The organism is Gulosibacter molinativorax, from assembly GCF_003010915.2.
Lineage (GTDB): Bacteria > Actinomycetota > Actinomycetes > Actinomycetales > Microbacteriaceae > Gulosibacter > Gulosibacter molinativorax.
In genome coordinates, this window is the sequence record NZ_CP028426.1 from 1,780,537 (window position 1) to 1,894,205 (window position 113,669).

Genomic DNA, 113,669 nt, shown 5'->3' on the forward strand with positions numbered 1-113,669 from the left:
CCCGCCACGCAATCGCCACGCCGCTCGCGAACCACCGCCTCGAGTACTCGTTGAACGCGTAATTCCAGAGCCACCGTGTCGGGTAGTTCAGGGGCATCATCGGCGGATCGGACCACCACGCGATCGCGGTCGTCGCGAAATAATTGCGCACGAATGGCCTCGACCGCTCGGCGACCGCGCGTTCGGCACCCATTGCGCATGCATCGAGGATGCTCACGCCATGCACCCGGGCGGCAAGTATCGCCCAGCCGATGGTGGCGAATGTCGACCCTTCCAGCAACGTTCGCCAGAGCGGTTCCAAGTCCTCTGGTGCCCCGAACCACCCCCGTGAGCACGAGTCGAAGGTCAACCTGCCACGACGCGTCGAGCTCGCGCAGTCGCTCCCACACCTCGCGGGCCCGAGGATGCTCGTCTCGCGCGAGTGCGATGCCAAACGTGATCAGCGCGGGACGATAGCGCTGATACGTGTCGGGCTTGCGGAGCATCCGGTCTTCCCACCCGTCCAGCAGCAGGTCGAGGTCAGCCCGGGTGAGTGCTCCCGCATCCGCGACCCGCTCGAGGCAGAACCCGAGCCCGGGCTCGCCGACGGCTGGGTCGCGCATCCGCGCCCGATACCAGTCGATCTCGAGCGGCGGCGGGAGCGCGAGCGCGTCCGCTTGCTCGCGGAGCTGCCGCTTATTGGTCAGATCGACCCCTGGCCAAGGCACATCGCCCGCTGTTTGCCCACCCGAATCGGTCGCGGCAGGCGATTCTGCCGGGAGAACCGGTGCCGGCTGCGAGTTGCTGGGCCCGCGCGAGGATGCCTCACGGGGCTGCGAGCGTTCCTCGCGTGAGGCAGTCGGACCGCTCGGTGGCGCAATGGGCTCATCGCGATCGCGCACCAGCAGATAGTCCCCGGCCCGGTATCCCGCCTCGATGCGGTAGCCATCCGGCACCGAGGCCAGCGCCCGCGCGATGACCTCGGGATCACCATCCGACATCACCCGGTGCGGCGCGGCGAGCGCCCCCGTGGCGTCGAAGCCGCCGTCTACCGACCAGATCGCGTAGGCGATGTCGGGATGCAAGCCTCGCTCACGAATCTCGGCGAGTGCCACATCGTGCTCGTCGTCTTCCGTGAACGTCGGCCCGCTCGGCGGCGTTGCGGCAAGAAACTCCGCACTGCTCAGTGTCGACCACCACCCGGCGATCCGGTCGAAGTCGGTCGGGTTCGCCTGATTTGTCATGTCCTCCCCCATTTCAGGTCGGGATGCTCGTGCCTAGTCTCGTGCCGCAACCGATTCGTCGACGGCGCCGTCTCGCCAGCGGTTCAGCACGCCGCGAGGTACTTCCTCGCGCACGAGCGCGAAGCAGTAGTGGTCGCGCCAGTCGCCGTCGATGTGGATGTAGCGATCGCGTTTGCCCTCGTAGCGGAACCCGAGCTTCTCGACGACCCGCAGCGACGGCTTGTTCTCGGGGCGGATGCAGATCTCCATCCGGTGCAACCCGATGGACTTGAAGCAGTAGTCCGTCACGGCGGCGACGGCGATCGGGGTATACCCGTGACCTGCCGCGGACTGCGCGACCCAGTAGCCGAGCGAGGCCGACGACACCGCGCCGTACTGGATATTTGACACCGTGAGCTGCCCGACGATTGCCCCATCGACCTCGAGGACGAACGGCATCGTCACCCGGCTGCTCGCCTGATCGAGCAACGAGCGGATCGAGCCGCGCACATTCCACCGCCCCGCCGCGCCGGGAAGGGTCGCTTCCCAGGGTTGCAGCCAGGGGCGGTTCTCGAGAAGCACGCGTTCAAGTTCGCGGGCATCCCTGGTGCGGATGCTCCGGATGCGCAGTTCGCCGTCGTCAATGGTGGGCACAAACGGTGCCCCACTCGCCAACATCAGTTCTATTACTGGTCCTTCGTGAGCGTCTTCGCGTACTCCAGAATCCATTCGCTCACCTGCTCACCGATCTCGGGGTGGGCAACCCCGAGCTCCACGTTCGCCTTAAGGTAATCGAGCTTATTTCCCGTGTCGTAACGACGACCGCGGAACACGACCGCGATCACCCCACCGAGCTCTTCCCGGCGCGCCGCAAGCTCCTGCAGCGCATCCGTGAGTTGGATCTCGCCGCCGCGACCCGGGGCGGTTCGCTCGAGCACCTCGAACACCTCGGGGCGCAGCACGTATCGACCAATGATCGCGAGATTCGAGGGCGCCTGCTCGAAGGCCGGCTTCTCGACGAGCGCATCCACCCACAGCGCCGGGCGCTCTTCGCTGTCGCCAAACTTCTCGAGCTCGCCATCGACCTTGCTCGGGTCGACGACACCGTACGAGGACACCTGTTCCTCCGGCACTTCCTGCACGGCGATCACACTCGCGCCCGTCTGGGCGTGGATCGCGAGCATCTCGCGCAGCAGCTCGCCCTCGTCATCGATGATGTCGTCACCGAGCAGTACGGCGAAAGAGTTGTCGCCCACGTGCTGCTTCGCGCGGAGGACGGCGTGCCCGAGGCCGAGCGGGTCGCCCTGGCGCAGGTAGTGGACGTCCGCGAGGTCGGAGGTGCGGCGGACCGCCTGCAGCCTGGCGTCGTCGCCGCGCTGCTTGAGTGCTGTCTCGAGCGAAGGCACGCGGTCGAAGTGGTTTTCCAGCGGCGTCTTGTTGCGGCCCGTGACCATGAGCACATCTCGAAGGTTGGCCTGCACGGCCTCTTCGACGACGTACTGGATCGCCGGGCGGTCCACAACCGGCAGCATCTCCTTCGGCATCGCCTTCGTGGCCGGGAGGAAGCGGGTACCGAGTCCTGCGGCCGGAATCACGGCCTTCGTCACCTGAGAAGTCATGTGGGGATCCTACCCGGCACCAGCGACGTACGCTGACCTCATGCTCGAATCGGTCATCGCAGACAAAAAGCGGCTACGCGCGCTCGTGCGGGAATCTCGCGCGGCCCGCACGCCGGAGGAAATTACCGCGCTCGCGGGCCCGATTGCGGATGCGCTGGAGCGGCTCGTCGAGCGGCTTTCGGCAAGGCGCGTCGCGTGTTTTCTCTCGTCACCGGTCGAGGTGCCTACGCGGGAGTTTCTTCGCCGTGCGCGCGAGTCCGGCCTTGAGGTATTGCTTCCACTCCCGAAGCCCGAGGGCAGGCTCGAATGGGTGCTGGACACGGGAGCCGAGCGCCAGCATCCGCTGCTGCGGGTACCTGAACCGGTCGGCGAACCCGAGCCCGGCGACGCCCTGGCCACCGCTGACCTCATCATCGTTCCGGCCGCGCTCGTCGATCGCGAGGGCTATCGACTCGGCTGGGGCGGCGGGTTCTACGATCGTGCGCTTGCCGACCGGGATGCGCCGGTCTATGCCCTCGTGCACGACGACGAGGTGGTGGATGCGGTGCCACGCGAGACGCATGACCGTCCCGTTGCAGGTGTACTCACGCCCAATAAAAATTTCACTGTCACAAGTTGACGAAATCTCGTCGTGGATTTGAAAGGAAGCCACAGTTCATGACTATGCTTTGCACTGCAAAATTCGGACCCCGATTAGTGAACTGAAGGAGGAGCCGTGAAAGGCTTCAAGGAATTTCTCGCCCGCGGTAACGTAATTGACCTCGCGGTAGCCGTTATCATCGGTGCCGCGTTTACCGCCATTGTCAACGCGCTTGTTGAAGGTATCTTCAACCCGCTCATCGCAGCGATCTTCAACGCCGACGACATTGCCACCGCAACGTGGCAGATCGGTTCGATCAGCTTCGGTATCGGTAGCGTCATCGCCGCCATCATCAACTTCCTACTGATCGCCGCCGTGGTGTACTTCGTCATCGTCCTGCCGATCAACAAGATGAACGAGGCCGCCTACGTGCGCAAGCACGGCCACAAGCCGGAAGACGAAGAGGTTCCGCCGAGCGACAACGAGCTGCTCGTCGAGATTCGCGACCTGCTTGCCGCTCAGAAGGGCGAAATCAAGTAATTCGCCCCCAGTGATTCCCCGTCGCGTTCTTAGGAATGCGGCGGGGAATTCTTCTTTCCGAGGGCAAGCGTGTCTTTCGCCGGAATCCAGAAGAACACCGGGATGAGCAGGATCACCGCGCCCAACACAAAGGTCCAGTTATATCCGACGAAGTCGATGATGACACCGGCGACGATCGGGCCAAAGATTTGGCCGACGTCCTGCGACATCTGGAAGGTGCTGAGCGCCCGACCACCCGAGCGTTCCCGCCCGATAATGTCGGCAATCGCGGCCTGCTGAGTCGGCGAGCACAGTCCCGAACCGACGCCTGCGATCACGCTGACGGCGAGCACGTACCAGAGGTTATCCGCAAAGGCGAGCGCGAGCATCCCCGCGCTCGCAACCGCGAGCCCCGCGATGATGAGCGGCTTGCGCCCGATCCTGTCACTCGCGCGGCCGGACCACTGCAGCGCGGCCACGTTCCCCACTGCGTTGGCTGCGACGACCGCGCCCGCCGCCCAGGGCTCGTTGTTGATCGCCTGGCTCACGAAGAGCGGCACGACCGCGGAACGCATCCCCAAGTTGGCCCAGCCGTTCGAAAAGCCGAAGGAGAGGGAGGCGCGGTACGCCGGCACAGCCAATGCATCCTTGAGCAGGAGCGGCGGGAGTCGCTTGCTGAGGTTGCCCGCGCCGCCATTCTTACGGCCAGCACGCCCGAGCATGATCCCGACGATCGCCGCGGCGACAAGCAGCGCTGAGCCGTAGACGAGGAACGGCACCTGGATGCCCGCCTGTCCGAGCAGGCCACCAAAGATCGGGCCCGAGATGCTGCCGATGAGGAACATCCCGCCCCATAGCGACGACACGCGGCCGCGGAGCGAGGGCGGCGCGAACCGGACCACCATCGAGGAGGATGCGATCGAAAACATCGCCGAGCCGATGCCGCCGAGTCCGCGGAACACGAGCAGCTGCAGGTAGTCGCTTGCGAAGGCCGTCGCGAAGCTCGACGCCGCGACGATGAGCAAGCCGAGCACGTATACCGTTCGCTCGCCGATTTTCTCGACGAGCGGGCCGGCGATCGGTGCGGTGACGAGCCGCATGAACGCGAACGCGCTCACCACAACCGACACGAGCGTCGCGCCTACACCGAACGATTCCGCGTACTGCGGAAGCACCGGAACGACGAGGCCGAAGCCGACCGCGATGAAGAACGTGGCGCTCAGCAGCATCCAGATTTCAGCGGGGATGCGCTCCTCGACCTGGTCTTTCGGCTTCACGATTGGAATCTGGCCGGTTTCGAGCGCTTCGAAGTTGTGGCGGGCGTCTTCGCGCGCGGCCTTGCCGGGCTCATCGCGCGGGTCAGACATTGTGCGGCGGGATGTTGTCGCGCAGTCGCTCGTCGTTCGAGTCTGCCTCGCCACTCGTCCCCCACGAGTCGTCGCGGTCTTCCTCGGCTAGCGTGACCTCGACCCGCTCGGGGACGTCGGCGGATGCGGGAAATTTTTGCGGGGTGGGGTCGACACCGGGCTGTGGTTCTGTCCGAACACGACGTTGCTGACGTGCCATCTCTCCCTTTACTCCTGTGCGGTTTTCGACTCCTGCGCGGTGCGATCCGCTTCGGTCCGCACTGATTCTCCACTACCATCGGCGTCGTCGTGTTCCGTCACGACGGCTCTAGCTTCGCCTTCGGTCGTCGCGTCCTGCGGGCCATCACCCGACACCGTGCTTTCAATCGACACCGTGCCTTCGGTCGACACCGTGCCTTCGGTCGAGTCATCAAACTCTTCCGGGCGCCGCGGCACCGAACTCGTTGCCGCGGTAATTTCGCCTCGTGTCTGAACGCTACCAGGCTCTGAACCATCCGTGATTTCGCCTGCCACCGCAGTGCGCTCCTCGGGCATCGGCACCTCGAGGGCCACCGCGATGCGTCGGGCCACCGATTCGGGGTTCGCGAACAGCTCGAACGCATGCACGCGCAGGTAATACCAGCCGAGCCGCTTGAGCAGTTCGGGGCGAAGTCGCAGCGACTCGCGGAGCGTGGTCACCGTGCCCGCGACCATCGCGCGGCCCTCGAGATCGATCGCGATCGCGCGGTTGCCGTACGAGGCGGCGAGCGGGATGCGGCCACGATAGTCGAGGGCGACGTTCATCCCGAGGCTGCCGAGACGGCGCGCGAGGTCGACGAGCATCGGGGCGCGTTCCTCGTCGAGTGGGGAGGCGGCTCCGGGGCGTTCGGTGCGGGCCGCGAGCTCCGAAAGGATCTGCGCGAGGCCGATCGCGCCGGCCGACATGCGCTGCACATCCATCTGATCGGCCCGCACACACGTCACGATCACGAGCGATCGGCGAGCGCGGGTCATCGCGATCGCGAGCGCCTTTTCGCCGAGGGGCGTTGCGAGGACACCGAACTCCGACAAGACGCGGCCGTGCGGTGTGACGCCGTAGCCGAGCGAGAACACGACGCGGTCGCGTGACTGCGCGGCTGCGCCCTCGATCGTGGTGACGACAAACGGCTCCCCGCGGGGCCGCGTGAAGAAGTCCGAGACGTCCGCCCGTTTGGAGACGGCCGACCACACGGCCTGTTCCACGCGCTGGACGTGCGCGACGGATGCGCTCACGACCATGAGCGACTCGCGCGGACGACGCAGGGCGTGATCGATCACGAGCTCGACGACTCGGGTGACTTCCGCATCCGTCGCCTCGACGGCGCCCGAGTCCTGGTCCGGTAGCCCGGTGCCGCCCTCGACATACGAATAGGTGAGGGACGAGTGCCCCAGGAATGCGCCCGCCCACGGCATCGACTGCATCCGACCACCGTAGAACCGTTCGTTGACAAGCTCGGCGAGGTCCTCGCCCTCGGCTCGATACGAGCGGGTGAGCGAGACGGTGTGCAAGAACTGCGCGAGCTGCGCGTATGCCGAATCCTGCTCGCGCCGCTGTAGCTCATCGGCGCTCGTGCCCTCGAGCTCGCGCTTTTGGTCGAGCATCGGCTTCGCGCCGACCGTGAACGGCGAGGGGAACTGCGTGACCGGATCGCCGAACGCGACCACCTGCTGCGCGCGTCGAATGGCGCCGATCGCCTCGGCGGTCGACATCGCGGCGGCATCAACGAGCAGCACGGTGTCGAAGCGGATGCGCGGGTCGATTCGCGGCACATCGTACGGCGTCGACACCCACACCTGGGCCAGCGTCGCGGCGATGTCACCCGCGCGACTCACGAGGCGCGACGATGACACCCCGCTGTTGCGCAGCAGTTCGCGAAGCGTGCCGGCCTGATCGGCCTCGTCGACGAGCGCGACCTTCCATGCCTGCGCGAGCTGCCACGCGAGCTGATTCGCGCTCGATGCCGTGTGCGCCTCGTCGACGACGCGGAAGTCGCCCTCGAGTCGAGTCAGGACGCGGGTATTGGCATTGAGGAGCGCTTTCTCTGAGCTGAGCTGTTCTTCGAGCACGGACTGCCACCAACAGAGCTCGAGCTCGTCGCCGACGACTTCCGACTCGAGGTGACGCTCGGCGAGGTCGTCGAGCAGCCCGCCGAGACCCTCCGAGTGGAGCTGCTCGCTGAGCTGCAGCCGCTCTACCGCGTTGTCGAGCACCTCCGACTCCGCGGCGAAGCCCTCGACGCGGTCCTCGAGCGCGTCGAGCGGGGTGTCCGCGAGCGCGACCTCGCCGACGTCGGTAAGCGCGTCATCCACCGTCCGCATGAGCGTCGACACTTCGCGCCACTGGGTGCGCGCCTGCTCGATGCCGATCGGCACGTTGGGTTGGGCCGCGTCCTGCACGTAACGGTGCCACAGGATGCGCTGGCGCTGGACGTACTTCAGGGACTCGTGGAGGTCGGCAACAGGCGTTCCCGGTCGCACGTACTCGCGCGCGAGATTGCGCAGCTCCCTGCGGCGGGAGTTCGGGATGTTGCTGCTCGGATCACGGCGCGGGCTCGTCGCCTCGATAAGGTCGGACAGCTCCGCGTCGAAGATTTCGGGGGTGAAGCGGTCGAGGGTCTCGCGGATGTCCGCGAGGAGCCGCAGGTAGACGCCGAGCTCCGCGAAGGTCTCGGGGCGGCGCAGGTTCGTCTGGTCGACGATCTTGAGTCCCTTTTCGACCGCCTCGCGCGTGCGGCCGTCCGCGAGGGCGACCGCGGCGCCGTGCACCTCCCCCACGTCCTCGGTGGACGAGAACTGCACGGCGTACCACGGCGAATCGTTCGGGCCGTAGCGGAACTGCCCGAGCTCGCCGAGTTCCCGCAGGCGCTCGGCCATCGCGTCCCGATCGGCCTGGTGCGCGAGTCGGACGAGCGTCTCGCGGTCGAGGCGCGCGGTCGTCGAGGGCGGCACGTCGAGCAGCTCGAGTCGGCTGAGTGCCTCGAGCACGTCGAGCGGCGAGACGCCGAAGTCGGGTGTGGGCCTGCTCAGTGCGCTGCGGTAGTCGGCGAGCACGTGGCGCAGCCGCACGAGTGCGTCATCGAGGTCTGCGGAATTCGGCCGCTCGGCCTTCTCGTTTCGCGTAATGCCCGAGATGAGGTCACGGCGAAGCGTGCGCGGCGATACGGCCAGCCCGTCGAGGCCGACCTGCTTGAGTCGCGCGCGGATCGCGCGGGTGGATGCGGAGCGCGGCGAGACGACGAGCACGCGCTTCCCGCGGTCGACCAGCTGCCCGATCGCGTTCACGACGGTCTGCGTGACGCCGGTGCCCGGCAGTGCTTCGACGACGATATTCGAGCCGCCGAGGATCGTGTCGACCACCCGCTCCTGCTCAGTGTCCGCATCCAGTAGCAGACGATCGCTCGACGGGTCGCGACGATCCGGGTTCACGCTCGACTCGACGTGCAGAGTCGCGCCGAGCTGATCGCGCGCGCCCGGGTTGCCGGCGAGCGCATCCAGCACCGTGTGATTCAGATTCTGCGCGTCCGCGAGCATCGCCTCGGCGACCTCGGCGAACGTCGAGACGACCGCGCGCGCACCGATTTCGAAGCCAGGCAGGATGCTACCGAGCTCGCGCAGGCGATCGAAGGCGTCCTCGGGAAACAGCGTCGCGTGCGGACCCGCGAGCGCCATCAGCTCGCTCGCGCGGAGCGTCACGCCGTCGGCGTAGAGGGCCTTGAGCAGCTCGGCGTTCGGCGAAAGCGCACCGGTGATGCGCAGCTCGTAGTCGCGGCCGACGCGTCGGAGGGTCGCCGAGCGCAAGAAAATGGGCGCGTTGATTTCGCCGCGCTTCGAAGTCCAGGATGCGAACCCGATCGCGAGCTTGACGGTGTTGAGTCCGCGGCTCGCCTCGAGTTCGATGCCCTTCTGGGTGACGAGCATCGCGGAGTCGAGCGCATTGCGGAAAGCGAGCGGCTCGCGCAGCAGGCTCGACAGCTTCACCGCTCGGCCCGACAGCAGCGGCGCAATGCCGGAAGGATGCGCGGTCGAGAGGTCGAGGTAGGTGCCGCGACGTCCGCGGAAGTTCCGCTGGGTCGAGTAACCGCCGATCTTCGCGAGCTCCTTGCGCCAGCGCTCCTGGGTCGCGGTGATCGATGCGCCGAGCGAGTTCGTAGCTGCGGGGCTATCGGATGCGCCGGGTTCCGTGGCGGCGCGCGGCTCGGAGTGCCTCGTGGCCGAGTTGGCAGAAGCGGAGTTTGTCGCGTTCGCGGGTCGCCCGGCGGCGGACTTGGGTGAAGCGGTGCTGGTTTTGGGTGATGCGGGTGCGGACTTGGCCGACGCGGTGTTGGTCTTGAGTGCGGTGTCGGCCTCACCCGATGATGCGTTGCCCGATGTCGCGTTACGAGATGTCGCGTTACGCGCTGCGGCACCCGCGGCCGTCCACTCGGCGTCAGGGTCCAGCGCATCCGCCGAGGGGCCGCGGCTGGCGGCCAACGTCGAGGCGCCCTGCCCCGCATCCAAAAACTCTGCTTTTAGGTCCCCTGCGGGACGCGCATCCATTCCCTCAGCCGCGGAAGCGTCGAGATCGATGGGCGCGAACGGCGACCCGCCGGGCTTGGCCGAGCGCGCCTCCTTTACCTGCTCGAGCCAGCGCGAAGGGTCTTCACCGACCCCGACACCCTCATCGAGCTCGAGGTTGACGTCGCGAGCGACTTCTTCCGTGTCCTGCGTGGACGCAGCGTTATCGACCTGGTCGCGATCATTGTCGGCCTGGTTATCGTTTCGCCTACGGAAAAAGCCCCACACGCTCTTCAAGATAGGGGAAGAGGCGGCCCGAACCTTGGAGCCTGTGGGAGTTTCACGCATCCGTGGGAAGAAATCGGTCCCGCGCGGACGGTACGATAGCGGTTGCGCTTTGCTCGGCCCGTTGCCGAGCGCGCGCGATGCCTCCGTAGCTCAGTGGATAGAGCATCCCTCTCCTAAAGGGTGCGCGCGAGTTCGATTCTCGCCGGGGGCACTACGCTTTTTCCGCCGACACGCTTGCCGCGAACCAGGGTCCCGACTCCGCGGACCAGGGTGAAGCGGATGAGCCTTTATGTTCTAGCACCCTGGTTCGGCGATCGATCCCCCTCAGTTTGCGGAGCACCATCCTGTGTCAGCGGGCGAACACCGTGTCCTTGCATGCGACTTCCCGGGGAAGACAACCTAAAGCCGCACGACCTCGGTCACCCGCAGCACCGCCTGGCCATCCTCCGCCGAGTCGTTGAGATCGACTTCGGCGTGGATGCGCCAGGCGTTGTCGCCTTCCGGGTCCAGGATGGTCTGCTCGGCATCCCAGAATCCCGACGCCTCACGAGCCTTGTCGATTCGGCAATACTGCGGCGAGCGCGCGGCGCCGTCGACCTGGATGTGGTCGTACTCCTCGTAGTACTCGTCGAGGATGCTCGGCCAGTCGATCCCGGGATCGATCTCGACAAGTTCCTCGTCGCGTTCGAGCGCGGCGAGGCTCACGCGTCGCCACAGGGCGTTCCGCACCAGGACGGTGAACGCCCGCGGGTTCTGCACCACGCTCTTGGGTGCGGGCGGGAGGACCGGCTGACCCTCCGCATCCACCGGGGCGACGAGGTCGGCCCACTCGTCGACGAGGCTCGAGTCGATCTGCCGGACCAGCTCGCCGAGCCATTCCAGCACATCCATGAACTCGTCGGTACGGGCATCGGACGGCACGGTCTGGCGCAGAGCCCGGTAGGCATCCGAGAGGTAGCGCAGCACGACGCCCTCGGAGCGCGCGAGGTCATAGAACGAGATGTATTCGGCGAAGCTGAGACCCCGCTCGAACATGTCGCGCACGACCTTCTTCGGCGAGAGCTCGAAGTCGCGCACCCAAGGCTGCGACTCGGCGAACATGTCGAAGCTCTGCTCGAGCAGCTCCTCGAGCGGCTTAGGCCAGGAGATTTCCTCGACCCGCGCCATCCGCTCCTCGTACTCGACGCCGTCGGCCTTCATCTCGGCGATCGCCTCGCCGCGTGCCTTGTGCTCCTGCGCGCGGAGCACCGGGCGCGGGTCCTCGAGCGTCGCTTCGACGACGCTCACGACGTCCATCGGGTAGAGGTCCGACTCGGGGTCGAGCACATCCATCATCGCGATCGCGAACGGCGACAGCGGTTGGTTGAGCGCGAAGTTCGCCTGCAGGTTGATCGTGAGCTGAATCTGGCCGTCGACGTCTTCGACGATGCCCGCATCCAGCAGCGTGCGACCGATCTCAAGGGCGCGCCGCGCGAGCGCGAACTTGCGCGGGCGCGGCTCGTGATTGTCGAAGCAGAGGTCGCGCACGTTCTGGATGACGTCGCCCCCGCGCGCGATGATGTTGATCAGCGTCGCGGAGGTCATTTCCATGTGGCTCGTAAGCGGCTCGGGCTCGGCGGCGACGATGCGATCGAACGTCGCCTCCGTCCAGTTGACGTAGCCCTTCGGCGGCTGCTTTTTCGTGATCTTGCGCTGCTTCTTCGGGTCGCCCGCAGCCTTGTTCATCGCGTGCTCGTACTCGACGATGTGCTCGGGCGCCTCGACGACGACCGTGCCGTGGTCGTCGTACCCGGCACGACCCGCGCGACCCGCGATCTGGTGGAATTCGCGCGCGGTGAGGTGGCGCATCCGCTGCCCGTCGTACTTGCTGAGCGCAGTGATGAGCACCGAGCGGATCGGCACGTTGATGCCGACACCGAGCGTGTCGGTGCCGCAGATCACCTTGAGGAGGCCGCGCTGCGCGAGCTGCTCGACGAGGCGTCGGTAGCGCGGCAGCATGCCCGCGTGGTGCACACCGATGCCCTGGCGCAAGTAGCGACCGAGCGTCTTGCCGAACGTGGTTGTGAAGCGGAAATCCCCGATCGCCTCTACAATCTTGTCGCGATGCTCGCGGCTCGCGACCTTGATGCTCGAGATCGCCTGCGCGCGCTCGACCGCGGCTGCCTGCGAGAAGTGCACGATGTAGATCGGCGCCTCGTCGTCCTCGAGCAGTTTCTCGACGGTGTCGTGCACGGGCGTGAGGACGTAGTAGAAGCTCAGCGGCACGGGCCTGGTCGCGCCCTCGACGAGCTCGGTCGGCCGGTTCGTGCGCCTGGTGAGATCATCCCGCAGCGCCTTCGTGTCGCCGAGCGTCGCCGACATCAGCAGGAACTGCGCCTTGTTGAGGAGCAACAGCGGAATCTGCCATGCCGAGCCGCGCTGCGGATCACCGTAGTAGTGGAACTCGTCCATGACCACCTGGTCGACATCCGCATCCACGCCCTCGCGAAGCGCCTTGTTCGCGAGAATCTCGGCGGTGCAACAGATGATCGGCGCATCCGGGTTGACCGAGCTGTCGCCCGTGACCATCCCGACCCGCTCCGCGCCGAAGATCTCGACGAGCGAGAAGAACTTTTCGCTGACCAGGGCCTTGATCGGCGCCGTGTAGTAGGTGCGGCCGCCACGCGCGAGCTCAACCGCATGCGCTGCGATCGCGACAAGCGACTTGCCGGTTCCCGTCGGCGTCGCGAGCACGACGTTCGCACCCGACACGAGGTGGATGATCGCCTCGTCCTGCGCGTCGTACAGCTCGATTCCGCGCGACCCGGTCCAGTCGAGGATCGCCTCGTAGACGTGATCGGGGTCGTAGGGCGCCGAAGGGTCGACGAGCGTTGGGATGAGGTCGGGAAGAAAGGCAGCCATGTCGCTTCGAGTCTCCCACACGGGCGTGCCCGCTACCCGACTCCGCCCACCAGGACAGCGTCACCGGACTCCACGAACGTCACGAGATGCACATCCACGGTCTCCCGATCGGTGTCCAGCGAAACCGCACATGCCTCGCCCTCCGGGCAAGTGAGCGGCTGCATCTCGAGCGAGGTCGATCGGAGCTGTGCCGTGGCACCATTTGGTCCGCCGTCACCCCAACTCGGCTGCGCATTCTGCCACTCCGGCGCGATACCAGTTGGACGCACGAGTAACGCGTCCTCCGAGTAAGTCACTTCAGCATCCATAACCGGCTCGATGGACAAGGGCAGCGCTGAATTCTCCGTCCCGCCTCTCACGAGGCACACGTCTCCGCAATCTGACACGAATGACTCGAATGCGGCGTCGAGCGACTCACGGCGCCACGACGGCAGGTAACCGTGGTCGACCACACTGAAAGCGTTTACCGTGACGGTCGTGCGCGTTGCAGGACCGGTGAGAAAGTGCGCGGGAAGTTCCACGCTGTGTTTGCCCGGCAACAGTAGCCAACGATCGATCGCTGCCGGGTCGGCAGGGTGGATGCGCTGCCCGCGCGAGAAGTCCAGCGGCATCGTCGCGTCATATCCCGGTCTGTTGAACAGTTCGTTCGTTTCCCACAAGGGAAGCGGTTCGCTGATCTGCCACTGATCGTTAGTGTGGATCACCTCAACAATGTGCGCGAACGGCTCGCCAAGACAGGTGCCAGCTAGCTCGACGTCGGCGGCGGAGGGGTCGGAGTCGCCGTACGGAGTGCGGACTTCGACGACCGCGATTTCTGCTGCGGCATCCGACGCACCAAGGTCACTGATGACCGTATCCGCCAAGGCCTCTGCCTGCTCGAGTTCTTCGATGAACTGTGGGTAGATCGCGGGATCTATGCGCATGAACTCAGCCGTCATGTCGTGCGCTTTCCCGTATTCGCCAGCGCAGATCGCCTCCACCCAGGTAACGGCCGCGGCGGCTGGCGCGTCGCGCTGGGTATTCGACTCGGAACAGCCAGCGGCGCCGATCGTGGCTGCCACAGCGGCGACTGCGCCAATCCACCGACCGAAGCGATACAGCGGTTCTCTGTGATGCATGCCACCGAGAGTACCGGCCCTGTTTCGGACAAATTCTGTGCAGGAGTCTCGGCCTTGCGCGTTCCCACCCCGACGATCCCAACACGCAATGCGCGCGAAGACGTCGCGAGCGCATCCAAGCGTAATGAAACGACATTCACTATTGCGCTTTCGAAAGTGACCCGGTTACAGTAACCGCAGCAACATGCTCCGGGGTCGGTGTAAATCCGAACCGGCGGTGATAGCCCGCGACCGCTACTCGCGATTGATGCTTCGGCATCGAGAACGAGCGGCGTTGATCTGGTGGAATTCCAGAGCCGACAGTCAAAGTCTGGATGGGAGGCGCATGGCGGCACAATTGGGTGCCGTGTCTGGCGAACGATCACCGTGATTTTGGCGATCGGGAGCTGGTGTTCTTTCTCCCCGGTGCATTTCCAGCACCGGAAGGACACCACATGATTTTCAACTCGGCCACGATCGAGCGCACCGACACCGTCACGGGCGTGGATGCCGCAATGCGTCGCGCGATCGACCTCGCCTATCGCGGACCGGAGGCCGGCCCAAACCCGCGCGTGGGATGCGTGATCCTCGCGCCCGCGGCTGGCTCGGCGGCGAGCGACTCGTTCGCGCGCGACTCGTTTGCGCGCGACTCGTTTGCGCGCGATACACCCGCGCACGCCACTGCGCCGAACGCCGAGCGACGTATCCTCGGCGAGGGCTACCACCGGGGCGCCGGCACGGCGCACGCCGAGGTGGATGCGCTCCGCGATGCCCGCGAGCGCGGCGCCGATCTCGCGGGAGCAACCGCGATCGTCACCCTCGAGCCGTGCTCCCACACCGGCCGCACGGGGCCCTGCACCGAGGCACTCGCCGCCGCGGGCATCCGCGAGGTCATCTACGCCGTCGACGACCCGAATCCCGAGGCGGCCGGCGGCGCGACCTACTTGAGCGAGCAGGGCATCCGGGTTCAAAGCGGCGTCGGCCGCGACGAGGCCTTCGAGCTCGTGCGAATCTGGGCAACCTCGGTGCAGCTCGGCCGGCCCTACGTCACGCTCAAGCTCGCGACCACGCTCGACGGCAAGATCGCTGCCGAGGATGGCACGAGCCAGTGGATCACCTCCGCGGCGTCACGGTCTCACGCCCACGAGACGCGCTCGCGAGTCGGCGCCATACTCGTCGGCACCGGCACGGTCCTCGCCGACGACCCGTCACTCACCGCACGCGACGCCCTCGGCGACTCGCGCCCCCAGCAGCCGCTGCGCGTCGCCCTCGGAGAGCGTCCGGTTCCTCCCGGGGCCAGGATGCGCGGCTCGGCAGCAGAGTTTCTTCACCTCCCGACGCGGGATCCTCGCGAGGCGCTGCGCGCACTCGGCGAGCGCGAGATTCGCCATGTGCTCGTCGAAGGCGGCGCGAGCGTCGCCGCGGCGTTCCTACAGGCCGGACTGGTCGACGAGCTCAACACCTACCTCGCCCCGGTCATCCTCGGATCGGGCAAGAGCGCGGTCGGTCCGCTCGGCATCGAGACTCTCGCCGACGCCAGCCGCTGGCACACCACCGAGGTGAGCCGTCTCGGGCAGGACACCTTCATCCGGGCGGTCAAACTGCCAGCGGTCTCCGATGACCGCGACCCCGGCATCCGCGCCGAGTGCCCCGAACCCGACCTACTTTCCCGCAGCGACGTCGCCACCGAACGCGACATCGCCCTCAGCAACCCAGGAGCCTAATCATGTTTACCGGACTCATCGAAGAGGTCGGCACCGTCGTCGGCCTCGAGCAATCACCGACCCGGCCCGACGCGGTCATCACCGTCCAGGCCGCGACCGTCACCGAGGATGCGCGCCCCGGCGACTCGATTGCCGTCTCGGGCGTGTGCCTCACCGTCGTCGAGCTGCTGCCCGACGGCGCGTTCACCGCGGATGTCATGCCCGAGACCATCGACCGCAGCACGCTGTCGGGATTCCAGCCCGGCACCCGCGTGAACCTCGAGCGGGCCATGCGAGCGGATGCGCGCCTCGGCGGCCACATCGTGCAGGGTCACGTGGATGCGGTCGCCACTCTCGAGCGCCGCACCCCAGGCGAGCGCTGGGATGACCTGCGCTTTCGTCTCGACGGCGGCCTCACGCGCTACATCGCCGAGAAGGGTTCGATCACGATCGACGGCACCTCGCTCACCGTCACGGAAGTCGACGATGCGGGCTTCGGCGTCTCGATCATCCCGACGACCTCCGCTGCAACCACGATCGGGGCACTCGCCGTCGGTGATCGCGTCAACATCGAGGTCGACGTGCTCGCGAAATACGTCGAGCGCGCGCTGACGGCGCGGTTCGGGCAGCCCGATGACTACCAGCCGGCCCACCTCAAGAGCGCCGATTCCACTGCATCCGACACGACTTCATCCCGCACCAACGAGGGAGCAATCCGATGACCACCAACGAACTTCTCACCCGCGCCTTCGCCGAGCTACGCGCCGGCCGGCCCGTGCTCGTCGCCGACAGCGCGAGCCGCGAAAACGAGGTGGATGCGATCCTCGCGGCCGACCGCGCCGAACCCCGCTGGATCGGCTGGGTCGTGCGTCACTCCTCCGGGTTCCTGTGTGCGCCGATGCCCGCCGATCGTGCCGACCGCCTCGAGCTGCCACTCATGGTGGAGCGCAACGAGGACAGTCTGCGCACCGCGTACACCGTTTCGGTGGATGCTGCGGCTGGCGTCACCACGGGAATCTCGGCCGCTGATCGCGCGCTGACCCTACGCACCCTCGGCGACGACTCCGCGGTTGCCGGCGACCTCATCCGCCCCGGACACGTGATCCCGCTTCGAGCCGTGGCTGGCGGCGTGCTCGTGCGCCCCGGCCACACCGAGGCTGCGACCGACCTCGTTCGGCTCGCCGGCGCGGGCGAGGTCGGCGCGATCGCCGAGCTCGTGCACGACGAAGGCGACGTGATGCGCCTGCCCGAGGCCGAGGTGCTTGCCGCCGAGACCGGACTCGTGCTGCTCCACATCAGCGACCTCATCGAGTGGCGACGCGAACACGACCCGCTTGCCGCGCATCCGACCGACCGGGCCGAGGCCGAGCGACTGCTCGCGCTCGCAGGCCGCTAATCGCATCCACCTATTCAGATCGTACTTCGACCGAAAGCAGATACATGAGTAAAGAAGGTTCCCCCACCATTGAGATCGACGGCGCGGGCCTGCGGGTCGTTATCGTCACCGCGTCGTGGCACGAGAAGATCACCACCGCGCTGCTCGAGGGCACGCAACGTGCGCTGGCCGAGGCGAATGTCACCGACGTCGAGGTCGTGCGAGTACCCGGCTCGTTCGAGCTGTCCGTTGCGGCGGCGCGGATCGCGCGCTCGGAGCACGCTCCGGATGCGATCGTCGCGCTCGGCGTCGTGATTCGCGGTGGCACACCGCACTTCGACTTCGTGTGCACCGCCGCGACCGACGGGCTGAACCGCGTCGCGCTCGAGACGGGCATCCCGGTCGGCTTCGGGCTACTCACTTGCGATGACGAGCAGCAGGCACTCGAACGCTCGGGGATGCCCGGTTCGAGCGAGGACAAAGGTGCCGAGGCCGCGCAGGCCGCGATCGCGACGGTGCGCGCCCTCGCCGATTGGTAGGTGAGGCTGGCTGGTGCCGCGTTGAGCGTTCGCGCTCGGTTGCGATTGCCGTTGGCGCGCAACCTGAGCCAGCCCACTCATTGCCGTTAGCGCTTGCCATTGCCCGTCGACAGGCAATGCTGAGCGCTGCCTGCAACACATGCAAACGCGCCCATTGCCGGTAACGCTCACCCTTGCTCAAGTGCGGGCAGGGGTGAGCGCTAGCGGCAATGGGGACGCGGCCGGGTGCGCGACTATGCCTTGCGGACGAGCACCGCGAGGCCCGTGATGAGATCCGCCGGGTCCATTTCGGGGGTCGGCTCGGTGTCGTAGGCCTCCCAGTACGGCATGAGCAGCTCGTAGCCCTCGGCCTTCACTGCCTCGAGGAATTCACCCCACGCATCCCCGAGTCCGTCGTAGCGGCCCTGGTACTTGGTGATCGCGAGTTTTCCTGCTGGGAGCTCTGACGGGATGATCGTCACGTCACCGACGACGTGCTCCGCTGCGAGCGACTCGGCGACCGCGAAGCCCACCTCGACGTCGACCGTCGCGCCGAACTCGGTGTCGTATCGCGAGAACGCGGGCCCGGTCGGCGTGAATACGCCGGACTGGATGGCGCTGCCCAGTGCCGTGAAGGACGAATCCATGAGTGGCGCCATGCTGTTCGTCGGCTGCGCTTCGCTGCGGACGACCGCGGTCGGGCTCCCCGGGAAGTCGATGAATTCAATCGCGGACAGTGACATGCGTGCTCCTTATATATTGCGTTTCGATACGACCTGCGGCCTACTCAACGATCGATACGACCTGCGGCCTACTCAACGAGGGCTACTTAAACGGGAGCTGACATCTCGGTGCGCAGGCGCTCGGGGTCGGTGCCGGGGCCCGGGGTGACGAGGTAGCTCTCCCAGTATGGCTTGCGTGGCGTCCGGCCGGATCGCTCGAGGTCGCCCAGGAACTCCTGCCACACATCCGCCAGCTCGGAGTACGGGCCGACGTGAATCGCACGCGCAACCTCGCCACCCGGCAGCTCGCCCGCCTCGATCGTGACGCCGTTGAACTCGAGGTTCTCTTCGAGCGCGGCCAGAAGCGGAATCCCCGCCTCGATCGTCACGTCGCCCTCGAGCTCGGTGTCGTAGCGGCTGTATGCCGGTCCGTCCGGGGCTATCGCCGCCGCATCCACCGCCGCGCGAAGCACCGTGAACGCCGAATCAAGGAACCGAATCATGTCTTCCACCGGAACGCCCTCACCGCGAACCACCGCGGTGTGCTGGGTCTTGAGCCGCACAAACTCAGGTGCGGTTGCCAATTGCTCTGCCATTGCGACTCCCTCGTCGAAAAGAACTAGTGCCAACCATGGTAGGCCTGACTACTCGCGAACACGCTGACCAACCACGGTCGAAACACCGTCGCGATGCATCGACACCCCGTACAGCGCATCCGCGATTTCCATCGTGCGCTTCTGGTGCGTGATCACGATCAGCTGGCTTGATTCGCGCAGGCTCTCGAACACCTCGAGAAGGCGCCCGAGGTTGGCATCGTCGAGCGCGGCCTCGACCTCATCCATGATGTAGAAGGGGCTTGGTCGCGCCTTGAAAATCGCGACGAGCAGGGCGACCGCCGCGAGCGACCGTTCTCCACCCGACAGCAGCGAAAGCTTGTCAATCTTCTTCCCCGCGGGCTTTACCGCCACTTCAATGCCCGTCGCGAGCATATTCATGGGGTCGGTGAGGGAAATATCCCCACTGCCGCCCGGGAACAGCACCGGAAACACCTCGTGGAAGGCCTCGCGGGTGTCCTCGAACGCCTCGGCGAAGACGGTGCGCATCCGCTCATCGATGTCCGACACGATCTTCATGAGGTCGGCGCGGGTGGTTTCGAGGTCGGAGAGCTGCTCGTTCAGGTACGCGTGGCGCTGCTCGAGCGCCGAGAACTCCTCGAGCGCGAGCGGGTTGATGCGCCCGAGCTGCGACATCTGCTTTTCCGCTTCTTTGAGCCGGCGCTGCTGCTCGGCACGATCAAAGTCTTCGTCGGGACCAAACTCGTCGAGCAGCACGGCCTCAACAAGCGACAACTCACTCGCCGCCCGCTCGAGCAGATTCGTGAGCTGCATCTTGCGCTCGTACATTTGCAGCTCGAGGGCATGGACGTCCTCGGTGATCACGTTCAACCGCTTCCGCAACTGCGCCTCTTGCTCGCGCAGGTCGAGCAGTTCCTTATCCTGGGCCGCGCGCTGCTGCTCGGCCTTCGCGAGCTCGGCGCGGGCCTCGGTCAGGCTGCGATCGATCGACTCGAGCAGCTGCGGGATGCGCGCAATCACGCCCAGCACCCGCTCGTGTTCCGCACGCCGCAGCACCGTCTCGCGGGCAGCCTTGTCGGCCGCCTCGCGCTCGGCCTCGCGCTTACGCTCGAGTTCACCGATGCGCAGCTGTTCGGACCGCAGCCGCTCGCGGAGGGTCTCGACCGCAAGCCGCGCCTCGACCTCGGCCTCCCGCCGCGATTCAACCGCGGCCGCGAAGTCGCCTCGCTTCGAGCCGTCGAAAAACGGCCGCGGCTGCGACTCGTGGATCTCGAGCTCGGACTTCGCCTTCGCCGCGCGTTCCTCGGTCTCGCCGATGGTTTGGGATGCGAGCTCCCGCGACTTCTCGGCGCGGCCCAGTTCCGCCTTGGCTGACTCGACCCGCGAGCGCGCGCGGTTGAGCGCCTCCCGCCTCGCGGCAAGCTCGGCGTCGAAGCCGCGCAGGTCCGCGAGCGCGGCCTCGGCCGCGGCCTTCGCCGCCTTTAAGGATGCGCGGCACTCGCCTCGTGCGATCGACCGCGCGTCGAGCTGCTCCGTGACTCGCGCGACCTCGCTCGCCGCGAGGTCACGCTCGGCGAGAAGCTCGATTCGGCTCGCACCGCCCGCGTCCCTGTCGGCACCGCTCGTCGCGGTCAGCGTGCTCGCCGTGAGGACCGCGCCGTCGCGACTCGCGACCACGGCGCCGTGCGGAAGTTCCCGGAGCAAGGTTCGCGCCGCATCGCGATCCGGCAGCTCGTCCACGATCGCCGTGCGCGAGAGCGCCGTTACGATCGCGGGCACGCCACGAACGAGATCCGCTGCGAGTTTCACCGAAATGCCAGCCGCCGCACCCGCGCGAGCCACCGCATCCGCAAACACCGAATCGGCCTCTGCGCCTGCGAACTCCGCGACGAGCTCGACCCGCCCATCCACCTTCGCGCTGGCCATGAGCCCAAACGCGACCTCGTCGGATGAGGTGAGCACCGCATCCGCCGTCGCGCCGAGAGCCGCTGAGATCGCCGTCTCGAAACCACGCTCCACTCGGAGCTTGTCGCTGACGCGGCCGATCACCCCGTCCGGCGCGCTCGCGAGCAGCGCCTGCGCGCCGTCGCGAACCTCCGAGGCGAGCGAGAGCGCCTTGCGCCGGGCGTCAAGCGAATCGCGCTCGCGCTCAAGGTCGTGAATCTCGTCGCGCAGCTCATCCATCGCGGCCTGCTCGCTCGTGACGAGATCCTGCGCCTGCGCGTACCGATCATCGAGCCCCGAGGAGTCGACCTCCCCGGCCTCGGCCTCGCTCTCGACCTCCACGAGCTCCTGCTCCGCGGTCTTGAGCCGATCGGCGGCCGAGCGCAGCGTGTTCTCGCTGCGAAGCACCTCGCCGCGCACCGCCGCGAGCCGCTGGGCCGCCGCATCCGCCTTGCCCTTGAGCTCGGTCGTGCGCAGGTCGTGCTGTGAGAGAAGCGCCGACTGGGCCGAGATCTCGCGATCGAGCGCATCCAGCTCCTGGCGGGCCGACGCGGTCGCCGCCTGCGCTGCCGTCCACGCCGACTCCGCGGTCGCGCCGCGCTGCTCGAGATCGCTGACCTCTTCGCGCACCGCGGCGATGTCCGCATCCGAGACCGTTACCGACAGCGCCGGTTCCTCGAGCCGCGCGCGGAGCATCGACTCGCGCTGCCCTGCGAGCATCTGGAAGTTCCGCAGGCGCTCACGCGCGCTCTCGAGATCGAACGCCACCCGCCGCGCCTGATCCACCGCATCCCCTCGCTGCGCCTGCTGCAGCTGCTCGATTCGCAGCAGCGACTGGTCGAGCTTCTCCTGCAGCACAAGTCGCTCGGTCGAGCGCTCCTGTTCGGTCGCGGATGCGCGGCGCAGGTGATCGCGCAGGCTCACGGCCTCGTCGGCATAGAGTCGCGCCTTCGCATCCCGCACGATCGCAGCGATGCCCTGTGCCTTGCGGGCGACCTCGGCCTGGCGTCCGAGCGGCTTCAGCTGTCGCCGCACCTCGGCGACGAGGTCGCGCAGGCGCTGGAGGTTCTGCTCCATGCCCTCGAGCTTGCGCACCGTCTTTTCCTTGCGGCGGCGGTGCTTCAGGATGCCCGCGGCCTCCTCGATAAACCCGCGGCGCTCCTCCGGCGTCGCGCGCAGCACGGTGTCGAGGCGCCCCTGGCCGACGATCACGTGCATCTCGCGGCCGAGGCCGGAGTCGCTCAGCAGCTCCTGCACATCCAGCAGCCGCACCTGCTCGCCGTTGATGGCGTACTCGCTGCCGCCCGCGCGGAACAGCGTGCGCTTGATCGTCACCTCGGTGTAGTCGATCGGCAGCGCGCCGTCGGCGTTGTCGATCGTGAGCGCGACCTCCGCGCGGCCCAGCGGCCCGCGCGTCGCGGTGCCAGCGAAGATGACGTCCTCCATCTTCCCGCCGCGCAGCGTCTTCGCGCCCTGCTCCCCCATGACCCAGGCCAGCGCATCCACGACATTCGATTTGCCGGAACCGTTCGGCCCGACCACGCACGTGACGCCCGGTTCAAACTCAAGCGTCGTCGGTTTCGCGAACGACTTAAACCCCTTGAGCGTCAGGCTCTTCAGGTGCATGTCGTCGGCTTTCGCTCAGGTGAACAGGATGCTCAGAGCCTACCGGCGCGTCGCCCCGCCACCGGCCATTTCACGCCGCATTGCCCAGACCGGACTCACCTATGACCGGTACGATCTGCCCCATGAGCACACCAACGACGACGCCACGCGAAGTGCTTCGCGCGCATCGGAACGAAATGATTGGTGTGCTCAAGGAATTCGGTGTCCGGAAGGCTGGACTGTTCGGTTCCACTGCTCGAGGTACTGACCGCCAAGGCTCTGATATTGACCTCATTGTTGAGTTTGCTGCGACATCGTCTCGAGACTTGGTCGGCCTTTCTTTGGCGCTTAGCGAATTAGCCGGAATTTCGGTCGATGTCGTAGACGCGGATCAGGTCATCGAACGATTCAAGAAGACCGGAATCGGCAGCTCCATACTCCAGGACACGGTACCGTTTTGACCACTACAACCCGTGAGGCAATTCTTGCGCTGGCTGAGGAACTACGCCGCAGAATCGCTTCCGAAAGAGGCTGCCGAATTCGATTCACGCAGCTGGTCACAAGAGCACCTTCGCGATCTCGAGTAATCCGACGACGTAACGACCCGACGCCGTTCGCGGGGCACGGCGCCGGGGGGAGAGATGGCCTTCCTACTACGCCTTCGTGACGGTCACCGAGACCGGGGTCGGGTTCGCGAACAGGTCAAATACGGGACAGCCCTCATCAACGGCCTTGCGGAGTTCCTCGTAGCGTTCCTGCGATTCTGGACCGGTCAGCTCGACGTTGAGCCGGATGTCACTGAAACCTGGGCGGACAGAAGCGTCCTTGCCGAGCAGTCGCGCCGCATCCAGATCGCCTTCCGCGGTGACCTTGATGTCGTCGACCTGAATGCCGAGGTTCTGGGCGTAGAGGCGGTACACGACGGTTTGGCAACCGATGAGCGCGCCGAGCGCATACTCGACGGGGCTTGCCGCGACGTCGTCGCCCGCGAGCGCCTCCGGCTCGTCGATCACGAACTCATGACGTCCCGACGTAACGCGGGTTGCGACCGATCCCTCACCCACGCCCGTGACTTTGTACGTGAGCTTCGAAGAGGATCGATTCATGTCGATGCGGTCGCTCCAGGCGGCCCCGGCCTCGGTCAGGCGAGCGGCGCGTTCTTCGGCGGTGATCTCGGGGATGTCGGTGGTTGCAGTCAATGTAGTCATGGCCGCAACGCTATTGGCGGGCAAAACCGATGTCACCACTTCGCGAAACGCGAGGTCACGTCGCGTCATCGCGCGTAACGTGTTCGCCAGGATGCATCGCTCGCGGGAACGAGGCGTCACGCTCCGCGCGCATGGACTCTGCGGCTGTTTCCCCGTTGTACTCACGCGGCTCGCGTGCCTCGAGACGTTTCTTGATTGCTTCAATAGTGGAATTCGAGGCCCGTCCGAGAAACTCATGTTGCGCACGGCCGCCCGCGTCGTTGCTCGGGAACGAAGACATGCGTCAACGATAGTTTCATCAGATTTGCATGCCCTGAGTCGTTCTTGTTGTCGGCCTATGCTCGGCACCGCGCATCCGCTCGGAAACAAGGAGTCCATTTCATTGCCCGCACGTACCAGCCGTTCGAGTGCTCATATCAAACTCAAGTGGGCGGCCTGGCTGCAGCTCGTGCAGGGTGTGCTGATGGAGGGCCTGCCGTTCCTCGGGCTCTTCGTGCTGCTCGCGCTCGACGTCGATGCGGGGATGCTCTCCCGCGGCTTCTCGTTCATCGTCCCGTTCTTCGACGATCACCTTTATCTCATGATGGCGATCAGCGGGGTCTTCGCGGCGCTGCGTGTAGTCGGCGCGGTCGGCGTGCTGCGAAATAGGATGTGGGGCTACTCGCTGTCGGTCATCAACTGTTCCGTGACCATCGCCCTGATGATCTTCATGCTCCCGGCGGGCATCCTGGACGGCCTGCTCTCGGGCACGGCCCTTGTGCTCCTCCTCATGGCTCGGCACGCCAGCGCGCCGATTCTCGAACAACGGTAAGCGGCCACTCCTACTCCGCTTCAATAACCCCGGCGAGCTGCAGAATCGGGAACACGATGCCCGGCGACGAGAGCATGAAATTGATGATCCAGTGCGCGACCACGACCGGGAACAGGCGCCCCTGCCAACGCACGATCAACGCCGCGGCGGCTCCCCAGAGCGTGAAGGCCACCAGAAATACGAGCATGCCCGGGACCGTTGCGGCGAACGCCATGTGCTGCACGCCAAATACGAGCGAGGTCGCAATCACCGCCACGGCTCCACCTCGCCGACGCGCGATTCCGCTCATTGCGTAGCCGCGGTAGACGAGTTCCTCGGTCGGCGCATTGATGAGCATGAACGGGATGACCGACACGATTGCGATCACCAACAGCCAGGCTAGGCTAATTGCCGACTCGGCCTCGGGGTTCACGAAGATCGTCTCGAACGCTGCGGGGGCATCCGCCCCGTACAACAGGAACACCGTGCCAGCGACCGCAACCGCGAACGGAACGTTCATCACGACGAGCCACAAAAGGCCCCAGAGAATGTCGCGACCGACCTTGCCGCGCCGGATGCCCAGCGCATCCCGCAGCGTCATCCCCTCGCGGCGATAGAGGCGACGCAGCAGCCACAGGCAGAGCAGGTTCACCGGCAGCAACCCGAGCGTCGCCCAGATCGTGCTCGGTGGGAAGCCCGTGGTGTCGAAGAGCCCCGCCAGCACGAGCCACGCCACGACCGTGACGACCGCGATCGAACCAATTCGAACCGCGAGAATCCCCCACGCGAGCCCCTCGGCACCTACACCTGCCTGGGCATCACGATTCAATGCGGCATCGTCGCCAGTCGCGCTCGACATGGCCCGACCCTATCGACCCTGCCTCCGAACCGCGGGAGAACTCGAGGTCCTAGCGCCACGCGAACCGCGCATCCCGGAATAGAGTCGCTCGAATGGATGCCGCACGCGCCGCGATCTCGTTGGCGCTTCGCGCCGACCGCACCCTGATTCCGGCTATGACCGCTGACGCGATCTACCTGCTGTTTTAGCCGCGGAGCGCGCACGGGAACGCGTAATTCACCACTACTAACGGATTGCGCGCGCTGTAAGGCAAATCTGCACAGGATCGCGGACTAATTGATGATGGATAATTGTTCTTGTGTCTACTTTGCTCGTAACCGGTGGTGCCGGTTTTATTGGCGCGAACTTCGTGCGCCAGACTGTCGCGCAGCATCCCGAGTATGACCGGGTCACGGTGCTCGACAAGCTGACCTATGCCGGGAACCGCGCGAATCTCGCGGGCCTCCCCGAGGACCGGGTGCGGCTGGTCGTGGGCGATATTTGCGACGCGGACCTGGTGGACGCGCTGGTCGCGGACCACGACGTCGTCGTGCACTTCGCCGCCGAGTCCCACAACGACAACTCGCTGAATGACCCGTCCCCGTTCGTCGAGACGAACATCCTCGGCACCTACCAGCTCTTGGAAGCCGTTCGCCGGCACGACAAGCGTCTGCACCACATCTCGACCGACGAGGTGTTCGGTGACCTCGAGCTCGACGACCCGAACCGGTTCACCGAAACCACCGCCTACGCGCCCTCCTCGCCATACTCCGCGACGAAGGCCGGGTCCGACCACCTCGTGCGCGCGTGGGTGCGGTCCTTCGGCATCCGGGCGACGATCTCGAACTGTTCGAATAACTACGGCCCGTACCAGCACATCGAGAAGTTCATCCCCCGGCAGATCACGAACATCCTCTCGGGCCTCGCCCCGAAGCTTTACGGCACAGGCGAACAGGTGCGCGACTGGATCCACGTTGACGACCACAACGCCGCGGTCCACCGCATCCTCGACGCGGGCTCACTCGGGGAGACCTACATCATCGGCGCGGATAACGACCACGTGAACAACAAGACCGTGATCTCGCTGATCTGCGAGCTGATGGGTCTCGGGGCGGATGCGTACGAGCACGTCGCCGACCGCCCGGGTCACGACCTGCGTTACGCGATGGACTCGACCAAGCTGCGTGACGAGCTCGGCTGGGCGCCGCAATACACCGACACCGAGACCGGGATGCGCGCCGGGCTCGAGCAGACCATCGCCTGGTACTCCGCGAACCGCGACTGGTGGCAGCCCGCGAAGGCCGACGTTGAGGCAACCTACGCGAAGTCGGGGCAGTAGCCGATGACTGAGTACCGTAAGCCGCTCGCGACCCGCGCCACCCCAATCGATGGGCTCGTGATCGTTGACCTGACCGTGCATCCGGACAACCGGGGCTGGTTCAAGGAGAACTGGCAGCGCGAGAAAATGGTCGCCGCCGGGATCCCCGATTTCGGGCCCGTGCAAAACAACATGAGCTTCAACGCGGAGGCCGGTATCACCCGCGGCCTGCACGCGGAGCCATGGGACAAGTTCGTGTCGGTCGCCACCGGCGCCGTGTTCGGCGCGTGGTGTGACCTGCGTGCCGGGTCGCCGACGTACGGGCAGGTCGCGACGACCACGATCACCCCGGATGTCGCGGTGTATGTGCCGCGCGGGGTCGCGAACGGATTCCAGGCGCTCGAGGACGGCACGGCGTATTCGTATCTCGTGAACGACCACTGGTCCCCGGATGCGGAATACGCGTTCGTGAACCTCGCCGATCCCGCGCTCGGCATCGACTGGCCGCTGCCACTGACCGACCTGTCGGACACACACCTGTCAGACAAGGATCGCGCCCACCCGCCGCTCGCGGAGGTCGTGCCCATCGCGCCCCGCCGCATCCTCGTTACCGGCGCGGCCGGCCAGCTCGGTACCGCGCTGCGGGATGCGTTCCCCGAGGCCGAGTTCCCGGGCGTCGAGTTCGTCACCCACGCCGAGCTGGACATCACCGACCCGCAGCTTGCGACCGCGCGCCCGTGGCGGCAGTACACCGCGATCGTCAACGCGGCCGCGTACACCGCGGTCGATGCCGCCGAAACCACGGGCCGGCAGGCCTCGTGGGCGGTAAACGCGGCCGGTGTCGCGAACCTCGCGCGCGTCGCGGCGGAGTTCGGCCTCACGCTCGTGCACGTCTCGTCCGACTACGTCTACGACGGCGCGTCCACGGATGCGTACCGCGAGGACGCACCGCTCGCACCGCTCGGGGTGTACGGGCAGACGAAGGCGGCCGGGGATCTTGCTGCCGCGACCGCGCCTCGGCATTACATCGTGCGCACCTCGTGGGTGATCGGCGACGGCGCAAACTTCGTGAATACGATGGCCTCACTCGCCGACCGTGGCATCGCCCCGCAGGTCGTGGACGACCAGATTGGCCGGCCGACCTTCACTCGCGATATTGCCGCGGGCATCCGGCACCTGCTCGAGACCCGCCCTGAGTACGGGGTCTACCACCTCACGAACACCGGCGAGCCCGCATCCTGGGCCGAGGTTGCCCGCGAGGTCTACACCGGGGTCGGCGCGAGCGCGGATGCGGTCACCGGGGTGTCGACCGCGGCCTATTTCGAGGACAAGCCCGGCACCTCTCCGCGCCCGCTGAACTCGGTGCTCGAGGTCGACAAGCTCACCCACACCGGGTTCACCGCGCCGTCGTGGCGCGACCGGTTGACCGAATACTTGAAGGGATTGTCGCGATGAAGGGCATCATCCTTGCCGGCGGCTCCGGCACGCGCCTGCACCCGATCACGCAGGGCATCTCCAAACAGCTGATGCCGATCTATGACAAGCCGATGGTGTACTACCCGCTGTCAACGCTCATCCAGGCCGGGATCCGCGAGATCCTGACCATCACGACCCCGGAAGACTCGGCCGCGTTCCACCGCCTCCTCGGCGACGGCTCCGCGTGGGGGATCGAGTTGAGTTACGCGGTGCAGCCCTCCCCCGACGGGCTCGCGCAGGCGTTCATCATCGGCGAGGACTTCATCGGCGACGACGATGTCGCGCTCGTGCTCGGGGACAACATCTTCGATGGCCCGCAGCTCGGGCAGGCGTTGAACGGCTGCGCGGAACCGCAGGGCGGGATCGTGTTCGCGTATCCGGTGTCGGACCCGCAGCGGTATGGCGTGGTCGAGTTCGATGGCGATAACCGGGCGATCTCGATCGAGGAGAAGCCCGCGCAGCCGAAGTCGAACTTCGCGGTCGTCGGGCTCTACTTCTACGACAATCGCGTGGTCGAGATCGCGAAGTCGGTGACGCCCTCCGCGCGCGGCGAGCTCGAGATCACGAGCGTGAACGAGGCGTATCTCGAGCAGGGTGACCTGACGGTGCAGCGCCTCGGCCGCGGCGATGTGTGGCTCGATACCGGGACGATCGACTCGATGAGTGAGGCGTCTTCGTATGTCGAGGTGCTGCAGAAACGTACCGGGCTCATCATCGGGTCGCCGGAAGTGGCGGCGTTCCGTGCGGGTTTCATTTCGGCGGATGTGCTGGAGTCGCTCGGGCAGCGACTCGCGAAGTCCGGCTACGGCCAGTACCTCATGAGCGTGTCGAGCTGGGAGCGATAGGCCGCGGCATTCGGCGAGGATGCGTGCTCGCGCATCCAGCGGTATCGCACCTCGGGACGCGATAGTGGCGGCATGTATTCGAGGAAACCTCTGGGTCTCGCTTATCCCTTTCGAGGCAAGTGGCTCGTGCAGAATAGCCCGGCCAACCGCATCCCGAGCCACGGCACGGAGGTGTTCGCGAGCTCGAATGCGATTGATTTTGTTCCAGTCGACGACCGAGGAGTATCGGCCCCGATCACTTTCCGTACGCTTTTTCGCCCCGAGCCGCCCGAACGATTCTCGGGGTTCGGGCGGCCGATCCTGAGCCCCGCTACCGGCCGGATCGTCGCAAGGCACGACGCGCTCCCCGACCATCCCGCCTATCGGGGCTTCCCTTCAGTCGGGTATGCCTTGACACAGCGACAACGCGCGGCCGAAGGCTGGCCCGCACTCGCGGGCAACTACGTCGGCATCGATACCGGACACGGCATCCTGTTTCTGTGCCACCTCCGGCGTGGCTCCGTCAAGGTCGAAGTCGGCGCACGTATCGGTGTCGGCGACGTGGTGGCGGCGTGCGGCAACTCTGGAAATAGCACCGAGCCGCACGTGCACGTCCAGGCGGTCGACAACCTCGATATCGATAGTGCCCGGCCAGTCGAGATCCGGTTCAACGGCTCGCTTCCGCGGAACGGCGAAGTCGTCGACGCGGGGTAGGAGCCGTGATTTCGCCATCGGCGCGTCGCTTCCCGCTCGCGGCATACTTTCCGCTCGCGACCTACTTCCCGCTCGATACGTCGGGCAGGCGCGCACCAGCAACAACGCCGACGAGGCCCATCGCCGCGAGGAACAACAGCGCCCAGATCACGTGGATGAGCGCGAGCAGCGAGCTGATGCCGCCCACGATCAGCAGGATGACGCCCATCGCCGAGTTCGAAACGGCTACGTACTTCGTGCGGAGGTCACCCTCCGCCATGTCTACGACGTAGGTCTTGCGGCCGACGCGAACACCCGTGTGCATCAAGGTGATCGCGAAGTAGGCAGCGATGAAGAAGAGTTCCCCGGCGGGCCCCGCCCCGCTGAACCCCGGAATGATTGTCGCGAGCACCACCGCGATAACCACCGCGGAGGCAACACCCGCGCCCACACTCATCAGCCGATTGCTCGACCGGTCGGCAAACCTGCCGAACATCCTGCCGCCGAGCAACGACGCCAGCCCCGACGCGATGATGTAACCGCCGAGCCCCGCGAGACTGCCAGCGCCATGCTGGATGGACAGGGTAACGATGAAGGGCGGGCTCAGTGACGAAACAAGTAGGAGGCTCCGGACCGAAACGAACTGTCGGAATCGCGCATCCTCACGCAGCAGCGCGACGGTATCGGTGAACCAATTGCCCTTGGGCTTGTCGGACTCGGGCTCCGCAGATTTGCTCTGTTCGGCTTCGCTCTCGCCCGCGGGCTCGCGGATGCCAGCGTAGATCCACGCCACGAAAACCCACAGGACGGCACCGAGTGCGAGCAGCCAGGCGATCTGCCCTGCCGTCAGGTTGTCGCCGCCGATCAGGCGAATCGCGACACCGATCGTGATCGCGACCAGGCCCGCCGCGGTGGTGGCGAGGCCATTGATCTGGCCGCGCTCACCCTTCGGAATTGTCCGCCCCTGGACATCCTTCGACGCGATCGAAGTAAGACAGCGCCCGTACGCAAACACCGCCATCGCGAGGACGATGATGATACCCGCGGTGAGGCCGGATGCGAGCGCGGCGGTACCCGCCATGATTGCGGCCGCGGCAGCTTGGATGAGCGACCCGACAACGAAAATCCACTTGCGATATCGCACCCGCACGACCCGCGGCGTGAGCGCGGCCTGCGGCAACATCGACCCAGATTCTCGGATTGGGACGAGGAGCCCGGTGAGCGCTGGCGGGACCCCAAGGACTGAGAACAGCCAAGGCAGCACCGTGGATGCATTGACCGTTTGATCGCCAGCCGATTGGAGCGCCGTGGCAAAGATCTGTTTTAAGCCATTGCTTGGCACATTTCGGCGAACTTCTTCGGGGAGCTTCTTCTCGGCCTCGGGATTGCGCTTCATGACTCGCGAATAAAGACGTTCCGCCTTTGTCGCAGTGAATTCATTTCCATTCTGCATGGCTGCGAGCTCCTCGATTAAAGAAATAGAAGAGGGCTTTCGGGCGCGAATAGTTCGCCCGAAAGCCCAACTGGTCTGCGGCGACTAGTGTTCGTCGTGACCCTGGTCAGCCTGCGTCTTGTGAACGGTGCCAGGAGCGTGGTGAGGGGGTGCGTAGATGCTGTACACCTTCATGGGTTCGTCACCGATGTTGGTCACGTTGTGCCAGACACCGCGCGGGACGAAAATTGCCCAGTCAGCGCCGACTTCCTCTTCGAAGGTGACCTCGTCTTCAGAGGGGCCCATCTGGACGCGACCGCGTCCCTGCTCGAGGCGAAGGAACTGGTCGGTGTCGGTGTGCAGTTCGAGACCGATATCACCACCAACCGGAATAGACATGAGAGTCATCTGAAGGAATTCTCCGGTCCACTGAGTGGTGCGGAAGTTTTCGTTCGCGACAGTCGCATCCTCGATGTTGAGAACGTATGGATTGGGGCCGTGGTCAGTCTGTTCGCTCATGTCTAAATTTTATCAACGCGTTATTCTGAATTCAAGCAAGGCCAGGCTCGCCTAAAGAGTTTAGTTGCCGTCTTCCCAACTGTCTTGGGACAATGGCAATATGAAGTTTTTCGCTGATCCTGCGCTCGAATCGATGGCGACCCGACGTTCGGTGTCGAAAGTCGGTCCCGAGACACCGAGCGACGCGGAGATCGCGGTTCTCCTCGATGCCGTCACCCCGGTCGCCGACCACAAGGCGCTCCGACCCTGGCGGCTCATCCTGCTTCGCGGCGACGACCGCATGAAACTCGCCAACGCGCTTGACGCCGCCGACGGCGTGACGCGCGAAGAGGGCGAATACAACACGAAGCCGTTTCGCGCCGAGCTGCTGATCGCAATCGTGTTCAGCCCCACCGAGCACCCCAAGGTTCCCGAATGGGAGCAGCGGGTTACCGCTGCCGGAGCCGGCCATCTTCTCGAGCTGGCGCTGTGGCAGAAGGGATGGGGCGTCATGTGGCGCACCGGCCTGCTAGCAAATGCGCCCGAAGTTCACGCAGCACACGGCCTGCAGGAGCGCGAGTCGCTCCTCGGCTGGCTCTACGTCGGCAGCATCGACGAGCATTTCCGCGAACGGCTCCTGAATTCGAACCGCCCCGCGCTGGATGCAGACCAGTTCCTCGGGCGAATGCCGCGGTAGTCGTGGCCAGCGGTCGACTCATCCCGTCCGTGGTAACCTGTGATCACTACATCCCCCACGCCTCTCCACGATGCGCACTTGGGGGATTTTCTCTGCCCCAGGCCAGGAGTGAGCAACGATGCTTCGACCCCGACCAATGCGTCCGCGTGGCTCGCACCACTTCGATAAGCCACCGCTGAGTCTCGACGACCTGGTGGACCGTCTCGTTGGCCGGGGCCTCACTGTCCCCGATCGCGACCGCGCCCGAAGGTACCTGCGGCACATCGGCTACTACCGGCTGTCCCCCTACTCAATTCCGTTCCAGCAGGGCGGGCCCGATCACCTGCTTTACGAAGGAACGTCATTCGATGACGTCCTGGATCTCTACGTCTTCGATCGTGCGCTGAGGCTCCTCGTAATGGACGCTCTCGAGCGGGTCGAGGTCGCCGTGCGCGCGGCCCTGACCGACCACATGGCGACCTCCTACGACGATCCCCACTGGTATGTGGACGCATCGCACTTCCAGCACGGCGGCAAGCACGCCGGTCTCATGAAGATCGTCAGGGACACCTGCGGCGCCGCGCTCACAGGACCGCCATCGCCAAGAGCATCGGCTTGACCGCTCCAGTGCTTGAGTCCTGGATGCCGACGTACGTCCGCGTGCGCAACATCTGTGCCCACCACGGACGGCTCTGGAACGTCGGCCTCGGCATCTACCCGGCGATCCCGAACTCGCCGACCATCTCGTGGCTCGAAGGTGCGGACGCGTTACCAGACCGTTCGAGGAAGCGACTCTACCCGGTGCTGGTTTCGCTGCAGTCAGTCCTCGATTCGGTGTCTCCGCGCAGCAGCTGGGCAAAGCGGCTCCACGCGCTGCTCAGCACTCGACCACCGATGAATTTGCGTGGCATGGGCATTCCCGAGGACTGGGCGAACGACGGATTCTGGAACCGGCGGATCTCCTGAGCGATCCGGCTCACGCAGCTCTCCGCGATGCCAGTGAAACCCTGTCCTCGCCGGCGGTTCTTGCAGGTCGAGCCGCTAGCGCATCCGCTGACACTTGGGGCAGCGGTAGGAGGAGCGATTGGCGAACGCCTCGCGCTTGATCGGGATACCGCAGCGATAGCACGGCTTGCCCTCACGCCCGTACGCCTTCAGGCTGCGCGAGAAGTAACCCGACTCGCCGTTCACGTTGACGTAGAGCGAATCGAACGACGTGCCGCCTTCCTCGAGCGACTGCGCAAACACATCCTGCACGTGCTCGAGGAGCTCGTTGACTTTGCGCGCGGAGACGGTGTTGGCGAGCTGCGCCCAGTGCAACCGCGCGCGCCACAGCGCCTCATCGGCGTAGATATTGCCCACGCCAGAGATGATCGCCTGGTCAAGGATGGCGGCCTTGATGCTCCGCTTGGTCGAGCGGATGCGCAAGGAGAATAACTTGCGATCGAAGCGAGGGTCGATCGGGTCGCGAGCGATGTGCGTGACCTGGCCCGGGATGCGCTCCTCGGCCGCATCGATCGGCGCCACGAGATCGTCGATCGCGAGCGAGCCAAAGAGTCGCTGATCGATGAATCGCAGTTCGAACTCACCCGCGGGACCGTCGACGCGCATCCGGATGCGCAGCTGCTTGTCTTCGGGTGCGCCCAGTGTGCGCACGAGCATCTGGCCGCTCATGCCGAGGTGGGTGAGGAGGGCGTCGTGCGGGCGGGTTTCGACGGATGGGGTTTCGACGGACGGGGTTTCGACAGGCTCAACCGACGGGAGTGGTTCAACCGCCGGAAGTGGTTCGAGCGGCACCCAAAGAAACTTGCCGCGGCGGCTCGCGGGGCGAAACGTCCGGCCCTCGAGCCGCGTCACGAAGTCGAGCGGCGTGCCGTCGTGACGCTTCAGCGCGCGCTCGTCGAGCACATCCACCGAGCGCACTGTTGCGCCAGCGACCGCCGCCGCGAGGCCCTGGCGAACGACCTCGACTTCGGGAAGTTCAGGCATCGAGTGGTCCCCGGCCTCTACTGCTTGGCCGTAGAGGCGGCCGCCGATTCCTCGCGCAGCTTCGTCCACGCGGCCAACGCGGCGGCGAGCTCTGCCTGCTTCTTACTGCGGCCCGTGCCCGTCGCCTCAACGAGCACGCCCTTCCCCTTCGGGACACGCACATTCGCCGTGAACACGCGATCGTGGTCGGGCCCGGTGCCAGTCACCGAGTACTCCGGCGCCTCGCACTGAAGGTCGGCAATGAACTCGAGCAGCGCCGTCTTCGGGTCCATTTCGGCGCTCAGCCGCTCGACGTCGCCGACGTAGGGCCGCACGAGGCCTAAAACGAGATTCGTCGCGGCCTCGAAGCCCGCGGAAAGGTGGGCTGCCCCGAATACCGCTTCAAGCGCATCCGCCAGAATCGAATCCTTGTCGATTCCCCCAGTAAGCTGCTCACTCTTGCCGAGCCGAAGGTACTGGCCGAGCCCGATCTTGCGGGCAATATCGGCGAGCGTGACCGTGGACACCAGCGCGTGGTGTCGAGGCGAGAGCTCCCCCTCATTGAGGTCGGGGAACTCCTCATACAGCATCTGCGCGACCGCGAGGCCGAGGACCGAGTCGCCAAGGAACTCCAGGCGCTCGTTGTCGGGCGCGCCATCGTGCTCGTAGGCCCACGACGAGTGTGTGAGCGCGAGATCAAGCAATTCCGGAACGAATTCGACCCCGAGTGCCTGAGCCAGCGGAGCTGGGTCGGCGACCTCGGGGTCGAACTTCTTAGAGCGTTTGGTCACTCGCGAAAAGCCAGTGACTAGGCGTCAGCGACTCGGCGGCCCTTGTACTCGTAGTAGAGCGGGGTGCCGTCAACGTCTTCAACGAGCTTCGCGCGGTGCGGGAGGCTGTAGGTGACCTTACCGTTTTCGACGGTCTTGACGAGTGCGGGGGCCTTGGCCTTCCACTGCGAACGACGCGAACGGGTGTTCGAGCGGCTCAGTTTGCGCTTGGGGACTGGCATGGTTGCCTTCCTTTTCTAAATAAACAATGTCTGCTTCCGCGAATTGGCTTCGCAATCGGTGCGTGCCACGCGGGCGATGGGGCTCCACCGCGCATCGGCCAAAAGACCGGAGCGGGCTGAGTCAAGAGTTCTCGAAGCAATGAGCCCTACACCAACCGCCAAGTCTACGCGAGAATCGGCGATGGCGCGACCCCGACTTTAGGCCCGATCCTCGCGCTGTTCCGAGGGTACCGAATCGCTCGACTCGAGCAAACCCTTGAGCTGCTCCCAGCGAGGGTCGATGATGTCCTCCGGCTCGGGCAGCGGCTCGGTGAGCTTCTCCCCCGTCTCGGGGTCGAGGCCGAGACAGCCGGGCTCGCACAAGGGCTGGAACGGGAGGTCGAGGACGACCGCGTCGCGGATCGGCCCTTCGAGGTCGAGCAGGTCCTGCTGAACGACGTACTCGGTGCCTTCCTCGTTCTCGAATGTGTAGAGCTCAGTGATGTTTCCCGACCACGGCTGCTCGATGTCCTGCAAGCAGCGGCTGCACTGACCGGTGAGGACGCCGGAGACGTCCGCGGTCGCGAGCACACCATCCACCAGCGACTCGAGTCGAAGTTCGACCTCAAGCTCAGCGCCAGTGTCGAAGTAGATCATGCCCTCGCCGATTCGCTCGGGAACCGTAATGCTGAGCTGCATTTCCTGCATCGTGCCGGGCCGGTTAATCAGGGTGGCCACGTTCACGGCATACGGTGAAGTTGTCATGTGCTGAGTGTACGCGTCTGCCCCACGCACGCGCCTGTTGCCGCGCACCTTTCGATGCGCGGCAACACATGCCTGAAGCGAACGCCGGGCGTGCGGCGGAAGCCTAGACCGTGATGTTCGGGTCGGTGTCGCCCTGCAGGAACTCGCGGACGACCTCGGGAACATAGGGCGACACATCCCCACCGAGCGCCGCGACCTGGCGCACGAGCGAGCTCGACACGTGAGCGTGCATCGGGTTCGGCATCATGAACATCGTCTCGATGCGGGCGAGATTGCGGTTCACGATCGCCATCGGCGTCTCGTAGTCCACGTCCTTCGAACCTCGAACGCCCTTGACGATGACGCTTGCCCCGACGTCGGTGCAGTAGTCGACCAAGAGGCCGACGCTCCACGAGCGCACGACGATATTCGAGGGTGAGCCGGTCTCGAGGAGCGCCTGCTCGATGAGCTCGAGGCGGCGCGCAATCGGAATCATTGCGTTCTTGTCGGGATTGTGCACGACAAGGACGTGAACCTCATCAAACACGTTCGCGGTTCGCTGGATCACGTCAAGGTGACCGAGCGTAACCGGATCGAAGGACCCCGGGACAACTGCAATGTTGGACATGATCTCCATCGTATGCGGTTTCCTGGCGTTGAATCTACGCCGCGTAGAGCGAATCGCCGATAAACCCGCCCCCGCTGGCCGCCGGAGGGATCGCGAATACCGCCGACCCGATCGGCACCGTCCACTCGTTCAGTAGATCCGCATCCGAAAGTCGCTGCTGGATCGGCACAAACTGCGTCAGCGGGTTCGCCTGCAGCGAGCCGAAAATCAGTCCGGAATCCGACACGCTGGCGCCCATCCCTCCGACGCCCGCGACCGGAAGATCGTAATTATAGGTGAGGCGGTGGATGCGTTCAGTCGGGTCCTCGGACCGCGCGCGCCGCATGTGACTCACGGGGTTGATGACGGTGAAGCCCTGCGGGGTCAGCGCCTCGAAGTCTGGCTCGTCATGCTCGTGGCTGCCGGTGAGCGGCGCCCCGGTATCGATCCTGCGGCCGATGGCGGCGTCACGACCGGGAGTGTCGACGAGGTCCCACGTCTCGAGATTCATCTGGATGCGCCGCAAGACGAAGCTGGTCCCGCCGGCGAGCCAGTCTGGTGACGCCCCGCCGACGCCGGTGGTGCCGTTCGCCCCGATCCACACGAGTTCGTCGAAGTCGGCGCTGCCCGGTGCGGGATTAACCGTGCCGTCCACCTGCCCGAACAGGTTTCGCTGTGTCGTCCCGGGCTTCAGCGTCCCGCGGGAATTTCGAAAGCCATCCTGCTGCCAGCGCACCGTGGTGTAGGCGCGCAGATCCTTCAACATCGTGCGTTGGGCGTGCGCGAGCGTGAGGCGGTCATCACTCGCGACGTGCACGAGCAGGTCACCGCCGGACCACGCATCCTGAAGCTGGTCGATCTTGAACGCGGGAAGGGGCGCGAGCCACTCGGGCTTCGCCCTGGGGTTCACGAGGTCGACGAGCCTTGGCCCAAACCCGAGGGTGATGGTCAGGCCCGCCGGGGTCTCGGCGAGCTGCGGCTCCTGGTCACCGACTGGCGCATAGCCGGCCATCAGCCGGTTGGCGTCGTCGGTCAGGATGCGCAACAGGCTCTCGAGCCTGGCACGGTCGACACTCTGGTCGAGGTCGACGGCAATGAAGACGGCGTGCGCGGGTGGCTCGGGGTGGATGCGCCACTGATGGTTCGCGGCGGACGTCGCGGTTTCGTTCCCGAAAGTCGCCGGTCCCGACACCGATTGCACTGCGGCACCGCCCGCGAACATCGCTGCCGCGCCGATGCCGATGCCGGCCGCGCCGACGAGAACATCTCGCCGGCGCGGCCCCCGCGTACTCTCGCCCGCAGCCGCCGATTCACTCGGTGGTACTTCGCTGGTACGTGAATTGCGCATCGTTTTACTCGTTGTCCTGGTGAACCATGTCCTGGTCCTGCGTCTGGTTCTGGTCCATGTCGTGGTCCATCTCGCCGCCCGAGCCGCCAGCGCCGCCGCCCTGCATGCTCCCGTCAGGCGCGTATGTTTCCTGCGCACCCGTGTATTCGCGAGCCGTCGCGACGTATTCGAACTCCTCGCCGTCGCCGGTTGCGAGCGTGATGGTCACCTCGTCCCCCGGAAGGATCTCGGTGTTCAGGCCCATGAGCATGACGTGGTTTCCGCCCGGTTCGAGGACGAGATCCTCACCAGCGGGCACGACGAAGCCGCCGTCGATTTCTTGCATGACGCTCGATCCATCCGACTGCACGATGGTCTCGTGCAGCTCGGTCATGCCCGCGACCTCGGTGGTCGCCGACACGATCGTGATGTCCGCGTCCGACTTGTTCGTGAGCGTGCCGAAGGAGCCGGTCATCTCGGTATCGGTCGCCTTCACCCACGCGTCCGAGATCGCGAGGAGATCGGACTCCTGCACAAAAGCGGCATCGGTCGCGGTGGACTCTGGCTGCGGGTTCGCGCATCCGGCGAGGCCGAAGGCTGCGAGGAGAATTGCGGGCGCGACGAGCACCCGTGTCATAACGGTGTTCATTGTGGTTTGGTTCCTCATCCGCGCGCCGGTCTCCGGCGCGCAAAACAGCGGAGAACCTATTCGCCTGGCTTGTTGCCTCGACGCATCCGCATCACAAACGTGACGATCGCACCCGCGGCGACGAGCACCGCCACGACGCTGAGCGTGACAACCATCCACGGCTCTGACAGCGCGCCGCCGGGATTCGCCGGGGTCGACTTCCCCGAAGGCTGCGGCGCTTCACTCTCAACTGGGACGTTGCCAAAGCCGCCGGTCGCCTCCGCAGCGTCCGCGGTCGCGCCGTCGGTCGCCTCGGCGGAGCCCGCGGCGGTACCGCCAGTCACCGTGAAGTGGATCGCCCCCGAGATGGGGTGACCGTCCTGCGACACCACACGCCAGTTGAGCGTGTAGGCGCCAGCTGGTAGCTCCGGCAGGGGCTGCGTCACGGTGTCGTAATCGACGACATACGCCCCGGGGAGCTCGACGAACTCCTCGGTATCCGCGTTCTGCAGCGCGAGTTCGGTACCGATCTCGAGCATCTCTGCCGAGAATCGCAGCGTCGCCTCGGTCGGTGCCGCGTCGAATTCCTGTCCCTCGACAGGATCCGACTCGACGAGTTGGTCGTGCGCCGAGGCGATCCCCGAGACGGGAATCGCGACGAGCAGCGCCACGCTCACGAGGAGTGCGAGCAGCGCGGAGCGGGTGGTTCGGATGCGTTGAAGCATGTTGGGCGTTCTCCGGTCCTAAAAAGTATTGGTGTGCGAGATCAGGCGCACACCGGCGGACCGCGCCGTTGCATGAGGTCGGCAACACGCGAGGCGATGAGCCTCGGCTCCGAGCCAAGAATGACCAATCGCCTCGGGCGAGGCGTCGCGAAGGTCGCCCGCGCAATACCGGCGAGTGACGTAATGCCCGCGAAGACGGTTTGCACCGCGCCGAGGATGCCGCGCAGCAGCGTTTCGCCGTACCAGACGAGGCCCACGGTGATGAATGCCGCGACCGCGTGCGCCGCGATCATCCACGCTGTTGTTTCGTGCCCGCTCCCAGTGACCGTAATGTCGATCGGGCCGTGCATCCCGTGGTGGCTCTGACCGGTCCCTTCGCCGGAGACCGTGACCTGGCCGGTGCCAGCGAACGAGAAGAACGTGTGGAAGAGCGCCTGGCTCGCAAGAATCGCAGCACCGGAGCGAAGTCGCGTGAACTTCTTGCCGACAAGCGGCACGCAGATTGCCGCGGCGATCGTCGTCGCCACGAGGAGCGAAACGGCCGACGGCGGATGCCCGTCGACTCCCCCGTGCAGCGCGGCGGCGGGGACGGTCGCGATGATCGCGAGTGCCCAGCCGCGGATGAGCGTCAGCGGCCCGCGGGCCGTGGTCTCATCGCGCGAAGTCATGGTTTCGATCCTAGTTGGCCGGGCGGCGGAACTCGAACCGTCGTGAAAGTCGCGCGCTACCCCATTTCGAGATGCTCGATCTCGTAGCCCGAGAGCCGCTCAAGCGCGCTGCGCAACTCGGGCTCATACTTTAGCTTCGGGTCCTCGTTCAGCAGCGCCATCACGGCGCCCCGCGCATCCTCGATGACCTCGCCATCGCGGGTGACTCGCAGCACCTTGAGCGAAGACTTCCCACCCGACTGCCGCGCGCCGAGCACGTCGCCCTCGCGCCGCAGCTCAAGATCGCGTTCCGCGAGCTCGAAGCCGTCGATCGTGGCTGCCACCGCCTCGATGCGTTCATATGCGAGGCTCTGGGGCGGCGCGCTCGTGACGAGCAGGCACACGCCCGGATGCTCGCCACGGCCAACGCGCCCACGCATCTGGTGCAGCTGCGAGATGCCGAAGCGATCGGCATCGAGCACGACCATTGTCGACGCGTTGGGGACGTTCACGCCGACCTCAATCACCGTGGTCGCGACCAGCACCTCGATGTCGCCGGCCGCGAACCGGCGCATCGTCGCATCCTTGTCCTCGGCGGTCATCTTGCCGTGCAGCGGTTCGATGCGTCGGCCGCGCAGCACCGGCGAGGCCCGCAGCTCCTCGAGCACCAGCTGCACGGATGCGGCCGTCGCATCCTCGTTCTCTCCCGGCTCGATCGACGGGCAGACGACGAACGCCTGCCGCCCGGCCGCGAGCTCCTCGGCGGTGCGCGCCCAGACCCGGTCGATCCACTGCGGATGATCGGCGAGGCTCACCATGAACGTCGAGATACCGGCGCGGCCAGACGGCATCACTCGCAGGGTCGAGACGTCGAGGTCGCCGAAGGTGGTCATCGCGACCGTGCGCGGGATCGGCGTCGCGGTGAGTACAAGGGTGTGGGGCGAGGTCTTGCCCTTGCGCCGCAGCGATTCGCGCTGCTCGACGCCGAAACGGTGCTGCTCATCGATGACGACGAAGCCAAGGTCCGCGAACTCGACCGTGTCGGTAAGGAGCGCGTGTGTGCCAACGATGATGCGCGCATCCCCCGTGACGATGCGCAGCATCGCTTTCTGCCGCTCCGCCCTGGTGAGGGAGCCGGTGAGCAGCGTCGGCATGAGCTCGGCGGCGAGATCTGGGCCGAGTGACTCGGTGATCGAGCGCAGGTGCTGGTTCGCGAGCACCTCGGTCGGCGCGAGCAGCGCAGATTGGCCCCCAGACTCAGCCACCTGCAGCATCGCGCGCACCGCGACGAGCGTCTTGCCCGAGCCGACCTCGCCCTGCAACAGCCGATTCATCGGCTTCTCGCTCGCGATTTCGGCTTCGATCGTCGCCCCGACCTCGCGCTGATCCGAGGTGAGCTCGAACGGGAGCGTCGCGTCGAGGCGATCGCGGTAGCCGCCAGTCTTCACCGGCCGCGCGGTCGCCGGCTGCGTGGCCGACAGATAGCGCGGCTGAAGCAGCGCGGTCTGCAGCAGGAACGCCTCGGTGAATTTCAGCGTCTCCATCGCCGAGCCTAGGTCGCGCTCCCCCATCGGCGCGTGCATGAGCCGGATCGCGGAGTCGTAGTCGAGCTCGTTGCGCAGTGCCCGAATATCGACGGGCACAGGGTCGGGAACGACCGGCAGGAGCGTGAGGGCGCCACGAATGAGCTTCTGGATGCGCCAGGACTGCAGCTTCGCCGTGGCCGGATAGATTGCCATGGGCCGCTTGGTGAACTCCACAACGCCCGCCTCATCCTCGAGTTCCTTGAGCGGGATGCAGTCCGGGTGCGTGAGCTGCAGCTTGCCCCGGTAGAGCGATACCTTGCCCGAGAACATGCCGCGCTGCCCCTCGTGGAACTGCTGCACGCGCCACGGCTGATTGAAGAACGCAACCTTCACGACGCCAAAGCCGTCGGTGATCTCGATCTCCTGTCGCGTGCCGCGCTTGTTGTGCATCCGCATGCTCTCGGCGCGAATGACGTCGGCGATGAGCGTGACGTGTTCCTCGACTTCGAGTTCGTGGATGCGCGCGAGGTCGCCCGGTTTTTGGTGTCGACGCGGCAGGTAGCTCACCAGATCCCCGACGGTCGTGAGGCCGAGCTCGACGCGCACCTCGGTCGCGTCGCGATCCGCCATGACCGCCTCGACCGGCGACTCGAACGTGACGGGATTCCCGTCGCGCCCGAGCTTCGCCGGTTCCTGGCCGGGGTTCGTCACTTGCGCCACCTCGACACGATCGAGGCCGGGAACCAGGTCGCGCGCCGCACGTCCGCGTCGCTCGCGTGCTCGACCATCCCCTCTTGCACGATCTCGACGTCGTCCCAAGACACCGGCTGGCGGTCTGGCTGCTCGGGGTCCGAGAACGTTTCGGCGTCGAGCGCGCTGCCGAGTCGCCGCAGCGAGGCGGCCGCTCCGCTGTCGGGTTCGAGGCCCATCAGGGCAATGAGTCGACGCGTCAGCGTGGCTGTGGTCCGACCGCGCGGCAGCCGCAGTCGCAGGTCCGCCGCCGTATCGAGCAGTTCCTGCCACGCGATGGCCGCGGAGTCCGGGGCGCCGCCGCGGACTGTCGCCTCGCGCTGCTTGCGCACGCGGGTGCGCAAGAGCCGCGGTGCGATCGCGAGCACCGCCAGGATGAGCAGCACGCCGAGGGCGACCACAGCCACAATCGTCGTGCCGGTCCAGGCGAATCCGTTCGCGCTGCCGCTCACGTCCTCGGCGGCGTCGGTGGGCTCTGGGGTCGGAGTTGCCTCGGTCGGCTCGGGCGTCGAGCTGCCGTCTTGCGGCGACTCGGTCGGCATCGGGGCGACCGACTCCTCTGGCTGCTGCGCATCCTCGCCGCCCTCCTCGACCTGGGCGACCTGGGTCTCGCCGATGCCGGAGGACGGGGTCGTCTCGAACGGCACCCAGCCGTAGCCGTCGACCCAGAACTCGGTCCAGGCGTGCATGTTGTCGGTCGTCACCGAGTACACGGGCTGGCCGATGTCGTTCACGCTGGTGTAGGTGCCCGGGGTGAAGCCGACCTGGATGCGCGTGGGGATGTCGAGGAGGCGGCCCATAACCGCCATGGCGCTCGAGAAGTGGACGCAATACCCGCTGCGCATTTCGAGGAACTTGGTGATCACCTCGAGGCCGGTGCCGTCGTAGCCGCCCTCCACCGGCGCCAGTTCGGAGTAGTCGAAGGCGCCCTCGGTGAACCAAGCCTGCAACTGCAGCGCCTTTTGGTACGGTGTGGCGCCAGGGTCGACGACCTGGTCCATCGTGGCCCGAATTTGCTCGAGCGCGGGGTCGTTCGGCAGCTCGAGGTACGGCGCGAAGTCGGTGCCCTCGGGCGGGGTCGCGGCAAGAATCGCATCCTCGCTTGGCCTCGGCAAGACGCTGTCCACGTGGAAGCTCTGCGCGAGCGCTTCATCCTGGAGATTGCGAATGTCGCCGGTCTCCTCGTTCCAGCCGTATTCGCCCTCGACCGCGCCGAGGCGCAGCGGGCTTGCGGGATGCGGCAGATAGGCGCTGACGCCCTGCTCCATCACAACGTTGGTGTTGACGGTCACCGTGTCGGGCGCCGACCCGAGCTCGCTCGGCAACGGCAGGTCGCTGCCGACCGCTGGGCCGTCAGACACAAACTCGCCAGGCTGCCACTCGGTGTCGGCGCCGATGGCAGACAGCGTCACGAGCGAGAGATACGGCAGCTGCCCCTGGGTCTGCGAGGTTGCGTAGCGAAGCACCTCGACTGGTGAGTCGCGGCGCAGGTCGTCGCCGAGGTCGATGATCGGGTTCACGCGGTTCGTCGAGATCGACGTGTTTGCCCCGTTCGCGCCCCACCACAGCCCCGTCGGCCCGGGCGCCAACATGGCGATGAGCAGCGCGGTAATCACCGTGACGCCGCCGGTCGAAATCGCGCCGAAGAAGCCGCCCATGCCGCGGCCCTCGACCGAGTGACCGCGGCTCGAGCGCTCGTCGTCCTCGATCTGCTTCAGCCAGCGGTAGCTGAGGTAGAGGTAGAGCACGGTCAGCGCAGCGAAGAGTAGCCAGTACCACCAGGATGCGGCGGGCAGGCCGACCGCGATCGGCACGGCCACCATGGGAACAACCGCGATCAGCGCGGCCGCGGGGACGCGCAGGACGTTTGCCAGAACATCCGCGATGAGCGCGAGCAGCCCGCACAGCAGCGAAACCACGAACACCGTCGCGGGCGTCTCGCGAAGTGGCGGCTGGTCGCTCGGGAGCTGCTCCACGAGGCCCGTAACCTGCCGGCCGACAGCACCGAACACATCCAACACACCGGTGGGCTGCGCGAGCACGATCGACGCAATGCCGAGCACCACGAGCCCGACGAGGACGCTCAGCAACCGCGAATCAGAAAACTGTCGGGTCGCCTGCGTGATCGCGAGCAGCACCACCATGGTGATCATCGCGGGCAAGAGCCAGCCGCCCGAACTCATGACGGGTGTCGCGAGGAGGGCCCCGCTACACATGAGCAGCATGAGGCCGATGGTTACGTTCCAGGATCCGCGATTGTTCATTCCGCCACCCCGAATCGTCGCGGGGTGGCCCACGGGTCGCGCGCCGAGCTGTTCATCCGCACGACCTCCCAGCCAGCCCCGACAAATCGAGTGGCGCTCGAGTCGGTCTCGATCGCCGGCCCGCACAGGATCGCGATCGCCGGATCACCGTAGCCCGCGAAGTCGATGAGCGACTCGCTGATCGGCCGATCGGTGCGCGTCACGAGCACCATCGGGCCGCGGCCCATGCTCGCGGCTCGCATGTGGAGTTCTTCGAGATCATCGGCATCCTCGCTCGACGCGGGTTGAACAAGCATCAGGTGACGCATGACCCGGCCGAGGCTCTCGCCCGCGCTGGTGCGCAGGTTGAGCGCGCTCTCGCGCCCCGCGTTGGCGTTCTCGGAGTCATCGATTTCCGTATGGGTCTCGAGTAGTTCCGTGTCGTAGCCAATTTCGTGCAGCCGCGTAAGCACGGAGGCGATTACCGAGACGCCCAGCTCGAACGCCGGGTCGATGCCCTTTCGATTCGTGGGCGCGGTGTCGAACACCACGAGTGCGACGACCTCGGCGTGGTGCTCCTCCTGGCGCACGCGAAGCTCGCCCGCGCGCGCCGTCGCGCGCCAGTGGACGCGACGAAGCGCATCGCTGCGGCGGTATTCGCGGGTCACGACGTCGTCCGCGTCCCCCGCGCGACCGAGCGCGATTTCGGCCTCGGAGCCGGTGCGCAGTGCCGGAATGTCGAGCCGGTCCACGTTGTGCACGTGCGGCCACACCTCGATCTCGACCGGGTCGCCCACCTGGATCACGCGTCGGGTCAGCCCGAGTCCGTCGATGTTCTCAAGGAAGAGCGGGCCGATCTGGCTAATGCCGCGGCGCATCCTGGTGAGCCCGTACGCAATGCGCCGCCGGCGACGGCCCTCGCGCCGGTGGAGTCGGCTCGCGACCGCGGGCAAGACTCCCGCGACCTGCTGCCGGTCGGTACCGGTCACACGGTCGATATAGCTTGACGCCTCCAGCCCGTAGATGGACTTGTTGCGCACCTCGGCAACGACACGAATGCGGTCGCCCGCCGCCACCGTGGTCGGGTAGACCGCGCGCTCGATCTCGAGCTTCGGTCGCGCGAGCACGCGCAGCAGCAGTGTGAGCAGCGGAAGCAGGATCAGAACGAGGCCAAAGAAGCGCAGTTCGGCCACACCGAAGATCTCGGCGAGCGCAATCAGCACGACGCCTGCGGCCATGAGGCCCCAGGCGCGAGCAGTTGGCCGCAGTCGCCGCGCCTTGACGGGCCGCGCGTTGGTCGTCATTAAAACTAGGCTCCCGTGGGTGCCGGAATTTGCGCCGCGATTTGCTCGAGGATGCGGCTCGCTTCGGCGTACGAGCTCGACTTGCGTCCCGCCCGGCTGCCGATGACGAGGCGGTGGGCGAATACGCGCACGAGCAGGTCGCGGACGTCGTCGGGGATCACGTAGGAGCGACCGGCAATCGCCGCCGAGGCCTTCGCCGCGCGCAGCAGGTGGAGGGATGCGCGCGGGCTCACGCCAACGCGAATGGCCTCGTGCTCGCGGGTCGCCCGGGCCAAGTCGACGACGTATTGCTTGACGCTCGGAGCGACAAACACATCCTGCACCTGCGTGATCATCGTGCGCACCTGAGCGGCGCTCACGACCGGCTCGAGGCTCGAAAGCGGGTCGACGCGATCGCGTGACTCGAGCATCTTCAGCTCCGAGTCGCGATCCGGGTAGCCCATCGAGATGCGCGCCATGAAGCGGTCACGCTGCGCCTCGGGTAGTGGGTAGGTGCCCTCCATTTCGGAGGGGTTCTGCGTCGCGAACACGGTGAACGGGTCGGGGAGGCGGTGCGTCTGCCCGTCGACCGAGACCTGGCGCTCCTCCATACACTCGAGCAGCGCGGACTGGGTCTTCGGCGAGGCACGGTTGATCTCGTCACCGATCACGACGTTCGCGAATACGGGGCCGGGCTGAAACTCGAACTCGGCCTTGCGCTGATCGAAGATTGCGACGCCAGTGACGTCGCTCGGCAGCATGTCGGGAGTGAACTGGATGCGGTTCACCTTCGAGCTCATCGCCTTCGCAAGCGTCTTGGCCAGCACGGTCTTACCGACGCCCGGCACATCCTCGACGAGCAGGTGCCCGCCAGCCAAGAGCACCGTGACCGCGAGGCGGACCTGCTCTGGTTTGCCGACAACGACGCTCGAGACCGCTTCTTGTAGTCGGCTCGCGTTCTCGAATAACGCGTTGGGGGTGGAGGCGTGCTCAGTCATGACCGCTATCTTTCCATGTCTGCGGGTGGGACGCCCCAACACTTACTATCGAAACATGACGCGAATCATTGCCGGGGCTGCTGGAGGCACCGTACTCCGAGCCTCCCACACCGGCACCCGTCCCACGAGCGACCGGGTTCGCGAGGCGCTATTTTCCGCGCTTGAGTCGGCCTTCGAGTTCGAGGGCGCGCGGGTGCTCGATCTCTACGCCGGCTCGGGCGCGCTTGGCTTCGAGTCGCTTTCGCGAGGAGCGGAATCGCTGACGCTCGTCGAGCGCAGCGGCTCGGTGTGCCGGATCGCGCAGCGCAATCTCGCCGCCCTTCGGCCGGCGCTCGGTGAGGATGCGCAGGTCACCATCGTCGAGTCGGCCACGCGTTCCTGGCTCGGCACCGCCCGCGGCGAATTCGATCTCGTGTTCTTGGATCCGCCCTACGAGCTGTCCAATGCCGACTGCGAGGCGGATTTGGCGCTGCTGGCTCCGCGGCTGAGCGAGGGCGCGCTCGTGGTGGTCGAGCGGTCGACGCGCAGCGGGGATCTGGCGCTGCCGGAGGGCCTGCGCCTGTGGCGCCGCCGCGACTACGGCGATACGGCGCTGCACTTCATCGAGCCCGCGGAATAGTCTCGCCCGCCCCTCGCTACTCGACGCCGATGTACGGGTCCCAGCCATCGGGCTGGGCGACCTCGCCATCGACCAGTACCGGTGCATCCAAGTTCTCGAGCACGCGACCAATCGCGCGGAACGGCTCGGGTAGCTGAGCGTCGGCAGGAAAGGTCGCGAGCAGCGCGTGGTCCTCGCCGCCGCCGAGTACGAGCCGCAGGGCGAGCGCGTCGGTGCCCTCCGCATCCAGGCCGAAGGCACGCTCGAGCGGCGCGCGCAGGTGCTCGACATCGGCGGCCACGGTTTGCGAGCCAATCGCGATGGTGACTCCGCTCGCGGTCGCGAGCCGGGTGGCATCGAGCAGCGGACCGTCCGAGAGATCCATCATCGCGGTCGAGCCGGCGCGCGCCGCCGCGACGCCGGCATACAGCGGCGGCTCCGGGGCGAGTTGCGCGCGCACGAGACTCGCCGAGGCCTCATCGACCGTGCCGCTCTGCGCATCCCGACCCTGCGCATCCACACCCGAGAACAGCAGCCGGAGTCCGGCGGCCGCTCGGCCCATATCCCCCGCGACCGCAACCACGTCGCCGGGTCGCGCGCCCGAGCGAAGCACAGGATCGAGCCCATCCATCGACCCGAAGACCGTCACCGCGATCGTGACCACGGGCGAGGTCGCGAGATCGCCACCAACGACCCCCACGCCAGGCGCCAAACGCTCGAGGCCGATCGCGAGCCCGCGGGCGAGGCCCTCGACGAAATCGACCGGGGTGTCGCGCGGCACCGCGAGGGCGACGACGAGCCCGGTGGGGCGGGCACCCATCGCCGCGATATCGGCGAGGTTGGATGCGACGGCCTTACGCCCGAGCTGCTCGGGTGTGGACCACTCGAGGCGAAAGTCCGCGCCCTCGATCATCGTGTCCGTGCTGATGACGACCCGCTGATCGGGCGCGGCGAGCACAGCAGCATCATCGCCGGGGCCGAGGAGCGCATCGCCCTCCGGCAGATGGGTGAGGAGCCGGCGAAGCGTTTCACGCTCCCCCGCTTCGGCAACGGTGAGTCGGGGCGAAGAATTGGGAATCGAAGGCACGGCGTCACGATACCCTGGAGGGGATATGTCTCGCCGAATCTTCACCGCGCTTGCGCCTGTTGTCGTCATTTCCGCTTTGGCCCTGACCGGCTGCTCCGGCCCCTCCGTCCCGATGCAGCCTGCCGAGGATGCGGGGGCACCCGAGTGCGCCGAGGTCACGGTGCGCCTGCCCGACACGGTCGACGACCTCGAGCTGAGGTACACGAATGCTCAGGCGACCGGCGCGTGGGGTAACCCCGCCTCCGTCCTGCTGCGCTGCGGCGTGGCCACTCCCCCGCCGACGACAGACCAGTGCCTCAGTCTCGACGGCATCGACTGGGTCGAGGACGACTCAGAGGCACCGACTTACCGGTACACGACGTACGGCCGCACCCCCGCGGTCGAGGTTGTCATCGACTCCTCGACCGGTGTTTCAGGGCTCAACACGCTCATGGACCTCAACGAGGCCGTGAGCTACCTGCCGCAGAGCGGAGCGTGCGTCGGCGCCGAGGATGTCCTCGGTATACCGACCGAGACGCCCTAGCGCGCACTTCGATAAGGCGCTGCGCGCCTACTCAGCGGCCGGACACGATCCTTGAGTAGGCCGCAGGCCGTATCGAAAGGGGAGAAACCCTAGCGGGCCCGGTCGATCGCAACCTCGATCAGCTCGGTGATGAGCTGGTCGTACGGCATGCCCGATTCCTGCCAGCAGCGCGGGAACATCGAGATCGGCGTGAACCCGGGCATCGTGTTCACCTCGTTGACGAGGAAACCCTCGTCGTCAAGGAAGAAGTCCACGCGGGAGAGCCCCTCGGCTCCGAGCGCGTCAAACGCGCGAATCGCGAGGTCCTGCGCCTCGGCGAGCTGCGCATCCGAGACCTCCGCCGGGCAGCTGAGCTGCACGGCCGAGTCATCGAGATACTTTGCCGCGAAGTCGTAGAACTCGGCGTTGTCGACGATGATCTCGCCGGCGACGGATGCGCGGGCACGCTCGCCGCGACGGGATCCGAGCACGGCGATCTCGATTTCGCGGCCGGAGATGCCCTGCTCGATCAGCACGTGATCGTCTTCGGCGAACGCGACCTCCATCGCGGCCGCCAGCATCGCCGGTTCCTTGACCTTCGAGACACCGACCGACGAACCGGCACGCGCGGGCTTCACGAACGCCGGGAAGCCGACCTCTGCCTCGACCCGCGCGGCGATCGCCGCCGCATCCGCGGCCCACTCATGTGCGTGCACGGTGAATCCCGGCGCAACGCGCAGGCCCGCGGCATCGAGCAATATCTTCGTGTAGTGCTTGTCCATACCCGCGGCGGACGCGAGCACCCCCGAGCCGACGAACGGTAGGTCGACGAGCGAGAGCTGGCCCTGGATCGTGCCGTCCTCGCCGTAGGGCCCATGCAGGATCGGGAAGACCACGTCGACGTTGCCGAGCTGTTCGAAGCTGCCGTCCTCGCGGCTCACCGAGATTCGGCGGTGCAGGGCCGAGTCGGGCAGGTGGATGCGCGTGCCGTTGTCCACGACCTCCGGGAGGTTCTCGGGGTTGAGGCGGAACTTCTCGGGGTCGTCGTCCTCGAGTACCCAGACGCCGTCCCGCGTAATGCCGACCGGGATGATGCGGAAGCGAGTGCGGTCAATCGCGGCGAGCACGCCTGCCGCAGTGGCGCAGCTAATTTGATGCTCGCTCGAGCGTCCGCCGAACAGCACCACGACGGTGGTGAGGTGGTCAGTGCTGTGCTGTGCGGTTTCCGTCATCATTCTCCCCGCGGAATCTCGTTATCGGTTGCTAGGTGTGGTGCCAGGTCGACCGGGCGCATGCGGCCCTCGAGCACGGCCGCGATCTGCTGCACGATCGGCATCGGCACACCGCGCTCCTCCGCGAGCTCGCGGATGGAGTCGACCGAGCGAAGCCCCTCGGCCGTCTGTTCCATTCGGCTGTTGACGTCCTGGTAGCTGTAGCCCTGGCCGAGTAGGCGTCCGGCCGTGAAGTTTCTCGACAGCGGCGACATACACGTCGCGATGAGGTCGCCCATCCCGGCAAGGCCCATCATGGTCTCGCGGGATGCGCCCATCGCCACCGCGAAGTCGGTGATTTCCGCGAGGCCGCGGGTCATGATCGAGGCCTTGGTGTTCTCGCCATAGCCGACGCCGTCGGCGATACCGATCGCGATCGCGATCAGGTTTTTCAGCACCCCGCCGAATTCGGTGCCGATCACATCCTGGTTCACGAAGGACCGCAGGTAAGAGTTCCGGGCAACCTGGGCGACGCGCACCGCGAGGTCCTCCGACTCGCTCGCCACGACGATCGCCGTGGGCTCCTCGCGTGCGATCTCGAGCGCGATGTTGGGGCCGGATGCGACCGCAATGTGATCCGCGCCGATGCCGGATACGTCCGCGATCACCTCGCTCATGCGCTTACCCGTCGAGCGTTCGACGCCCTTCATAAGGCTGACAATGCTCGCGCCGGGCTTCAAGAACTCGCGAAACTCCTCGATGTTCTCGCGCGCGGATTGCGCCGGGACCGAGATAAAGATCAGGTCCGCACCCGAAATCGCCGCCGCGAGGTCGTCGGTAGCGACGATCCGTTCGGGCAGGTTTATGCCGGGCAGGTACAGGGTGTTGCGATGCGCGCCGTTGATTTCCTCGACGAGCTCGGGGCGGCGCACGACGAGGGTGACGTTCCGGCCGCCGTCGGCAACGATCTTCGCGAAGGTCGTTCCCCAGTTACCGCCGCCGATGACGACGATGCGTTCACCCTCCGTCGCGGACTCGCTGCCCACGAGGGTGGGCAGGGTGATTGGTGTGGTCGCGGGATACCACTCGCTCACGGCTTGATCTCGTTCGGCATGCCGTACTCGGTCTGGCCGTGTGCGGCCGGATCGTAGAGTTCCTTTGGCGCCTTCGCGCCGCGAATCTCCTCGACCAACGCCGTAATCTCGCGCATGATCTTGTCGGTCGCGCCGTCGATCGCGCGCTTCGAGGAGTGCTTGCCCTCAAACTCGCTCAGGTCGATCGGCTTGCCCACGATCATCTTGATCGGCGCCCGAAAACGGAACTTGAACTTCTTCTGGAAGCGCGGGACCACGGCCTGCGCGCCCCACGTCGCGATCGGAATCACGGGGATACCGGACTGCAGTGCGAGCCTCGCCGCACCAGTCTTGCCGCGCATCGGCCACATGTCCGGCTCACGCGTCAGCGTACCTTCCGGATACACGATGACGGCCCCACCCAGCTCAATAATCTGGTTCGCCGCGTTCATCGAGTTTGCCTTTGCACGCGAGCGCGACCGCTCAACCGGGATCTGCCCGCTCTTGTGGAGCAGCCAGCCGACAACCGGAATCTTGAACAGTGAGGCCTTGGCCATGAAGCGCGGCTTGCGGCCGAGCCGCCACACCCCGTATCCCGTCACGACCGGGTCGATGTCCGAGTAGTGATTCGGGGTCAGGATGTACGGACCGGTCGCCGGCAGCGTGCCCTTGACGTCGTACTTGAACAGGAGCTTGAGCGGAGGCACAGCAATCCCGGCCATGAGCCAGAAGATTGAGGGCCGACGCTTTTCGGGGGATGCTGCTCCCCACGATTTTCGCGCCACCGACCTAGCTTTCTACCGTGAATTCCGCGCCGAGTGTGCGCAGCTTCGTGAGGAAGTTCTCGTACCCTCGGGCGATGATGCCGACGTTTGACACGCGCGAAACGCCGTCCGCCATCAGCGCCGCGATGAGGTGGCTGAAGCCACCGCGAAGGTCCGGCACCTCAATGTCGGCGCCGTGCATCTGTGTCGGCCCCGAAATGACGGCCGAGTGCACGAAGTTGCGCTGCCCGAAGCGGCACGACTGGCCACCGAGGCACTCGCGGTGCAGCTCGATCGTCGCACCCATCTTGACCAGCGCATCCGTAAACCCGAAGCGCTGCTCGTACACGGTCTCGTGCACGATCGATACGCCAGGAGCCTGCGTCAGCGCGACCACAAGCGGCTGCTGCCAGTCCGTCATGAAACCGGGGTGCACATCCGTCTCGATCACGACGGGCTTGAGGTCCTCGCCCGGGTGCTTGAAGTTGATGCCGTCGCGGTGGATCTCGAAGATGCCACCAGCCTTGCGGAACACGTTGAGGAACGTCAGCATCTCGGACTGGGTCGCGCCCTCGACGAAGATCTCGCCGCGGGTCGCGAGCGCGGCGGCCGCCCAGCTGGCGGCCTCGTTGCGGTCGAAGAGCGAGAAGTGGTCGTACCCGCCGAGACGCGAAACGCCCTCGATGCGGATGACGCGATCGGCGTCAACCGAGATAATCGCGCCCATCTTCTGGAGCACGTTAATGAGATCCATGATCTCGGGCTCGGTTGCCGCGTTCGTGAGCTCGGTCATGCCCTCCGCGCGTACCGCGGTGAGGAGCACCTGCTCGGTCGCGCCGACCGACGGGTAGTCGAGGCGAATCTTCGCGCCTCGCAGGCCGTTGGGCGCGGTGAGGCGGATGCCCTCGGGGAGCTTGTCGACCACCGCGCCGAACGAGCGCAGTGCGGAGAGGTGGAAGTCGATCGGGCGGTCACCGATGCGGCAGCCACCGAGGTCCGGGATGAACGCCTCACCGAGCTGGTGCAGCAGCGGGCCGCAGAACAGAATCGGGATGCGGCTCGAGCCAGCGTGCGCGTTGATCTCGGCCATGTGGGCGACCTTGACGTTCGTCGGGTCGAGCCGGAGCTCGCCCCCTTCAACATCTCGCTCGACCTTGACGCCGTGTACCTCGAGCAAACCCGCGACGACGCGAACGTCTGAGATGTCGGGTACGTTGCGCAACACGCTTGGCTCGTCGCCAAGGAGCGATGCGACCATCGCCTTCGTCACGAAGTTCTTCGCGCCGCGGACGAGAAGTCGACCGTTCAGCGGCTTCCCTCCGTGGAAGGTGATGGTGTCGGCGTTAAGGCCGACGAATTTCGCAGCGCGAGCCGCGTCCTGATTCAGGCTGGTCACTCGCGTGTACCTCCAGAAAGTTCAATTAGGTCTCCAGCGAGGTTACCCGGCTCGGTATCCGCAAGGGCGGGGAGCGTCTTGGGCATCCACGAAGGACGTGTCTGTTCAAACGCGGTGATCGCGTCTTCGTCTCGGAGGGTAAGGGCGATGTCATCGAGGCCCTCCATGAGGCGCCACCGAGTGTACTCGTCTATCTCGAAAGCGAAAGAGAGATTGTCGATTGCCACAGTTCGGTGCTCGAGGCTCACGACGGTTTCTGCCTCGGGGTTCGCCTCAATGGCTTCCCACAGCTGCTCGACTTCGTCTTCCTCTAGCACACCCACGAGCAGGCCCTGCTTGCCCGCATTGCCGCGGAAGATCTCGCCGAAGCGCGAGCCGAAGACGGCGCGGAAACCGTAATCGCGCAGCGCCCAGACCGCGTGCTCGCGGCTCGAGCCGGTGCCGAAGTCGTGGCCCGCGACGAGAATTCTCGGGTTCGCGTAGCGCGGCTGGTTGAGGACGAATTCCGGGTCCTGCCGCCAGTTATAAAACAGTGCGTCGTCAAAGCCGGTCTTGGTGACGCGCTTGAGGAATACCGCGGGGATGATCTGGTCGGTGTCGACGTTCGAGCGACGCAGCGGAACCGCTTTGCCTGCGATGTTGTTGATCTTTTCCATTAGGCGACCGCCTGTTCGTTCGATGCGTTGGTAACCGGTTCCAGGTCTGCCGGGCTCGACAGCTTGCCGCGAATCGCGGTGGCGGCGGCAACGACGGGCGACACGAGGTGTGTGCGGCCGCCCTTGCCCTGGCGCCCCTCGAAGTTACGGTTCGAGGTGGATGCGCAGCGCTCCCCCGGCGCGAGCTGGTCGGGGTTCATGCCAAGGCACATCGAGCATCCGGCGAAGCGCCAGTCGGCACCGAACTCCTTGACGATCTTGTCGATGCCCTCGGCCTCGGCCTGCAGGCGCACGCGGGCCGAACCCGGAACGACCATGACGCGGACGTGGTCGGCCTTCTTCTGGCCCTTGATGATGCTCGCGAAGGCGCGGAGGTCTTCGATGCGGGAGTTCGTGCACGACCCCATGAAGACGGTGTCGACTTCGATTTCCTTCATCGGGGTGCCGGCCTTGAGGTCCATGTACTCGAGCGCGCGCTCGGCGGCGCCACGCTCCGACTCGTCCGCGAAGTCCGCGGGGGTCGGCACTGTTGCCGAGAGCGGTACGCCCTGGCCGGGGTTCGTACCCCACGTAACGAAGGGTTCGAGGGTGTCGGCGTCGATGAAGATCTCGGCGTCGAACTCGGCGCCCTCATCGGTACTCAGCGTGTTCCAGTAGGCAACGGCGTCGTCCCAGTCCTGACCTTGCGGTGCGTGCGCGCGGCCCTTGAGGTACTCGTAGGTCGTCTCGTCGGGCGCAACCATACCGGCGCGGGCACCCGCCTCGATCGACATGTTGCAGATGGTCATGCGACCTTCCATCGAGAGCGCGCGGATCGCAGAGCCACGGTACTCGAAAACGTACCCCGCACCGCCACCGGTGCCGACCTTCGCGATGACCGCGAGGATGATGTCCTTCGCCGTCACGCCCGGGCGCAGCGTGCCCTCGACGTTGACAGCCATGGTCTTGAAGGGCTTCAGCGGCAGGGTCTGCGTCGCCATGACGTGCTCGACCTCGGACGTGCCGATGCCGAACGCCATAGCGCCAAACGCGCCGTGGGTCGACGTATGCGAGTCGCCACAGACGACGGTGATGCCTGGCATGGTCAGGCCGAGCTGCGGCCCGACCACGTGCACGATGCCCTGCTCGCGGTCACCGAGCGAGTGCAGGCGAACGCCGAACTCCTCGGCGTTCTTGCGCAGCGTCTCAATCTGGGTGCGCGAGGTGTCGTCCGCGATGCGGTTGAGGATGTCGACCGTCGGGGTGTTGTGGTCTTCCGTTGCGATCGTGAGGTCAGTACGACGAAGGGGGCGATCTGCCTGGCGAAGGCCATCAAAGGCCTGCGGGCTCGTGACCTCGTGCATGATGTGGAGGTCAATATAGATAAGGTCCGGCGTGCCGTTCTCGCCACGCTTCACTACGTGGGCGTCCCAGACCTTTTCTGGCAGCGTTTTGGGTGCAGATCCCGTTGATTCGGTCGTCATAATTCCTGGCAGTTCTCCTGATCGAGGGGGCTCCGAGCAGTGCAAAAGTGTGCGCCTAGGCCCCACACTCGGGTGCTGCCAATGGTAACACCGGGCTTTCGACCGCCATTCCGGGCCGATTACGGCTTCGGCGCCCGGCTTGGGCCGATCGCGTGTGGGGTGGATGCGCTGGGTCGCGCTGGCTACTCTGCCGCGGGGACCTCGACGCCCTCGCGGCCGACGGCGTTCGACTCGAGTGTCACAACGCTGACGTTGTCGCGGCCGCCGCGCTTCACCGCGAGTCGCACGAGCGTGTCCGAAAGCGAGTATTCGGGCGAGCTGTCGAGCATGTGGGCGCGAATCGTGTCCGAGATTAGTCGGTCGTCGAGTTCCTTGGTCAGTCCATCCGAGCAGATGACGAAGACTTGGTGGCCCTGCACCGGCATGAGCCAGAGGTCGGTCTCGATCTCCACATCCGACCCGACTGCTCGCGTGATCACGTTGCGGTCGGGGTGGACGAGCGCCTCCTCGGCGGTGATGACGCCGAGCGACACGAGCTCCTGCACCGCGGAATGGTCGACGGTGATCTGGACGACGTCCCGACCGTTCCAGCCGTACACGCGAGAATCGCCGACGTTGAAGATCATCCAGTGTGGCGCGACCGCCGCATCCTCGCTCGGCGAGACCTCAACGAGCGCAATGCCGGAGAGGGTCGTGCCTGCGACGGCACCGGGGCCGTCTGCCTCGGTGATGAGCTGCTGCACGCGTGTGTTCGCGTCGTCGATGGCTTTGAGGACTTCGACGGGATTCGTGGGGACGTTTTCAGTGAAGTGGTCTGCGAACGCCGCGACGAGCGACTGGCTCGCGCGATCGCCGTAGGAGTGTCCGCCCATGCCATCCGCGACGAGAAACACTGGCGGTTTCGCGTACACGGAGTCTTCGTTGACTGCACGAATCGTACCGATGTCAGTAGCAACCGACACCCGCAGTTCTAGCTCACCGGCGCATGTGGCGACGGTCGCGTTGAACTCATCAGTCACTGAAACCCCCTGTTTTGCGTACCGGGACACTCTACCGGGAACACGGTGGTGCAACGAGTCCCCCGGCCGGGTGAATTTCTATCGGGCCTGGGTCCGGCTGCCGCGTTGTGCCAGGCCGCGCCGGAAACCAACAAAGCCCGAATCGTAAGATTCGGGCTTTGTCAGGTTGGTGACCCCAGCGGGATTTGAACCCGCGCTGCCGCCGTGAGAGGGGAATCGGCTTCCCCGGAACTGCGTACCCGACCCCGTTCTGCCCTGTGTTTACGGGGATTCCGCGTGCGTCAAGTGCGACGCGGAAAGCCCTGTCGTCAGCGTTCGTTGCCAAGATGTTGCCACGTTGACGCGCGGAAAGGGCGGATCAAGAGAGGCCGGCTGAGGCGCTGCTCTACTAGGAACGTTTCATCCACACCGAGAGGCCGTCGCCTTCCGGGTTGTAGCTACTGACGATCTCAAGTGCTTGGAGCCGGTCGAGCAGTGCTCGATCCGCCGGAGTATCGGGCGCGACCTTCTTCTTGCCGTCCTTGACGAGCAGGTCGGAATAGTTGTCGCCAAGGAGACCGACAACCTGAGAGAGGCTCTCCAACTCCATGTCAGCAACCGATACGACAAGTGAAGCGAGTATTTTGCTCGCAGGCACACCAGCATTGGCGGCTTGGATCAGCAGGGTCGGATTGCAGACGACACCATTGGCCGCTGAGTATTCGAGTACCTGCCCGAGTGCGACCGGGTCAGCGACCGTCACATACTGGGTCGCGTTGACGGCGACGAGATCCTTCACGGCGGCTGGCACGCGGACGCTAGCAAGCAGGAGTTGGACGTCGACTATCGGTACTAGAGCGGGACTCGCGAAGCCGACGAACTTCTCTGAGTACTCGATGAACGCCTCACGAGTGCGCCAATCTCTTTGAGCGGCGACCTGGAATGACGCCTCGTTGTCCTCAATCACTTGGTGCTTGACAAGGAATCCGAACAACTCGGAGTCGCCGATCGGTGCGCTCGCCGGCGGAAGCCAAACTTCGCCGAGGACCGACTTCGCGAGCCACGCGCGAGTCTCGGTATCAGGCACTGAATCCGAAGCAGCAAGAATTGCGGTCGCGAGAGAAATTCGGTCGGCGGCTGGGACGTCCTCTGGTGTGACAACCGGGTCGCCAACGCTCAGGAACCCGCCGAGTGCCTCGTCGACAGCGCCATGTAGGTTTACGTATGCGCTCACGTTCGCGAAGGTAGTTGGAAACAGATTGCGTTGAGCGAGTTCGGGCCACACCTCACCTGGCACCTGGGTCACGTCAGGCACCTCGACAGTCGCGTCGCCTCGGTCAAGAAGCCGTCCGACCTGCGAAGCCTCAGCGGCGGCAGCGTCACTCAGGACCTTCGGGAGGTCTGGAGAACCATGGAGCGTCGTCAGGCCATCGCCGTCCGACATCAAGTCCACGTACCCGGGCAGATCATCCAGGATGCGAGAGTATACCGCTGGCGAAGCTCGGTAGATTTCGGTCATTGCCAGATCGGGGTCCCCGTCGAGCGCGGCGCGCAGGTTCTCGAGGGTGAGATCGTAGCTCCCCACACCCACCAGACCGTCCCTGACCTCGGCGTTGAGCGGAGCGAGGTCTGCGGCCACAACGCCGGCCGCCAAGAGTAGGTTCGACGCCTTTCTAGTGGCCTCGGCCGACACGCCAGGGTCGGTGAAGACGTCGATCTCGGCGACATGCTCACGGAGCCAGAGCCGGGTAGCCTCATCGATCTCATAGGACGATGCATCCTCGTCCATCGCCTTGACGACCGCGGCGACGAGCGACGCGCGAGTCGCGGTGTCCAGGGGCCGGTCCTTGTGGGCCAAGAACTCCAATGCCCCGGCCCAGCGTGGGGTGAGCCTCGAAACTAGTTTCTCCCGATGGACACCGTCAACCAGGTAGGAGTCGAGGACGGCCGCACGGTCGTCAATCGACGCGAGCTGCAGCGCTGCAACCAGATCGGTAGCACCTTGACCACCCACCGAAAGGACTCGATCGAACACGCTGGTGTTGAGCATCGAGCGATCCGCGAGGATTTCTACGCCGCGCGTCTCAATGACCGCATCCACCTCAGAGGCAGACAGCTTGTAGTTGGGGGCAGGCAGGTGGCGATCCACACTCTGCATGAGGAAGTTCATCGCGTTTGCCGTGAGGCTTCCGTCGTAGAACGGCGCTGTGTAGAGCGTGAAGTAGCGGTCGATGAAGCCGGACCGGACCAGGTTCCTAGCGAGCGGCGAGGCGAGGCCCTCGAGCTCCTCCAGGAGGTTTCTGCCGCTCGCGTCGACGTACTCCGGCTGCCCCGAGAGTTCTGCAAAGCCAGCTTCTCCTAGCGCTGCTCGCTCGGCTTGCAGGGTGCCAAGCTCGCCCTCAAGTTCCGCCCGAGTGACCCGACCCCAGGTATCGGTGCTGATTGGTGTGTCAAGCGCCGCAGCGGCATCCTTACGAGCAACCGTGAGCCGAGTACCGCCGATCGTCAACTGGATCTGATCAACGTCATCGGCGAAGCTCCTCCAGAAGTCAGCGCTATGAACCTGCTCGGAAGACTGGTCTACGCCGCTCAGTGAGATAGGCCCTACTGCGTTTGCCCGCTGCCCAAGGTGCCGAGCGAGTCGTGCAGCGTATGCCTCCAGGCGCTTGCCGAGGTCATCAGCACGCTCGTTAGCACCGTCGAGGCTCTGGAGCCTTTGCATGATCGCGCTCGCCCGTGCAGCTCGATCACGAAGCCCGTAGTCCGTGATTGCAGTTGCCCGATCGTACAGATTGTTCAGCTGACTCGCCCCCGAACGAATTGCTTCGAAATCCCCGAGATGGGTGCTCTTGTAGACGATCATTGCGAACAGTTTGTTGCGATCAAGGTCGAGCCCACCCAGCGCGCCCGGAGGAAACACCCGGTTCTCGAAGATCTGGAACTCCGTGCAGATATTCCAAATAAGCCGCATGTCGGTCAAGTCACTCGCGACGAGGGATGTCAGCCGATTAGAGATTCCGGTGATGCCACGCTCCTTGAGTGCCCGCCGAAGTACCGTAACTGCGTTCTCCTTGGTAAGGAACGGAACCACGGGAATGACAAGGTCAAAGAACTTCGTCCGGTTAGATCGGGCCTTCTCAAGCTCTACGCGCTTCTCTTCAGGCGATGATGTTGCCTCCACAGGCGCGGGGTCGCTCGGCGCATCAGACGAGCGGCTTGGGTTCGCAACGGCGGTCGACCGTAGACCGATCTCCTCGAAGATGCTGTCGCGGATCGCGTAGACAAAGCGAATCTTCCGACCGCCAAGCTGCTTCGCACCATTTAGCAGGGTATTGAGCGCACGCAGTGTCTCGAAGATATGCGGGTCTTCGAACCTATCGATGTCCTCAAAGATGACGATGGTGCGACGGCGGTCGACTTCGAAGTAGTAGACAATTTCGTCCAGGAACTGATCAAAGTAGGTCGTGTCACCACTCGACAGCGCAAGTTCGGCTTTCGCGACAGTCAGTCCCTTTATCTGAATCCGGTTGTGCACAAGTACGAGGGCCACATAGGCAGCAATTGCCGCAAAGCCGCCGATCCAGATGTCCCGGTGTAGTCCGAGGCCCGTCATCTGCTGAAGCTGCGCAGCCCAGCCGTCCAGCGCGGCACTCCACCCCGCTACCTTGAACACAAGGGTCGTCAGTGCACCGAGCAGCAGCGCGAGCGCGATGGAGCGAATCCACGTAAAGCGCCCGATGCGCCGAAACCGAGACCCTGGCAGCTTTGCGGGCCGCTGGCGGTAGAGCAGCTGCTTGACGATCTCCTTCTGGATACGATTCGTGGAGCTCTTTTCACCTCCCCCGTCGTCGCCGAGGCCGAGCGTGGAGAGTGAAATCTGGACGACTTCAGCGCTGTGCGTGCGCATGATCTCGCTCAGGATGCTGCTCTTGCCTACGCCATATGCGCCCGAGAGCGCGATATTCTTGAATTCCTCGGGACGACTCAGTGCACCCTCGATCGCCTCGACGTAGAGTCCGTGCTCGTTCGGGTCGAACCTAGCGGTGAGGCTCGCGTAGCTTGTGTTCGCCAGTCGCACTACGGGCGGGAACGACCTCACCCACATAGCGGCGTCCGCGAGCCACTGCCTCACTGGCACCCGGACGCGCTGCGGTAGTGGCAGCTTGTCAGCCATCAGAGACACTTTCAAGGTCGAATAGGGTGGCGTCGTCGGGCTGCTTGGTGAGGGCGGCGTAGCGGCGGAGCATGATGCGCTGTCGGTCCTCGACTGTGGCGCTGTCTTTGACACCGAAGGCGGCGTCGATCACCTTGTCGATCGCGGCGTGCGCCTCAAGGACCGGTTCGGGAATGCGGCCTGGCTCGTAGAGGTCGGCGAGTGACTTGTCAGGGAACTGGGCACGAGCCGCCGTGAGCTGGGCGGCTGCGGCCACGAGCGCCGACCGGCGCTGATCGCTCAGCGTCGGCAGCGGGAACGAGTTGTAGACGAAGGTGTTTGAGAAGCGGAGCCGTGACTCCAGCCTCCCTCCAACTCCACGCATCCAGAGGATGAACATCGTCGAGGAGAGGACGCCCAGGGCGAAGCCGTCGGGGTCTTTAACCATTGCGTTTGCATCGCCGCAGATGACTTCCGGCGCCAGTCGTTTGGCCGTGAAGAATTCTCTCGTCTCCCCGACATGACGAGGAATGGCCAGATACTCAGTGTCCGGCTGACGCCGCTCATCGAAGAGGTGCGCAGTCGCAGCCTTCGCGCGAGTTGGCGCCTTCGTGCTCTTCAGCCGGAACTCTCGCACCGCAGCGACGCGTGCTTTGAGGACAGGACTCCGCTCGATGGTGTCCGCGTCGACGCCCTCTAGCCAGAGGCACCAGCGTTCCTTGTCGTAGAGGAGCTCGTCGGCCCCCATGAAGGGCCGCAGGAACCTTGAGGCAATTGGGTCGGCCCGGATCGCGTTGACCGCTGCAACGTCGGAGGCTTTCGGAACCAAGTTGCCATTGTCCGTGGGTTGGCTTCCCTTAGTTACGACGGGCAACTGGCTGACGAGCGGTCGAGTGCTGCTCGAGACAAATATCCTCGGCATCGGCAACAGGTAGGCATTGATATTGGCAACCTGTTGCGAGGCACCGGCACCCTTCCCGCCCTCCGGGTATGTCCAAAGGGTTGCCTTCGGCACATTGTCCTGGCGGCGATCGAAACCGATGATCGATACGTGGACCGCCGCTCCGTCAGGCGCTTCCGTGGACCATTGGAACGATCGATGCGCGAAGCGGCATCGCCACCCAGCATTGAAGATGGGTCTCCAAAGGAACTCCGCCGCCTCGCCTTGCGAAACCGAGTTCGTGGATACGAAGGCCCAACGGCCCGGCGTTGTGCCGTAGTACTGCAGTGCAAGCGCGTACCAACTCGTCACATAGTCGAGGTACCCCTTGTAGTTCGCGCCCCAAATGCGCTTGGTATCCGCGGTCTGCTCTGGCTTCTTGGTGTATTGGCCGATAAAGGGCGGGTTTCCGACGATGATGACGTCTTCGGTCGGCTCGACCACCGCAGACCATTCATAGCGCAACGCGTTCGCATGCACGATCGTCGATGACACCTTAATCGGGAGACGGTCGGGCACGATGCCGAAGTCGTCCTGCATTCGGAGGTTTGCCTGGTGGTCGACGAGCAGCATCGCGGTCTCCGCGATGCGTGCCGGCCATTCGTTGATCTCGATGCCAAAGAAGTGATCGGGCGAGACCTTGAGGTCGAGCGTGATGTCGACGGACTGCAGTGCGCTCGTCGCGCCTTTCTCGGTGATGTCGAGGTCACGCTTCGCGAGGAGGAGGTCCTGCTCGATCGCTCGCAGCTCTCGGTAGGCGACGATGAGGAAGTTCCCGCAGCCGCAGGCCGGGTCCATGACGCGGACCCGACCGAGATCGTTGTGCAGTTTCGTCAGCTGTCCTCGGTCGCTCCGTCCCGACTCAAGCCGCTCACGGAACTCATCGAGGAAGAGCGGGCCGATCGTCTTGAGGATGCTTTCCTCGGTCGTGTAGTGCTCACCGGCGGCACGCCGGGCCTTCTTGTCGTTGACCGTCTGGAACATCGACCCGAACACGGCTGGAGAGATCACCGACCAGTCGAACTCGCCCGCCTCGATCACCTGGTTCCGGAAGGCCGCGGTGAGCGGGCCCATCTGTAGTGGGTCGTGGAAGAGGCCGCCGTTGACATAGCGAAACGCGGCGAGCTCCGACGGAGTGTTCGACGCTCGTCTGCTCTCCTCGGTGTCGAGAATCTCGAAGAGCGCGGCGAGGTCAGCGGCCAACGTGCCTCCCGAAGTGTGCTCGACGACGAAGGGCTGAAAGAGCACCGGCGCCTCACCGTGGACGCTCCGGCGCCACATCGCGGTGTCGTCAGCGAACCAGAGGAACAGCAGGCGGGCCAACAGGAGCGTCGCGTTCCGTTCGTCCCAGCCGGCGGCGTCGAGCGCGGCGTACAGCCCACCCATGAGGCGCGCGGCCTGTGCCGACGCGGTCTCTGCTTCGTGGTCGAAGGCGGCGCGCATTCGCGACAGTAGCTCGGGAAGCTTGAGGTCCTCGTCGAAGCCGATCTTGATGGCCTCGAGTTGCCGGACGAGCCGCTGGTCGTCGCTGCCGACCTTGTATTCGTGCATGACGAGCTTCGCGTTAGCGCCGCCGAGCTGCGCCCTGCGCGGCCAGCGCCAGGCTTGTGCGTGCTCGTCGGCGAAGATCACCAGGCGCTCGTGGCTGTGCGCGCCGACCTGCTGGTCGATGAGTCGCTGAATCTGCTTGGGCGGGAGCTGCGCGCAGTACCAGACGCGCAGACCTTTGAACCCGGCGACCTGCTCCAGCTTGTATTGGACGCCGTCGACCGGGATCTGGAGCGGCGGCTGGTCGGGGTTCGACCAGTAGAGGTGGTCTCGGAAGAGTTCGCGGAACATGCGCTGGTCGATCAACGCCAGCAGCGGTGAGGTGGTCATCACTTCACCCCCATGGTGCTGACGATGCGGATGGAGTCATTGCCGCGCTGCTCGATCACGAGACGCTCGTCCCGGTGCAGTGCCGCGAGACGACCGGCGAGTTCGTCGTCGGTCGCGCCATTCCGAATCGCATTCCTCAGCCGACGATCCGCCTCGTTGGTGAGTGGATGCTGGAACAGGAGATCGAGCGCAGCGTTGGTCTCGGCGCTCTGCGGAAGCAGTCCTGCGCCGAGCCGGTTCCAGACAGTCTTCCGCACCCCGCGCAGCCGGCCGGCAATCGCGACCGGCGTCGCGAGGTCGCTGCGGATGAGCTCAGCGACGAGGTCATCGTGGCTATGGAGACGCTCGAGCGCCGGCTCCTCGGGCGTGCTCTGGAAGAGGCGAAGGGTCTCGATGCCGGTGAGGAGTTTCGTTTCGCCGTCGAGCGAGATCCAGCCGAAGACATCGATGCCCGACTCGGTGCGAACGTAAGCGGCGATGCCCTCGTCGACATCGCTGACCCGCTTCGAGCGGGTTGCGTCGAGCAGGTCGGGCAGGTGCTCGACCTTCGCCGCGATCTCCGGGGTCTGCTTCTGGGCGTTCTGCCACCACATGTAGGCGAGGCTTGCGGCGTCGATGTCGTCCTCTTCGGCCGGCTCGTCGAGGCGGCCGTTGTAGAGCTCCTCGATGACCTTGATCTCGTCGTCCGTCCCGAAGAACCGCTCGTCGGAGCCGAACGCCTGAGCGTTCTTCGCCAGCCGGTCCGCGATGCGCCGACGAAGCGACAGCACACCGTTCAGCGTGCCGTGGAAGATCGAGTAGAGCAGCACCTCCGGGGCTGTCTGCCCGACCCGGTCGACTCGACCTGCGCGCTGCACCAGCCGCACGATGGCCCAGGGCAGGTCGTAGTTCACAACGACGTGCGCGTCCTGGAGATTCTGCCCTTCGCTCAGCACGTCGGTGGAGATGAGCACCCGCAGTTCGTCTACCGTCTCGCCCTCCGGGATGAGGGCACGGTTCGAGATCGGTGAGAAGCGGATCGCGAGCTGTGTCGGGTCCTCGTCGTCGCCGGTGGCGGCGTCGACCGCGTCGATGCCGTGCGCTCGCAGGGCGCTGTTGAGGTAGTTCGCGGTGTCCTTGTACTCGGTGAAGACGAGCACCTTGTCCGCAGGGTGCGTCTGCTCCAGGAGCTTGATGAGCTCGGCGAGCTTCGAGTCCCGCGTCGCGTCCCATTCGCCGTAAAGGTTCAGCAGTCCGCGGATCGCGTCCGTATCGGCAGTCAGGTGTTCCCGCAGCGCTGGGGTGAACAGTTCTGGCCGCACCCAGTTCACGTAGTCGGGAGTTTCATTGTTGAGCGCTTCATATCGCTGCGCCGCAGCATCGTTGAGCCGTTCGGCATCGTCGACCTCGTGTTCGATGAGGTCGTCATCGTCGAGCAGGTCCGCCTCCTGGATTGTGCCCGTCGGCAGAGCGAGACCGTTGTCGATCGCGTAGAGGAACATTTCGTTCCTTGCAACGTGGCGTCGGAGAGAGAGTGTAAAGGCGTGCCCACCGGACGACAGGCGCTTGTAGAGCGTGGTGCGAACGAAGGCGGCCGCATTCGATCGCGCCCGACGGAAGTTCTCGACCAACTCCTTCTCCTTCGCCGTCCACGACTTCTCCTTTGCAGTGTCGACGTAGTCGATCAGCGAGTAGCGCGGGAGGATGAGCTGATCGATCGCGTCGATCGTCACGTCATCGACCATCAGAGCCGCAGGGTCGTCGGGCGCGAACGGGTGATCGACCGGCACCGCGATCCGCTCCGGAAAGCGGAACCGGTCGCCGTTCGCGAACGTCAGGTACTTCTGGCCATCCTCGTCGGTCTCCGAGTAGTTGTTCTTGATGAACGTCCGGGTCCGACGGATGAGATGCTCACTCATCAACCGCTTCCAGTCGTCCGGGTCCTCGGACTTTCGAAAAGCTTGCAACGTCGTGATCTTGCCGTCGACCTTGTCGATGAGTCGGGGATCGGCGGCAAGGGCGTTGATCGGCGCGATGCCGAGATCGTCATCCGGCTGGATGAATAGCCCGAGCTGATTGGCGACATCCTCGAAACGACGGTTGTATGGCGTCGCGGTAAGCAAGAGGGCCTTCGCATTGGCGCGATCCAGGTATTCCTGCACGGCTTTATAGTCGCGGCGCTCATCATTGCGAAGCGTGTGCGACTCGTCGACGATGACGAAGCGGTAGCGACTCAGCGCGGGCAGCTGCGTGTGCGCGATGCTGTAGCTGACGACCTTGCCGGGGATGTCGTAGGTGTCGAAGTAGCCCTCCCACATCGACGTGAGGTTCTTTGGGCAGACGACAAGCGGAAGGTAGCCGTGCTCCTCGCGGAGCATGAGTGCGACGGCCACGGCAGTGATCGTCTTGCCCAGGCCGACGACATCACCGAGCATCGTGCCGCCTCGGGACATGATCCGCCGCGCCAGGGTGCGAACCGCAGTCGACTGGTACTCCAGCAGTTCCGACTTCACCTCGTTCGGCACGGAATACTCATCGAGGCCCTCACGCACATCGCGGGAGAGGTCGTAGCAGACTTTGAGGAAAACCTCGTAGGGCGAATGCGGCTCGATTGCCGCCCAGGACTCGTCGAGGAGGCTTAGCAGCTGCCCATTGATGAGATGGCTGTGCGGGTCGTTCCAGCGGTCCTCAAACCACTTCGCTAGGTCCTTGCCGCCACCCGATGAGTCGAGCACGTCGACGTTGAGTTCCAGGTTGCTCGCCAGACCGGAGGGTGTGAGGTTCGAGCTGCCGACGAAGCCGGTGATCGGGTTGTTGAGGTCGTCTCGGTAGAAGATATACGTCTTGCCGTGGAGCGGGCGACGGGTGAACACCTTGAACTCGACTCGCCCCTGCTCGATGAGTTCGCGCAGCGACCCGAGCGTCTCGCGATCGGACGCGGTCGGAGCCCCGCGCATGAGTTGGGTACGGAGGTGATCGAGTAGCTCATGCATCCTCGCGTGCGCCGTATCTCGGTCGGCGTCCTGTCTATCACGCCCGTCTACCGTGGCTTGGAGTTCCTCCAGCACCTCCACCTCAGGCCCGCCGGCCATCATGCCGAGAAGGATGCGTACGGTAGCTCTCGTCGGGTTTCCCGGCAGCGGCTTCGCCTTAACGATCTCGTCAAAAACTCGCCAACCACGGAGGTTGAAATAGCCGACGGCAACATCGAGCTGATCAAAAGCCTGGAGCGTTGCCTGGAGGTGATCACCGAGCCGGTGGTCTATGTTGTCAAAAATCCGGGTCAATGCGACGCCGCCGGTGTCATCGTTACAACTCGCATAGTCCTCTTCCCCGCTTAGCCGGCACGCTCCAAACCTGATCGAGCAATCACTATCTCAGTCTAGCGAGAAGGTCAGACACTCGGTCTCGACTGATCGAATCACCGACGAGCAGCCAGCGCTACCTACGCACTGACATCACCCGACCACCTTCCACCATCTGACCCGAATGAACGTATGCTACGATGCCAGCAGTCATCTTAGATAGGAGTCGGGATGCATGGTGGCGTGGTTCTGTTCCGGGGCACCGGAGCCGATGCCATGCGCTATGTCGAGTCCGACCGCTCCCGAGCAGACGACTATTACCTCGGCGACACCACCGGCATCTCATACACCGTCCTCGACGCATGCGGCGAAGCGAACAGCCGACCGCTCAGCGCTGAGGACTATGCGGGCTGGGTGGACTGGATCAACCCCGACACCGAAGAACGAATGGGCAGGCCACGGCTTGCAGGATCGGATCGTCAAGGCTCGCCTCGGTTCGCAGAGATGGTCATCAATACCCCGAAGTCGCTCTCGATCGCCGCCGCCCTCCACCCCGAAGTGTCCGAGGCCCTGGACGCGGCGCAGCAGGGCGCGCTGTCGGAGATTCAGCGGTGGCTCTCTCAGCACTCGGTGACGCGCGTCGGCCCGCGCGGGAAGCAGGAAGTCGTGCCAATCGAGCACATGCAGGTCGTCGGGATCACACACTACACTTCCCGCGCAGGCGACCCGCACCGCCACATCCATATGCAGGTCGGCACCAGGGTCTGGGCGGCAGCTGCGTGGCGGGCGCTGGATACGGCGGCGATGTTCAAGCAACAGGGCGCGATCCGGGCGCTCGGGTCTGCAGTGATCGCCGCCAGCCCTGAGCTTGCGGAGGTGCTGGATCGGCACGGCCTCACCCTTGACCCAGTGACGGGAGAGGTGACCGAGCTGGAGCCGTTCAATGCGCTGATGAGCAAGCGCGGCGCACAGGTGCGGAAGAACCTGGAACGGCTCGAAGCCGAATGGGAGGCCGCGCATCCAGGCCAGACGATGGGGCCAGTGGTGTTCTCCCGGCTCGCTGCGAAGGCGTGGGCGTTCGAGCGCCCCGCGAAGAAACCGACCACGACCCGAGAAGAAGCCGAATGGCTGACTGAGCTCCGAGAGGCCGGCTACGACCCCGGAACCCTCACCCGCAAGCCCGTCAGCGCGCCGGCGCGCTCCGACGAACTCTCGGTGCAGGAGATTGCGTCGCGCGCGCTGGATCGCTGCGCCGCCGAATCATCGGCGTGGACGCACCACGACGTGCAGGAGCAGGCCGCCCGCATCATCACCGAACACGGCGTGCGCGCTACCCACGGAGAGTTGCGGGAGCTGATCGCGCTCTCGACGGCGCTCGCACTCGAGGACTGCTTCTCGATCCTGCCGACCGGCGCAGCCGCACCGGAGCATGTGGCGCATCTCACGAGCTTGCGCGTGGTGCAGGTCGAGAGCGAGCTTCGCGACCTCCTCGCTGCCCGACTGCCGAAGAACGAGCAGCGCTATCGTGACGTGTCGCAAGTCGCTGCACGGCTCGGGCAGCGGCTCGACGCAGGCCAACTTCACGCGGCAGCAGCGGTCGCATCCGCCGATGCGCTGGTGATCGTGGAAGGCGCTGCGGGCGCGGGGAAGACCACGATGCTTGCAACGGCGATCGCCGCCGCGAACGATCAAGACCGAGGGGTGCGCGTCGTTGCGCCGACCAAGCGCGCTGCCGATGTTGCGCAGCAGGAACTCGGCGTGTCCGCTACCTCGGTTGCTGCTCTCGTGCACGCGCATGGCTATCGGTGGAACGAGGACGGCGTATGGACGCGACTCACGCCGGGCGCGACTGACCCGGCCACGGGTGCGACGTTCACCGGCCCGCCGACCGGTGCCGTGCTGCGGCGTGGGGATCGGATCGTGGTCGACGAGGCTGGGATGCTCGGCCAAGACACTGCCCTCGCACTGTTCGCTGTTGCAGCGGAAGCGGGTGCAACGGTCGCGCTCGTGGGTGATCGTGCGCAGCTCGCCGCTGTCGGTCGCGGCGGCGTCCTCGACATGGCCGCACAGATTCGCGGTCGCACCTTCGACATGGCCGAGGTACACCGCTTCACCGACCCCGACTACGCCGACCTCACCGTGCGAATGCGTGACCGCCGCGACCCCGGCGACGTGTTCGACCACCTCGACCGACTCGACCTCATCCGCGTGCACGCAGACAGCGACGAGTTGCAAGAGCACATCGCGCACAATGCCCGCGACGGGGAGATAATCACCGTCGCGAGCAACGACGAGGCGACGCGATTGAATGAGCGCATTCGGGAGGAGCGGATCGCTCGCGGCCTGGTCGATGACGTCACCACGACGAAGTGCAGTGATGGGCTGAGTGTCGGTGCGGGTGATCTGATCCAGACTCGCCGCAACGACACTGCGCTGGGTGTGGCGAACCGGCAACAGTGGATCGTGCAACGCGTCGAACCAGACGGCTCGGTCTGGGTGCGAGACGCGCACGACGAGCGCAAGCGGGAGCACACACGGCACCTTCCCGCCGAATACGTCAGCGAGCATGCGCACTTGTCCTATGCCGCGACCGCCTACGGCGTGCAAGGCGTCACCGCCCCCGCTTCGAACACGATCCTCAGCGATGGCATCAATGGTGCGGCGGTGTATGTCGGCATGACGAGAGGCAGGGGCGAGAACGCCCTGCACATCATCGCGGAGAGCCGTGCCGAGGCGCGGGCACAGTTCATCGATGCGATGGAACGCGACCACGCCGACCGAGGCCTCGCAGACGCGACCGAACGCGCGACTGAGGCCGTGCGTGGCCTCATTGACGACGGCCCGGTGAAACTCGTGAACACCCGCATCGCACAACTCATTCAGGATGCGGAGAAGGCCGAGCATCGCGCCGCATGGTGGGAGCGCGTCGGTGCGCGCCTCGACCAGCAGCACGAGCACCAGCAGGCAGAGAAGGAGGAGCAGGCCGCCGTGATCCAGTCCGTGACAGAGGCGGCAGTTCGAGTGCGCGCCGAGGTGCAGGAACCGCTCACGGTGGTCGCCAAGAAGGAAGGCGCCGAGCACCTGGCCACGCTCGACCAAGAGACAGTCACACTGACAAAGCTCAACGCGTCGGGGAGGTTCGGGAGACGCGCCGCACGCAAAGACCACCAGGCCGCCACCACACTCGCGGCCAAGAGCCGTGCCCGCGTTGCAGACCGTTGGGGCACAACACCCGACGATGCCGACACGCTCATCGGCTGGGCCTCGCGCGCAGCAGAACGGCTCGCCGCACGCGACCCTCGCGTAATCGAGGCCGAACAGCGTGCCGAAGCCGCCCGCGTTGCCGGGGAGGAGATGGGCAAGCGACACCGCAGTGAACGCCGCGCGCACCACGCAAACATCTTCGGAGCTGAACAAGTACGACGTGACCCCCTGCGCTACGAGTTCACCCACGCCGACCGAGAAGCCGCCAAAGCCCACCGCACCGCCGCAACCGCACGACAGGAAGCGGCCGCTTTGCGTGGCATGCCCGTGCAGGATGCCGCGGCCCGTATCACCGCCCAGCGCGAAGCCGCAGAACAAGCACGGCTCGACCGAGAGGCCCGCGCGCGCAAGCTCCACGCTTCCCACGATCCACTCAGTGAGAGTCGCCGCCGCACCGGCCCGCACAACGACGTGCCGAGGCTATAGTGAGCTTTCCCCCGAACGTCAGACCTCAGCGGTAGACTTTGGGCATGACGCCGAAGCTCGCAGCCTACATCGCAGAGGGTCGAACCCTCTCTGCCGATGAGCGCGAGATTGCTGCGCTCGCACTCCAGCAGATCAGCGACACCGAGCAGGCAGAAGTCGATGCTGCCTGGGATGAAGAGATCGACCTTCGGGTGGATGAGATTCTGACCGGCAAGGTCGAACTTGTCGACGGCGAAGAAACCCGACGCATGGCCCGAGCAATGCTGGCGGCCCGCCGCAAGTGAGCGCGCTACCTTGGCGCGAGCATCCGGCCGCTCGCGAAGAGTATCTGGACGCCCTCGCCTGGTATGACGACCAGGAAGCAGGACTCGGCGACCGTCTCGGTGATGACCTCGACGACGGTGTGGACTTCATCAGGGAGTGGCCGGATTCCGCGCCCCTCTATCGTGGCCGTCAGCGCATCCCTCGTCTTCGGCTCAAGGGCACCAATGTGTTCCCGTACGGCATCATCTACTTGGTTCCAGACGACGAGGTCATCGTCGTTGCGTACGCGCACGAGCGCCGCCGCCCTGGGTACTGGCGACAGCGACTCAAAGACCTCTGAACAAGCCCACCAGCGAGCTATCCCCGGCGACCGGGAGGCAGAAGCCCGCGAGCGCGGGTGCGAACGAGCCAGCCCTGCGCCGTGGCGTGAGCAACATCATTGATCTTCGCCATGGTGACCGCCGGAGCTTCATCGCCCTGGGATGAGAGCTTGCCGTACTGGAGCGCGACGAGTTCGTAGAAGTCCGGCGTCTGCTTCGGGTTTCCAAGCGGTTTGAGCAGATCGCGCTCGCTGATCTTCCGGCCAGACGGCAGCACGATCTTTCCGCCCGTGATCGTCACCGTGCGTTTCATAGCGAACAGCCGCTCGTTGATCGCCGCCTCGATACGAGCGGTCGGCAACGCACGAAGGTCTTGACTGGAGATGGGATCACCAGGTCGCCACGGAAGGTACACGACGCCCGTGATCTTCACTTCCTCCGGCACCGCGAACTGCTGACGCTGGAGTCGAATGAACACGCGAGTCGCGGTCGCTGCGTGCTCGATGTAACGCCACCGGCCGTCGATCGTCTCATTCTGCTCCGAGTCGAGCTGCGCCTGCCGATCCTCGGCAGTCACGACCTGATCGTTATAGCCGAGCGCTTCATCAAGAAACGCGCTCGCATCCTCGACCCGCTCCCCCGGAAAGCGGTCGGGCAGGTGCCACCCGTCGGGCAGGTCGTCCGGCACGAGCAGTCCGTCATAGGACTGGTCGCCGGGGCGATGACCGGAGGATGTGGGCATGTCCCGATTCTAGCGAGCAACACAAGCAACTAAAACACTTGCTGTTATCGGCGTGTTGTGATCTAATCTAAGATACTCGCTGCCATAGCAGCTACCATCTGAGCTAGATCGGAGAACACGATGGGCCAGAGCACCGCACCCACAGACGAGCACCGGCCTGCCCCGCTGTTCTACTCCGAGGAAGAGACCGCCGCGCTGCTCGGCATCCACCGCACGACGCTGCGCACGCTTGCCCTCGCGGGCGCGTCTCCGGTGGAGCCGATTCGGCTCACCCAGCACAAGCGCGTCTACCGTCGCATCGACGTACAGCGCCTCGCCGGGCTGGAGAAGTAGGCGACAGCATCATGGGAAGCATCGAGGCGTACGAGACGACGAAAGGCCGTCGTTACCGTGCCCTCTATCGCCGACCCGACAAGAAGCAGACCCAGAAGCGCGGATTCACGACGAAGAAGGCCGCCGAACTATTCCTGGCGACCACCGAGGTCAACATCGCCCAAGGCCGCTACCTCGATCCCTCACTCGCGAGGGTCACCGTGGCCGAATGGCTCCAGACATGGCTCGCCGCCCGCGGCGACCTTCGCGCCACGACGCACAGCCGGGTCGAGAACATCATCGACAAGCACATCACACCCGAACTCGGCAGCATCCCGATCGGCAACCTCACCCGGCTCCGAGTACAGGAATGGGCATCCGCACTGCCAGGCGCTCCCGCGACCGTGCGGAAGATCGTCAACGTGCTCTCCGGAGCACTACGGTTCGCGGTCGAGGACGAGCGCCTGCCATCGAACCCAGCCGCCAGACTCAAGCTCCCAAAGCCGACGAAGACGCGCAAGCGCTACCTCTCGCACGATCAGGTCGCGGCGCTCGCCCAGGCCATTGACAAGATGAAAGACGGCCGAGACTACGGCTACGGCCTCGTCGTGCTCACCCTGGCCTACTGCGGTCTGCGCTGGGGCGAACTCTCCGGGCTGCGAATCCGCGACCTCGACCTCGACTCGAAACACCCGCGCCTGACCGTCGAGCAGACCGTAGTCGCCGACAAGGGATACCAGCGCATCGAGCCGCCGAAGGACTACGAGCACCGGAGCATCCCAATCCCCGCGTTCCTCGTCCGGCTGTTCCGCGCACAGATAGCAGGACGCGACTCCGACGCTCCCGTGTTCTACGGCATCCGCACCGGCACCTGGCTGCGCAACCACGTCTATCGCGTCGGCTGGCTCGACCCCGCCGCAACCGCAATCGGACTGGGCGGACTCACGCCGCACGAGCTGCGACACACGGCAGCGTCGCTCGCCGTCAGCGCCGGGGCGAACGTCAAGGCCGTGCAGCGGATGCTCGGGCATGCCTCGGCCGCTGTGACCCTCGACGTGTATGCCGACCTGTTCGATGACGACCTCGACGGTGTTGCCACGGCCCTCGACCAGGCGGCGATGCAATCGGATGTTGCCAATCTGTTGCCAAAAGCCGCGTAGCGCCTCCGCAGCGCCCTGCGGCAGGAATGCGAAAACCCCCGCCTGAGCGGGGGTTTTCTTATTGGTGACCCCAGCGGGATTCGAACCCGCGTTACCGCCGTGAGAGGGCGGTGTCCTAGGCCGCTAAACGATGGGGCCGCGCTGACAACTCGACTATCTTGGCACAGTCGCGAAGTCGAAGTCAACTTGGAGTTCTACTAGCGTCAATAATCCCTGATCAGACAGCGTGTTTAAGGGCTAGCGCTCGTCCCGCGTGCGAGGGTCGAAATCACCCAGACCCCGCTGCGGCAGCGAAGAAATCTTCGTCACTTCCTCGGGTGTCAGTTCGATCGCGACCGCCGCGAGGTTCTCGCGCTGTCGCTGAGGGTTGCCCGAGCGGGCGATCGGCACTGCGCCAACGGCCCGGTGCCACGCGAGCACGACCTGCCCCGCAGTGAGGCCCCGTGCATCCGCCACCTCGAGCACGGGCGCGGCCTCGAGCACTTCACCACCACGGGCCAGCGGCGACCACGACTGCATCTGGATGCCTCGCGTCGCAAGTTCAGCGCGCAGCTCGGGGCGATTCAGCCCGGGGTCGCACTGCACCTGGTCGACTGCTGGCACGAGCCCGGTCTCCTGCTTGATGACGTCGAGGTGCTCTGGCAGGAAGTTCGAGAGGCCGATCTCACGGACCAGCCCATCCTGCTTCGCCTGCGCCATTTCCTCGAAGGCCTTCGGGTATAGGCCCAGCATGGGCAACGGCCAGTGAATGAGCCACGAGTCGAGGTACTCGACCCCGAGCCACTCGAGGCTGCGCTCGAGCGCGCCCCGCACATCCCCGTGGTCGTGACCGCGCAGCTTGGTCTGAATGAAGATCTCCTCGCGGGGCACGCCGCTCGCGGCGATGCCCCGGCCAACGGCGGCTTCATTTTCGTACTTCGAGGCAGTGTCGATCAGGCGATAGCCGACGTCAATTGCTGAGGCCACCGCACGCTCGGCCTCGTCGTCCTGAAACGGCCACGTGCCGAATCCGATGGGTTGGGTTGCAAAATCCGCGGAAGTAGTCATGGCTGGCACCCTAACGGGCTGGGTTGGGGAGAACTTCAGCGGCCGCACGCACAATGGGCGAGTGATTATCGTGACAACGAATGAAGTTCCCGGATTCCGCATCCTGTCGGTGCAGGGTGAGGTGATGGGTCTGACCGTCCGCAGCCGCGATATCGGCGCATCCTGGGCCGCCGGGTTCAAGTCCATCGGCGGCGGCGAGGTACGCGAATTCACGTCGCTGCTCTACGAATCGCGCCGCGAGGTGATGGGGCGGATGGTCGCGGATGCGCAGCAGCGCGGGTCGAACGCGATCGTCGCGATGCGTTTTGACACGAGCGAGATCGCGGGCCAATGGACGGAGGTCTGCGCATACGGCACGGCCGTGATCGTGCAGGCGCTCGGTCCCGATGACGCCGCCGCCACCCCGCAGTCGATCGACATGTGGCATCGCGACCAGCAGCTCCGGCAACCGTCGGCCCCGCTCGGCGCGCCGCACGATGTTCCTCCGCACGATGCGCCACCGACCGTCTTTCCGCCGAACGCCCCCAGTTAGCACGTTGGCGCAGGCTTAGAGCAAGCCGCGTTCGAAGGCGACCCGAACGGCCGCCGCGCGGTCTGAGACACCGAGCTTTTGATAGGCGTGGTTCAGGTGCGTCTTGACCGTCGCCTCCGAGACCATTAGGTCTGCCGCGGCACCGCGGTTCGTACCCCCGTTCGCGATCACGCGGAGCACTTCGAGTTCGCGCGCCGTCAGCTCGGGGTCGTTGCGGCGGCCGGCCATCGCATCCAGCGCCTGAGGGGCGAGCACTGGCCTACCCGCAGCGATATCACGCACGGCCTGCAACAGCACCGGCCGCGGAGTGTCCTTGAGCAGGTAGCCGTGCGCTCCCGCGCCCAGTGCCGCGCGGATGTCTCGGTCAGTGTCGTAGGTCGTCAGCACGAGGATACGCGTGGGCACCTCGGCTGCGGTCAGCTCGCGCACCGCGTCGACACCGTCGCCGCCAGGCATGCGGAGATCCATCAGGACGACGTCCGGCAGCTCGCGCGTCACTACAATGACCGCCTCGGGCCCAGAAGCCGCCTCGCCGACTACTTCGATATCGCCTTCGCGTGACACCATGCTGATGATTCCGTCGCGGACAATTGGGTGGTCGTCAACTACAACGATGCGGATAGTCATGTCGGAACGGCCGCACTGATCGCGCAGCCCTCCCCCTCTCTCGTCTCGATGTCGAGAGTGCCGCCGAGTGCGCGCATCCGTTGCCGCATACCTGGTAGGCCGTGACCGTCAGCCAAAGCCCTAGCGTCGAAGCCGCGTCCGTCGTCGCGCACGTCGAGCCTGACTTCTTCGGGAAGGTAGCTCAGCGTCACGGCGACACGACGCGCCTGCGCGTGCCTCACGACGTTGCTCAGGGCTTCCTGGGCCACGCGCAGCAGTTCGCCGTCCCCCTCCGTCGCCATTGGCTCGCCGTCCACTTCGAAGCGGCTCTCGAGGCCAGCGGCAGTCGCGACCTGCCCGGTGAGCGCACGCACCGCTGCGGGCAGGCTCTCATCGTCGAGCCGCGGGGATGCGAGGGCCCTGACCGCGCGCCGGGCCTCGGCCAGTGCATCCCGCGCGCTCGTCGAGGCCCGAGCAAGCCTGGCCTCGCGGTCTGGGGAATCCGCATCCGCAGCCTCGAGCTGCGTAATGATCGCGACGAGCCCCTGCGCGACGGTGTCGTGAATTTCGCGCGAGAGCCGAGCCCGTTCATCCGCGATGCCCGTCTCGCGCGCCTGCGTCAGCAGCTGTTCTTGCAAGGCCCGATTGCGTTCCTCCGCGGCTTGGAGTTCGTCGACAGTGGTCTGCAGCGTCACGACGAATCGCTCGCGTCGCTCCTCGAGAAAATTGACCATGATTGCGATCCCGACGTTCACGGCGAAGAACACCATGAACAGGCCGAACGAGGCCATCGGCGACACGAAACCGCCGGACTGTGACAAGGCGAGCGACGCGGCGACGAGGCCCATCGCGAGCCCGCGCATCCACCCTTTGTGGACGCTCGGCGCGTCGAAGTACCCGAGGAACGCGTAGATGCCGGCGAACGGCGAGATACCGACGAGGACGAAGGTGAGCGCGAGGGTCGTCCAGAATCCGATTCGACGCACGGTGAGAGAGGCCGGGAACCAGGTCATGCCGATTCGGTAGAGCACGAGCACCGCTGTGATCGCGAGCATCGGTGTCACATGTTCAGGCCTGATCGCGAGATCTCGGAGCACGTAGGCCGTTGCGGCCGAGCCGATGGCGAGCACGATACCCGCGGGACCAGTGAAGTTTCGCGGCACCCAGCGGGGCTTTGTCTCAGCCGCGTTATCGCGCCGCGCCGAATCGGCGGGAGAGGCGCCCTTCCACGCCTCACCCGCATCGCGGTTCTCCGCATCGGCCACAGTCATACGGCCCATTGTCCTCGCCTGACCTTGGGCGGCGGTCATGGTCGGCACAGGGTTACTCCCATCTGAAGGTCTGGAGCGCAACCAGTACGCTGCCGACTCCCCACAGCACGAGCGCGAGGAACGGCTGCCAACCGAGCTCGATACCGAGGCTCGCGTTACTCATCAGCGTTGCGGCCGCGCCACCGGGTGTCCAGTCGGCGATCGCCGCGACCCAATCTGGGAACAAAGCGCGCGGAACCCACATGCCGGCGAAGAACCACATCACGATGGCGACGACGGCGCCGACTCCACTCGCGACTTTCGCGCTCGGGATGACCGCAGCCAGCATCGTGCCGACCGCGAGGATCGACGCGGCAGTGACGAGCATCACGAAGATTTGGGACGGCAATGCGCTGAGCGACCCTTCGCCGAACAGCATCGGGAAGCCGAGCATGAACAGGCTCGCGGCCACGACGACAATGAACACCATGGCGAGCACCGCGAACAGCAGCTGCCCCGGATGCACAGGGGTGGTTCGCAGCCGGCGCAGGAAGCCGTTCTCTCGGTACTGGCCCAGGATGAGCGGCATGATTTGCAGCGCGAAAATCGTGATGGCGAACACGATGATCGTGGGTTGGTACGCCTCGACGACGCTGAGTCCGCCGAACTGATCGAGCGGCTGTCGCGCGCCCGGGATGACGCTCATCACGATGATCGCGGCGAGCGGGAGCAACAGCGTCCAGATGAACACCGCGGGAGTACGCCAAAGCTGGCGCATTTCGAGTCGGAAAAGTTTGGCGGTGGCATTGGTGGTAGTCATGATTAGTTCTCCATGGCGCGCAAGTACGCGTCGTCCAGGGTCGGTTCGGTCACTCGCAGTCGACGCGCCCTGATGCCGCGTTCGATGAGCACCGTGAGCACATCTTGTGGGGTATCGGCGTCGCCGATCACGACGACCTGCTCCCCCTCCGTCGTGAGGCTGGTGATGCCGTCGATGCCACGCAGGATGTCCAGGTCAATTGCCGGGTCGGGCTCGAAACTGACGGTGTGACCGCCGCTTCGGGCGGCGATTTCGTGCGGCGCGCCCTCGGCGACGATGACGCCGCCGTTGAGGAGGTAGATGCGGTCGCACAGCCGCTGCGCCTCCTCCATCGAGTGGGTGACGAGCAGCATCGTCGTGCCCGTCTCCGAAAGCGCCTCGAGGTACTGCCAGATGTCTCGGCGTGCGGCGGCGTCGAGACCGGTGGTCAACTCATCCAGAATCGCCACCTTCGGTCGGCCGACGAGTGCGAGCGCTACGGAGAGCCGCTGTTTCTGACCGCCCGAGAGCTTCTCGAAGAACTGGCCGCGATGCGGCTCAAGGCCGAATCGTCCGAGTAGCTCATCGGTGGGAACCGGATTCTCGTAGAACGAGGCGAAGAGGTCCAGCGCCTCCTCGACCGTGATTCGGTCAGGCAGCTGGGCCTGCTGCAACTGCATGCCGAGCACGCGTCGCAGCCCCGGGTCGCCCGAGGCTGGGTCGATGCCGTGCACGCTCATCGTGCCGGCGTCGGGGGTGCGTAACCCGCCGATCATTTCGACGGCGGTGGTCTTGCCCGCACCGTTCGGGCCGAGGATGCCGACGATCTCACCTTCACTCACGCTCAGGTCGATGCCGCGAAGCACCTCGCGCCCCTTGTATGACTTCTTGAGTCCGTGGACAGTGATTGCATTCATGACAACAGCCTCCCAAGCGGATGCTCGGGAGGCTTCGTCTAGGTGGTCCTACTTCGGGTCAACCGATCGGTTGAGGGCAGCGCTAGGCGGAAACCTCGGCGCGCTCGCGGTTCACTAGCGGGATGACCTGCTCGCCGAAGCGCACGATGTCGACCGCCGGGTTACCGAACTGCAACAGCAGGAGGTCGAGGCCCGCGGCCTCGAACTCGCGGATGCGCTCGGCGACCTGCTCGGGCGTGCCGACAAAGTTGGGGCGCAGGCCGCGGTTCGAGACCGAATAGTCTTCGAGCGAGACGTTCACGTTCAGCTGCGACTTCGAGATGAAGTCCTGGTACGACTCGTACCCCTTACTGCCCTCGGAGACGTTCGTGATGCGCTGGTACTCCGCCTGCGCTTCTTCCGCGGTGTCGCGCACGATCACGAACGCGGCCATGCCGTAGTTCGCGAACGGCTCGAGGCCGGCGCGCTCACGGCGGCCGCGCATGTCCTCGACTTTCTCGCGCAGCTCCTCAACGGTGCCGCCGTGGGTCACGTACGAGTCGGCATAAGTCGTGATGGATGCGCGGCCCGCCTCTGACTCTCCGCCCGCAAAGATGTGCGGGGCCGGCTGGGGCTTGGGCTCGAGGTAGGTGTTCTCGAACTTGATGTGCTTGCCATCAAAGCTCGCGGGCGACTGCGCCCAGAGCGCCTTTAGCGCATGGACGTACTCGGCGGTGAACTCGTAGCGGTCGTCGTGCTCGGGGAACTCGATGCCGTACTGACGCGCCTCCTCGGCCCACCATCCCGACACGATGTTGAGGCTGAAGCGACCGTTCGAGAGGAACTGCTGAGTGGCAGCCTGCTTCGCGGCGAGCTGTACCGGGCGGTGGTAGATCGGACGGATCGCCGCGAGAATCTCGAGCTTCTCAGTCGACGCGACAAGCGCCGAAGCGAGGGTCCATGCATCCAGGACTGGGCCCTCGTTGCCCTTGATGTCGCTCAGGTTCAGTTCGGGAACGAGCGTGATGTCGAAACCGAGTCGCTCTGCGTCGCGGGCGATCTGCTGCTGCGCGGGGAGATCGAAAGCGAAGGTCTCGTCAACGTTTCGCAGCCAGCTGTCGGTAATTGCAGTCCAATAGCCAAAGCGCATTTCTTGGGTTCTTCTCTCTAAAAATTGTTGTGGCCGGTCCCTGAGTAGCGAAGCGTATCGAAGGGGCCTTTCGATACGTCGCTTCGCTCCTACACAAGGATCGTGAGCGCGTACCGGGGCGGGCTACGCGGGCTGGTGAAGCTGCTCGAGCTCCTGGCCGAGCACGCGGGCAACCGCGCGGGCTCCGGGGAGCTCGACAGTCGCCTCGACGTCCGGGTTGTAGTTCGTGTTCGTGTTGATGTCGTAGACGATGACGCGGCCGTCGGCGGTCTCGAAGAACTCGATGCCCGCGACCTCAATACCCTGCGCCGCGAGGAACGCCTCGAGGTTGCCGATGAGCGGGGTCGCGGCCGAGATCTCGGGACGGATGCGGAACAGGCCGCTGTCGGCGGGCACCTCGCACGCGGCCGAGGCCGCCACGAAGCCACCGATTTCGGCTGCTGCGACAGTCAGGTTCGCGAGGTCGATCGTGCTCGCGGCACCGTCAGCACCGTCGGCCGGGACCGCGCAGGCCTCGGCCGGGCACAGCTCGAAGCTGCCAGCGGAGGTGTCGACGCGAACCGCGTAGAGGAACTTGCCGCCGACAAACTCGGCGCGGGTGATGAACGGCTCGGCCGTGACGACGTATTCCTGCAGCAGCGTGATGCCGTCCACGGGCTCTTCGAACTCGTCCGATGCAACGTATGCGTCGAATTCCTCGTAGCTCTCGAAACGACGAACGCCGAGACCCTTCCCGCCCTGGTTGTGCTTCGTGATGAACGGCAGCTCGAACTCGCGCGCCCGCTCGCTCAGCGCATCCTTGCCGAACACCGCGACAGTCTTCGGCACGTCGAAGCCGGCTGCACCGAGGGCCGCGTACTGCGCAACCTTCGACACCTCGAGCTCGAGCACGGGCGAGCCGTTGACGACGCGGCGTCCGTGCGCCTCGAGCCAGCGGAGGATGGCGCGAGCATACTCCTTCGCGTGGTCGTTGCCGCGGGTGTGCGACGACGCGCTCAACCGGGACCAGAACACGCCCTTCGGGGGTTCCGCACCGAGGTCGATCGAGCCGGAGGTGAGCTCGAGCTCGCGGTAGGGCACGTTCTCGGCCTCGAAGCCGGTGCGCAGCGCGGGAAGCCACTCGGGGTTCTCGTGCAGGATGTAGACCGCCGGGGCGTTCTGGGATTCGTTCGTCATGTGCTCAGTTTCGTGGATGCAGGGCTGCTCGGCAATTGCGAGCGTCACATTGTGTCGTTATGGGGATTCGAACGTTGAGTAGCCGCGAAGCGGCGTATCGAAACGGGCGACGCCTCGATACACGCGCTTCGCGCGCACTCGGCGAGCGGGGGTGTCGCTCCGCGCGTACTCGGCGAGCGGGAGTGTCGCTCCGCGACCTACTCTGCAGGCGAAGCGCGCTAATGGGCGAGCAGTTCGCTCTCGTCGAAGCGGGATGGGCGGATGCCGTCGAGCGCGCTCGACGCGTTCTTGTACGCATCGCGGTACCGCGCGGCCGGGTGCGAGTCCTTGACTCGCTGCTGGCCCTCGCCGTACAGCGCCTCGCGAAGCGTCGTGCCGGTGTACTCGGTCTGCGCGCGGCCGCGTCGCTGCAGCTCGGGAACCACGTACTCGACGAGGTCCTCGAACGTGCCCGGGGTCACGGCGTAGGCGAAGTTGAAGCCGTCGATGCCACCTTCATCCACCCAGCGCTCGAGCTCGTCGGAGACGGTGGTCGGGCTGCCGACGATGACCGGGCCCATGCCGCCGATCGCGCGCTGCTTGACCACGTCCTCCACCGTCCACTTGCGATCAGGGTCGAGCGTCGTGAGCGATGCGAGCACCGAACGCAGGCTGTCGTTTTCGACCGCCTCGAGTTCCTGGTCGGGTGCGAACTCCGAGAAGTCGAGGCCGGTCCAGCCGCCGTAGAGCGCGAGCACGCCCTCGGGGGATGCGTAGCTCAGGTAGTCCTGGAACTTCGCCTGCGCCTTTTCATCGGTCTCGTCGACGATCACAGTCACGAGCGCGAAGATCTTGACGTCGTCGCGCGAGCGACCCACGGCCTCGGCCTCGTCGCGGATCGAATCCGACACGACGCGGGCGCCCTTCGGCGACGCCGGCGAGATGAACACGCCCTCGCCGTGCTTCGCGGCAAACTTCTGGCCGCGCGGCGAGGCGCCCGCCTGGAAGATTACGGGCGTGCGCTGCGGCGACGGCTCCGTAATCGCAATGCCCGGAACCTTGAAGAACTTGCCGTCGTGGTTGATCGGGTGCACCTTTGCCGGGTCGGCGTAGACGCCGCGCTCCTGGTCGAAGACGACCGCGTCGTCTTCCCACGAGCCCTCCCAGAGCTTGTAGGTAACGTCGACGAACTCGTCGGCGATCTCGTAGCGGTCGGCGTGCGCGAGCTGCTTGTCGTAGCCCATGTTTACTGCCGCGCTGTTGAGGTACGACGACACCACGTTCCACGCGACGCGGCCCTTCGTGAGGTGGTCGAGCGTGGCAAACTTGCGCGCAAGGTAGAACGGCTGGTCGTAGGTCGTCGCCGAGGTGACGCCGAAGCCGAGGTGCTTCGTGACCGCGGCCATCGCGGGCACCTGGAAGAAGGGGTCGTTCACCGGCGTCTGGTCCGCATCCCGCAGCGAGGGCGCAACCGAGTCGCGGTACACGTTGTAGGTGCCCAGCACATCCGCGATGAAGATCGAGTCGAAGCGACCCTTCTCGAGCGTCTGCGCGAGGTCAGTCCAGTATTCGAGGTCTTTGTAGCGGTGCGCCTGGCTCTCCGGGTGGCGCCACGTACCCGACGATTGATGCGACACGCACGTCATATCAAATGCGTTCAGGATGATTCGTTTTGCCATGGCGGTCTCTCCGTCCGTTCCCGGACGGCGGGAACGCCAAGCCTCGATCAGTACTTGAAGAGTCTGCCGGGCGCGGTTCCGGAACGTAAGACGGGGCGCCTCATAGCGTCATAATGCTTGATCGGGCGTAATAATCGGGATCGCCTGGGTCGGCACATCCTCACCTCCAACGAGCAAGAACTGCGCCTCGTGCGGGCCGAGGCTCACCGGGAAACTGTGGAGATCATCCACCCGCCCGATCGTCTCGCGATCAACCGCGCTCGAAACGAGGCGCCGCGGTGGCAGCTGCTCCGAGCGGATCGTGCCGACAATCGGTCGGTTCGCAAAGTTCAGCACCGTGATCTGCAGCTGCGCATCCGTCGCCGTCGGGTCGCCGTCGTCGAGGCGATGCACGAGCACGAGCAGTGCCGGGTCGGAGACATCCGGCACATCGAGCTGCGTCGCGAACGGCAGTCGATAGCGCTCGCGAATGCTGATGAGCTCGCGCAGGCGGTTCGCGAAGGATGCGTCATCGGCGAGTTGTTCGGGCAGGGAGCCATAGAGCGTGCGGGCTCGCGGAAGGCCTGCTGGCGAGTGGGTCGCCTCGGGGTTAACGCCCATGAGGTCGACTCCCCCGCGCTCGATCCAGCGGGTGTCACCATCGCCGATCAACCCCGCCACGTCGCCACGCGGCACGGTCAGTGCGCCAAGCATGTCCCAGGCTGAGAGCGCGAAGACGCCGGGTTGCCAGGCGTTGTAGGCCGCGAGGAGCAGGTGTGCGCGACGGACCGCATCCGTCACCTCGCCCTCGATCTGCTCGAGGCGTGTGACTCCGAGCGCCGCCGCCGAGACCGTCGCCATCGTGCACGCGATGCCGTTGGTCGTGAACACCAGGTTGTAGTCGATGTCGCGCCCGACGAGCGCGTGCTGCAGTTCGCCACGGATCGTCGCCGCGAGCTGCGCGCCGGTGATCGTGTCATCGCGGAACTCGTACTCGTCGTGCATGTGCCGGGACTCCCAGTGCACGAGCTCGTACGTGAGTTCGTCGTGGTTTTGCAGGCCGTGGATGAGGCTCACTGGCTGGATGCCCGCCTCGAGTGAGGTGCGCAGGGTCAGCCGCAGGAACTCGGTGTCGCCGGTGAGGAGCGCGTGCTGGTATCCGGGCCGGGTGATGAAGTCGTAGGAGAGATCCGCGCCCGCGAGCCCCGCATCCCGGATGTCTTCGACTGTGAGGTTGAGCTCTTGGAACGAGAACCCGCCGACCTTGCGGATCATGCTCGCGATGAACTGGTTCGCCGCGTGCGAGAGCGGATGCCCCTCCGACCACGCGGGCTGCCCGTCCGGCCCGCGCTCGGCGGCGAGGAAGCCGTTCGCGTCGAGCCGCAGCGCGCTCGCACCGAGGTCGCCGAGCGAGTGCAGCGCATCCCCCGTCACGAGGCGCATCGCCGAGTACGTTGGGTCGAGCCAGTTCAGCGTCGGCTGGCCTTCCTTGAAGTAGTGGAGGTAGACCCAGCGGCGCACCTTGCCGTCGACGCCGAGCACCGGCCGCGTCGCGCTCCAGTTCGTTTCTTTCACGCCCGGCTCGTAGAAGATGACGCGCTGCAGCGAGCCGATGATGTGGCCCTTCTGCGTCAGAATCACTTCGGACTCGGGACTGATGTTCACCGAGTCGCCACCCTCGGGCACCTCTGGCAGCACATCCCAGTCCTCTTCCGGAATCTCGACCATGTGATAAATGCCGGGGTAGTCCTTGTACGAGATCTCGGCGAGGCGGAAATCGGCGCCCTTGCCCGTGTGACCGGGCACGATGTCGTCGATGATGATGCCGCCGTATTGCTCGGCCACGTCCGCGAGCGCCTGGAACTCCGTCTCGTTGCCGAACTGCTTGTCGATGCGCGTGCTGATGCGGTCGAACTGGCCGTCGACGCTGGGCGTGAACTGCCAGCCGACGATGCCGCCCGCAAGCTTGGTGGGCCCGGTGTGAATCGCGCCGATCCCGATCTGCTCGAACGCATCCCAGAGTTCTTCGTCGGCGATTGCGGCCAGGAAGGACTGGTCTTCGCGCGTGATGAACGCGGCGGGGTAGGTCGTGAACCAGACGGATGCGGCGTTGAGCGCCCGGCGTGGGTCCGGCATCGCGTATGTGTTGCGCCACATGCTCGAGCGGCCCGCGAGGCCACGGCCGATGACGCTCGCGTCCCCCAGCATCGACTGCTTACGCAGCCACTCGACGTACGCCGGGTTGCCGCCGTCCGCGCGAAGCGGGTCACCGGCCTGGTGTTGGATGCGGCTCGTCCCGAGACCCTCGCGAGGCCGGTTCCAGATGCGTCGCCGACGCTTCGGCTGCTGGTCGTCGTCCTGCGGGGGCTGATTCTGGTCGCCGGAATTCAATTCCACTGTGCTGCTCCAGGTCTGCGTCGTCGGGTCTCTTGCGGATACTCGCGGTTCGGTCAGCGCCTACCTACGTTCCGAGCCAGCCTACGGAGCGAACCTCAAACAGTTGTTGAGAGTGCGCAGGATCCTTGGAACTTTCGACGGGATCTTGAGCCCGGTCGAAAGGTCCTTGAGCCCGCCGAAAGGGCTACAGGCGCTTCGCGAAGAACACGCGAGAGTAGCCGTCCTCGACCGCGCGGTGCGTCTCGACGTAGCCGCGCCGCGGGTAGTAGACGAGGTTCTCGGTCATCGCCTCATTGGTGAAGAGTCGGATCTCGCTAGCGCTCTGTGCCCGGGCGAACGTCTCGGCGTATGTCATGAGCTCGGCCCCGAGACCTCGGCCCTGCGCATCCGGAGCGACCGCAATGATGTCGAGGAGCACGTGATCAGAGCGAAGCTGCAGCACGATGAACCCGGCAACGCACGCGTCGCGTTCGGTCACCCAAACCTCGCCCGCATCTACAAGTGCCGCGTAGTCGGCCAGCATTGGGGCTGGCTGGGTGTCCATCCGCTCTAGATAGGGAGTGAACGACGCCTCAGCGATCTCCCGAAGCCGCAGCACATCGTTGGACGTGGCTGGGCGAATCGGTGTCATGGTGGTTCCTCCGTGTGGGTCGAGGTGTGGAGATCTTGCATCCACAGGGAGGTTAGTTTCGCTCAGCGAGCCCAAGCAACCCGCGCAGCGTCGCGTCTTCCGGGTACGCATCCCGCAGTGCGCCGCGCACCCGCAACGCGGGGGCGAGCTCGTCGCGCACGCGCCGAAACTCGGCCCGGTTACTGACTTGCATGATGAACCCTTCGGCCGCACCGGCGCGCTGCCACTCGACCATCTCATCAGCGATCTCTTCGCCCGTGCCAGCGAACACTAGGCGGTCGCGGCCGAGCAGTCGCTCGACCGACTCGCCGAGCGTTCGCCCCGCATCCCGATCTTCGGTGAGGTGCTCGAAGAGCCACGTGCCCTCGTTGACGTGGCCGCGCGCGATATCTCGATCGGTGATGGTGGATGCGTCGCCCACCTCGATCTCCCGCTCGATCGCCCGCGAGACGCGGCCACGCAACTCGTCGAGCGCGCCGTGCCGCACGAGGTACTCGCGAGCGGCCTCGTCGGCCCGACCCGGCGCATCCGCGAACGCGATCATGACCTTGATGTAGAGCTTCGGTTCCGGTCGGTCGCTCCCAGCCATCGCACCCCGAATCCCCTCGCGGTACGCCAATGCATCCTCAATCGTCGTCTGCATCCCGAACACGCAATCGGCGCTGTGTGCCGCGAGCGCCATGCCGGGAGCCGATTGGCCCGCCTGAAAGATGACCGGCTCGCCCTGCGGCGAGCGCTCGATGTTGAGCGGCCCCGCGACCGAAAAGTGCTCGCCCCGGTGATTCAGCGTGTGGACCTTGCTCTGATCAAGGAAGGTCCCCGACGCGCGGTCCCGAGGGAACGCATCCGCCTCGTAGCTGCGCCAGAGCGCGCGAACGACGTCGATCGCCTCGGTTGCCCGCGCGTACCGGGTCTCGTGGTCGCGCTGCGCGTCGAGGCCGAAGTTCCGCGCGGCCCGGTCCCCGAGGGAGGTCACCACGTTCCACCCCGCGCGACCGCGGCTGAGGTGATCCAGCGACATGAGCATCCGCGCGAGGTTGTACGGCTCTTGATACGACGTCGAGAACGTGCCGACGAGCCCGATGTGGCTGGTGACGCCCGCGAGGAAGGACAGCGCCGAAAGCGGCTCGAACCGCGAGAGATAGTGCGCGGGGCTGTCGAGGTCGACGAACACGGCATCGGCGATGAAGAGGAAGTCGAACGTCGCCTGCTCAGCGATCTGCGCGACCTCGCGATACCAGTCCGGGCTCACGGATGCGTTGGTCGGCTCGCTCGGGTCAAGCCAGGCCCGTTCGTCGTCGGGCGCTCCGGATGCGGTGAGCATGGCACCGAGGTGGAGTGGCGGAAGGGCGTCTGGTTGCGTGGCCGACTCGCGAGAACTCATTTGTTCATTGTCTCACCGGCGCTGCGAGTGGCAGACAACACGGGCGCCCGCCGAACTGGGACGCCCGCCTGCCAACTCGTTGGCTTACTCGCGGCCAACCTTGAACGCGCGGATGACCTGCAGCACGCCCAGCACGACGAGCGAGATACCGAGCATCCACCACAGCGCGACGACATAGAGGGGCGAGAAGAGCAGCACCAGACCGGCAAGGATGCTGATCACGGCAAAGATTGCCGGCCACACCTTCGAAGTCGCGTGATGCAGAGTCGACAACGCCATGACGCCTTCCGCGATCCAGAGGATGCCAACCATGATGCCGAGGAAGATCATGAGCCACGCGGTCGTGGCGCCGAGGTTGAGGATCGCGATCACTGCGCCGATGAGGAAGAGCAGACCGAGCAGGATATTGCCGACTCGGGCCCAGCCGCCCCGCTCCTTTGCCCAGATGCCGACGCCGACGTAGACGAGCCCGATGAAGAACGCGTAGGCCGCGATTATCCACGTCAGCGCCATCGCGGTGCGGTCTGGCCACACGAGAATGAGCGCACCGGCGATGATCGCCAGGAGGCCACCGACCCCGAGCACCACGCGAATGTTCTGCAACCAAGATTTGTTCGTGTTGTTGGGCATATTCAGAACCTTTCACGGCGCGTTGGCGCTCTGCGTGTCATGACGTCGAGTTCGTTAACCCCAAGCTACGCCCCAATGGAACCGAGTGCCATTGAAACGCGCGCGCCGTTTTCCCGCTTAGTCGGGAATTTTCGCGAATGTCGCCGCGATTTTCTCGGCCGGTAACTTGCCCCGCAAGACGGCGCCAGTGTGTACTCCAGGATCCAAGCGATAGTTTTCTTGAGCGATCGCTCAAACTTCGGCTAGGGTCGACGGCGAACGCTCGGAAAGGCAAGCGTTCAATCGCTCAGCGCCGAGCATTCACGGGCTCCGAGGAAGAGATCGGGGCCTCAAGTGCTCGGTGTCGACCCAATCGATACCGCAGGGAGTAAGCATGACCACGAACGCCGACAACGTCGCCGCCCACTATCAAGCCGCCGGTAAGCAGGACCTGCCAGGGATGCTCGCAATCCTCACCCCTGAGACGGCATGGACGGAGGCCGCGGGGTTCCCGACTGCGGGCACCTATGTCGGTCCGGATGCAATCGTCGAAAACGTGTTTGGTGCGCTCCAGGCCAACTGGGACAACTGGGACGTCAACATCGCCGAACTCGTTGAGCAGGGGGACGTCGTCGTGGCGATCGGCGCATACACCGCGACGAACAAGGCGACCGGTAAGTCGATGCACGCTCGCACGACGCACGTCTGGCGATTCGAGGATGGCGTTGCCGTTTCGTTCGAGCAGATCGCCGACTCCGCGATGGTTCGCGCGGCCATGACCGACGACTAGTCGCACGCGCCGGCCGCCAAAGCCGCCACCATTGCCGATATCGCTCGCCCTTGCCCGCACTTCGGCAATGGCTAGCCACATCGACCCGGGCAGCGACCCTGCGAGCGGGCAGCCCCTGCCCGTAGCGCACGTCATTGCCTGCACTTCGGCAACGACAAGCCCTACGAGCAAGGGTCACGCCAGCGACACACTTCGATTACCGCTATCCGACAAATGACAGCAGCCGCTGGTGCAGCGTCGTGTCACGCGTGAGCTCCGGGTGGAAGGATGCGCCGAGCACCTTCCCCCGCTCCACACCGACAATCGCGTCGCCGTAGTGCGCCATGACGCGCGTCTCCGCGCCATCCACCGACACGATCTGCGGGGCACGGATAAACGCGGCGCGGATCTCGCCCCACTCGGTGCCAAGAGTGGCTTCGGCCGACTCAACCTGGGGCCCGAACGCGTTTCGGTTCACGGTGATATCGAGGATGCCCAGGGTCTGCTGCCCGGGCGCGGGATTCTCGAGTCGCTTCGCGAGCAGGATGAGCCCGGCACACGTTCCCAGCGTCGGTAACCCGGCCTCGACCTGCTCACGGATGGGCGCATCCAGCCCGAACATGCGGGCGAGGCGATCGATCACGGAAGATTCCCCGCCGGGCAGGATGAGCGCATCCACTCGGGCGCCGTCTGGGCCGACGAGGTCGGCGGGCTTGCGGATCTGGACCGCGTGCGCGTCGAGAGATTCGACGAGATCGGCATGCTCGCGTACGCCACCCTGCAGACCGAGCACGCCGACGGTCGGGGCTCCCGTGGAAAACGCGGGAGCCCCGATGCCGGCCTGCGAATCGGCGATTACCATCCGCGCTCGGCGAGACGGTGCGGTGCCGGGAGGTCGGCGACGTTGATGCCGACCATCGCCTCGCCGAGGCCACGCGAGGCCTCCGCGATTGCGGCGGGGTCGTTGTACTGCGCGGTGGCGCGGACGATCGCGGCCGCACGCTTGGCGGGATCGCCCGACTTAAAGATGCCGGAACCGACGAAGACACCGTCGGCGCCGAGCTGCATCATCATCGCGGCATCGGCGGGTGTCGCGACACCACCGGCGACGAACATCACGACGGGCAGCTCGCCCGTCTCGGCGACCTGCTTGACGAGTCCGTACGGAGCCTGGAGATCCTTGGCCGCAACGTAGAGCGCATCCGGCTCGACCGCGTTCAGCGCCTGGAGGCGAGCGATCTCGCCCTTGATCGTGCGGATGTGCTTCATTGCTTCCGAGACATCGCCCGTACCAGCCTCACCCTTCGAGCGAATCATTGCCGCACCCTCGGTGATGCGGCGCAGTGCCTCACCCAGGTTCGTCGCGCCACACACGAACGGCACCTTGAAGCCGTGCTTGTCGATGTGGTTCACGTAGTCGGCGGGGCTCAGCACCTCGGACTCGTCGATGTAGTCGACGCCGAGCTCCTGAAGGATCTGCGCCTCGACGAAGTGGCCGATGCGGGCCTTCGCCATGACCGGGATCGAGACGGTGTCGATGATGCCGTCGATAAGGTCGGGGTCGCTCATGCGGGCGACACCGCCCTGCGCACGAATGTCGGCGGGGACGCGCTCGAGGGCCATGACGGCGACGGCACCGGCATCTTCAGCGATGCGCGCCTGCTCGGGGGTCACGACGTCCATGATGACGCCGCCCTTGAGCATGTCGGCGAGGCCCGTCTTTACGAGCGGAGTCCCCGTCTGCGACGACGCTGCTGCGGACGAGGAGGAAGTTTCGTTAGTAGTCATGAGTGCCATCCTGAGCCTGCGATTGGACTATTTCCAGATCCACTTTTACACCACTTCAATAGACCACTTATGCAACACTGATTGGATGCGCTCCACGTCAATTCCCGAGGTCCCGATCGAGCTCGATCGCGACGGCCAGCTCTCGCTCCCGCTGCAGCTCGCGCGGGCCGTTCGGGAGCTGATCGATCGCGGCGCGCTTCTCCCCGGCGACGAGCTCCCTTCGACCCGAGCCTGGGCCGCGAGGCTCGGCGTCTCCCGCGGCACGGTGGTCTCGGCGTATGAGCAGCTCACCGCCGAGGGCTACCTCACCGGCGAGCGCGGCTCGGCAACGCGGATCAACCCGCGGCTGCGGCAGACGCATCCCGCGCACGAGCCTGCTGCGGCGTCGCCCACGCGGAAGAACGACGCCCGCACCACCGCGACTGCTTCCGCAGCGGCGTCCACATCACACGATAGGACGCACAGCCACGTGCCCCACCCCATCAAGCCGGAGGCAGCACCCTCGCACCTGCGCCCTCACGACGCCATAGACATGCTGCCCGGTCGCCCCGCGACCGACTGGCTCCACACGCCAGCGTGGCGTCGAGCGTGGCGCGTCGCGGCGGATGCGCAGCTCGCCTCGATCCCGCTGGCCGGCGACGATCGACTCCGCGGCAATTTGGCCGAGCACTTTCGGCGGATGCGCGGCCTCGCCCGCGATCCGGATCAGTTTCTCGTCACCGCCGGCGGGCGCGAAGGCCTCGCCCTCATCATTCAGACGCTTGCCTCGGAGCTGGAAGGCGGACGCGCGCTTCGGGTGGGAGTCGAGTCGCCTGGCTACCCTTCGCTCCGCCGCACCGCGCAGCGACTTGGTGCGGAACTCGTCGCGCTCGAGGTCGACCACGCGGGCCTGCGCACCGACATGCTGCCCGTCGGACCGAAGCGCCCCGATCTCGTGATCGTCACCCCGAGCCACCAGTATCCGCTCGGCGGCTCGCTGCCGATCGACCGGCGCATCGAGCTCCTCGAATGGGCCCGCCGCGAACAGGTGCTGATCGTCGAGGACGACTACGACTCGGAACTGCGCTACGTCGGCCAGCCCCTCCCCACCCTCACCGCCCTCGACGACAGCCGGGACGGCAGCGTCGCGCTCCTCGGCACGTTCTCCACCACCGTCGCACCCAGCCTGGGCATTGGAATGCTCTGCGTGTCAGATGCGCTTCGTGAGCGACTTCTCGCCACACGCCGGGATCTCGGGACGCCGGTGTCGGCACTCGTGCAGCACGCGTTCGCCGAGTACCTCGCGTCGGGTGAGCTACGCCGGCACACCGCAAGGATGCGCCGCACCTATCGACAGCGACGAGGCCTCGTCCTCGAGGCGCTCGGCGACGTCTCGGGAGCCGCGGTGTCGCCGATGGACGGCGGCCTCCATGCGGTGATTCGCACGAAGCTACCCGAAGCGAAGGTGCTCGCGGCCTGCGAGAAGGCGGGGGTGCTGGTCTCCCCCGGCGCCGACTATTGGCGACAGACCGGCCGCGACCCGCAGCAGGATGGCGACGCTCGCGGAACCATCGTGATCGGCTACGCGCACCTCAGCTCGGATGCGCTGAGCGAGGGACTGCGCAGGCTTCGCGGAGCGCTCGGCGGCTGCGACTAGCCACGGCAGCCGAGAGCTCGAGATGTCTGAGTTATCCACATTTGCTGCCCGGCGCCGAGGTTATCCACGGAAACGAATTGCATGCGCCGATCGGCCCGGAATCGTCGCACGATAGGCGCATGACAACGACAGCGCCGAACAACCTCGCCGACCGCATCCTCAACACCGACGCCAAGCTTTACGAAACGCTCTCGCTCATTTTCGACACCCCCGACGAACGAGCTGTGTGGATCTTCTTCCTCGACGAGGACCACCGCGTCACCGGGCCCGTGATGCCGCTCGAAAACTACCCGGCCACGCCCAACACGCTGGTCGACGAGCCCCCGTTTGGCCGCGTGCGGTTCGCCAGCGCATTGGCCTCGCGGCTCGGGGACATGCTCGATTTTGTGGAGGGCTCGACCCTCGTTCTCGTCTGGGAGGACACCGACGCCGGCGATCCCGACACGATCGAGTGGGCACGCGCGCTCGCGATCGCGGCCAAGGAAGCCGAGGTCTCGCTCCGAGCACAGTTCGCGCTGAACCGACACGGATTCTGGCAGATCACACCCGATGACCTTGCATAGTGCACCCAGCCTTCCGGTCAAATCGATCAATTGGTATGATTTGACCATGAACGAGAGCCTGCCGATTTCCGTCGCCAAGCAGCAGCTGGGCACGCTCGTCGACCGGGTCCACCTTGCCCACGAGACTGTCTACCTCACGAAACATGGTCGTCGCGTGGCCGCGATCATCGATGCGGATACGCTCGACGGCATCCTCGAGCGACTCGAGGACTTCGAGGATGCCACTGCCGCCAACGCCGCGCGTCGCGAAATGGCAGAGACCGGTGCGAGCCCGATTCCGTGGGACGAGGTCAAAGCCGAGCTCGGTCTCTCGTGACCTATCGCGTTGTGCTGTCGCCCGCCGCGGCGCGAGAACTACGCAAGCTTGACGCCCATACGAAGCGACGCATCCAAGCCGCCATCGAACTCCTCACCGAGACCCCTCGTCCGCCGGCCGCCAAACGACTCGTCGATAGTGGGGGCGCATGGCGAGTGCGCGTCGGCGAGTACCGCATCGTTTACGACATCGATGACGGCGAACTCGTCGTGCTCGTCCTCCACACACGCCATCGCCGAGACAGCTACCGCTGACGAGCTGCGTGATCAGTCAGCGCCGTGACTATTGCTGCACGGTCAACGAGGTTTCGGAACGCCTGGCGTGTGGCGGTCAGCCCTCGCGTTGTGCCAGGCGGCCGGTTGCCGCCTGGCACCTAGCGATCAACCCTCGAGCGGCGCGTGGCGATCGATGAACTCAAGCATCTGCACGCGGTCGACGCCGGTAAAGGTGCCCGAAGGCATCGCCGCGAGCAGCGAGGCGTTGAGCCGAGCACTCGGCCAAACCGCGCCGTCCCAGCGTTCCGAGAGCGCCGCATCCGGTTCGCGACAGCACGACGGTTGGGGGCAGGTCGAGGTGAAGCGGCGCTTCGTCTCCCTGCCCCGGAACCACTTGGCATGCTCGAAGCTCGTGCCCACAGAGATCGAGAATTCACCGGCGGAGCCCGATTCGATGTGCGAGGTGCACCAGTATGTGCCGGCTGGCTTGTCGGTGTACTGGTAGAACGGCGTCATCCGGTCCTCCGTCCGGAAAACCTGCTGCGCGCTCCACCAGCGGCACACGATCTGCCCCTCGACCGCGCCAAGCGCATCCGTCGGGAACTGCACGTCGTCGTTCTGATAGGCCTTCAAGATGGTGCCGCTCGAGTGCATCTTGAGGAAGTGCACCGGAATACCGAGGTGCTCAGTCGCGAGATTGCTGAAGCGGTGCCCAGCCGTCTCGTAGCTCACGGCGAACTCGTCGCGGAGGTCCTCGACCGAAAGCTCGTGGTCCGTTTTGGCCTCTGACAGGAACTTCAGCGCGCTCGCCTCGGGCACGAGGAGCGCACCCGCGAGGTAGTTCGTCTCAACCCGCTGCCGCAGTAGCTCGCCATAATCGTTCGGCTCACCCTTCCCGAGCTCGTGCGCCGCGAGCGCCTGCAGCACGGTCGATCGCGAGTCGGATGCGCCCCGACCGATCGGCAGGTAGATCCGCTTGTTCTCGGTGTCGGTGATGCTGCGGGCGGAGCGTGGCAGGTCGCGAACCGAGTGCAACGTGAACCCGAGCGCGGCGGCCAGCTCGCCTACGCGACGCTGCGAAAGCGGTCCGCGGCGATAGTTGATGTGCTTGAGGAGATCCGCGGCGATCGCTTCGAGCTCGGGGTAATAGTTCCCGGCTCGCGATTGCTCCGCACGCAGCTGACCGTTGACGCGCCGGGCCTCCTCTGGCGTGGCCGCGCGCTCTTCGTGCAGGCGGCGCAGCTCTTCGTGCAGCCCCAAGATGGTTTCGATCGCCTCGTCGCTCAGTGTCTTGCGCACCGGCAGCTCAGGCAGCGGCAGACTTTTGTAGAGCGCACCCTGCTGCGCCCGCTCCAGCGCGATCTCCAGCTCGGCCCGCCGCGAAGGCGCCTCGGTGCTGAGCAGGTCATCCACCGATACCGCGAGGATGCGCGCCAGGCGCTGTAGCTCGCCGAGCTTCAATTCGCGGCGACCATTTTCAATCACGGAGACCTGCGAAGGGGCGCGGCCGAGCCGTTCCGCGAGTTCATTGAGGGAGAGACCCCGGGCGCGGCGGTGCGCCCGGATGCGTTTACCAATAAGCAGTGGATCGTACACGTCTTCATCGTGCTCGAGCACCACGTCGTTGTGTGCCATGTCGCAAGCATGCCATAGCCCGAAACTTCTGCCCAGCAGAACTTTTGGAAAAGTTCTGTCCGAGAATCGCACAGTTCGGGCTTGCTGCGGGGCGAAGGTAGATGCAGATCCCAACCAGCAGATCGAAACCAACGCTCGATCGCAGCCCGACGAAGGAGTCACCCATGACACAGATCACCCGCCCCGGCGACCAGACCCAGACCGCAGCCGAGCTCGCTACCGAGTGGGACGTCGACCCCCGCTGGGCGAACGTTCGCCGCGACTACTCCGCCGAAGATGTTGTCTCCCTCCGCGGCCCCGTCCAGGAAGAGCGCACCCTCGCCCGTCGCGGCGCCGAGACCCTGTGGGACCTCATCAAGCAAAACCACGAAGACCCCGAGTCGTGGGTCCGCGCCCTCGGTGCGCTGACCGGCAACCAGGCCGTGCAGCAGGTACGCGCAGGCCTGAAGGCCATCTACCTCTCCGGCTGGCAGGTCGCCGCCGACGCCAACCTCTCGGGCAAGACCTACCCGGACCAGAGCCTCTACCCGGCCAACTCGGTTCCCGCGGTCGTCCGCCGCATCAACAACGCGCTCCAGCGCGCGGCACAGATCGAGTTCGCCGAGACCGGCACGAACTCGCGTGAGTGGCTCGCCCCGATCGTGGCGGATGCGGAGGCCGGCTTCGGCGGACCGCTCAACGCCTACGAGCTCATGCTCAACATGATCGAGGCTGGCGCCGCGGGCGTCCACTGGGAAGACCAGCTCGCGAGTGAGAAGAAGTGCGGTCACATGGGCGGCAAGGTGCTCATCCCGACGAGCCAGCACATCCGCACCCTGAACGCTGCCCGCCTCGCGGCCGACGTCGCGAACACCCCGAGCATCATCATCGCCCGCACCGACGCGCTCGCCGCCAACTTGATCACGAGCGACATCGATGAGCGCGACCAGCCGTTCCTCACCGGCGAGCGCACTGCCGAGGGCTTCTACGAGGTCGAGCCGGGCATCGAGCCGGTAATCGCCCGCGGCCTCGCGTACGCCGAGTACGCCGACCTCCTGTGGGTTGAGTCGGCGGAGCCGGACCTCGAGCTTGCGAAGAAGTTCGCCGACCGCATCCACCAGGACTTCCCGGACCAGTTGCTCTCGTACAACTGCTCCCCGAGCTTCAACTGGAAGCGCCACCTCGACGACGACCAGATCGCGAAGTTCCAGCGCGAGCTCTCCGCGATGGGCTACGCGTTCCAGTTCATCACCCTCGCCGGATTCCACTCGCTCAACTACGGGATGTTCGATCTCGCACAGCAGTACAACGACCGCCAGATGGCCGCGTACGTCGAGCTGCAGGAGGCAGAGTTCGCTGCCGAGTCGCGCGGTTTCACCGCTCACCGTCACCAGGCCGAGGTCGGCACCGGCTACTTCGACAAGATCTCCACCGCACTAAACCCGAACAGCGCGACGCTCGCGCTCGTTGGCTCGACCGAAGCCGAACAGTTCCACTGATTCCCCACCCCTAGCCACACCTGCCAGCGCTGCCAGAAAGGCCAAGCTCATGACTTCTCCAATCACCGTTCTCGACCCGTCCTTCACCGCAGACTCGACCACCCCGCGTGGCCGGATCGAGGTCCTCGGACCGCTCGAACCCGGGTTCGACGAAATTCTCTCCGAGGAGGCGCTCACGTTCATCGCGGCGCTCCACGACCGCTTCGCGCGCCGCCGTTGCGATCGTCTCAAGGCTCGCCGCGACCGCCAGGCCCGCTTTGCCGCGGGTTCGTCGCCCGAGTTCCTCCCCGAGACGAAGGAGATTCGTGAGGATGCATCCTGGCGCGTCGCCGGGGCTGGCCCCGGCCTCGTCGACCGTCGCGTCGAAATCACCGGTCCCACCGACCGCAAGATGACGATCAACGCGATGAACTCGGGCGCGAAGGTGTGGCTCGCCGACCACGAAGACTCGCTGAGCCCCACGTGGTCGAACATGATCGGCGGACAGATCAACCTCCGCGACGCGATCCGTCGTGAGATCGACTTCGTCTCCCCCGAGGGCAAGGAATACCGCCTCGGTGAGGAGACCCCGACGATCGTGTTCCGGCCGCGTGGCTGGCACCTCACCGAGCAGCATCTGCAGTACACCGACCCCAAGGGTGGTCGTGGCACGGTCTCGGGTTCGCTCGTCGACTTCGGCCTCTACGTGTTCCACAACGCGCACGAGCTGATCGCTCGCGGTAGCGGACCGTACTTCTACCTGCCGAAGCTTGAGTCGCACCTCGAGGCGCGCCTGTGGAACGAGGCGTTCACCTTCGCCGAGGAAGCACTCGGGATCGAGCACGGCACGATCCGCGCGACCGTGCTGATCGAAACGATCACCGCGGCGTTCGAGATGGATGAGATTCTCTACGAACTGCGCGACCACTGCGCGGGCCTCAACGCGGGTCGCTGGGACTACCTGTTCAGCATCATCAAGACGTTCCGCAACCGCGGCCGCGACTTCATCCTGCCGGACCGTAACCAGCTCACGATGACGGTACCGTTCATGCGGGCCTACACCGAGCTCCTCGTAAGGACTTGCCATCGCCGTGGGGCGCACGCGATCGGCGGCATGAGCGCGTTCATCCCAAACCGCCGCGACCCTGAGATCACCGAGCAGGCGTTCGAGAAGGTCGCCGACGACAAGCGCCGCGAGGCACGCGACGGCTTCGACGGAACCTGGGTTGCGCATCCCGACCTCGTGCCGGTGGCCCGCGCCGAGCTCGACGCCGTACTCGGTGACCGACCAAACCAGGTCGACCGCCAGCGCGACGATGTCGAGGTGACTGCCGAGGACCTCATCGACCTCCGCGTCGAAGGCGGCAGCGTCACGAACGCTGGAATCCGCCAGAACATCTTCGTGGCACTGCGCTACATCGACAGCTGGCTGCGCGGCCAGGGTGCCGCGGCGATCGACAACCTCATGGAGGATGCGGCGACCGCCGAGATCTCCCGCTCGCAGCTGTGGCAGTGGATCAACCAGGGCGTCATCACCGAAGAGGGCCGACCGGTAGTTCGCGAGCGCGTCGACTACTTCATTGACCGCTATGCGGGCGAGCTCTCCGAGATCGAGGGCAACCGCGCGGCCGAGGCTGCAGAGTTCCTCAAGGAGCTCGTCCTCGGCGAGGAGTTCCCGGACTTCCTCACCACCCCGGCGTACAGCCGCTACCTGAAGTAGCAGCACCGGAACCGGAGGGTGGGTACCGCAACAACGATCTTGCTGTGGCACCCACCCTCTTTCGATTGTCGGGCGGGCAGCTCGCTACGTCGCTTCGCAACTACTCGCCGGCCGGCCGACTGCCTAGATGTCGCTTGCCGCAGCGGTACCGCCGGTCGAGACCCACGAGCCGAGCGGTTCATCCGGATGCGACTCCTCGGTGACCGAGACGTCGCACACCTCGAAACCCCGGGCCTGATAATTCGCGAGCGCCGCGGGACCGTCGAGGGAGCACGTGTGCACCCACACCCGCGTGACCGGAGGCAGGTCGAGCGATGCAAACCGCTCCGGGAGCGCCCACGCCGCGCGCACCTCGTGTTCGAGCAGCGTCCCGCCGAGGCCGTCACCAATCGCCGATTCAATAATGCCGAAGTAGCGAACCTCAACGTGGGTGCCGTCTTCGTGCACGATCGGCTGTAATTGCAGGTATCCGAGCGGTACGCCGCCACCGTAGGGAATCCAGAACTCGGTTCCCGGCACCGCGAGTTCTTCCTCCCACTGCTCCCGCGACCACCAGAGACGGTCCGTCCAGAACCACGGCCCGCCAACGAGGCCGTAAAGGAAGCGCGCGTATTCGGGAGACCGAGATCGCTCGATCAACGCGGACGCCTTCGGGGAACGGCCGCGCCTCGCCCGTCGGTGCCTCGAGCATCTCGAGAGTCGTTGTCGTTACCTGCATACCTTCTATTCTGCAGCGTGTTCGTTCACCCCGAATCCCAGGTGCGCATCCAGAAACTGCCAGCGCGCGCGGTCAATAATCGCTCGGGAGAGGAGCCGCCATGATTGAACTGCTCGTCGGGCTCGTGCTCGGACTGCTCGTGATCGCGGCCTCGACCCTCATCGGCCCAAAGTTCGGCGTGGCCTCGCCTCTGCTGCTCGTCCTGGTTGGCGTGGCCGCGAGTTTCCTACCGCTCTTCAACAACTTCGAGGTCAACCCCGAGCTCGTGCTGCAGGGCATACTTCCGCCGCTCCTCTATTCTTCGGCGGTGTCGATGCCCACGATGAATTTTCGCCGGGAGTTCGGCGCGATCAGCGGGCTCTCGGTGTTCTTGGTGGTCGGCAGCGCGCTGGCCCTCGGCCTGTTCTTCATGCTCGTGGTGCCCGGCCTTGGGTTCGCTTGGGGCGTCGCGCTCGGTGCAATTGTGAGCCCAACGGATGCTGTGGCCACCTCGATCGTCAAACGCACTGCCGCTTCGAAACGCGTCGTCTCGATCCTCGACGGCGAGAGTCTGCTCAACGACGCGACCGCGCTAGTACTGCTCCGGACTGCGATCGTGGCGACCGCCGCATCCTTCTCGTTCTGGGGCACGATCGGTACCTTTACTTACTCGGTGATTATCGCGATCCTCATCGGTGCTGCTGTTGGGTTCCTCAATCTGCAGATTCGCAAGCGCATCTCGGACTCGACGGTGAACACCGTGATCTCATTTGCCGTCCCGTTCGCGGCCTCCCTGCCGACTGAACTCTTGGGTGGGTCGGGGCTCGTAGCCGCCGTCGTCGCCGGGCTCATCACCGGGGTGCGAGCGGCCCGGACGTTTACCCCGCAAAATCGGATCTCGGATGCCCACAATTGGCGAACGATCGAGCTCGTGCTCGAGGGAACGGTCTTTCTCACGATGGGCCTCGAGATGACCGCGATTATCGAGGACGTCACGCGCGGCCTCGGTGGCATCGGCATTGCCCTGTGGGTCTCCCTCGGTGCGCTCGCACTGATCATCCTCGTGCGCGCCGCGTTTGTCGCCCCGCTCCTGTGGATCCTCGCGATGCGCCGACGACGACTCGAGCGGCTGCTGCCGCACATCCGCGGCTTCGGGGATCAGCTGAAGGACCCCGAAGGCCGCGAGCGCGCGCGACACCGCCTCGCCCAACGCGGGCTGCCGTTGTCCGACAGCGGCCTCAATCACTACTCGCGCCGCGTCATCCGCAGCGTCGCCGACATTCAGTATTTCCTGCGCGACCCCCTGGGTTGGCGCGAGGGCACGATCCTGGTGTGGGCGGGGATGCGCGGGGCCGTCACGGTCGCCGCCGCCCAGACCCTGCCGAGCGACACTCCGCAGCGCACGCTGCTCATCCTCATCGCTTTCGCCGTCGCGCTCCTGTCACTGCTCATTCAGGGCGGCACGATCGGGCCGCTCGTTCGCATGATCAGTCCGAGGGTAGATCGCGAGTCGGTCGAGGCCGAGTCGCGAGCGGAACGGATGCGTCTGCTCGAGGTGATGCGCGAGGGCGCCGATGCGGTGCCCGAGCCGCAGCTTCCGAACACCGCCACCCGAGAGCAGCGCCTCGCCACGACGAAGCGCTACCATCTCGCGAAACTGCGGGCGGAGCGCCGTGCCCTGCTAAAGGCCCGCGATCACGGTACGTTCGATGCCGACGTGCTCGAGGATGCGCTGGCCAACCTCGATGCCTCACAGATCGCACTCGAGATGCGCGGCCCGCACGACGGGTGATGGCCGGGGTCGCGAGGCGCACGTGTCAACTACCGAGCTGCGTGCCTAGAGACCTAGAGGCCGACGGCGTTGACGCCGTACTCGGCCTGCGACTGCGTGAACCCTTCGAACAGGAGCTGGTCGATCAGTCCCGACCTCGAGAACGACGTGAAATCCAGGTAGCTCTGCGCCGACTCTGCCGCCTGCTCATTCCAGTCGACGGTAACTGAATCGACAGCCATCGTCGCGTGATCAGACGAAAAGCCCTCAAATTCGAGCTGCTCGATGAGCCCGCTTCGCGAGAACGACGTGAAGTCGAGATAGCTCTCGGCAGATTTGATCGCTTGCTCGCCCCAGTCTGCGCCGACGGCGTCCGCTGCAAAGGTTGCGTCGGCATTCGAGAAGCCCTCAAACTCGAGCTGCTCGATGAGCCCGCTTCGCGAGAATGAAGTGAATGACAGATACCCCTCTGCCGATTCGAGTGCCTCCCGCTGGCTCACGGTCATGGAGTTGTTCGACGATTGCTCCTCGATGTATGGCTCCGATTGTCCGCCTGTGCCCTGGCCATTGGTGCCCTGACTGCCGTCGCTCTGTCCGCCTTCACCCTGACCGGTCGCACCGCTCGCGGTATCCGGCGCCGACACATCCTCGGTTGGTGTATCAACCTCAACGAGCTGCGGCGCATCCGTCACCGCGTCCTGCGGCGCTTCAGACGGTGCCGGCTCCTCCGTCGGCGTGGCTTTGCTGCTCTCCTCAACCGTGGCTGCGGGCTCCGCGGCCACTGGCTCTTGTTCATCGTCACCTCCGGTGATGTTGAGGACGAAGCCCATGAGAAAGATGCCCGCAATCGCCGACCACGCGATTCCGGTTTGCTGCTTCGTTGGCACGATCGGGTTCCCGGCCGCGTCACGCGTCTTCCCCAATGCGAGCAGGACGAGATCGACCAACCACCAGATGCCCGCTCCGCCAAGCGTGAACAGTTTGGTGAGCCCTGTCCCGACCTTGCCGAGATAGAAGCGGTCGACCCCGAACACACCTAAGAACACCGACAGCACGAGGGTCACTGTGAAGCTGCGGTCCGAGTCCTCCCGTCTGGGCTCCCAGCCCGAACCTGACCCGGGTGCATACGGGTCATGGGACGCTTGGCTCGCTGCGTAGATCGGCTGCGTTGCTTCGTCTTGGTACTGCGGGGTCGACTGCTGCGACCCCTGAGGCTGCCATTCCGGCGGTGGCTGGTTGAACGTCATCATGGACCCTTTCTCGAATTCAGCCCAACGGTAAATCCGGCCTCCGACATTGCCGACCACCGCATCCGAGCAGGGACCTCTCCCCGACTGGATCCGGCCAATTCACCGCGCTGGGTCTGCTGCCTAGCGAGGACGGTGCGGGTAGAACAGCATGATCGAGGCACCGAGAATCCACACGACGCCGGAGCCACCAAGAAGCCAAAGAGGGTCGATCCCCGCGAGCGTACCGGCAACTGCCGTGCCGACCGCGCTGGCCGCCGTGCGCATCGCCGCTCCCAAGGTGAACACCTGGCCGACGACCTCGGGAGGGCTGTCTCGCCGACGCAGCCCCAGCATTGCGGCCGTCGCGCCTGCGGTGAGGAGACCGGAGACCGCAATGAAAATGATTGTCCAAACAAAGCCGATGTCGATCGCCGCAATAATCGTCGCGACACCGGTGAGCGCAAACCCGATCAGCATCGTCCGCTCCGGATACTTCGGTGACTTCCGCGCCGTTTCGATCGCGGTGCCAAGCAGTGCCCCGAGCGCGAAGGCGGAGACGATCACTGCGCTGAGCGATGCATCCTCGGTCGCCGCAAGCGCGATGCCGATCGCCGCGATTGGCATCGCGCCGCGCGCGAACTCGACGGTTGCGCCCGACCAGGCGTTCGTCACGAGCGGGCGCCGCGTCATGATTGCGGTTACGCCCATCCACATCGACTTCAGCATACCTACGCTTGTCGAAGAGCTGCGCGAGGGCATCGGCATGAGCGGATAGGTCGCCACCGAGATGAGGACGATCGCGGCCATCACGAACATCGACGTCCGGGCGCCAAACAGCGGCGCAATCACCGCGACGATCGCCGGCCCGGCCACGCCGCTGAGGTTATAGCTGAGGGCGTCAAGCGAATAGGCCCGGTGCGAGTCTTTGCCCGACTGGCCCACAAAGCTCGACAACCCGCCGAAGCCGAACGGCGTGAGGAGCCCACTCACCACGAGCAGCGTCGCCACGAGCCATGTCGGCAAGATTCCGAGCCCGCCAGCGACCACGTAGATCACGGCGGTGAGAATTGCGGATGCGAGCATCGGCACCCGAGGTCGTTTCACGCTGTCGAGCACGGCACCAACGACGGGCGCCGCGACAATGCTCGGCAGGAGCGCAAGCGCGACGAGCAGTGCACCGAGGGCAACGTCATTCAGCACCTGCACCGCGAGAATCGGGATCGCGATCTGGATGCCGCTGGATGCGGTGCGGATCGGGACGGATGCGGCGAGCTGGCGGGCGCCGTTCATCGGCGCGTCGGCGACGCTATGACGTCAGGCCGCCTCCAAGGCCAAAGGGAAGTGCACACATCCCCGAGGGTACCCCGCCCCAGACGTGCGTTGAGCGCTACGGGGCTCCGCGATTTCCGGCACGAATAGCGCACCGCAACGCCACCCTTACTTCCTGACCACCCAGGCGTGCCGCAAACTGCAGACAGGCGCGCTGCTAGCCGAATAGGGCGTGCGGCGGCCGCTGCAAACCTTCGGTCAGTGCCTCGGAAGGGTCGTTCCCGAGCTGCACGATCTTGTTGTCGGCGTCGACGTGGACGACGGAGGGCTCGAAGGAGCGCGCGAGCGCGTCGTCCATCTGCGCGTAGGTAATCAGAATGACGAGGTCACCGATGTCCACGAGGTGGGCCGCGGCACCGTTGATGCCGATCACGCCGGAGCCGCGCTCCCCCGCAATCGTGTAGGTCTCGAGGCGCGAACCGTTCGTGATGTCGACGATCGAAACGAGTTCGCCCGGAAGAATGTCGGCAGCATCGAGTAGGTCCTGGTCGACCGTCACGGAACCGACGTAGTGCAGGTCTGCATGCGTCACGGTCGCGCGGTGAATCTTGGACTTAAACATGGTTCGGATCATGGACCCCATAGAGCGTTATGCCTCCATTAATTGCCGATCGTTTATTATCCCCGAAATTTGCACCTTGAACAAGCAGTATTGCCTTGCAGGCCTCACTCTCACCCGATATGCTCGTATCTATAGTTACGACGCTGTTTCAACTATAGATACACAGCCCGAGATGCACACAAATACAACGGTGTAACAAGCGACTTAAGAGGAGTCACTCACATGCAGATCCATCACCGCGGATACGTATCGCACGACCCCCGCATCCAGGAGGCGGCGGGATACGGCATCGACCGCCCTACCGAGATCCCCGACGAGATGGATGTGCTGATCGTCGGGACCGGCCCCGCCGCAGTGGCCGTGACCGCCCAGCTCTCCAAGTTCCCGAACATCAACGTCCGTGCGATCGAACAGCGCAACGGCCGGCTCGAGGTTGGCCAGGCCGATGGCATCCAGGCTCGCTCGGTCGAGACGTTCCAGGCCTTCGGCTTTGCGAACGAGATCATCGAAGAGTCGTACCGCAACGTTGAGATGGCGTTCTGGAAGCCGAACCCCGAAAACCCCGCAGAGATCATCCGCACCTCCCGCGCCCCGGACGACGCGACCGGCATCAGCGAGTTCCCGCACATCTACGTGAACCAGGCACGCGTCCTCGACTACTTCTTGCGCGAAGCAGAGCGCGCACCGGGCCGCCTGACTCCCGACTACGGCGTCGAGTTCGTCGACCTCACCATCGACCGCGACGCGGAGTACCCCGTCGAGGCGCGCATCCGCTACACCGCCGGTGAGCGCGAGGGCGAGGAGCGCACCGTTCGCGCCAAGTACCTCGTCGGCGGCGACGGCGCGCGCAGCCGTGTTCGCAAGTCGCTCGGCCACAAGCTGCACGGCGACGCATCGATGCACGCGTGGGGCGTGCTCGACATCATGGCAAACACCGACTTCCCGGACTACTACCTCAAGTGCGCAATCCAGTCGCACGAGCACGGCCAGATCCTACTCATCCCGCGCGAGGGCGGCTACCTTGTGCGCATGTACGTGGACCTCGGCGACCTCGACGAGGGCGACGCCGGCAAGATCCGCGCGACCCCTGTCGAGCAGATGATCGACACGGTCAACAAGATCATCGCGCCGTACTCGGTGGATGTGCGCGAGGTTGCGTGGCACTCGGTGTACGAGGTCGCGCACCGCGTCACCGACGGCTTTGATGACCTCGAGGACGACCAGCGCGGCGAGCTCACCCCGCACGCGTTCATCATGGGCGACGCCTGCCACACCCACTCGGCCAAGGCCGGCCAGGGTATGAACGTGTCGATCCAGGATGGTTTCAACCTGGGTTGGAAGCTCGCATCCGTACTCGAAGGCCGCTCCCCCGCATCCCTGCTTTCGACCTACTCGGAAGAGCGTCGTGTCGTCGCGAAGAACCTGATCGACTTCGACAAGGAGTGGTCGTCGCTCATGGCGAAGCCGGTCGACGAGTGGGAGGACCCGAACGAGCTTCAGCGCTACTACGTGTCGACCTTCGAGTTCCCCGCCGGGTTCATGACTGAGTACAAGGAGTCGATGATCACGACCGGCCTCGAGCACCAGGAGCTCGCCGTCGGTTACCCGATCGGCAAGCGCTTCAAGTCGGCCGAGGTCATCCGCCGTTCCGACAACCGCTGGCGCCACCTTGGCCACCTGCACGAGGCTGACGGTCGCTGGCGCGTCTACGTCTTCGCCGATGCCGCGGCTCCGGCGCAGGAAGGCACCCCGACTGCCGAGTTCGCCAACTGGTGGCGCACGAGCGAGGACTCGCCGTGGGTCAAGTTCACGCCGCAGGATGGCGACCAGGATGCGATCTTCGACACCAAGGTGATCTACCAGCAGGAGTACACCGAGTTCGAGCCCTACCAGGTTCCGGATGCATTCAAGCCAGTCAAGGTTCCGTTCGGTCTCGTCGACCAGAACCAGATCTTCGGCGCCGGCCACGGTCGCGAAATCTTCGCCGAGCGCGAGATCAGCCGCGAAGGCGCGATCGTCGTCGTCCGCCCCGACATGTACGTCTCGGGCATCTTCCCGCTGGATGCACGCGAAGAGATCGCGAACTACTTCGACGCACACATGCTCCCCGTCGCGAAGTAGCGCGCCCCGTCATCGCGTGCAAGCCGAAGGCTCGCGTATCGCTCATTGAGTAGCCGCACAGCGGCGTATCGAAATGACCGCATGACGTTGAGGCCGGTAACTCTAGGGTTACCGGCCTCAAGTGCTTTGTTAGAACGCCGCCGCAATGATGACCACGAGTGGTGGGATGCCCGAGCCAAGCACGCCCACAACGCTGCCACCCCGAGGGTGCCATTTCCCAAGGAGGTCGGCCACGCCCATTGCCGCGCCCGATAGCAGCATGTACCAGGAAGCAACAAGGACGACTATGGTGCCGACATCTCCGTTGCCCGCCCAGATCATCCCCAGGCCGATGAATACTCCGACGGCGGCGATGAGGTTTCGCGCGCCGACACAAAAGGCCCACAGTTCGACATCTCTGTCATTGGCGTGCTCCACATGCAGGAACCGCTTGGCGTAGGGCTTATCGATTTGGAACATTTCGATCGGGGCAACCGCAATCAACGCGACAGCCCCGACGATCGCCGCAATCTGAGCGACGAGGTTCAGGGTCTCCATGACGAATCCCTTGATCATGGAGGGCCATGAGAAATTGACCCTCCTGCCCCAAGTCTGCGCCGTTTTCCCTGGCAAAGGATCGTTAGTTTCGCCTCCAACCATTGGGTAAAGCTGAACCGTTTCCATCCGCGTCATCAGCCTCGACTCTGGGCGAGAGCGGAGGCGAGCGACCGGGTCACTGGCTAGGCCGTTGCTTCCGATGCAGATAATGCGCCTATGTGCCCCACCAGAGGGATATATGCGCATTATCTGCACCTCACGGAACACGGGCCCGATCAATCCGCCAAAACCAGCCACACGGCAGCAGACCGGTCCCGCTGCCCTAACGCATTTTCGAGAAATACTCCCCGACGCGCTCGTCTGCCCAGCTCCATGCATCCTCGCCGCGAAGCACGACGTCGGCACCGCCATCGGAGTAGATCGTCTGGCCAGCGCAATGCGTGTTTTCAACCGAGGTGAGCCAGATGAGGAGGGTCGCGATCGATTCGGCTGGCTGATGCGAGTTGAGCGGCATCGGTACGGATGCGTCGACCATTTTCGCGGTCTCTTCGTCCGCAAGGAGATCGGCCGTCATCGGCGTGATTACGATCCCCGGGCCAACAGCATTCAATGGGATGCCTGCACCCGCCCAGTCAGCAGTCACCGACTGCGCCCGCACCCAACGTGAGATTGCGCGCTTCGAGGATGCATAGATCATGCTCCCGAGGCGAGGATCTTCGGCGAGCTTGGCCGCAATTTCGAGCGCCTTCGGCTCGTCGTTCTCGAGGAGCGCCGCAGTGAGTTCCGGAGACTGTGGCTGCAAGGACGACATTGAAGAAATAAGTGCCGCGCGCGGGGCTTCGGACTCAGCGAGTACGGGGCGAATGCCCTCGAGGAATTCGGTCATGCCAAAGAAGTTGACCGCCGCAGTCGCGGGAATCGGGTGAGAGATACCTGCGCAGGCGATCACCGCATCCACCTTGCCACCCGCCGCCTCAAGCGAGGCTTTGACCGCAGCCTGGCGGCCCTCTGGGGTGCCGAGGTCACCCTCGACGTCAGCGCCTTTGAGGTCAACGCCGACCACCGTATTGCCGCGTTCGCGAAGAATTTCTGCCGTTTTCTTGCCGATGCCAGAGCCGGCGCCGGTGATGATGTAGGTGCGTGCCATGGTGGATCCTCTCCGATCAGAACATTGCCTGGCGAAATCCTCCCGAGCCCGCCTGCGAGATCGGTGCGTGCGACCCCGCCGATCTCCGCTACTCGGGTCCGGCCGCAACCAGCTCAAGCATGCGGTTACCGGTGGTTTTCGGGCTCAACGCGCGTCAGCACCGAACTGAGGTGTTGCGTTATTTCGACACCGACGGCTTCCATCTCCAACGTGGTGCGGAGCCGGTCGCCGTCGAGCTCCAGCGTGCGAATGATCCTCTCCACGGGCTTCGCGGTAGAGGTGTTGACGACGTGCGCGTGCAGCCGCAACTTGAACCCGCCAGGGCGCACGTCAATCTTGCCCTCAGCAAGCTCGGTCTGCCCAGTCGGATGCGCGAGCACGAGTTCCACAGTCCGCTCACCCGGCACTCGAAAGTAATGGGCTGCTGCGTAGATTTCGGACAGCGTTTTGATGGATTTTCTTACGCTGCTAGTGCCAGCTGTCGGTAACTGTAATGGACATCGTTGGGGTACTGGTAACCCAACGCGGAGTGGCGACGGCGACTGTTGTAGAACCCCTCGATGTAGTTGATCACATCACGTCGCGCCTGCTGTTTCGTCGCGTACACGGTGCGGTACACGCGCTCGTTCTTCAACGCCGAAAAGAACGATTCCGCCATGGCGTTGTCCCAACACACGCCAGTTCGTCCCATCGAAGACCGCATCCCCAGCCGGGCCACCAGCGCCCGATAGTCCGCGGAGGTATAAACACTTCCGCGGTCCGAATGAAAAATCGCGCCTGGCTCAATCTGGGTGGTCGCTACCGCATTCCGGAGCGCGTCCTCGACCAACTCGGTACGCATGTGATCAGCGATCGACCAGCCCACAACTTTCTTCGAATAGCAGTCAATCACGGTCGCCAAATAGATGAACCCCTGCCACGAGGGAATGTAAGTAATATCGCCCACGAATTTGCGGCCAGGCCGGTCAGCGGTGAACGCCCGCTGCACGAGGTCTGGCATGCCCTCGGCGGCCTCTCGATCCGCCAGCGTCGTCGTTCGGAACGGGCGCGGTTGACAGGCCACCAGGCCCTCGTCACGCATGATCTGTCGCACCAGCTCTGGCGAGCACTCCGTCCCCTCCGCGGTCAGATCAGCGTGAATCCGCCGGTACCCGTAGGTCTGGTCCGATGCGTCGAAGAAGTACCGGATCCGGGAGGTCAGCGCCGCCCTGCGGGTCGCGGTCGCCGATAACGGGCGGCCGCGCCAGTGATAGAACCCGGAACGAGAAACTGCCAGCCACACGCACATCCGCGCGATCGATGGCGCGCCTGGCTCGCGGGCATAGGAGTCAATAAACTCATACTTCGCCACTATCGTGGCTCCCTCGCGAAGTACGCTGCTGCTTTTTTTAGGAACGCGGCCTCGGTGCGCAGTTCCCGGTTCTCGCGTTCGAGTTCTCGTAACCGGGCTCGTTCATCGAGAGTCAAATCGCCCTCCGGTTCTCCGGTGGCGTGCTCGGCCCGGTACTTCTTGAGCCAGCCGCGGAGGGTTTCGGCGCCGACACCGTATTCCTCGGCTACCGTCTTGACGGCCTTCGAGGTGGTGATCACCTCGCGGCATAACTCGTCCTTGAATTCCTGACTGAATCGTCGTCGTGTTGCAGACATTCTGCGGATTCCTCATTTCAGTGTTCCCCCGAAATGCTACGGGGCTCACTGTCCGAAATCTCCACAGCACTCCATAACCCGTCTCGGTGTGCATCGGTTGACCGTGCTGGCCCCACGTGCGCTGGGTATATACGAGAAACGGCGTCCCGATGTCGTGGAACGACAGCTCCTCCAAATAGCGGAAGGAAGGAATCGTTGGGTAATCACCCTGACCGGTCCCCCGCCATTCGCCGATAAGTCCGGCTAACGGTTCGAGGCTTGGATGTGTGGCCATACCTCAAGTTTAAGCTCGCGATACGTCGAGAATGCTTGAAGGTAAAGTCCTCGCAGCAGTCACGAGGATTCGGATTTACCGGGAGACTTCCCCAATTAGGCGCGTCCGAATCCGTAGGTGAATTCGCCGCTACTCCAGCTCACCGTGGCGTTGTAACAGTGCCCACTCATTGTGCCGTCGCCATTATCTTCGTTTGCAACAAAGCACTCAAAGATCGTCGTGTTCGAAGACAGATCATCAATGGACCCACCTCCGACTGGGGTACAGGAGACATCGATAATTGGCCCGTCGATGAACCCTTCCGCCACATGTTCTTCGGCCATCGTCTGGACTGACGATTCGATGTAGTAGACGTAGTCGTGACGTAGGTCGCGCTCCTGCTGGTCCTCTTCTTCCTGAGCGGAAATGGCATCCGCCTCTGCTTGCTCTTCCGCCTCTTGCTCCTCGATAAGCCGCTGTGCTTCCTCCGCCTCGGCAGCTTGCTGATTCGCATAGTTCACGAGTCCCCCAATCGTCACTCCGCCAACGATGACGACGATCGCCACTATCCCCGTAATGAGCCATCCTCGGGCCGTCGCGCTGAGACGCCGACGGGGCTTGGCTGCGGTTGGAGTCAGCTGCGGTCTCGACGTATTTTGGACACCGTAGGTGAGCGGCTCACGGGACACTGCCTCCGAAGCAGGACGTTCAGCCGGTGCGGGAATATCGAGCCAGGCCGACCCGTCCCAGTATCGAAGATTGCCCGATGGATCCGGGTACCAGCCTGGTCGCATGTTGTTAGAGCCGTTCTCGTTCACTTCACTATTCCTTTGCCTTCGCAGCGTCACGGTTGAACGCCGAAACGAAATAAGTCAGATCCTCTCGATCGCGTTCAGATCTCGTTTCAGAGCCAACCAGCAGCCTCCGACATTGGCTGTTCCGTCGAAGGCATCCCCCCGCTGCGGCCGCCTCTTCATGAGGAATGGGCGGATGGCTCAACCGCACCGTTGCTAGCCTTAACGCATGCGTTCGAACTTCACGCGCCAGTGGATCACGAAGGTATCAATCGGCGAAGCGGCCGGCTTCGCCATCGCCGCAGGCACCGGGATCATGACGATCCTGTTGTACCTCGAACTGCCCTGGAGCCTAGTTCTGATCGTGCTCGCAGGGGCGGTGGAAGGTGCGGCCCTCGCGACAGGTCAGTATCTCGCGATGCACGAACACCGACCCAAACCGGGGCCGTGGATCGGCGGTACCGCGGCCGCCGCATCCTTCGCCTGGCTGCTCGGAATGCTCCCAAGCATCCTCGAGCTCCAGTTCGATTCTGTGGCGACGATTCTCCTCGTGGTGCTCGGCGGGCTCGTCCTCCTCGGGAGCATTCCGTTCGCGCAATGGCTGGTGATGCGAAGACGCGGGACGTTTCGGTGGGTTCCGATCAACATGGGTGCCTGGCTTGTTGCGATTCTGTGGACGGCAGCGCCATCCCCGTTCATCGATGAGAGCAGCCCGATCGCACTCGTTGCGACCCTCTATTTACTCGCGGGCATTCTCATGGCCGTCACGATCGCATCGATCACGGCACCGGTTGCGAGGCAGCTCTTTGGCCGAAGCGAGCCTAGCCGTGATTGGCGTTCCAGGATGCACAAACGGGCCGCGGCAGAGTGCCGCGGCCCGTAGTGTTGCGGTCGCTTACGACCGCCGTATCTTCCTCGCTTAGGCGTTCGCCTTCTGGACGCGCTCGATGAGCGACGCGAACGACTGCAGGTACATTCCGAGGAATTCTGCCGTGCCTTCGTTGGTGATCTCGCCGTTCTCGAGGAGACCCGGAGCAACCTGGATCATGCCCTCGGGCTGGCCCATCACGATCGCGTTGAAGTGCCCCATGATCGCGCGCAGGTGCTGCTGCGCTGCCGCCGTCGAGATCGGGCCCTGCGAGGCGCCGATGATTGCGACGGGCTTGCCGTTGAACGACATGTCACCGTAGGGGCGGGTCGACCAGTCGAAGGCGTTCTTGAGGACACCCGGGATCGAACGGCTGTACTCGGGCGTGGCGATGAGCACACCGTCAACGTCAACGATTTCCTGCTTGAAGTCCTTCGCGATCTGCGGGAATTCGGCCTCGAGGTCCGGCGAGTAGAACGGGAGCTGCTTGATCTCGATTTCCTTGAACTCCACGCCTTCCGGGGCGAGCTTGACCATTGCTTCTACGAGCTGACGGTTGATCGAGGTGCTGGAGATGCTGCCAATGATGTAACCAATAGTGGTCATGTGCGGCTCACTTTCAAATAGATACGAAGAAGTCTGGCCCGCGCCGAGCGCGACCCATGACTAGTCAATGATCATAGGACGGCACCTATTCCCACTCGCCGGACTTTTCCGCAGAGTTTTCTGTTTGAATCGACGCGGCGTCGAACAAGGAATGTCGGTGGATGGGATGATGATGTCCGCATGTCCGATTTCACAGAGCGCACCTGGACGCCTCCGCACCCGACCAACCTAGGGTCGACGCTGTCCGCGCTGCAGCACGGCCCCGGCGACCCGACCTTCCAGTGGCTTACGCCCGGGCAGGATGCGCTCCTCGCGCGCCGCTTCGACGGGCAGCTCGCGACGCTTCGGCTGACGCAGCTCCCCGATGGCGTGCTCCGGGCCCGAGCCTGGGGCGATGGCGCATCGGCTGCCCTCGATCGCGCGCCGGAGATCTGCGGCGCGGCCGACGACAGCTCGACGTTCATGCCTCTGCTTCCCGCGATCGAGGATGCGCATCGTCGAAGGGACGGGATGCGCATCCCCCGCACCGGCGACGTCTTCGCCGAGCTCGTCCCGGTCATCCTCGAGCAAAAGGTGTTGGTCGAGCAAGCGACCGCTTCCTATCGGCGCCTCGTCCTTCGCTTCGGCGAGCCAGCCCCAGGCCTCCCCCCGCACCTCGCAGCCAGGATGCGCGTGGCGCCTGACGCCGGAACGTGGCGCCGCATCCCTAGCTGGGTGTGGCACCGCGCGGGTGTCGACCCGAGTCGCAGCCGCACCGTCGTGCAGCTGGCGGCGCGCGCCTCATCGATCGACCGCCTCGCGAGGCTCCCGGCAGCGGATGCACGTGCCCGGCTCGAGACACTCCCGGGCGTCGGCCCATGGTCGAGTGCGGAGGTTGCGCAGCGTGCGCTCGGCGACGCGGATGCAGTGTCGGTGGGCGACTATCACCTGCGCAAGCACATTGGCCACGCGCTCGAGGGGCGCGATTACACCGATGCCGAAATGGTCGCCGCACTCGAGCCCTGGCGCGGCCAGCGTTTCCGAGCGGTGCGACTCATCCTCGCCGCCGGCCCTCGGCGACCCCGCCGCGGTCCGCGCATGGGGAAGGTCGACTACCGCGCGTTCTGAGCACCGACCACAACGAGTTTCGCCGCCTCAGCGTTTTTGACCGAGGCGGCGATTCTCTTGCGAAATTCCGCGAGCTTAGTCTTCGAAGATCGCGACGAGGCGACCCTGAACCTTGCCCTCGGCGAGCTGCTGCAGACCCTCGGGGATCTTGTCGAACGTGGTGTTCGTGGTCGTAATCTTGAGGTCACCAGCGCCAACCCAGTCGATGACTTCCTGAAGATCTTCGACCCGCCCGCGCGGCGTCGCACCCTGCAGCGTAATGGCGCGCGAGATCAGGTCGTACGAGTTGAACTCGAACTGCGTGCGTCCGAGACCAATCAGCGACACGCGGCCGTTGTACTTCACGGCCTTGATGGCGGCCTGGGTAGTGGTGCCGAAGCCGGCGAAGTCAACGGCAACGTCGAAGTCCTGCCCTTCGAGCTCCGAGGCGTCCTTGTACACCTCTTTGACGCCGAGCTCCTTCGCAGCGTCCCATATGTCTTCGCGCGGCTCGACGCCGACAACCTCGGCACCCTTGAGCACGGCGATGCGTGCGCCCGTCATCCCAAGGCCGCCGAGACCGATGATCAGTACCTTGTCGCCTTCCTTGACCTTGCCGTAAACGACCACGCCAGCATGCGAAGTCGCGCCAGCATCGGTCGCCGCAGCGGCCTGCGCCATGTCGATGCCCTCGGGAAGCTTCACGAGCTTGTCGGCAGTGAGGATGGTGTACTCGGCGTATGCGCCGTCACGCGTCACGCCGGGTGCGTCGTCGCCACTCACGGCGCCGACCACGGCGTCGCCAACCGCATACCCCGAGACCCCTTCACCCAGCTCGGTGACGACGCCCGCGACCTCGTGGCCCAGCACGACGGGCAGGTCGGTCATGAATGGAATCACGCCCTCCATGTACCCAACGTCACTGTGGCAAAGACCCGACGCCTTGACCTTGATGACAACCTGGCCGGGACCGGCGGTGGGCACGGGACGTTCCTCGAGGCGAAGCGGCTGGTGTGCGTCATCCAGAACCCAGGCCTTCATCGTTTCTGCCATTGCAAACTCCTTTATCAAACGGGGAATAGATATTTGCGACAAGTGTCGGGATGATTCTGCGCGCCTTTGCTGAGCGATAAATGCGAAATGCCACCCAGCTCAATCAGAAATGCGACGGTCATCCCGTCGCAATTCTTATTGAGCATTATTCTCGTTATTCATAAACCGAGAATTACCGCCTCAAAGCCGCGCTTTCAATTCCCCCGCACGAGCCAATCAACCAATTCCGGCCAAACCGGCTCACCGACGTTGCGCCGCAGGAGTCCGTGGTGCCCGATCTTCGCGGCGCCGAGCTCGGCCGGGGTGTAGGTGCACCGCTCAACGCGAGCGCGCAGCAGGTGGTTCGTGAGCGCATCCATCTGCTGTGGCGACGCCCACAGGTCGTCGGATGCACCGATCGCCAGCACATCTCGGTCGACGGATGCGGCGCGGGCCTGGGCATGCATCGTCGGGTCGTCGAAGAAATAGCTCGGCTGCTGCACCCACTTGCTCCACTCGAGCAGCGCCCCGAGCGGCATATCCTCCCCGAGGCCGAGCCGCTTTCCTGG

General features: G+C 65.3%; 103 protein-coding genes, 2 tRNA genes, 2 pseudogenes and 1 riboswitch (2 of these 108 only partly in view). Of the genes and pseudogenes, 36 read left to right on the top strand and 71 right to left on the bottom strand.

Going from position 1 to position 113,669, the window contains the following annotated elements:
- Window positions 1-217, bottom strand: partial view of a hypothetical protein gene (locus GMOLON4_RS08405; RefSeq protein ID WP_146137577.1) — the 5' portion only. Its footprint begins 167 nt before the window's first position; only the first 217 of its 384 coding nucleotides appear in the window; it begins with the start codon at window positions 215-217; its stop codon lies off the left edge, out of view.
- A gap of 34 nt (window positions 218-251) precedes the next feature.
- Between GMOLON4_RS08405 and GMOLON4_RS08410 the strand changes: the two genes are divergently transcribed.
- Window positions 252-833, top strand: coding sequence for a hypothetical protein (locus GMOLON4_RS08410; protein WP_146137578.1), 582 nt, complete (start codon window positions 252-254; stop codon window positions 831-833).
- A 423-nt stretch (window positions 834-1,256) separates the two neighbouring features.
- Here the strand turns inward: GMOLON4_RS08410 and GMOLON4_RS08415 are convergent, their stop codons facing one another.
- Together GMOLON4_RS08415 and galU are read right to left on the bottom strand one after the other, a co-directional pair.
- Window positions 1,257-1,880, bottom strand: a complete 624-nt coding sequence (locus GMOLON4_RS08415) for a GNAT family N-acetyltransferase (protein ID WP_035732602.1) — start codon at window positions 1,878-1,880, stop codon at window positions 1,257-1,259.
- 8 nt (window positions 1,881-1,888) lie between these two features.
- Window positions 1,889-2,821, bottom strand: a complete 933-nt coding sequence (galU, locus tag GMOLON4_RS08420; RefSeq protein WP_026936718.1) for a UTP--glucose-1-phosphate uridylyltransferase GalU — start codon at window positions 2,819-2,821, stop codon at window positions 1,889-1,891.
- A gap of 40 nt (window positions 2,822-2,861) precedes the next feature.
- Here galU and GMOLON4_RS08425 point away from each other — a divergent pair, with 40 nt between their 5' ends.
- On the top strand, window positions 2,862-3,440 hold the full coding sequence (locus GMOLON4_RS08425; protein WP_026936719.1) for a 5-formyltetrahydrofolate cyclo-ligase: 579 nt from the start codon (window positions 2,862-2,864) through the stop codon (window positions 3,438-3,440).
- Window positions 3,441-3,536: 96 nt separating this feature from the next.
- Entirely contained in the window at window positions 3,537-3,941 is a 405-nt protein-coding gene (gene mscL, locus GMOLON4_RS08430; protein ID WP_026936720.1) for a large conductance mechanosensitive channel protein MscL, read from the top strand.
- Window positions 3,942-3,970: 29 nt separating this feature from the next.
- Here mscL and GMOLON4_RS08435 read toward each other — a convergent pair whose 3' ends face one another.
- Genes GMOLON4_RS08435 through GMOLON4_RS08445 form a run of 3 tightly spaced genes read right to left on the bottom strand, consistent with a single transcriptional unit; the run spans window position 3,971 to window position 10,087 of the window.
- Window positions 3,971-5,287, bottom strand: a complete 1,317-nt coding sequence (locus tag GMOLON4_RS08435) for an MFS transporter (protein WP_084147455.1) — start codon at window positions 5,285-5,287, stop codon at window positions 3,971-3,973.
- Complete coding sequence (locus GMOLON4_RS08440) at window positions 5,280-5,486, bottom strand: hypothetical protein (protein ID WP_026936722.1); 207 nt, start codon at window positions 5,484-5,486, stop codon at window positions 5,280-5,282. Before GMOLON4_RS08440 ends, GMOLON4_RS08435 begins: the two co-directional genes overlap by 8 nt.
- An 8-nt stretch (window positions 5,487-5,494) precedes the next feature.
- Window positions 5,495-10,087: a hypothetical protein gene (locus tag GMOLON4_RS08445; protein ID WP_051266696.1), complete on the bottom strand. Its 4,593-nt coding sequence runs from the start codon at window positions 10,085-10,087 to the stop codon at window positions 5,495-5,497.
- 139 nt (window positions 10,088-10,226) lie between these two features.
- Between GMOLON4_RS08445 and GMOLON4_RS08450 the strand changes: the two genes are divergently transcribed.
- A tRNA-Arg gene (locus tag GMOLON4_RS08450) sits at window positions 10,227-10,298 on the top strand.
- A gap of 188 nt (window positions 10,299-10,486) precedes the next feature.
- Here the strand turns inward: GMOLON4_RS08450 and GMOLON4_RS08455 are convergent.
- Entirely contained in the window at window positions 10,487-12,988 is a 2,502-nt protein-coding gene (locus GMOLON4_RS08455) for a DEAD/DEAH box helicase (RefSeq protein WP_026936723.1), read from the bottom strand.
- Between the two features lie 32 nt (window positions 12,989-13,020).
- The gene (locus GMOLON4_RS08460) at window positions 13,021-14,106 is read right to left on the bottom strand and encodes a hypothetical protein (protein WP_026936724.1); all 1,086 of its coding nucleotides are present in this window, start codon (window positions 14,104-14,106) and stop codon (window positions 13,021-13,023) included.
- Window positions 14,107-14,287: 181 nt separating this feature from the next.
- Window positions 14,288-14,436, top strand: a riboswitch (FMN riboswitch).
- Window positions 14,437-14,540: 104 nt separating this feature from the next.
- Between GMOLON4_RS08460 and ribD the strand changes: the two genes are divergently transcribed.
- From ribD to ribH, 4 genes are read left to right on the top strand one after another with little or no spacing between them, the layout of a single operon-like run.
- A complete protein-coding gene (gene ribD, locus GMOLON4_RS08465) occupies window positions 14,541-15,809 on the top strand; it encodes a bifunctional diaminohydroxyphosphoribosylaminopyrimidine deaminase/5-amino-6-(5-phosphoribosylamino)uracil reductase RibD (protein WP_245575418.1) in 1,269 nt (422 codons plus the stop codon).
- 2 nt (window positions 15,810-15,811) lie between these two features.
- Window positions 15,812-16,510, top strand: coding sequence for a riboflavin synthase (locus tag GMOLON4_RS08470; RefSeq protein WP_084147456.1), 699 nt, complete (start codon window positions 15,812-15,814; stop codon window positions 16,508-16,510).
- Window positions 16,507-17,184, top strand: a complete 678-nt coding sequence (gene ribB, locus GMOLON4_RS08475) for a 3,4-dihydroxy-2-butanone-4-phosphate synthase (protein WP_084147457.1) — start codon at window positions 16,507-16,509, stop codon at window positions 17,182-17,184. Before GMOLON4_RS08470 ends, ribB begins: the two co-directional genes overlap by 4 nt.
- A 44-nt stretch (window positions 17,185-17,228) precedes the next feature.
- Window positions 17,229-17,702 (top strand): 6,7-dimethyl-8-ribityllumazine synthase, encoded by a 474-nt coding sequence (gene ribH / locus GMOLON4_RS08480; protein ID WP_026936725.1) that lies wholly within the window; start codon window positions 17,229-17,231, stop codon window positions 17,700-17,702.
- 233 nt (window positions 17,703-17,935) lie between these two features.
- Here the strand turns inward: ribH and GMOLON4_RS08485 are convergent, their stop codons facing one another.
- The 3 genes from GMOLON4_RS08485 to smc form a co-directional block, all read right to left on the bottom strand.
- Window positions 17,936-18,424 (bottom strand): GyrI-like domain-containing protein, encoded by a 489-nt coding sequence (locus GMOLON4_RS08485; RefSeq protein WP_026936726.1) that lies wholly within the window; start codon window positions 18,422-18,424, stop codon window positions 17,936-17,938.
- Between the two features lie 86 nt (window positions 18,425-18,510).
- Window positions 18,511-18,999, bottom strand: coding sequence for a GyrI-like domain-containing protein (locus GMOLON4_RS08490; RefSeq protein WP_051266698.1), 489 nt, complete (start codon window positions 18,997-18,999; stop codon window positions 18,511-18,513).
- A gap of 48 nt (window positions 19,000-19,047) precedes the next feature.
- The gene (gene smc / locus GMOLON4_RS08495; RefSeq protein ID WP_026936728.1) at window positions 19,048-22,548 is read right to left on the bottom strand and encodes a chromosome segregation protein SMC; all 3,501 of its coding nucleotides are present in this window, start codon (window positions 22,546-22,548) and stop codon (window positions 19,048-19,050) included.
- A 101-nt stretch (window positions 22,549-22,649) separates the two neighbouring features.
- Between smc and GMOLON4_RS08500 the strand changes: the two genes are divergently transcribed.
- Window positions 22,650-22,988, top strand: a complete 339-nt coding sequence (locus tag GMOLON4_RS08500; RefSeq protein ID WP_084147458.1) for a nucleotidyltransferase family protein — start codon at window positions 22,650-22,652, stop codon at window positions 22,986-22,988.
- Between the two features lie 192 nt (window positions 22,989-23,180).
- On the opposite strand, the gene GMOLON4_RS08505 is transcribed toward GMOLON4_RS08500, so the two are convergent.
- Both GMOLON4_RS08505 and GMOLON4_RS08510 read right to left on the bottom strand, forming a co-directional pair.
- On the bottom strand, window positions 23,181-23,735 hold the full coding sequence (locus GMOLON4_RS08505; protein WP_026936729.1) for an OsmC family protein: 555 nt from the start codon (window positions 23,733-23,735) through the stop codon (window positions 23,181-23,183).
- A 55-nt stretch (window positions 23,736-23,790) separates the two neighbouring features.
- Window positions 23,791-24,015 carry a hypothetical protein gene (locus GMOLON4_RS08510; protein WP_026936730.1) on the bottom strand — a complete coding sequence of 75 codons (225 nt, stop codon included), beginning with the start codon at window positions 24,013-24,015 and terminating at the stop codon, window positions 23,791-23,793.
- A 102-nt stretch (window positions 24,016-24,117) separates the two neighbouring features.
- Between GMOLON4_RS08510 and GMOLON4_RS08515 the strand changes: the two genes are divergently transcribed.
- On the top strand, window positions 24,118-24,546 hold the full coding sequence (locus GMOLON4_RS08515) for a DUF2127 domain-containing protein (protein WP_146137446.1): 429 nt from the start codon (window positions 24,118-24,120) through the stop codon (window positions 24,544-24,546).
- A 10-nt stretch (window positions 24,547-24,556) separates the two neighbouring features.
- Here the strand turns inward: GMOLON4_RS08515 and GMOLON4_RS08520 are convergent, their stop codons facing one another.
- Window positions 24,557-25,384 (bottom strand): CPBP family intramembrane glutamic endopeptidase, encoded by an 828-nt coding sequence (locus GMOLON4_RS08520; protein WP_026936731.1) that lies wholly within the window; start codon window positions 25,382-25,384, stop codon window positions 24,557-24,559.
- 298 nt (window positions 25,385-25,682) lie between these two features.
- Here GMOLON4_RS08520 and rfbB point away from each other — a divergent pair, with 298 nt between their 5' ends.
- From rfbB to GMOLON4_RS08540, 4 genes are all read left to right on the top strand, one after another.
- A complete protein-coding gene (gene rfbB / locus GMOLON4_RS08525; protein WP_035732604.1) occupies window positions 25,683-26,702 on the top strand; it encodes a dTDP-glucose 4,6-dehydratase in 1,020 nt (339 codons plus the stop codon).
- A gap of 3 nt (window positions 26,703-26,705) precedes the next feature.
- Window positions 26,706-28,136, top strand: a complete 1,431-nt coding sequence (gene rfbD / locus GMOLON4_RS08530) for a dTDP-4-dehydrorhamnose reductase (protein ID WP_026936733.1) — start codon at window positions 26,706-26,708, stop codon at window positions 28,134-28,136.
- Window positions 28,133-29,002: a glucose-1-phosphate thymidylyltransferase RfbA gene (gene rfbA / locus GMOLON4_RS08535; protein WP_026936734.1), complete on the top strand. Its 870-nt coding sequence runs from the start codon at window positions 28,133-28,135 to the stop codon at window positions 29,000-29,002. The genes rfbD and rfbA overlap by 4 nt, the downstream gene beginning before the upstream one ends.
- Window positions 29,003-29,128: 126 nt before the next feature.
- The gene (locus GMOLON4_RS08540; RefSeq protein ID WP_322745113.1) at window positions 29,129-29,695 is read left to right on the top strand and encodes a M23 family metallopeptidase; all 567 of its coding nucleotides are present in this window, start codon (window positions 29,129-29,131) and stop codon (window positions 29,693-29,695) included.
- A gap of 61 nt (window positions 29,696-29,756) precedes the next feature.
- Here GMOLON4_RS08540 and GMOLON4_RS08545 read toward each other — a convergent pair whose 3' ends face one another.
- A complete protein-coding gene (locus GMOLON4_RS08545) occupies window positions 29,757-31,070 on the bottom strand; it encodes an MFS transporter (RefSeq protein WP_265576743.1) in 1,314 nt (437 codons plus the stop codon).
- Between the two features lie 141 nt (window positions 31,071-31,211).
- The gene (locus GMOLON4_RS08550) at window positions 31,212-31,625 is read right to left on the bottom strand and encodes a cupin domain-containing protein (RefSeq protein ID WP_026936737.1); all 414 of its coding nucleotides are present in this window, start codon (window positions 31,623-31,625) and stop codon (window positions 31,212-31,214) included.
- Window positions 31,626-31,725: 100 nt separating this feature from the next.
- On the opposite strand from GMOLON4_RS08550, the gene GMOLON4_RS08555 reads away from it, so the two are divergent.
- The 3 genes from GMOLON4_RS08555 to GMOLON4_RS08565 all read left to right on the top strand — a co-directional run bounded on the left by GMOLON4_RS08555 (window position 31,726) and on the right by GMOLON4_RS08565 (window position 33,246).
- Complete coding sequence (locus tag GMOLON4_RS08555; protein WP_026936738.1) at window positions 31,726-32,301, top strand: nitroreductase family protein; 576 nt, start codon at window positions 31,726-31,728, stop codon at window positions 32,299-32,301.
- Between the two features lie 118 nt (window positions 32,302-32,419).
- Complete coding sequence (locus GMOLON4_RS08560) at window positions 32,420-32,899, top strand: Abi family protein (RefSeq protein ID WP_245575420.1); 480 nt, start codon at window positions 32,420-32,422, stop codon at window positions 32,897-32,899.
- Window positions 32,896-33,246, top strand: coding sequence for an Abi family protein (locus GMOLON4_RS08565; protein WP_245575422.1), 351 nt, complete (start codon window positions 32,896-32,898; stop codon window positions 33,244-33,246). Before GMOLON4_RS08560 ends, GMOLON4_RS08565 begins: the two co-directional genes overlap by 4 nt.
- 75 nt (window positions 33,247-33,321) lie before the next feature.
- On the opposite strand, the gene mutM is transcribed toward GMOLON4_RS08565, so the two are convergent.
- The 13 genes from mutM to GMOLON4_RS08630 all read right to left on the bottom strand — a co-directional run bounded on the left by mutM (window position 33,322) and on the right by GMOLON4_RS08630 (window position 46,717).
- Complete coding sequence (mutM, locus tag GMOLON4_RS08570) at window positions 33,322-34,269, bottom strand: bifunctional DNA-formamidopyrimidine glycosylase/DNA-(apurinic or apyrimidinic site) lyase (protein WP_026936739.1); 948 nt, start codon at window positions 34,267-34,269, stop codon at window positions 33,322-33,324.
- 17 nt (window positions 34,270-34,286) lie between these two features.
- Window positions 34,287-35,039 (bottom strand): ribonuclease III, encoded by a 753-nt coding sequence (gene rnc, locus GMOLON4_RS08575; protein ID WP_084147459.1) that lies wholly within the window; start codon window positions 35,037-35,039, stop codon window positions 34,287-34,289.
- 17 nt (window positions 35,040-35,056) lie between these two features.
- A complete protein-coding gene (gene rpmF, locus GMOLON4_RS08580) occupies window positions 35,057-35,260 on the bottom strand; it encodes a 50S ribosomal protein L32 (RefSeq protein ID WP_026936741.1) in 204 nt (67 codons plus the stop codon).
- A gap of 198 nt (window positions 35,261-35,458) precedes the next feature.
- Window positions 35,459-36,004: a YceD family protein gene (locus tag GMOLON4_RS08585; RefSeq protein ID WP_035732651.1), complete on the bottom strand. Its 546-nt coding sequence runs from the start codon at window positions 36,002-36,004 to the stop codon at window positions 35,459-35,461.
- A 103-nt stretch (window positions 36,005-36,107) separates the two neighbouring features.
- A complete protein-coding gene (gene coaD / locus GMOLON4_RS08590; RefSeq protein ID WP_026936742.1) occupies window positions 36,108-36,611 on the bottom strand; it encodes a pantetheine-phosphate adenylyltransferase in 504 nt (167 codons plus the stop codon).
- Between the two features lie 34 nt (window positions 36,612-36,645).
- Window positions 36,646-37,938, bottom strand: a complete 1,293-nt coding sequence (locus tag GMOLON4_RS08595; RefSeq protein ID WP_084147461.1) for a Dyp-type peroxidase — start codon at window positions 37,936-37,938, stop codon at window positions 36,646-36,648.
- Between the two features lie 4 nt (window positions 37,939-37,942).
- Window positions 37,943-38,566 (bottom strand): copper chaperone PCu(A)C, encoded by a 624-nt coding sequence (locus GMOLON4_RS08600; protein WP_051266707.1) that lies wholly within the window; start codon window positions 38,564-38,566, stop codon window positions 37,943-37,945.
- A gap of 56 nt (window positions 38,567-38,622) precedes the next feature.
- Window positions 38,623-39,270 (bottom strand): copper resistance CopC family protein, encoded by a 648-nt coding sequence (locus GMOLON4_RS08605; protein ID WP_026936743.1) that lies wholly within the window; start codon window positions 39,268-39,270, stop codon window positions 38,623-38,625.
- A gap of 41 nt (window positions 39,271-39,311) precedes the next feature.
- Window positions 39,312-39,938 carry a hypothetical protein gene (locus tag GMOLON4_RS08610; RefSeq protein ID WP_026936744.1) on the bottom strand — a complete coding sequence of 209 codons (627 nt, stop codon included), beginning with the start codon at window positions 39,936-39,938 and terminating at the stop codon, window positions 39,312-39,314.
- 56 nt (window positions 39,939-39,994) lie between these two features.
- Window positions 39,995-42,073, bottom strand: coding sequence for an ATP-dependent DNA helicase RecG (locus GMOLON4_RS08615; RefSeq protein WP_084147471.1), 2,079 nt, complete (start codon window positions 42,071-42,073; stop codon window positions 39,995-39,997).
- Window positions 42,074-42,150: 77 nt separating this feature from the next.
- Entirely contained in the window at window positions 42,151-44,457 is a 2,307-nt protein-coding gene (locus GMOLON4_RS08620) for a transglutaminase family protein (protein WP_146137447.1), read from the bottom strand.
- Entirely contained in the window at window positions 44,454-45,740 is a 1,287-nt protein-coding gene (locus GMOLON4_RS08625; protein WP_026936746.1) for a DUF58 domain-containing protein, read from the bottom strand. Before GMOLON4_RS08625 ends, GMOLON4_RS08620 begins: the two co-directional genes overlap by 4 nt.
- Before the next feature lie 5 nt (window positions 45,741-45,745).
- Entirely contained in the window at window positions 45,746-46,717 is a 972-nt protein-coding gene (locus GMOLON4_RS08630) for an AAA family ATPase (RefSeq protein WP_026936747.1), read from the bottom strand.
- 55 nt (window positions 46,718-46,772) lie between these two features.
- On the opposite strand from GMOLON4_RS08630, the gene rsmD reads away from it, so the two are divergent.
- Window positions 46,773-47,336, top strand: a complete 564-nt coding sequence (gene rsmD / locus GMOLON4_RS08635) for a 16S rRNA (guanine(966)-N(2))-methyltransferase RsmD (RefSeq protein WP_026936748.1) — start codon at window positions 46,773-46,775, stop codon at window positions 47,334-47,336.
- 16 nt (window positions 47,337-47,352) lie between these two features.
- Here the strand turns inward: rsmD and GMOLON4_RS08640 are convergent, their stop codons facing one another.
- Window positions 47,353-48,402 (bottom strand): thiamine-phosphate kinase, encoded by a 1,050-nt coding sequence (locus GMOLON4_RS08640; RefSeq protein ID WP_026936749.1) that lies wholly within the window; start codon window positions 48,400-48,402, stop codon window positions 47,353-47,355.
- A gap of 25 nt (window positions 48,403-48,427) precedes the next feature.
- On the opposite strand from GMOLON4_RS08640, the gene GMOLON4_RS08645 reads away from it, so the two are divergent.
- Window positions 48,428-48,925 carry a DUF3515 domain-containing protein gene (locus GMOLON4_RS08645; protein ID WP_026936750.1) on the top strand — a complete coding sequence of 166 codons (498 nt, stop codon included), beginning with the start codon at window positions 48,428-48,430 and terminating at the stop codon, window positions 48,923-48,925.
- Window positions 48,926-49,014: 89 nt separating this feature from the next.
- Here GMOLON4_RS08645 and GMOLON4_RS08650 read toward each other — a convergent pair whose 3' ends face one another.
- The 10 genes from GMOLON4_RS08650 to GMOLON4_RS08695 all read right to left on the bottom strand — a co-directional run bounded on the left by GMOLON4_RS08650 (window position 49,015) and on the right by GMOLON4_RS08695 (window position 66,702).
- Complete coding sequence (locus GMOLON4_RS08650; protein WP_026936751.1) at window positions 49,015-50,136, bottom strand: D-alanine--D-alanine ligase family protein; 1,122 nt, start codon at window positions 50,134-50,136, stop codon at window positions 49,015-49,017.
- A complete protein-coding gene (locus GMOLON4_RS08655) occupies window positions 50,136-51,209 on the bottom strand; it encodes an NAD(P)H-dependent glycerol-3-phosphate dehydrogenase (RefSeq protein ID WP_084147465.1) in 1,074 nt (357 codons plus the stop codon). Before GMOLON4_RS08655 ends, GMOLON4_RS08650 begins: the two co-directional genes overlap by 1 nt.
- Window positions 51,206-51,973: a lysophospholipid acyltransferase family protein gene (locus GMOLON4_RS08660; RefSeq protein WP_026936753.1), complete on the bottom strand. Its 768-nt coding sequence runs from the start codon at window positions 51,971-51,973 to the stop codon at window positions 51,206-51,208. The genes GMOLON4_RS08655 and GMOLON4_RS08660 overlap by 4 nt, the downstream gene beginning before the upstream one ends.
- Window positions 51,974-51,977: 4 nt before the next feature.
- Complete coding sequence (murA, locus tag GMOLON4_RS08665) at window positions 51,978-53,348, bottom strand: UDP-N-acetylglucosamine 1-carboxyvinyltransferase (RefSeq protein ID WP_026936754.1); 1,371 nt, start codon at window positions 53,346-53,348, stop codon at window positions 51,978-51,980.
- Window positions 53,345-54,004 carry a 3-isopropylmalate dehydratase small subunit gene (leuD, locus tag GMOLON4_RS08670; RefSeq protein ID WP_026936755.1) on the bottom strand — a complete coding sequence of 220 codons (660 nt, stop codon included), beginning with the start codon at window positions 54,002-54,004 and terminating at the stop codon, window positions 53,345-53,347. The genes murA and leuD overlap by 4 nt, the downstream gene beginning before the upstream one ends.
- Window positions 54,004-55,467: a 3-isopropylmalate dehydratase large subunit gene (gene leuC, locus GMOLON4_RS08675; protein WP_026936756.1), complete on the bottom strand. Its 1,464-nt coding sequence runs from the start codon at window positions 55,465-55,467 to the stop codon at window positions 54,004-54,006. The genes leuD and leuC overlap by 1 nt, the downstream gene beginning before the upstream one ends.
- A gap of 182 nt (window positions 55,468-55,649) precedes the next feature.
- Window positions 55,650-56,486, bottom strand: a complete 837-nt coding sequence (locus GMOLON4_RS08680; protein ID WP_035732607.1) for a PP2C family protein-serine/threonine phosphatase — start codon at window positions 56,484-56,486, stop codon at window positions 55,650-55,652.
- Window positions 56,487-56,874: 388 nt separating this feature from the next.
- Window positions 56,875-60,639 carry a YobI family P-loop NTPase gene (locus tag GMOLON4_RS08685; protein ID WP_026936757.1) on the bottom strand — a complete coding sequence of 1,255 codons (3,765 nt, stop codon included), beginning with the start codon at window positions 60,637-60,639 and terminating at the stop codon, window positions 56,875-56,877.
- Window positions 60,632-63,436, bottom strand: a complete 2,805-nt coding sequence (locus GMOLON4_RS08690) for a class I SAM-dependent DNA methyltransferase (RefSeq protein ID WP_051266713.1) — start codon at window positions 63,434-63,436, stop codon at window positions 60,632-60,634. The genes GMOLON4_RS08685 and GMOLON4_RS08690 overlap by 8 nt, the downstream gene beginning before the upstream one ends.
- Complete coding sequence (locus GMOLON4_RS08695) at window positions 63,436-66,702, bottom strand: helicase-related protein (protein WP_026936758.1); 3,267 nt, start codon at window positions 66,700-66,702, stop codon at window positions 63,436-63,438. The genes GMOLON4_RS08690 and GMOLON4_RS08695 overlap by 1 nt, the downstream gene beginning before the upstream one ends.
- Window positions 66,703-66,951: 249 nt before the next feature.
- On the opposite strand from GMOLON4_RS08695, the gene mobF reads away from it, so the two are divergent.
- Genes mobF through GMOLON4_RS08710 form a run of 3 tightly spaced genes read left to right on the top strand, consistent with a single transcriptional unit; the run spans window position 66,952 to window position 71,014 of the window.
- Window positions 66,952-70,410 (top strand): MobF family relaxase, encoded by a 3,459-nt coding sequence (mobF, locus tag GMOLON4_RS08700; RefSeq protein ID WP_051266715.1) that lies wholly within the window; start codon window positions 66,952-66,954, stop codon window positions 70,408-70,410.
- Window positions 70,411-70,454: 44 nt separating this feature from the next.
- Window positions 70,455-70,694: an addiction module protein gene (locus GMOLON4_RS08705; RefSeq protein ID WP_035732609.1), complete on the top strand. Its 240-nt coding sequence runs from the start codon at window positions 70,455-70,457 to the stop codon at window positions 70,692-70,694.
- Window positions 70,691-71,014, top strand: coding sequence for a type II toxin-antitoxin system RelE/ParE family toxin (locus tag GMOLON4_RS08710; RefSeq protein ID WP_026936759.1), 324 nt, complete (start codon window positions 70,691-70,693; stop codon window positions 71,012-71,014). Before GMOLON4_RS08705 ends, GMOLON4_RS08710 begins: the two co-directional genes overlap by 4 nt.
- Before the next feature lie 17 nt (window positions 71,015-71,031).
- Here GMOLON4_RS08710 and GMOLON4_RS08715 read toward each other — a convergent pair whose 3' ends face one another.
- A complete protein-coding gene (locus tag GMOLON4_RS08715; protein WP_026936760.1) occupies window positions 71,032-71,736 on the bottom strand; it encodes a hypothetical protein in 705 nt (234 codons plus the stop codon).
- A 120-nt stretch (window positions 71,737-71,856) separates the two neighbouring features.
- Here GMOLON4_RS08715 and GMOLON4_RS08720 point away from each other — a divergent pair, with 120 nt between their 5' ends.
- On the top strand, window positions 71,857-72,069 hold the full coding sequence (locus GMOLON4_RS08720; RefSeq protein WP_026936761.1) for a hypothetical protein: 213 nt from the start codon (window positions 71,857-71,859) through the stop codon (window positions 72,067-72,069).
- Window positions 72,070-72,080: 11 nt separating this feature from the next.
- Window positions 72,081-73,208: a site-specific integrase gene (locus GMOLON4_RS08725; RefSeq protein ID WP_035732611.1), complete on the top strand. Its 1,128-nt coding sequence runs from the start codon at window positions 72,081-72,083 to the stop codon at window positions 73,206-73,208.
- Between the two features lie 62 nt (window positions 73,209-73,270).
- On the opposite strand, the gene GMOLON4_RS08730 is transcribed toward GMOLON4_RS08725, so the two are convergent.
- A tRNA-Glu gene (locus GMOLON4_RS08730) sits at window positions 73,271-73,346 on the bottom strand.
- Window positions 73,347-73,445: 99 nt separating this feature from the next.
- Window positions 73,446-74,255, bottom strand: a complete 810-nt coding sequence (locus GMOLON4_RS08735) for an aldo/keto reductase (protein WP_026936763.1) — start codon at window positions 74,253-74,255, stop codon at window positions 73,446-73,448.
- Between GMOLON4_RS08735 and GMOLON4_RS08740 the strand changes: the two genes are divergently transcribed.
- Window positions 74,254-74,787, top strand: coding sequence for a YbjQ family protein (locus GMOLON4_RS08740; protein ID WP_245575423.1), 534 nt, complete (start codon window positions 74,254-74,256; stop codon window positions 74,785-74,787). The genes GMOLON4_RS08735 and GMOLON4_RS08740 overlap by 2 nt on opposite strands.
- 15 nt (window positions 74,788-74,802) lie before the next feature.
- Here the strand turns inward: GMOLON4_RS08740 and GMOLON4_RS08745 are convergent, their stop codons facing one another.
- From GMOLON4_RS08745 to GMOLON4_RS08795, 11 genes are all read right to left on the bottom strand, one after another.
- Window positions 74,803-75,414: a response regulator gene (locus GMOLON4_RS08745; RefSeq protein ID WP_035732613.1), complete on the bottom strand. Its 612-nt coding sequence runs from the start codon at window positions 75,412-75,414 to the stop codon at window positions 74,803-74,805.
- Window positions 75,411-76,664, bottom strand: a complete 1,254-nt coding sequence (locus tag GMOLON4_RS08750; protein ID WP_169516499.1) for a sensor histidine kinase — start codon at window positions 76,662-76,664, stop codon at window positions 75,411-75,413. The genes GMOLON4_RS08745 and GMOLON4_RS08750 overlap by 4 nt, the downstream gene beginning before the upstream one ends.
- 52 nt (window positions 76,665-76,716) lie before the next feature.
- The gene (locus GMOLON4_RS08755) at window positions 76,717-77,463 is read right to left on the bottom strand and encodes an ABC transporter permease (RefSeq protein WP_035732615.1); all 747 of its coding nucleotides are present in this window, start codon (window positions 77,461-77,463) and stop codon (window positions 76,717-76,719) included.
- A 2-nt stretch (window positions 77,464-77,465) separates the two neighbouring features.
- Window positions 77,466-78,359: an ABC transporter ATP-binding protein gene (locus GMOLON4_RS08760; protein WP_026936766.1), complete on the bottom strand. Its 894-nt coding sequence runs from the start codon at window positions 78,357-78,359 to the stop codon at window positions 77,466-77,468.
- 82 nt (window positions 78,360-78,441) lie between these two features.
- Window positions 78,442-79,488 carry an LLM class flavin-dependent oxidoreductase gene (locus GMOLON4_RS08765; protein WP_026936767.1) on the bottom strand — a complete coding sequence of 349 codons (1,047 nt, stop codon included), beginning with the start codon at window positions 79,486-79,488 and terminating at the stop codon, window positions 78,442-78,444.
- A 123-nt stretch (window positions 79,489-79,611) separates the two neighbouring features.
- Window positions 79,612-80,664, bottom strand: a complete 1,053-nt coding sequence (locus tag GMOLON4_RS08770) for an ATP-grasp domain-containing protein (protein ID WP_026936768.1) — start codon at window positions 80,662-80,664, stop codon at window positions 79,612-79,614.
- 218 nt (window positions 80,665-80,882) lie between these two features.
- A complete protein-coding gene (locus tag GMOLON4_RS08775; protein ID WP_026936769.1) occupies window positions 80,883-82,322 on the bottom strand; it encodes an LLM class flavin-dependent oxidoreductase in 1,440 nt (479 codons plus the stop codon).
- A 108-nt stretch (window positions 82,323-82,430) separates the two neighbouring features.
- Window positions 82,431-84,698 carry a maltose alpha-D-glucosyltransferase gene (gene treS, locus GMOLON4_RS08780; RefSeq protein WP_051266719.1) on the bottom strand — a complete coding sequence of 756 codons (2,268 nt, stop codon included), beginning with the start codon at window positions 84,696-84,698 and terminating at the stop codon, window positions 82,431-82,433.
- A gap of 184 nt (window positions 84,699-84,882) precedes the next feature.
- Complete coding sequence (locus GMOLON4_RS08785; protein ID WP_026936771.1) at window positions 84,883-85,329, bottom strand: GNAT family N-acetyltransferase; 447 nt, start codon at window positions 85,327-85,329, stop codon at window positions 84,883-84,885.
- 52 nt (window positions 85,330-85,381) lie between these two features.
- On the bottom strand, window positions 85,382-86,713 hold the full coding sequence (locus GMOLON4_RS08790) for an NtaA/DmoA family FMN-dependent monooxygenase (RefSeq protein ID WP_035732617.1): 1,332 nt from the start codon (window positions 86,711-86,713) through the stop codon (window positions 85,382-85,384).
- 84 nt (window positions 86,714-86,797) lie between these two features.
- Window positions 86,798-87,343, bottom strand: coding sequence for an HdeD family acid-resistance protein (locus GMOLON4_RS08795; RefSeq protein ID WP_051266721.1), 546 nt, complete (start codon window positions 87,341-87,343; stop codon window positions 86,798-86,800).
- Window positions 87,344-87,716: 373 nt separating this feature from the next.
- On the opposite strand from GMOLON4_RS08795, the gene GMOLON4_RS08800 reads away from it, so the two are divergent.
- Window positions 87,717-88,112, top strand: a complete 396-nt coding sequence (locus tag GMOLON4_RS08800; RefSeq protein ID WP_026936773.1) for a nuclear transport factor 2 family protein — start codon at window positions 87,717-87,719, stop codon at window positions 88,110-88,112.
- 202 nt (window positions 88,113-88,314) lie between these two features.
- Here the strand turns inward: GMOLON4_RS08800 and pdxT are convergent, their stop codons facing one another.
- Both pdxT and pdxS read right to left on the bottom strand, forming a co-directional pair.
- Window positions 88,315-88,953: a pyridoxal 5'-phosphate synthase glutaminase subunit PdxT gene (gene pdxT, locus GMOLON4_RS08805; RefSeq protein ID WP_051266723.1), complete on the bottom strand. Its 639-nt coding sequence runs from the start codon at window positions 88,951-88,953 to the stop codon at window positions 88,315-88,317.
- Window positions 88,947-89,879 (bottom strand): pyridoxal 5'-phosphate synthase lyase subunit PdxS, encoded by a 933-nt coding sequence (gene pdxS, locus GMOLON4_RS08810; protein WP_026936775.1) that lies wholly within the window; start codon window positions 89,877-89,879, stop codon window positions 88,947-88,949. The genes pdxT and pdxS overlap by 7 nt, the downstream gene beginning before the upstream one ends.
- A gap of 85 nt (window positions 89,880-89,964) precedes the next feature.
- Here pdxS and pdxR point away from each other — a divergent pair, with 85 nt between their 5' ends.
- The 4 genes from pdxR (at window position 89,965) to GMOLON4_RS08830 (ending at window position 92,648) form a co-directional block, all read left to right on the top strand.
- Window positions 89,965-91,515: a MocR-like pyridoxine biosynthesis transcription factor PdxR gene (gene pdxR / locus GMOLON4_RS08815; protein ID WP_035732620.1), complete on the top strand. Its 1,551-nt coding sequence runs from the start codon at window positions 89,965-89,967 to the stop codon at window positions 91,513-91,515.
- Window positions 91,516-91,634: 119 nt separating this feature from the next.
- On the top strand, window positions 91,635-92,078 hold the full coding sequence (locus GMOLON4_RS08820) for a hypothetical protein (protein ID WP_146137448.1): 444 nt from the start codon (window positions 91,635-91,637) through the stop codon (window positions 92,076-92,078).
- A 46-nt stretch (window positions 92,079-92,124) separates the two neighbouring features.
- Window positions 92,125-92,394 carry a type II toxin-antitoxin system Phd/YefM family antitoxin gene (locus tag GMOLON4_RS08825; protein WP_026936777.1) on the top strand — a complete coding sequence of 90 codons (270 nt, stop codon included), beginning with the start codon at window positions 92,125-92,127 and terminating at the stop codon, window positions 92,392-92,394.
- Entirely contained in the window at window positions 92,391-92,648 is a 258-nt protein-coding gene (locus tag GMOLON4_RS08830; RefSeq protein WP_026936778.1) for a type II toxin-antitoxin system RelE family toxin, read from the top strand. The genes GMOLON4_RS08825 and GMOLON4_RS08830 overlap by 4 nt, the downstream gene beginning before the upstream one ends.
- Before the next feature lie 126 nt (window positions 92,649-92,774).
- Here GMOLON4_RS08830 and GMOLON4_RS08835 read toward each other — a convergent pair whose 3' ends face one another.
- Entirely contained in the window at window positions 92,775-94,244 is a 1,470-nt protein-coding gene (locus GMOLON4_RS08835) for a helix-turn-helix transcriptional regulator (RefSeq protein ID WP_026936779.1), read from the bottom strand.
- A gap of 164 nt (window positions 94,245-94,408) precedes the next feature.
- Between GMOLON4_RS08835 and aceA the strand changes: the two genes are divergently transcribed.
- Window positions 94,409-95,722 (top strand): isocitrate lyase, encoded by a 1,314-nt coding sequence (gene aceA, locus GMOLON4_RS08840; RefSeq protein WP_026936780.1) that lies wholly within the window; start codon window positions 94,409-94,411, stop codon window positions 95,720-95,722.
- A gap of 49 nt (window positions 95,723-95,771) precedes the next feature.
- Window positions 95,772-97,421 (top strand): malate synthase A, encoded by a 1,650-nt coding sequence (gene aceB / locus GMOLON4_RS08845; RefSeq protein ID WP_026936781.1) that lies wholly within the window; start codon window positions 95,772-95,774, stop codon window positions 97,419-97,421.
- A gap of 123 nt (window positions 97,422-97,544) precedes the next feature.
- On the opposite strand, the gene GMOLON4_RS08850 is transcribed toward aceB, so the two are convergent.
- Window positions 97,545-98,060 (bottom strand): hypothetical protein, encoded by a 516-nt coding sequence (locus tag GMOLON4_RS08850; RefSeq protein ID WP_051266725.1) that lies wholly within the window; start codon window positions 98,058-98,060, stop codon window positions 97,545-97,547.
- Between the two features lie 179 nt (window positions 98,061-98,239).
- Between GMOLON4_RS08850 and GMOLON4_RS08855 the strand changes: the two genes are divergently transcribed.
- A complete protein-coding gene (locus GMOLON4_RS08855; RefSeq protein WP_026936782.1) occupies window positions 98,240-99,910 on the top strand; it encodes a cation:proton antiporter in 1,671 nt (556 codons plus the stop codon).
- A gap of 53 nt (window positions 99,911-99,963) precedes the next feature.
- Here the strand turns inward: GMOLON4_RS08855 and GMOLON4_RS08860 are convergent, their stop codons facing one another.
- From GMOLON4_RS08860 to panD, 3 genes are all read right to left on the bottom strand, one after another.
- Entirely contained in the window at window positions 99,964-101,139 is a 1,176-nt protein-coding gene (locus GMOLON4_RS08860; protein WP_084147468.1) for an Ltp family lipoprotein, read from the bottom strand.
- 120 nt (window positions 101,140-101,259) lie between these two features.
- Window positions 101,260-102,408, bottom strand: a complete 1,149-nt coding sequence (locus GMOLON4_RS08865; RefSeq protein ID WP_026936783.1) for an MFS transporter — start codon at window positions 102,406-102,408, stop codon at window positions 101,260-101,262.
- A gap of 196 nt (window positions 102,409-102,604) precedes the next feature.
- Entirely contained in the window at window positions 102,605-103,021 is a 417-nt protein-coding gene (gene panD, locus GMOLON4_RS08870) for an aspartate 1-decarboxylase (protein WP_026936784.1), read from the bottom strand.
- 210 nt (window positions 103,022-103,231) lie between these two features.
- Here panD and GMOLON4_RS08875 point away from each other — a divergent pair, with 210 nt between their 5' ends.
- On the top strand, window positions 103,232-105,130 hold the full coding sequence (locus GMOLON4_RS08875) for an FAD-dependent monooxygenase (protein WP_026936785.1): 1,899 nt from the start codon (window positions 103,232-103,234) through the stop codon (window positions 105,128-105,130).
- 129 nt (window positions 105,131-105,259) lie between these two features.
- On the opposite strand, the gene GMOLON4_RS08880 is transcribed toward GMOLON4_RS08875, so the two are convergent.
- The 7 genes and pseudogenes from GMOLON4_RS08880 to GMOLON4_RS08905 form a co-directional block, all read right to left on the bottom strand.
- Entirely contained in the window at window positions 105,260-105,793 is a 534-nt protein-coding gene (locus GMOLON4_RS08880; RefSeq protein ID WP_265576745.1) for a DUF1304 family protein, read from the bottom strand.
- A 196-nt stretch (window positions 105,794-105,989) separates the two neighbouring features.
- The gene (locus tag GMOLON4_RS08885) at window positions 105,990-106,814 is read right to left on the bottom strand and encodes an SDR family oxidoreductase (RefSeq protein WP_026936787.1); all 825 of its coding nucleotides are present in this window, start codon (window positions 106,812-106,814) and stop codon (window positions 105,990-105,992) included.
- A gap of 125 nt (window positions 106,815-106,939) precedes the next feature.
- Window positions 106,940-107,203 carry an FABP family protein gene (locus GMOLON4_RS08890; protein ID WP_051266727.1) on the bottom strand — a complete coding sequence of 88 codons (264 nt, stop codon included), beginning with the start codon at window positions 107,201-107,203 and terminating at the stop codon, window positions 106,940-106,942.
- A 71-nt stretch (window positions 107,204-107,274) separates the two neighbouring features.
- Window positions 107,275-108,461 (bottom strand): IS3 family transposase gene (locus GMOLON4_RS08895; RefSeq protein WP_265415360.1). Its coding sequence is split into 2 segments (ribosomal slippage): window positions 107,275-108,191 and window positions 108,191-108,461, totalling 1,188 coding nucleotides; the frame shifts between segments, so codons are not numbered across the junction.
- Between the two features lie 28 nt (window positions 108,462-108,489).
- A pseudogene (locus GMOLON4_RS16405) lies at window positions 108,490-108,735 on the bottom strand (FABP family protein); the annotation flags it as partial.
- 95 nt (window positions 108,736-108,830) lie between these two features.
- The gene (locus GMOLON4_RS08900) at window positions 108,831-109,280 is read right to left on the bottom strand and encodes a hypothetical protein (protein WP_051267005.1); all 450 of its coding nucleotides are present in this window, start codon (window positions 109,278-109,280) and stop codon (window positions 108,831-108,833) included.
- Between the two features lie 174 nt (window positions 109,281-109,454).
- Window positions 109,455-109,508, bottom strand: a pseudogene (locus GMOLON4_RS08905) (DUF2510 domain-containing protein); the annotation flags it as partial.
- Window positions 109,509-109,737: 229 nt separating this feature from the next.
- On the opposite strand from GMOLON4_RS08905, the gene GMOLON4_RS08910 reads away from it, so the two are divergent.
- Window positions 109,738-110,391, top strand: a complete 654-nt coding sequence (locus tag GMOLON4_RS08910; protein WP_051267004.1) for a hypothetical protein — start codon at window positions 109,738-109,740, stop codon at window positions 110,389-110,391.
- A gap of 36 nt (window positions 110,392-110,427) precedes the next feature.
- On the opposite strand, the gene GMOLON4_RS08915 is transcribed toward GMOLON4_RS08910, so the two are convergent.
- Window positions 110,428-110,982 carry an NADPH-dependent FMN reductase gene (locus GMOLON4_RS08915; protein WP_026937241.1) on the bottom strand — a complete coding sequence of 185 codons (555 nt, stop codon included), beginning with the start codon at window positions 110,980-110,982 and terminating at the stop codon, window positions 110,428-110,430.
- A gap of 180 nt (window positions 110,983-111,162) precedes the next feature.
- On the opposite strand from GMOLON4_RS08915, the gene GMOLON4_RS08920 reads away from it, so the two are divergent.
- Window positions 111,163-112,089, top strand: coding sequence for a DNA-3-methyladenine glycosylase family protein (locus tag GMOLON4_RS08920; protein ID WP_051267003.1), 927 nt, complete (start codon window positions 111,163-111,165; stop codon window positions 112,087-112,089).
- Between the two features lie 75 nt (window positions 112,090-112,164).
- On the opposite strand, the gene GMOLON4_RS08925 is transcribed toward GMOLON4_RS08920, so the two are convergent.
- A complete protein-coding gene (locus tag GMOLON4_RS08925) occupies window positions 112,165-113,121 on the bottom strand; it encodes a zinc-binding dehydrogenase (protein WP_051267002.1) in 957 nt (318 codons plus the stop codon).
- A 194-nt stretch (window positions 113,122-113,315) separates the two neighbouring features.
- Window positions 113,316-113,669: the 3' end of an alpha/beta hydrolase family protein gene (locus tag GMOLON4_RS08930; protein ID WP_035733065.1), read on the bottom strand. It continues 534 nt past the right edge of the window; 354 of the gene's 888 nt are visible here — the last part of the coding sequence; its start codon lies beyond the right edge, outside the window; its stop codon occupies window positions 113,316-113,318.

Bases quoted from the DNA above. Each gene is read 5' to 3' on its own strand.
- ribH (WP_026936725.1), top strand. From the start codon at position 17,229: ATGAGTAAAGAAGGTTCCCCCACCATTGAGATCGACGGCGCGGGCCTG.
- GMOLON4_RS08740 (WP_245575423.1), top strand. From the start codon at position 74,254: ATGGCTGGCACCCTAACGGGCTGGGTTGGGGAGAACTTCAGCGGCCGC.
- GMOLON4_RS08755 (WP_035732615.1), bottom strand. From the start codon at position 77,463: ATGACTACCACCAATGCCACCGCCAAACTTTTCCGACTCGAAATGCGC.
- GMOLON4_RS08490 (WP_051266698.1), bottom strand. From the start codon at position 18,999: ATGGCAGAGCAATTGGCAACCGCACCTGAGTTTGTGCGGCTCAAGACC.
- GMOLON4_RS08835 (WP_026936779.1), bottom strand. From the start codon at position 94,244: ATGGCACACAACGACGTGGTGCTCGAGCACGATGAAGACGTGTACGAT.
- pdxT (WP_051266723.1), bottom strand. From the start codon at position 88,953: ATGGTAATCGCCGATTCGCAGGCCGGCATCGGGGCTCCCGCGTTTTCC.
- leuC (WP_026936756.1), bottom strand. From the start codon at position 55,467: ATGACGACCGAATCAACGGGATCTGCACCCAAAACGCTGCCAGAAAAG.
- leuD (WP_026936755.1), bottom strand. From the start codon at position 54,004: ATGGAAAAGATCAACAACATCGCAGGCAAAGCGGTTCCGCTGCGTCGC.
- GMOLON4_RS08865 (WP_026936783.1), bottom strand. From the start codon at position 102,408: ATGAACGGCGCCCGCCAGCTCGCCGCATCCGTCCCGATCCGCACCGCA.
- GMOLON4_RS08820 (WP_146137448.1), top strand. From the start codon at position 91,635: ATGACAACGACAGCGCCGAACAACCTCGCCGACCGCATCCTCAACACC.
- panD (WP_026936784.1), bottom strand. From the start codon at position 103,021: ATGATCCGAACCATGTTTAAGTCCAAGATTCACCGCGCGACCGTGACG.
- GMOLON4_RS08470 (WP_084147456.1), top strand. From the start codon at position 15,812: ATGTTTACCGGACTCATCGAAGAGGTCGGCACCGTCGTCGGCCTCGAG.
- GMOLON4_RS08630 (WP_026936747.1), bottom strand. From the start codon at position 46,717: ATGACTGAGCACGCCTCCACCCCCAACGCGTTATTCGAGAACGCGAGC.
- GMOLON4_RS08765 (WP_026936767.1), bottom strand. From the start codon at position 79,488: ATGCGCTTTGGCTATTGGACTGCAATTACCGACAGCTGGCTGCGAAAC.
- GMOLON4_RS08915 (WP_026937241.1), bottom strand. From the start codon at position 110,982: ATGACCACTATTGGTTACATCATTGGCAGCATCTCCAGCACCTCGATC.
- GMOLON4_RS08685 (WP_026936757.1), bottom strand. From the start codon at position 60,639: ATGGCTGACAAGCTGCCACTACCGCAGCGCGTCCGGGTGCCAGTGAGG.
- coaD (WP_026936742.1), bottom strand. From the start codon at position 36,611: ATGTCCAACATTGCAGTTGTCCCGGGGTCCTTCGATCCGGTTACGCTC.
- GMOLON4_RS08545 (WP_265576743.1), bottom strand. From the start codon at position 31,070: ATGAAGCGCAATCCCGAGGCCGAGAAGAAGCTCCCCGAAGAAGTTCGC.
- GMOLON4_RS08485 (WP_026936726.1), bottom strand. From the start codon at position 18,424: ATGTCACTGTCCGCGATTGAATTCATCGACTTCCCGGGGAGCCCGACC.
- rsmD (WP_026936748.1), top strand. From the start codon at position 46,773: ATGACGCGAATCATTGCCGGGGCTGCTGGAGGCACCGTACTCCGAGCC.
- GMOLON4_RS08825 (WP_026936777.1), top strand. From the start codon at position 92,125: ATGAACGAGAGCCTGCCGATTTCCGTCGCCAAGCAGCAGCTGGGCACG.
- rfbD (WP_026936733.1), top strand. From the start codon at position 26,706: ATGACTGAGTACCGTAAGCCGCTCGCGACCCGCGCCACCCCAATCGAT.
- rfbA (WP_026936734.1), top strand. From the start codon at position 28,133: ATGAAGGGCATCATCCTTGCCGGCGGCTCCGGCACGCGCCTGCACCCG.
- GMOLON4_RS08510 (WP_026936730.1), bottom strand. From the start codon at position 24,015: ATGTCTTCGTTCCCGAGCAACGACGCGGGCGGCCGTGCGCAACATGAG.
- GMOLON4_RS08550 (WP_026936737.1), bottom strand. From the start codon at position 31,625: ATGAGCGAACAGACTGACCACGGCCCCAATCCATACGTTCTCAACATC.
- GMOLON4_RS08880 (WP_265576745.1), bottom strand. From the start codon at position 105,793: ATGGAAACGGTTCAGCTTTACCCAATGGTTGGAGGCGAAACTAACGAT.
- GMOLON4_RS08620 (WP_146137447.1), bottom strand. From the start codon at position 44,457: ATGAACAATCGCGGATCCTGGAACGTAACCATCGGCCTCATGCTGCTC.
- aceA (WP_026936780.1), top strand. From the start codon at position 94,409: ATGACACAGATCACCCGCCCCGGCGACCAGACCCAGACCGCAGCCGAG.
- GMOLON4_RS08615 (WP_084147471.1), bottom strand. From the start codon at position 42,073: ATGGCGGATCGCGACGCGACCGAGGTGCGCGTCGAGCTCGGCCTCACG.
- GMOLON4_RS08555 (WP_026936738.1), top strand. From the start codon at position 31,726: ATGAAGTTTTTCGCTGATCCTGCGCTCGAATCGATGGCGACCCGACGT.
- GMOLON4_RS08735 (WP_026936763.1), bottom strand. From the start codon at position 74,255: ATGACTACTTCCGCGGATTTTGCAACCCAACCCATCGGATTCGGCACG.
- GMOLON4_RS08715 (WP_026936760.1), bottom strand. From the start codon at position 71,736: ATGCCCACATCCTCCGGTCATCGCCCCGGCGACCAGTCCTATGACGGA.
- ribD (WP_245575418.1), top strand. From the start codon at position 14,541: ATGATTTTCAACTCGGCCACGATCGAGCGCACCGACACCGTCACGGGC.
- mobF (WP_051266715.1), top strand. From the start codon at position 66,952: ATGCATGGTGGCGTGGTTCTGTTCCGGGGCACCGGAGCCGATGCCATG.
- GMOLON4_RS08795 (WP_051266721.1), bottom strand. From the start codon at position 87,343: ATGCCCAACAACACGAACAAATCTTGGTTGCAGAACATTCGCGTGGTG.
- GMOLON4_RS08605 (WP_026936743.1), bottom strand. From the start codon at position 39,270: ATGCTTCAACGCATCCGAACCACCCGCTCCGCGCTGCTCGCACTCCTC.
- GMOLON4_RS08625 (WP_026936746.1), bottom strand. From the start codon at position 45,740: ATGACGACCAACGCGCGGCCCGTCAAGGCGCGGCGACTGCGGCCAACT.
- aceB (WP_026936781.1), top strand. From the start codon at position 95,772: ATGACTTCTCCAATCACCGTTCTCGACCCGTCCTTCACCGCAGACTCG.
- GMOLON4_RS08745 (WP_035732613.1), bottom strand. From the start codon at position 75,414: ATGACTATCCGCATCGTTGTAGTTGACGACCACCCAATTGTCCGCGAC.
- GMOLON4_RS08760 (WP_026936766.1), bottom strand. From the start codon at position 78,359: ATGAATGCAATCACTGTCCACGGACTCAAGAAGTCATACAAGGGGCGC.
- GMOLON4_RS08610 (WP_026936744.1), bottom strand. From the start codon at position 39,938: ATGACTTCGCGCGATGAGACCACGGCCCGCGGGCCGCTGACGCTCATC.
- GMOLON4_RS08435 (WP_084147455.1), bottom strand. From the start codon at position 5,287: ATGTCTGACCCGCGCGATGAGCCCGGCAAGGCCGCGCGCGAAGACGCC.
- GMOLON4_RS08775 (WP_026936769.1), bottom strand. From the start codon at position 82,322: ATGGCAAAACGAATCATCCTGAACGCATTTGATATGACGTGCGTGTCG.
- rpmF (WP_026936741.1), bottom strand. From the start codon at position 35,260: ATGCCAGTCCCCAAGCGCAAACTGAGCCGCTCGAACACCCGTTCGCGT.
- GMOLON4_RS08460 (WP_026936724.1), bottom strand. From the start codon at position 14,106: ATGCATCACAGAGAACCGCTGTATCGCTTCGGTCGGTGGATTGGCGCA.
- GMOLON4_RS08720 (WP_026936761.1), top strand. From the start codon at position 71,857: ATGGGCCAGAGCACCGCACCCACAGACGAGCACCGGCCTGCCCCGCTG.
- GMOLON4_RS08425 (WP_026936719.1), top strand. From the start codon at position 2,862: ATGCTCGAATCGGTCATCGCAGACAAAAAGCGGCTACGCGCGCTCGTG.
- GMOLON4_RS08410 (WP_146137578.1), top strand. From the start codon at position 252: ATGGTGGCGAATGTCGACCCTTCCAGCAACGTTCGCCAGAGCGGTTCC.
- GMOLON4_RS08500 (WP_084147458.1), top strand. From the start codon at position 22,650: ATGACCGGTACGATCTGCCCCATGAGCACACCAACGACGACGCCACGC.
- GMOLON4_RS08645 (WP_026936750.1), top strand. From the start codon at position 48,428: ATGTCTCGCCGAATCTTCACCGCGCTTGCGCCTGTTGTCGTCATTTCC.
- GMOLON4_RS08595 (WP_084147461.1), bottom strand. From the start codon at position 37,938: ATGCGCAATTCACGTACCAGCGAAGTACCACCGAGTGAATCGGCGGCT.
- GMOLON4_RS08800 (WP_026936773.1), top strand. From the start codon at position 87,717: ATGACCACGAACGCCGACAACGTCGCCGCCCACTATCAAGCCGCCGGT.
- GMOLON4_RS08415 (WP_035732602.1), bottom strand. From the start codon at position 1,880: ATGTTGGCGAGTGGGGCACCGTTTGTGCCCACCATTGACGACGGCGAA.
- GMOLON4_RS08875 (WP_026936785.1), top strand. From the start codon at position 103,232: ATGCAGATCCATCACCGCGGATACGTATCGCACGACCCCCGCATCCAG.
- GMOLON4_RS08770 (WP_026936768.1), bottom strand. From the start codon at position 80,664: ATGACGAACGAATCCCAGAACGCCCCGGCGGTCTACATCCTGCACGAG.
- ribB (WP_084147457.1), top strand. From the start codon at position 16,507: ATGACCACCAACGAACTTCTCACCCGCGCCTTCGCCGAGCTACGCGCC.
- GMOLON4_RS08925 (WP_051267002.1), bottom strand. From the start codon at position 113,121: ATGGCAGAAACGATGAAGGCCTGGGTTCTGGATGACGCACACCAGCCG.
- smc (WP_026936728.1), bottom strand. From the start codon at position 22,548: ATGCACCTGAAGAGCCTGACGCTCAAGGGGTTTAAGTCGTTCGCGAAA.
- GMOLON4_RS08725 (WP_035732611.1), top strand. From the start codon at position 72,081: ATGGGAAGCATCGAGGCGTACGAGACGACGAAAGGCCGTCGTTACCGT.
- GMOLON4_RS08920 (WP_051267003.1), top strand. From the start codon at position 111,163: ATGTCCGATTTCACAGAGCGCACCTGGACGCCTCCGCACCCGACCAAC.
- GMOLON4_RS08520 (WP_026936731.1), bottom strand. From the start codon at position 25,384: ATGTCGAGCGCGACTGGCGACGATGCCGCATTGAATCGTGATGCCCAG.
- mutM (WP_026936739.1), bottom strand. From the start codon at position 34,269: ATGCCTGAACTTCCCGAAGTCGAGGTCGTTCGCCAGGGCCTCGCGGCG.
- galU (WP_026936718.1), bottom strand. From the start codon at position 2,821: ATGACTTCTCAGGTGACGAAGGCCGTGATTCCGGCCGCAGGACTCGGT.
- GMOLON4_RS08860 (WP_084147468.1), bottom strand. From the start codon at position 101,139: ATGATGACGTTCAACCAGCCACCGCCGGAATGGCAGCCTCAGGGGTCG.
- GMOLON4_RS08440 (WP_026936722.1), bottom strand. From the start codon at position 5,486: ATGGCACGTCAGCAACGTCGTGTTCGGACAGAACCACAGCCCGGTGTC.
- GMOLON4_RS08790 (WP_035732617.1), bottom strand. From the start codon at position 86,713: ATGAGTTCTCGCGAGTCGGCCACGCAACCAGACGCCCTTCCGCCACTC.
- GMOLON4_RS08650 (WP_026936751.1), bottom strand. From the start codon at position 50,136: ATGACGGAAACCGCACAGCACAGCACTGACCACCTCACCACCGTCGTG.
- GMOLON4_RS08885 (WP_026936787.1), bottom strand. From the start codon at position 106,814: ATGGCACGCACCTACATCATCACCGGCGCCGGCTCTGGCATCGGCAAG.
- GMOLON4_RS08910 (WP_051267004.1), top strand. From the start codon at position 109,738: ATGCGTTCGAACTTCACGCGCCAGTGGATCACGAAGGTATCAATCGGC.
- pdxR (WP_035732620.1), top strand. From the start codon at position 89,965: ATGCGCTCCACGTCAATTCCCGAGGTCCCGATCGAGCTCGATCGCGAC.
- GMOLON4_RS08505 (WP_026936729.1), bottom strand. From the start codon at position 23,735: ATGACTACATTGACTGCAACCACCGACATCCCCGAGATCACCGCCGAA.
- GMOLON4_RS08560 (WP_245575420.1), top strand. From the start codon at position 32,420: ATGCTTCGACCCCGACCAATGCGTCCGCGTGGCTCGCACCACTTCGAT.
- GMOLON4_RS08690 (WP_051266713.1), bottom strand. From the start codon at position 63,436: ATGACCACCTCACCGCTGCTGGCGTTGATCGACCAGCGCATGTTCCGC.
- GMOLON4_RS08585 (WP_035732651.1), bottom strand. From the start codon at position 36,004: ATGACAACTTCACCGTATGCCGTGAACGTGGCCACCCTGATTAACCGG.
- GMOLON4_RS08455 (WP_026936723.1), bottom strand. From the start codon at position 12,988: ATGGCTGCCTTTCTTCCCGACCTCATCCCAACGCTCGTCGACCCTTCG.
- GMOLON4_RS08855 (WP_026936782.1), top strand. From the start codon at position 98,240: ATGATTGAACTGCTCGTCGGGCTCGTGCTCGGACTGCTCGTGATCGCG.
- GMOLON4_RS08705 (WP_035732609.1), top strand. From the start codon at position 70,455: ATGACGCCGAAGCTCGCAGCCTACATCGCAGAGGGTCGAACCCTCTCT.
- GMOLON4_RS08785 (WP_026936771.1), bottom strand. From the start codon at position 85,329: ATGACACCGATTCGCCCAGCCACGTCCAACGATGTGCTGCGGCTTCGG.
- pdxS (WP_026936775.1), bottom strand. From the start codon at position 89,879: ATGACTACTAACGAAACTTCCTCCTCGTCCGCAGCAGCGTCGTCGCAG.
- GMOLON4_RS08750 (WP_169516499.1), bottom strand. From the start codon at position 76,664: ATGACTGTGGCCGATGCGGAGAACCGCGATGCGGGTGAGGCGTGGAAG.
- GMOLON4_RS08600 (WP_051266707.1), bottom strand. From the start codon at position 38,566: ATGAACACCGTTATGACACGGGTGCTCGTCGCGCCCGCAATTCTCCTC.